Source organism: Pseudobacteriovorax antillogorgiicola (assembly GCF_900177345.1).
Taxonomy (GTDB): domain Bacteria; phylum Bdellovibrionota_B; class Oligoflexia; order Oligoflexales; family Oligoflexaceae; genus Pseudobacteriovorax; species Pseudobacteriovorax antillogorgiicola.
Genome location: NZ_FWZT01000007.1, coordinates 173,015 through 288,357, shown reverse-complemented (window position 1 = coordinate 288,357; position 115,343 = coordinate 173,015). Strand labels below are relative to the sequence as shown.

98 protein-coding genes and 1 pseudogene (1 of these 99 cut by a window edge) are annotated in these 115,343 nt (G+C 45.6%); 57 read left to right on the top strand and 42 right to left on the bottom strand.

The window, feature by feature from the left end; all coding sequences use genetic code 11:
* Positions 1-83 precede the first annotated feature (83 nt).
* The 9 genes from B9N89_RS11785 (at position 84) to B9N89_RS11745 (ending at position 8,005) form a co-directional block, all read left to right on the top strand.
* Positions 84-374: a hypothetical protein gene (locus B9N89_RS11785; RefSeq protein WP_165931701.1), complete on the top strand. Its 291-nt coding sequence runs from the start codon at positions 84-86 to the stop codon at positions 372-374.
* A 164-nt stretch (positions 375-538) separates the two neighbouring features.
* Positions 539-775: a hypothetical protein gene (locus B9N89_RS11780; RefSeq protein ID WP_132318171.1), complete on the top strand. Its 237-nt coding sequence runs from the start codon at positions 539-541 to the stop codon at positions 773-775.
* Between the two features lie 207 nt (positions 776-982).
* A complete protein-coding gene (locus tag B9N89_RS11775) occupies positions 983-1,204 on the top strand; it encodes a hypothetical protein (RefSeq protein WP_132318173.1) in 222 nt (73 codons plus the stop codon).
* A 483-nt stretch (positions 1,205-1,687) separates the two neighbouring features.
* The gene (locus B9N89_RS11770; RefSeq protein ID WP_132318175.1) at positions 1,688-2,662 is read left to right on the top strand and encodes a hypothetical protein; all 975 of its coding nucleotides are present in this window, start codon (positions 1,688-1,690) and stop codon (positions 2,660-2,662) included.
* Between the two features lie 39 nt (positions 2,663-2,701).
* Positions 2,702-3,970: a hypothetical protein gene (locus tag B9N89_RS11765; RefSeq protein WP_132318177.1), complete on the top strand. Its 1,269-nt coding sequence runs from the start codon at positions 2,702-2,704 to the stop codon at positions 3,968-3,970.
* The gene (locus B9N89_RS11760; protein ID WP_132318179.1) at positions 3,952-5,535 is read left to right on the top strand and encodes a pre-toxin TG domain-containing protein; all 1,584 of its coding nucleotides are present in this window, start codon (positions 3,952-3,954) and stop codon (positions 5,533-5,535) included. Before B9N89_RS11765 ends, B9N89_RS11760 begins: the two co-directional genes overlap by 19 nt.
* Before the next feature lies 1 nt (position 5,536).
* Positions 5,537-5,965, top strand: a complete 429-nt coding sequence (locus B9N89_RS11755; RefSeq protein ID WP_132318181.1) for a hypothetical protein — start codon at positions 5,537-5,539, stop codon at positions 5,963-5,965.
* A 308-nt stretch (positions 5,966-6,273) separates the two neighbouring features.
* Positions 6,274-6,870, top strand: coding sequence for a hypothetical protein (locus B9N89_RS11750; protein WP_132318183.1), 597 nt, complete (start codon positions 6,274-6,276; stop codon positions 6,868-6,870).
* Positions 6,871-7,492: 622 nt separating this feature from the next.
* A complete protein-coding gene (locus B9N89_RS11745; RefSeq protein ID WP_132318185.1) occupies positions 7,493-8,005 on the top strand; it encodes a hypothetical protein in 513 nt (170 codons plus the stop codon).
* 262 nt (positions 8,006-8,267) lie between these two features.
* Here B9N89_RS11745 and B9N89_RS11740 read toward each other — a convergent pair whose 3' ends face one another.
* The 3 genes from B9N89_RS11740 to B9N89_RS11730 all read right to left on the bottom strand — a co-directional run bounded on the left by B9N89_RS11740 (position 8,268) and on the right by B9N89_RS11730 (position 11,684).
* Positions 8,268-9,410, bottom strand: a complete 1,143-nt coding sequence (locus B9N89_RS11740) for a hypothetical protein (protein WP_132318187.1) — start codon at positions 9,408-9,410, stop codon at positions 8,268-8,270.
* Positions 9,411-10,014: 604 nt separating this feature from the next.
* Positions 10,015-10,647 (bottom strand): HAD-IA family hydrolase, encoded by a 633-nt coding sequence (locus B9N89_RS11735; protein WP_132318189.1) that lies wholly within the window; start codon positions 10,645-10,647, stop codon positions 10,015-10,017.
* 338 nt (positions 10,648-10,985) lie between these two features.
* Positions 10,986-11,684: a ParB/RepB/Spo0J family partition protein gene (locus B9N89_RS11730; RefSeq protein ID WP_159455317.1), complete on the bottom strand. Its 699-nt coding sequence runs from the start codon at positions 11,682-11,684 to the stop codon at positions 10,986-10,988.
* A gap of 477 nt (positions 11,685-12,161) precedes the next feature.
* Between B9N89_RS11730 and B9N89_RS11725 the strand changes: the two genes are divergently transcribed.
* From B9N89_RS11725 to B9N89_RS11710, 5 genes are all read left to right on the top strand, one after another.
* Complete coding sequence (locus tag B9N89_RS11725; protein ID WP_132318193.1) at positions 12,162-13,727, top strand: Fic family protein; 1,566 nt, start codon at positions 12,162-12,164, stop codon at positions 13,725-13,727.
* Positions 13,728-14,190: 463 nt separating this feature from the next.
* Positions 14,191-14,340: a hypothetical protein gene (locus B9N89_RS31330; RefSeq protein ID WP_159455316.1), complete on the top strand. Its 150-nt coding sequence runs from the start codon at positions 14,191-14,193 to the stop codon at positions 14,338-14,340.
* 534 nt (positions 14,341-14,874) lie between these two features.
* Positions 14,875-15,525, top strand: a complete 651-nt coding sequence (locus tag B9N89_RS11720) for a YidC/Oxa1 family membrane protein insertase (RefSeq protein WP_132318195.1) — start codon at positions 14,875-14,877, stop codon at positions 15,523-15,525.
* Between the two features lie 100 nt (positions 15,526-15,625).
* Positions 15,626-15,856: a type II toxin-antitoxin system RelE/ParE family toxin gene (locus B9N89_RS11715; protein ID WP_234996096.1), complete on the top strand. Its 231-nt coding sequence runs from the start codon at positions 15,626-15,628 to the stop codon at positions 15,854-15,856.
* 11 nt (positions 15,857-15,867) lie between these two features.
* Positions 15,868-16,161, top strand: coding sequence for a HigA family addiction module antitoxin (locus B9N89_RS11710; protein WP_132318199.1), 294 nt, complete (start codon positions 15,868-15,870; stop codon positions 16,159-16,161).
* Between the two features lie 153 nt (positions 16,162-16,314).
* Here B9N89_RS11710 and B9N89_RS11705 read toward each other — a convergent pair whose 3' ends face one another.
* The 5 genes from B9N89_RS11705 to B9N89_RS11685 form a co-directional block, all read right to left on the bottom strand.
* Entirely contained in the window at positions 16,315-17,613 is a 1,299-nt protein-coding gene (locus B9N89_RS11705) for a M28 family peptidase (RefSeq protein WP_132318201.1), read from the bottom strand.
* Between the two features lie 51 nt (positions 17,614-17,664).
* Complete coding sequence (locus B9N89_RS11700) at positions 17,665-19,692, bottom strand: gluzincin family metallopeptidase (RefSeq protein ID WP_132318203.1); 2,028 nt, start codon at positions 19,690-19,692, stop codon at positions 17,665-17,667.
* Between the two features lie 11 nt (positions 19,693-19,703).
* Positions 19,704-19,955 (bottom strand): hypothetical protein, encoded by a 252-nt coding sequence (locus B9N89_RS11695; RefSeq protein ID WP_132318205.1) that lies wholly within the window; start codon positions 19,953-19,955, stop codon positions 19,704-19,706.
* 414 nt (positions 19,956-20,369) lie between these two features.
* Positions 20,370-21,053, bottom strand: a complete 684-nt coding sequence (locus B9N89_RS11690) for a hypothetical protein (protein WP_132318207.1) — start codon at positions 21,051-21,053, stop codon at positions 20,370-20,372.
* Between the two features lie 36 nt (positions 21,054-21,089).
* Complete coding sequence (locus tag B9N89_RS11685) at positions 21,090-21,917, bottom strand: hypothetical protein (RefSeq protein ID WP_132318209.1); 828 nt, start codon at positions 21,915-21,917, stop codon at positions 21,090-21,092.
* Positions 21,918-22,325: 408 nt separating this feature from the next.
* Between B9N89_RS11685 and B9N89_RS11680 the strand changes: the two genes are divergently transcribed.
* Complete coding sequence (locus tag B9N89_RS11680) at positions 22,326-22,952, top strand: hypothetical protein (RefSeq protein ID WP_132318211.1); 627 nt, start codon at positions 22,326-22,328, stop codon at positions 22,950-22,952.
* Between the two features lie 49 nt (positions 22,953-23,001).
* On the opposite strand, the gene B9N89_RS11675 is transcribed toward B9N89_RS11680, so the two are convergent.
* Both B9N89_RS11675 and B9N89_RS11670 read right to left on the bottom strand, forming a co-directional pair.
* Positions 23,002-24,051: a discoidin domain-containing protein gene (locus B9N89_RS11675; protein ID WP_132318213.1), complete on the bottom strand. Its 1,050-nt coding sequence runs from the start codon at positions 24,049-24,051 to the stop codon at positions 23,002-23,004.
* A 223-nt stretch (positions 24,052-24,274) separates the two neighbouring features.
* Positions 24,275-25,006: a DUF8213 domain-containing protein gene (locus tag B9N89_RS11670; protein WP_132318215.1), complete on the bottom strand. Its 732-nt coding sequence runs from the start codon at positions 25,004-25,006 to the stop codon at positions 24,275-24,277.
* Positions 25,007-25,446: 440 nt separating this feature from the next.
* On the opposite strand from B9N89_RS11670, the gene B9N89_RS11665 reads away from it, so the two are divergent.
* The 5 genes from B9N89_RS11665 (at position 25,447) to B9N89_RS11645 (ending at position 32,265) form a co-directional block, all read left to right on the top strand.
* Positions 25,447-26,037, top strand: coding sequence for a hypothetical protein (locus B9N89_RS11665; protein ID WP_132318217.1), 591 nt, complete (start codon positions 25,447-25,449; stop codon positions 26,035-26,037).
* Positions 26,038-26,052: 15 nt separating this feature from the next.
* Positions 26,053-28,557, top strand: a complete 2,505-nt coding sequence (locus B9N89_RS11660) for a hypothetical protein (protein ID WP_132318219.1) — start codon at positions 26,053-26,055, stop codon at positions 28,555-28,557.
* A gap of 245 nt (positions 28,558-28,802) precedes the next feature.
* Entirely contained in the window at positions 28,803-30,551 is a 1,749-nt protein-coding gene (locus tag B9N89_RS11655; RefSeq protein ID WP_159455315.1) for a GMC oxidoreductase, read from the top strand.
* 92 nt (positions 30,552-30,643) lie between these two features.
* Positions 30,644-31,471: a substrate-binding periplasmic protein gene (locus tag B9N89_RS11650; RefSeq protein WP_132318223.1), complete on the top strand. Its 828-nt coding sequence runs from the start codon at positions 30,644-30,646 to the stop codon at positions 31,469-31,471.
* 110 nt (positions 31,472-31,581) lie between these two features.
* Complete coding sequence (locus B9N89_RS11645; RefSeq protein WP_132318225.1) at positions 31,582-32,265, top strand: lysophospholipid acyltransferase family protein; 684 nt, start codon at positions 31,582-31,584, stop codon at positions 32,263-32,265.
* 4 nt (positions 32,266-32,269) lie between these two features.
* On the opposite strand, the gene B9N89_RS11640 is transcribed toward B9N89_RS11645, so the two are convergent.
* From B9N89_RS11640 to B9N89_RS11635, 3 genes are all read right to left on the bottom strand, one after another.
* Positions 32,270-33,316 (bottom strand): CotH kinase family protein, encoded by a 1,047-nt coding sequence (locus tag B9N89_RS11640; RefSeq protein WP_159455314.1) that lies wholly within the window; start codon positions 33,314-33,316, stop codon positions 32,270-32,272.
* Between the two features lie 65 nt (positions 33,317-33,381).
* Positions 33,382-34,335, bottom strand: a complete 954-nt coding sequence (locus tag B9N89_RS31325) for a hypothetical protein (RefSeq protein WP_159455313.1) — start codon at positions 34,333-34,335, stop codon at positions 33,382-33,384.
* A gap of 198 nt (positions 34,336-34,533) precedes the next feature.
* Positions 34,534-35,580 (bottom strand): hypothetical protein, encoded by a 1,047-nt coding sequence (locus tag B9N89_RS11635; protein WP_132318229.1) that lies wholly within the window; start codon positions 35,578-35,580, stop codon positions 34,534-34,536.
* Positions 35,581-35,742: 162 nt separating this feature from the next.
* On the opposite strand from B9N89_RS11635, the gene B9N89_RS11630 reads away from it, so the two are divergent.
* The gene (locus B9N89_RS11630) at positions 35,743-36,138 is read left to right on the top strand and encodes a YciI family protein (protein WP_132318231.1); all 396 of its coding nucleotides are present in this window, start codon (positions 35,743-35,745) and stop codon (positions 36,136-36,138) included.
* Positions 36,139-36,161: 23 nt separating this feature from the next.
* Here B9N89_RS11630 and B9N89_RS11625 read toward each other — a convergent pair whose 3' ends face one another.
* Positions 36,162-37,070, bottom strand: coding sequence for a TFIIB-type zinc ribbon-containing protein (locus B9N89_RS11625; RefSeq protein WP_132318233.1), 909 nt, complete (start codon positions 37,068-37,070; stop codon positions 36,162-36,164).
* A gap of 582 nt (positions 37,071-37,652) precedes the next feature.
* On the opposite strand from B9N89_RS11625, the gene B9N89_RS11620 reads away from it, so the two are divergent.
* Positions 37,653-38,417, top strand: coding sequence for a PA14 domain-containing protein (locus tag B9N89_RS11620; RefSeq protein WP_132318235.1), 765 nt, complete (start codon positions 37,653-37,655; stop codon positions 38,415-38,417).
* A gap of 144 nt (positions 38,418-38,561) precedes the next feature.
* Here B9N89_RS11620 and B9N89_RS11615 read toward each other — a convergent pair whose 3' ends face one another.
* Positions 38,562-39,179, bottom strand: coding sequence for a hypothetical protein (locus tag B9N89_RS11615; protein ID WP_132318237.1), 618 nt, complete (start codon positions 39,177-39,179; stop codon positions 38,562-38,564).
* A 316-nt stretch (positions 39,180-39,495) separates the two neighbouring features.
* Here B9N89_RS11615 and B9N89_RS11610 point away from each other — a divergent pair, with 316 nt between their 5' ends.
* Positions 39,496-41,667: a di-heme oxidoredictase family protein gene (locus tag B9N89_RS11610; protein WP_132318239.1), complete on the top strand. Its 2,172-nt coding sequence runs from the start codon at positions 39,496-39,498 to the stop codon at positions 41,665-41,667.
* 3 nt (positions 41,668-41,670) lie between these two features.
* Here the strand turns inward: B9N89_RS11610 and B9N89_RS11605 are convergent, their stop codons facing one another.
* Both B9N89_RS11605 and B9N89_RS11600 read right to left on the bottom strand, forming a co-directional pair.
* Positions 41,671-42,339, bottom strand: a complete 669-nt coding sequence (locus B9N89_RS11605; protein ID WP_132318241.1) for a hypothetical protein — start codon at positions 42,337-42,339, stop codon at positions 41,671-41,673.
* Between the two features lie 32 nt (positions 42,340-42,371).
* Positions 42,372-43,073 (bottom strand): hypothetical protein, encoded by a 702-nt coding sequence (locus B9N89_RS11600; protein ID WP_132318243.1) that lies wholly within the window; start codon positions 43,071-43,073, stop codon positions 42,372-42,374.
* A 386-nt stretch (positions 43,074-43,459) separates the two neighbouring features.
* Here B9N89_RS11600 and B9N89_RS11595 point away from each other — a divergent pair, with 386 nt between their 5' ends.
* Entirely contained in the window at positions 43,460-44,038 is a 579-nt protein-coding gene (locus B9N89_RS11595) for an HD domain-containing protein (protein ID WP_132318245.1), read from the top strand.
* 42 nt (positions 44,039-44,080) lie between these two features.
* Here B9N89_RS11595 and B9N89_RS11590 read toward each other — a convergent pair whose 3' ends face one another.
* The 6 genes from B9N89_RS11590 to B9N89_RS11565 all read right to left on the bottom strand — a co-directional run bounded on the left by B9N89_RS11590 (position 44,081) and on the right by B9N89_RS11565 (position 52,976).
* Positions 44,081-44,956, bottom strand: a complete 876-nt coding sequence (locus B9N89_RS11590; RefSeq protein ID WP_132318247.1) for an HPF/RaiA family ribosome-associated protein — start codon at positions 44,954-44,956, stop codon at positions 44,081-44,083.
* 61 nt (positions 44,957-45,017) lie between these two features.
* Positions 45,018-46,124: a BON domain-containing protein gene (locus B9N89_RS11585; RefSeq protein ID WP_132318249.1), complete on the bottom strand. Its 1,107-nt coding sequence runs from the start codon at positions 46,122-46,124 to the stop codon at positions 45,018-45,020.
* Positions 46,125-46,434: 310 nt separating this feature from the next.
* Positions 46,435-48,651: a glutamine synthetase III family protein gene (locus tag B9N89_RS11580; RefSeq protein WP_200820699.1), complete on the bottom strand. Its 2,217-nt coding sequence runs from the start codon at positions 48,649-48,651 to the stop codon at positions 46,435-46,437.
* Positions 48,652-48,729: 78 nt separating this feature from the next.
* Positions 48,730-49,095 (bottom strand): response regulator, encoded by a 366-nt coding sequence (locus B9N89_RS11575; protein ID WP_132318251.1) that lies wholly within the window; start codon positions 49,093-49,095, stop codon positions 48,730-48,732.
* A 144-nt stretch (positions 49,096-49,239) separates the two neighbouring features.
* Positions 49,240-51,480, bottom strand: coding sequence for an ATP-binding protein (locus B9N89_RS11570; RefSeq protein WP_159455312.1), 2,241 nt, complete (start codon positions 51,478-51,480; stop codon positions 49,240-49,242).
* Between the two features lie 68 nt (positions 51,481-51,548).
* Positions 51,549-52,976 (bottom strand): sigma-54-dependent transcriptional regulator, encoded by a 1,428-nt coding sequence (locus B9N89_RS11565; RefSeq protein WP_132318255.1) that lies wholly within the window; start codon positions 52,974-52,976, stop codon positions 51,549-51,551.
* A 282-nt stretch (positions 52,977-53,258) separates the two neighbouring features.
* Between B9N89_RS11565 and B9N89_RS11560 the strand changes: the two genes are divergently transcribed.
* From B9N89_RS11560 to B9N89_RS11530, 7 genes are all read left to right on the top strand, one after another.
* A complete protein-coding gene (locus B9N89_RS11560) occupies positions 53,259-53,525 on the top strand; it encodes a hypothetical protein (protein ID WP_132318257.1) in 267 nt (88 codons plus the stop codon).
* A 104-nt stretch (positions 53,526-53,629) separates the two neighbouring features.
* A complete protein-coding gene (locus tag B9N89_RS11555) occupies positions 53,630-54,043 on the top strand; it encodes a hypothetical protein (RefSeq protein WP_132318259.1) in 414 nt (137 codons plus the stop codon).
* A 133-nt stretch (positions 54,044-54,176) separates the two neighbouring features.
* A complete protein-coding gene (locus tag B9N89_RS11550) occupies positions 54,177-54,359 on the top strand; it encodes a hypothetical protein (protein WP_132318261.1) in 183 nt (60 codons plus the stop codon).
* A 217-nt stretch (positions 54,360-54,576) separates the two neighbouring features.
* Positions 54,577-55,401 carry a hypothetical protein gene (locus tag B9N89_RS11545; RefSeq protein WP_132318263.1) on the top strand — a complete coding sequence of 275 codons (825 nt, stop codon included), beginning with the start codon at positions 54,577-54,579 and terminating at the stop codon, positions 55,399-55,401.
* Entirely contained in the window at positions 55,398-56,165 is a 768-nt protein-coding gene (locus B9N89_RS11540) for a prepilin-type N-terminal cleavage/methylation domain-containing protein (RefSeq protein ID WP_132318265.1), read from the top strand. The genes B9N89_RS11545 and B9N89_RS11540 overlap by 4 nt, the downstream gene beginning before the upstream one ends.
* A 32-nt stretch (positions 56,166-56,197) precedes the next feature.
* Positions 56,198-58,603, top strand: a complete 2,406-nt coding sequence (locus B9N89_RS11535) for a Hint domain-containing protein (protein ID WP_132318267.1) — start codon at positions 56,198-56,200, stop codon at positions 58,601-58,603.
* Positions 58,604-58,850: 247 nt separating this feature from the next.
* Positions 58,851-59,189, top strand: a complete 339-nt coding sequence (locus B9N89_RS11530; RefSeq protein WP_132318269.1) for a response regulator — start codon at positions 58,851-58,853, stop codon at positions 59,187-59,189.
* Here B9N89_RS11530 and B9N89_RS11525 read toward each other — a convergent pair whose 3' ends face one another.
* Positions 59,190-59,648, bottom strand: a complete 459-nt coding sequence (locus B9N89_RS11525; RefSeq protein ID WP_132318271.1) for a hypothetical protein — start codon at positions 59,646-59,648, stop codon at positions 59,190-59,192.
* A 222-nt stretch (positions 59,649-59,870) separates the two neighbouring features.
* On the opposite strand from B9N89_RS11525, the gene B9N89_RS11520 reads away from it, so the two are divergent.
* On the top strand, positions 59,871-61,145 hold the full coding sequence (locus tag B9N89_RS11520) for a hypothetical protein (protein ID WP_132318273.1): 1,275 nt from the start codon (positions 59,871-59,873) through the stop codon (positions 61,143-61,145).
* 78 nt (positions 61,146-61,223) lie between these two features.
* Positions 61,224-62,969, top strand: coding sequence for a hypothetical protein (locus B9N89_RS11515; protein WP_132318275.1), 1,746 nt, complete (start codon positions 61,224-61,226; stop codon positions 62,967-62,969).
* Between the two features lie 93 nt (positions 62,970-63,062).
* Here B9N89_RS11515 and B9N89_RS11510 read toward each other — a convergent pair whose 3' ends face one another.
* The 7 genes and pseudogenes from B9N89_RS11510 to B9N89_RS11485 all read right to left on the bottom strand — a co-directional run bounded on the left by B9N89_RS11510 (position 63,063) and on the right by B9N89_RS11485 (position 70,538).
* On the bottom strand, positions 63,063-64,010 hold the full coding sequence (locus B9N89_RS11510; RefSeq protein ID WP_132318277.1) for a hydrogen peroxide-inducible genes activator: 948 nt from the start codon (positions 64,008-64,010) through the stop codon (positions 63,063-63,065).
* A gap of 75 nt (positions 64,011-64,085) precedes the next feature.
* On the bottom strand, positions 64,086-64,466 hold the full coding sequence (locus tag B9N89_RS32415) for an amidohydrolase family protein (RefSeq protein WP_412535412.1): 381 nt from the start codon (positions 64,464-64,466) through the stop codon (positions 64,086-64,088).
* Positions 64,467-65,372: 906 nt separating this feature from the next.
* Positions 65,373-66,773: pseudogene (locus tag B9N89_RS32410) on the bottom strand (amidohydrolase); the annotation flags it as partial.
* A 65-nt stretch (positions 66,774-66,838) separates the two neighbouring features.
* A complete protein-coding gene (locus tag B9N89_RS11500; protein WP_132318281.1) occupies positions 66,839-67,504 on the bottom strand; it encodes a YceI family protein in 666 nt (221 codons plus the stop codon).
* A gap of 110 nt (positions 67,505-67,614) precedes the next feature.
* Complete coding sequence (locus B9N89_RS11495; protein WP_132318283.1) at positions 67,615-67,908, bottom strand: HU family DNA-binding protein; 294 nt, start codon at positions 67,906-67,908, stop codon at positions 67,615-67,617.
* Between the two features lie 295 nt (positions 67,909-68,203).
* Complete coding sequence (locus tag B9N89_RS11490; protein ID WP_132318285.1) at positions 68,204-69,226, bottom strand: cytochrome d ubiquinol oxidase subunit II; 1,023 nt, start codon at positions 69,224-69,226, stop codon at positions 68,204-68,206.
* A 7-nt stretch (positions 69,227-69,233) separates the two neighbouring features.
* Entirely contained in the window at positions 69,234-70,538 is a 1,305-nt protein-coding gene (locus B9N89_RS11485) for a cytochrome ubiquinol oxidase subunit I (RefSeq protein ID WP_132318287.1), read from the bottom strand.
* Positions 70,539-70,912: 374 nt separating this feature from the next.
* Between B9N89_RS11485 and B9N89_RS11480 the strand changes: the two genes are divergently transcribed.
* The 3 genes from B9N89_RS11480 to B9N89_RS11470 all read left to right on the top strand — a co-directional run bounded on the left by B9N89_RS11480 (position 70,913) and on the right by B9N89_RS11470 (position 74,912).
* Positions 70,913-72,796, top strand: coding sequence for a methyl-accepting chemotaxis protein (locus B9N89_RS11480; RefSeq protein WP_234996095.1), 1,884 nt, complete (start codon positions 70,913-70,915; stop codon positions 72,794-72,796).
* A gap of 3 nt (positions 72,797-72,799) precedes the next feature.
* The gene (locus B9N89_RS11475) at positions 72,800-73,717 is read left to right on the top strand and encodes a flagellin (RefSeq protein WP_132318291.1); all 918 of its coding nucleotides are present in this window, start codon (positions 72,800-72,802) and stop codon (positions 73,715-73,717) included.
* 79 nt (positions 73,718-73,796) lie between these two features.
* Complete coding sequence (locus tag B9N89_RS11470; RefSeq protein ID WP_132318293.1) at positions 73,797-74,912, top strand: phosphatase domain-containing protein; 1,116 nt, start codon at positions 73,797-73,799, stop codon at positions 74,910-74,912.
* Here the strand turns inward: B9N89_RS11470 and nadB are convergent.
* Positions 74,902-76,506, bottom strand: coding sequence for an L-aspartate oxidase (gene nadB, locus B9N89_RS11465; protein ID WP_132318295.1), 1,605 nt, complete (start codon positions 76,504-76,506; stop codon positions 74,902-74,904). The genes B9N89_RS11470 and nadB overlap by 11 nt on opposite strands.
* A 36-nt stretch (positions 76,507-76,542) precedes the next feature.
* On the opposite strand from nadB, the gene pgsA reads away from it, so the two are divergent.
* The 4 genes from pgsA to B9N89_RS11445 all read left to right on the top strand — a co-directional run bounded on the left by pgsA (position 76,543) and on the right by B9N89_RS11445 (position 80,030).
* Complete coding sequence (gene pgsA, locus B9N89_RS11460) at positions 76,543-77,187, top strand: CDP-diacylglycerol--glycerol-3-phosphate 3-phosphatidyltransferase (RefSeq protein ID WP_132318297.1); 645 nt, start codon at positions 76,543-76,545, stop codon at positions 77,185-77,187.
* 128 nt (positions 77,188-77,315) lie between these two features.
* Positions 77,316-78,149: a hypothetical protein gene (locus tag B9N89_RS11455; RefSeq protein ID WP_132318299.1), complete on the top strand. Its 834-nt coding sequence runs from the start codon at positions 77,316-77,318 to the stop codon at positions 78,147-78,149.
* A 243-nt stretch (positions 78,150-78,392) separates the two neighbouring features.
* Positions 78,393-78,956, top strand: a complete 564-nt coding sequence (locus B9N89_RS11450; protein ID WP_132318301.1) for a hypothetical protein — start codon at positions 78,393-78,395, stop codon at positions 78,954-78,956.
* A gap of 99 nt (positions 78,957-79,055) precedes the next feature.
* Complete coding sequence (locus tag B9N89_RS11445) at positions 79,056-80,030, top strand: adenosine kinase (RefSeq protein ID WP_132318303.1); 975 nt, start codon at positions 79,056-79,058, stop codon at positions 80,028-80,030.
* Here the strand turns inward: B9N89_RS11445 and B9N89_RS11440 are convergent, their stop codons facing one another.
* The gene (locus B9N89_RS11440) at positions 80,031-80,321 is read right to left on the bottom strand and encodes a hypothetical protein (protein ID WP_132318305.1); all 291 of its coding nucleotides are present in this window, start codon (positions 80,319-80,321) and stop codon (positions 80,031-80,033) included.
* A gap of 139 nt (positions 80,322-80,460) precedes the next feature.
* Here B9N89_RS11440 and lepB point away from each other — a divergent pair, with 139 nt between their 5' ends.
* Together lepB and B9N89_RS11430 are read left to right on the top strand one after the other, a co-directional pair.
* Positions 80,461-81,189, top strand: a complete 729-nt coding sequence (gene lepB, locus B9N89_RS11435; protein WP_132318307.1) for a signal peptidase I — start codon at positions 80,461-80,463, stop codon at positions 81,187-81,189.
* Positions 81,190-81,336: 147 nt separating this feature from the next.
* Complete coding sequence (locus B9N89_RS11430; RefSeq protein ID WP_132318309.1) at positions 81,337-81,663, top strand: hypothetical protein; 327 nt, start codon at positions 81,337-81,339, stop codon at positions 81,661-81,663.
* Between the two features lie 64 nt (positions 81,664-81,727).
* On the opposite strand, the gene B9N89_RS11425 is transcribed toward B9N89_RS11430, so the two are convergent.
* Positions 81,728-81,952: a hypothetical protein gene (locus B9N89_RS11425; RefSeq protein WP_159455311.1), complete on the bottom strand. Its 225-nt coding sequence runs from the start codon at positions 81,950-81,952 to the stop codon at positions 81,728-81,730.
* 132 nt (positions 81,953-82,084) lie between these two features.
* On the opposite strand from B9N89_RS11425, the gene B9N89_RS11420 reads away from it, so the two are divergent.
* Together B9N89_RS11420 and B9N89_RS11415 are read left to right on the top strand one after the other, a co-directional pair.
* Positions 82,085-82,759 carry an LbetaH domain-containing protein gene (locus B9N89_RS11420; RefSeq protein WP_132318313.1) on the top strand — a complete coding sequence of 225 codons (675 nt, stop codon included), beginning with the start codon at positions 82,085-82,087 and terminating at the stop codon, positions 82,757-82,759.
* A gap of 125 nt (positions 82,760-82,884) precedes the next feature.
* Positions 82,885-83,592 carry a response regulator gene (locus tag B9N89_RS11415; protein ID WP_159455310.1) on the top strand — a complete coding sequence of 236 codons (708 nt, stop codon included), beginning with the start codon at positions 82,885-82,887 and terminating at the stop codon, positions 83,590-83,592.
* 71 nt (positions 83,593-83,663) lie between these two features.
* Here B9N89_RS11415 and B9N89_RS11410 read toward each other — a convergent pair whose 3' ends face one another.
* Positions 83,664-84,347, bottom strand: a complete 684-nt coding sequence (locus tag B9N89_RS11410) for a c-type cytochrome (protein WP_132318317.1) — start codon at positions 84,345-84,347, stop codon at positions 83,664-83,666.
* 323 nt (positions 84,348-84,670) lie between these two features.
* On the opposite strand from B9N89_RS11410, the gene B9N89_RS11405 reads away from it, so the two are divergent.
* Both B9N89_RS11405 and B9N89_RS11400 read left to right on the top strand, forming a co-directional pair.
* The gene (locus B9N89_RS11405; RefSeq protein WP_132318319.1) at positions 84,671-85,276 is read left to right on the top strand and encodes a DUF938 domain-containing protein; all 606 of its coding nucleotides are present in this window, start codon (positions 84,671-84,673) and stop codon (positions 85,274-85,276) included.
* A 178-nt stretch (positions 85,277-85,454) separates the two neighbouring features.
* Positions 85,455-86,954 (top strand): hypothetical protein, encoded by a 1,500-nt coding sequence (locus tag B9N89_RS11400; RefSeq protein WP_132318321.1) that lies wholly within the window; start codon positions 85,455-85,457, stop codon positions 86,952-86,954.
* On the opposite strand, the gene lpxD is transcribed toward B9N89_RS11400, so the two are convergent.
* Both lpxD and purB read right to left on the bottom strand, forming a co-directional pair.
* The gene (gene lpxD, locus B9N89_RS11395; protein WP_132318323.1) at positions 86,926-88,002 is read right to left on the bottom strand and encodes a UDP-3-O-(3-hydroxymyristoyl)glucosamine N-acyltransferase; all 1,077 of its coding nucleotides are present in this window, start codon (positions 88,000-88,002) and stop codon (positions 86,926-86,928) included. The two genes, B9N89_RS11400 and lpxD, sit on opposite strands and share 29 nt — an antisense overlap.
* 6 nt (positions 88,003-88,008) lie before the next feature.
* Positions 88,009-89,397, bottom strand: coding sequence for an adenylosuccinate lyase (purB, locus tag B9N89_RS11390; protein ID WP_132318325.1), 1,389 nt, complete (start codon positions 89,395-89,397; stop codon positions 88,009-88,011).
* A gap of 162 nt (positions 89,398-89,559) precedes the next feature.
* Between purB and B9N89_RS11385 the strand changes: the two genes are divergently transcribed.
* The 3 genes from B9N89_RS11385 (at position 89,560) to B9N89_RS11375 (ending at position 95,640) form a co-directional block, all read left to right on the top strand.
* Complete coding sequence (locus tag B9N89_RS11385) at positions 89,560-90,819, top strand: adenylosuccinate synthase (protein WP_132318327.1); 1,260 nt, start codon at positions 89,560-89,562, stop codon at positions 90,817-90,819.
* A 15-nt stretch (positions 90,820-90,834) separates the two neighbouring features.
* Positions 90,835-95,280, top strand: a complete 4,446-nt coding sequence (locus tag B9N89_RS11380) for a DEAD/DEAH box helicase (protein WP_132318329.1) — start codon at positions 90,835-90,837, stop codon at positions 95,278-95,280.
* A 126-nt stretch (positions 95,281-95,406) separates the two neighbouring features.
* On the top strand, positions 95,407-95,640 hold the full coding sequence (locus B9N89_RS11375) for a hypothetical protein (RefSeq protein ID WP_132318331.1): 234 nt from the start codon (positions 95,407-95,409) through the stop codon (positions 95,638-95,640).
* Between the two features lie 25 nt (positions 95,641-95,665).
* On the opposite strand, the gene B9N89_RS11370 is transcribed toward B9N89_RS11375, so the two are convergent.
* A complete protein-coding gene (locus B9N89_RS11370; RefSeq protein WP_132318333.1) occupies positions 95,666-98,041 on the bottom strand; it encodes an AsmA family protein in 2,376 nt (791 codons plus the stop codon).
* 295 nt (positions 98,042-98,336) lie between these two features.
* Here B9N89_RS11370 and B9N89_RS11365 point away from each other — a divergent pair, with 295 nt between their 5' ends.
* A complete protein-coding gene (locus B9N89_RS11365; protein ID WP_132318335.1) occupies positions 98,337-99,857 on the top strand; it encodes a hypothetical protein in 1,521 nt (506 codons plus the stop codon).
* 38 nt (positions 99,858-99,895) lie between these two features.
* On the opposite strand, the gene speD is transcribed toward B9N89_RS11365, so the two are convergent.
* From speD to B9N89_RS11350, 3 genes are read right to left on the bottom strand one after another with little or no spacing between them, the layout of a single operon-like run.
* Entirely contained in the window at positions 99,896-100,663 is a 768-nt protein-coding gene (speD, locus tag B9N89_RS11360; RefSeq protein ID WP_132318337.1) for an adenosylmethionine decarboxylase, read from the bottom strand.
* Between the two features lie 24 nt (positions 100,664-100,687).
* Positions 100,688-103,909, bottom strand: a complete 3,222-nt coding sequence (locus B9N89_RS11355) for a putative LPS assembly protein LptD (RefSeq protein WP_143478167.1) — start codon at positions 103,907-103,909, stop codon at positions 100,688-100,690.
* Positions 103,824-105,170, bottom strand: coding sequence for a bifunctional folylpolyglutamate synthase/dihydrofolate synthase (locus tag B9N89_RS11350; RefSeq protein WP_159455309.1), 1,347 nt, complete (start codon positions 105,168-105,170; stop codon positions 103,824-103,826). The genes B9N89_RS11355 and B9N89_RS11350 overlap by 86 nt, the downstream gene beginning before the upstream one ends.
* Positions 105,171-105,531: 361 nt before the next feature.
* On the opposite strand from B9N89_RS11350, the gene B9N89_RS11345 reads away from it, so the two are divergent.
* Entirely contained in the window at positions 105,532-105,897 is a 366-nt protein-coding gene (locus B9N89_RS11345; protein WP_132318343.1) for a hypothetical protein, read from the top strand.
* Positions 105,898-106,017: 120 nt separating this feature from the next.
* On the opposite strand, the gene secD is transcribed toward B9N89_RS11345, so the two are convergent.
* Complete coding sequence (gene secD, locus B9N89_RS11340; protein WP_132318345.1) at positions 106,018-108,714, bottom strand: protein translocase subunit SecD; 2,697 nt, start codon at positions 108,712-108,714, stop codon at positions 106,018-106,020.
* Between the two features lie 346 nt (positions 108,715-109,060).
* Here secD and B9N89_RS11335 point away from each other — a divergent pair, with 346 nt between their 5' ends.
* The 6 genes from B9N89_RS11335 to B9N89_RS11310 form a co-directional block, all read left to right on the top strand.
* The gene (locus B9N89_RS11335) at positions 109,061-110,071 is read left to right on the top strand and encodes a hypothetical protein (RefSeq protein ID WP_132318347.1); all 1,011 of its coding nucleotides are present in this window, start codon (positions 109,061-109,063) and stop codon (positions 110,069-110,071) included.
* 142 nt (positions 110,072-110,213) lie between these two features.
* Positions 110,214-110,963 carry a ferredoxin--NADP reductase gene (locus B9N89_RS11330; protein ID WP_159455308.1) on the top strand — a complete coding sequence of 250 codons (750 nt, stop codon included), beginning with the start codon at positions 110,214-110,216 and terminating at the stop codon, positions 110,961-110,963.
* 64 nt (positions 110,964-111,027) lie between these two features.
* A complete protein-coding gene (locus B9N89_RS11325) occupies positions 111,028-111,615 on the top strand; it encodes a hypothetical protein (RefSeq protein WP_132318351.1) in 588 nt (195 codons plus the stop codon).
* A gap of 93 nt (positions 111,616-111,708) precedes the next feature.
* Positions 111,709-112,620, top strand: coding sequence for a choice-of-anchor J domain-containing protein (locus tag B9N89_RS11320; protein ID WP_132318353.1), 912 nt, complete (start codon positions 111,709-111,711; stop codon positions 112,618-112,620).
* 252 nt (positions 112,621-112,872) lie between these two features.
* Entirely contained in the window at positions 112,873-114,324 is a 1,452-nt protein-coding gene (locus B9N89_RS11315; RefSeq protein WP_159455307.1) for a TolC family protein, read from the top strand.
* A 9-nt stretch (positions 114,325-114,333) separates the two neighbouring features.
* Positions 114,334-115,343, top strand: partial view of an efflux RND transporter permease subunit gene (locus B9N89_RS11310; protein WP_132318357.1) — the 5' end (the start) only. The gene runs 2,188 nt beyond the window's last position; the window shows 1,010 of its 3,198 coding nt (coding positions 1-1,010); it begins with the start codon at positions 114,334-114,336; the stop codon falls past the right edge of the window.

The window sequence follows — 115,343 nt, the reverse complement described above, 5'->3', positions numbered from 1 at the left end:
AGGCACGCAAATCCATATATTGGAAAATACGATTTTGGATCTTAGAGAGCAAATTAAGTGGATTGATGGATATGACTCTTTCTATGGAATTCGCAGCGGGTACGATGGAAGAGGTAACTATATTGGCAAGAAGTAAATTCGATTGTGAAAAGAAGCTTTCAGGCTGGAAGAGCCCGGTAGTCAAGGTTATTATGTTTTTCTTAGTTGGACATATTTTGTTGTTCATCTACACGGTATTCCAGGAGAAAGAGTACACTGAGAACATGAAACGGCGCATTCGGAATAACGAGGATCGATGGCTTTATGACTATGGTTTTCAATCCAGTCAGTTCGGAGTTAAACCAGGCTGCGATGGAAAAGGCAACTGCGAATAGATAGTTTTGGGCTCGATGGGAGGTTTTCATTCTAGACCACTTTACCAATATCACTTTTGCGTCAAAGAGGTTCATTTGTTAGGCGCCGCTATTTTACTGGTTAAAAATGTTGCCGTAGGACTTCATCCAATGTTGAATGTTCAGAACTGGGAGTCAATCAAGAGATGAGTGCCCTTATACTTATACGCTTGACTTCAGTAGCGCTGGTTGCAATTCTGGCTTTCTACACTTATACGACATCAAGAAATCGAAAGATCGCAAACGAAATAGCTGAAGAGAAAAATAGAATCGCGAAAGAGGCTCTTGAAATCAAGAAAGAGGCTCTTGAAATCAAGAAAGAGGCTCTCGAAATCAAGAAAGAAGCTGAAAAGACTCAGCGTGAGAAGAAAGAAACTCCCTAAGGGGACATAGCCGTTTTTAATAAGAGCCCCAACAATACCAACCTTGGGATTTGCTGGGCTGTGATGGAAAAGGTAACTGCAAGTAGGTAGTTTGCGCTTGATGGGAAGTTCCCATCAAGTTTCCATTTTTGGTTAGTTTCCCATCGAGCCTAGTGGCGTTTAGTGTGCTATTTGGCGATGGATGCTGTAAAAAGATAAGGACAACTCGTGGATAAAGCAATTATTCTAATTGGCTTACTTCTTGCGTTAAATATAATCTTAGGCTCTTGCTTAATTGGCAAGAATATGGAAACCGATTCTCTGGAGGCAAATCTAGAAGAGTCTTATAGAGAAATCTCCCAGTTAGAGCAGCAACGTCTTTGGGAGAAGGGGTTCGATTCAAAGTACGGCATCAAGCCAGGCTGTGATGGACAAGGTAACTGCAAGTAGATAGTTCGGCGCTCAATGGGAAGCTTCCCATCGAGTGTCGTTCAGCCCAGCTCGAAAGATAGAATCCAAGCCTATTCTTGGATTCGCCTCCGCAAGAGGTACCTACTTCTGATAACGAAACTCATTAGAGCTATTTTGGGCCAGAATTCCTATACCGGCCCAATATTTCCATTCCCGTAAGAATCCCCCAATTACACACTATCTCACATCGACACTCCAAATCCAGTGACTACATTCAGCTCATCGAATCTTTAACGGATATGAAAGGAGCCGAATCAAAGTAGAACACAATTTCAATTCCCTTGGAAAGTCACCTAAGTAAGGCCCAACTCTGTATCGATGTACAGCCTACCCTCTAGGGGTCTTCCACGGGAATTGAAAGCAGTGCCTAGCAATTGTGTGCTGAAATCTCCCGTCCTGGCGAGGTGGTTCACCAGATTGCCAAAAACAAACTGACAATAAAATCTATTTCTGGAGTAGCAAATGAAGCTGTTTTTTGCTGTAGCTGTACTCGTGTGTCTTTTTTCTCCGAAGGCTCAATCGCTTGAGCTTAAAACCGTTCGTCATTCAATTTGTGGTGTCGAATCCTATCACGCTAATCGTGGTGAAGTCTGTGGTATCGAGCGTTATAATTCCCAAGTTAGCAGTCTTTGTCCACCGGCACTATTTAATGAGGGAACAAGCGAGCAACATTGCGGGACGACTCGTGGTGCTTGTGCCGTCTATGAGGACTGTAATCTATGGTATCGCGGTATTTGCGCTGAACCGGTTGGTGCATGCGTAGGCTGGGAACGTATTCCCGCCTCCTGTCGTCACTCAGCGTTTGGTGTCGCCGCTTATTCAGCGTGTGAGCGTGCTGAATTTGGTGTTGCCCTATACAAGCAGTGTTCTCATCCTTCCTTTGGTGTATCAACACACCGATCCTGCTCCATGTATAAGACTCCAGAGGAACTTAACGAGTACCTTACAAATGTTAGTGATAACATGGAGCTTTACCTACTGGAGCTTCCTGAAAAGAAGAAAGACCTTTATGCGAAAATCGGACACGAAAAAGCCCTATGGTGCATGATCGATAAGTACAGCGATGATGATCTATACTGGGAAGTCGTCACTGATGCCAAGGATACTTTTTTCTTGCAGTTTGGCTATGACTATTCAGATGTAACCCATGATTGCTCGGTTGAGGAAGAAATTAGGATAGTTCTAGATGGTATCGACTGTGACACCATTTCAACATCAGACCTTCGAACGATGCCAAAGCCAGATGGCATCAGTCAAGCAAGATTTGTTCGCTTTAAGTCTCAGTGCGCTACCAAAAAGAGCCATGACCTGATCGTTGACTGGTTTGAAGTCAAAGACCAAGAGCTAGGCCTTCTTATCAATGACATCGTTGCTAGACAAGACGCCAATGTCAAATCTGAAATTGAGCATGTTCAACGCTACATCAGCAATCGTTAATTAACTGGGGCAGATGCTCCCTTTCAAACGGAGGTATTTATGAGATTACTTGTCTTTATCCTATTGCTGCTACCAAGGTTACTGAGTGCAGCACCATTGTGTGAATTTACAAAACCGCCAGCCGGTGCCAGTGAAGAAGAGATCAGGCGTGCCCTAGACTATCTGAACAATGTCTGCCTGCCAAAGGTGGCAAGAGTAAACGAGTGTACCTATCGCCTTGACGCCATAGCCTCTGAGATTAATGGCTATAGGCAGACGTTCTTTGACGACAGGTCTGATACTCCCTTAGTTATTGAAGCACTAAAAAGCAGTCCAGCACCAGAAAGAATGAACTATGACGTTTACCGAAACTTTAGCCACCTAAAGGCTAAGCACAGCGAAGGTATAGCTCTGATTCAGTCTTTCATTGATGGGCATCTATCACAGGAAAAGACAGGCCTTGAAAATCACGATGCAATTAAGGAGCTTGATCGCGGATATCTAAAGATGGCTGATGATGTGGTGAAACTGACCCTTTCCGAATCGATCTTTCTAAAAGTTATCGATGAAACCCAAACCAGAATGAAGCAGCGTTACGAGTTGCAAAAAGATGAGATCAACTGGTTGATGTCGGTAAACTGTCAAGATGCTGATATTGACCCAGCTCTAGCAGTCCTCGATACGACCAGGATTACGATGACCACCCAGCTTATGCAGATAAAGCGCTACATTCTAGAGGTTAGAAAATCGAGGCAGAACCTTATCAGATTTGCTTACGAGTCAATCAGGCAGAAATGGAGCAATGCCCCTTCTCAGTACTATTTGGATGAGCTATCAGAAACGAGATCAAAGATCAGAGCCATCCTGCACGTTAATGATCTAGCCAATGCTTATGAACTTTGGTGGCTCAATGCCTACACAGATTGGGACCGTAACAACCTATACCAAGTCTACATTCAGTACGAAAAACCTTTGGCACTTTACAAGTCGGACATAGCAAAGGCCTATGGCTTCAAAGCGCAAATTGAGCTTGCAGCCGCCGACTACCCTGAAGTAGCCGAGGCATTCCTTGACCACCTAGTCACAAGGATCATTCCAGTCGCCCATCGCAGGGCCGAGCGTCTTGAAGCTATGGGTTGGGAGGGTGTACTTGGTCGCCAAAAGCTGCTGGCACAAAGGCGAATAGAACATGGCACCTACTCGGAAGAGTGCGCAAAGCACATGCAAAATTACTTAGAGCAATCTGAAAAAGTTACAGGACTACCAGGATTCAGAGTCATAGAAACCATCTACAGAAAAGGAGTTGAGCAATGCAGATCGTCAAACTAGCGTTTCTATATCTATCAGTTTTATTTCTATTCGGTTGTGATCCCGACAGCATCAACGACCATGGTCATTGCCGTGGCGGTGGCTGTCAGATCAACGGTGGATCGATCTATCAATATGGGGAGCAAAAAGAAGATCCTTGTAGCAATTGGGTAGCGCCCATTGAGTGCCACTCGCCCGATGATCGTGAAAGACCGCCGCCGGAAGATACGACAGGTAACAGTGGCAGCACCCCTGAGCCTATTCCTTCCGACCCTGACGAGCTGCCAAGCTATGATCCAGAAAGGGATGACCTTCCAGTGCCCAACTATGACTTAGGGGATCTAACCAAGAGTTGGGGCAACCTTGAAGAGGGCGTCAAAAATGCATTTGGAGAAGTAACAGGTGAGAACGCCAGAAAGCGAAGAGAAGCCAAGCGTAAGAAAGCCCTTGTCGATCAGATCCAGGCCACTGTTGATAAGATCCAGGCTCATCTTAAGGCCCTTGACGATCTAAAGCCAGGACTTAGTACAAGTGTGGGGTCGTCTCACCAGTGGGTGCGTGAAAATGGCATTGAGAAATTTACAACTGCTATCACTGGTGATGTGAATGGCTATAATTCCGAGATGCAGGGTGTCATCGATGGGGTCCCGACGGTTGAGCTTGACTATGGCCAGCTTCCTAATGGTCAAGCAGCTGTCTACGTAGAGCAGCGTGAACTCATTGCTACCCAAGGCTACGTCGAGGCTATCCGTGAAGAGGTCTATACCAGATACCAGGGCGATGGGACCTTTCAGCAACGGGTGACTCTAGTGAATGCTTCTGAGGCAGCTATTCAGGTTGCAGATCAGGCTTATAGAAAAGGGGAATATGAAGAAGGCGACATTGCCCGAAAAATTGCGTTGCTGGCGGCTGATGCGGCCTTAAATCTAAACCCCGTAGGATCTATGGCAAGTGACCTACATGTATTGCTCACTGGCAAGAACATGGTCACAGGAGAAGAGGTTTCAGACTTTGAATATTGGACTAGCGTTGCTGGTGTTGCTACCGCTGGTATTGGTAGCAGTTCAATCAAAGTCGGGAAAACGATAGTTAAGATTGCTGATCTAATCGGCGATACGGTGGTCAAGGCTGAAAGAGCGAAAAAGATAAGGAGGATTTTTAGTCTTCAGTCCATCTTGAAAATGAAAGAACCCAAGAAGCTCGAAGTCATTAGTAGAAGCCTCAAGAAAGATCCTAACCCTCATTGGCAACAGTCCAGCGAAGCATTAGGTGGCAAGCATGGTTTGATTCAAGGTAAAGTGCCTGGAAACGAATCTCATCATATGCCTGCTAAGGCAGCAAGCCCTGTGTCTGAGTACAATGGCTCAGCTATTTCCATGAAGCGAGAACATCATAGGCAGACGGCTAGTGTCGGCAATACTCAAGCTGCAAAGGACTATCGAGCAAGACAAAAGGAGCTTATTGAAAGAGGTAGATTCAGAGATGCCTTGCAGATGGATATTGACGATGTTAGATCAAAATTCGATCATATGTATGATAAAGAGATAAAAGAGATGCTTGATTATATAGATTCACTGGGGTTGTAGTATGGATATTTTCAAGGTGATTCCACTTGGCTCAATAGGGCCCGTAAAAATTGGAATGAAGGAAAGTGAAGTTCAACAGGTTATAGGTAGGCCAACATTTGTTGATGGAAGTAGGAAGGAATATTTGTCCGGCTATTTTGTTAACTATGATAGCGACAATCGAGTCGAGTACATTGAAGTTTGGGATTCAGATGGCTTTGGAATTGACTTTAATGGAATTAACCCTTTGAAAGTTGATCCAAGGGATGCTGTAAAACATATAGAATCTTTTGATAAGTATGATGAGGATGACCCTGAACTTGGCGATTCATATATATTCAAGAGTATTCAAGTCTCATTGTGGCGAGGTAGTACCTTCAAAGACTCTGACGAGAAGATTGAAAAAGAGTTTGAATCATTGGGTATAGGTAAGCAGGGCTACTATCGGTAGTAATTTCCGTCCGTAGCAAATAGGGACATGTTCTCACAATGCCAGGCCTCTATTCTTGAGGGCTGGCTTCCTATTCCCAAAAAAACGTGAAAGCTACTAAGCGATCGAATATAGTTAAGAATCGACACACCTAAACGGATGCCTAACCTTACTCGATCCATTTGGCTTTCGAGTCATTTGGCAGAGCTGTCTAGGTTTGAACGAATGATAAATGGTTCTCAAATTAACCTTTCTTAGTCGTATTGTGTACAAACTGACAAGATGCTAGGTTCGAGTAAAATTTACTCAGCGTTATTTAGGGATGAAATATGAAAAGAACTACTCTAGCTGCCTCAATCTGTCTTTCAAGCCTAACGATGGTTTTTGAATCAGCTATTGCTAACGACCTTGGGCTTGAAATTCAGCCTCCGCCTGCATTGGATGCGAGAGAAATATACACCCCTACGGATCTTCATTCAAAGATTGTTGGTCGCTGGAAGTCGAACTGTTTCGGGCCAAATGACTACGGCGAATATATAATGGGAATCCTAGAATTTACATCTGAAGAAATCATTTATGTCGACACCGGGTTTTACAAAAGGTCTGATTGTTCTGAAAGGAATAATGAGAAAGTCATTTCTAATGACGAGGGAGACTTTGTAAGTAGATTTGTCATAGAAAAGCCTGGGAGGGGAGGGTCTGAGTTTATTTACGGTGTGACGTTTGAATTCAACTGGATCGATTTAGACATTGAACCAGTGACTTCCTACAATGTACTGCGTTATGATCATGAGAAGGATAGCCTAGAAATAGGATTCACCGGGCCTGACTTGGTAAAAAACATAGACTTAGTTTATCATGACATTTATCCACTGTTCTTGAAAGATCAAGCATACATTCGATGGAATGGTAGTCTGCCAGACTAGCTTTAGCACAGGGCTAGAGGAAGCTTTCAGGCTTCCGTTAAGGTCATATTTGTGGGTAAACTTATCAAGGCTGTCCTTCAGGAAGGTCTTCAGAGTAAGGTAATGATTCAACCGATGGACTCGTATGACGTGCTATGTATAGGAATGTTAGACAAATGATTACAAGGAATATTAGCCCGACTATATATCTGATCATGTTGCCCTTGATTCAATTATTTTGCCGATTATCTCATTATGACATTTTCCAGAAAGGAGTCAAACCTAGTATCAGATTGTCTCTTTGGTCAGCTTGTGAGCAAAGCGCTTAGGAGTACCTCCCCTACAATACTTCACACCGGCAATTTAAGCACATCACACCTTTAGCTACTCCAGGCATACCACAGCTAGGATAAGAATCGTGGGAGGAGAACTTATCCATTCATCTTCGTTAGCGTAGTCTTCAAAGCTGTCATTGGACCAATTGATACGCATAGTTACTCCTTTGTTGATCGGGGTGACTGTAGGGGATTGTGGGGCGTCCGCGAAGGATATCTTTTAAAAGAAAACGATAAACAAATAGTTTCTTTGATGCTATCACTCGGAGGGTTCTAACCCGTAACACCGAAATGCATGGAGTACTGGCATGAGTATCGAGATTAAGCTGGTGGATGAGTATCCGGAAGATCAGTTTAATGATCTTGTTGAGAGAAACCTAGAATCCTCGGGGACTTTTATCCGATCATGGAACTATCACTTTGAAGGTGACAAAAACTTCAAGAAAAATGGAACTAAGGTAAGAGTTGGAGCTTTTGATAGGGATAGGTTAATTGGTCTTTCTTGGGGAATGGCTGAGTCCAGAAACAGATTTATGATGCATATGTCGCTTGTAGAAGCAGAATATCGTGATCATGGCATTTATAGGAAAATGCTCGATATCATATTAAATGAGACAAAGGTCTTTGATGAAGTTGATTCGTTACACCATATTTTTAACAATAGAATTATTTCCTATAAGCTAAAGCGAGGATTTTACATTATTGGTCAAGACCAATGCGGAATGTTAGGGCCTAGAATTCGCCTTCGATATTTTCACAATCCGAAGCTTTTTGAGATTATGAAATATCGGGTTGGCCTCACTGACCAGCCTGCGTTATAGCCCTTCTATGGAACGCCCACACCTAAATGTACTCCAGGCATCCCGCAACCAGGACAAGGGTCATCGGGCTAGGCTGCTTCCATTCTTCTTAAGTCTTGCATTCTTAAAAGATGTCATCGGTCCAATTGGTTCGCATGGCCACTCCTTGGTGTTCGGGTGACTTTGACTGTAGGGGATTGTGGGGATGTCTACGAGGGACATCCAACTTTTATAGGGCGTGCTGATTTTTAGAATACAATGATTGGGCTTGTAGAAATAATTTTCAGGAAGTTTTCTTATCTTCGCTCTTTGATTTTCCATAAATTGACTTAAGGGTTTCTTTAAACTTAGGTTCTTTTTTAACTTCTCTAAATAGGGGCCAATGATAGTATGCTTCCTCATTTATTAGTTCACCTTCTTTACCAATTTTCTCCATGAGTTCATATGCCTTATCGAAGTTATCTCGTAGAACTTTCTCGGCAAGTTGAATATTCCTATTTGAACTACTCCAGTCGAAGTCATTCAGACATTTATCCGCAGCTGCGCTATCACCTGCCCACTTGTAGGCTTGGGCTGCGTTGATCTTTAGAATCTTTTTCTCTAGGGATTTTAGCTGATTTGGAAAGTTGTCTATTAGGAAGCAACCATATTCTGATAGCTTTTGCGCTAGTTGCCAGTTTTCCATTGATAGAATCATAAAGATTGTTTGAATCAGAAATTCATTGGCTTTCGGGAGATCATTAACATAGTTCTTTCTGAAGATTGATTGGGACACTAACAGGATTATTTCAAAAATTAGATCAATGCTATCTTCAACGTATCCCGCATCTACTACAACTTTTCCATTTAGGCAGACTTTAGAGGTAAACTCGTAAGACACTTCGTTGAGGTATTGCTGAGAAACAACTCCATCGTTATGGGTAAGTAGATTTCTTCTTTGAGAAAGTTCAATAAAATTTTCCCATCGCTTAAAATCACCCAATGCTACGTTGAACATCGATCCTAGTTCTTTGAAAATTTCTTTGTAACTGCCTCTTCTGATTCTATCTATCTCGTTATCTAAGGTTTGCCTTCTTAGACTCTCAACATCATTAACTTTAGCAAGGTCGGAATAAGTAAAATTTCTCCCCAGCTTTGTTCCAAGATTAGGGTTTTGTTTCAGTACTAGCTTTGAAATGTCCCCAATGAATGCATCAAGATAACTGAAGAGGTTAATGATCATACTACGGTTAAGAAAATCCATTAGGGTTGGAAGGTCTTGCTGATACCGAACGTCTTCAAGTTCGAGGCCATCAAACTTACCTGTCTTTTTAACTGCCTCTTCTAAATCAGATTGGATGTCCTGAAACTTCTTTAGTTTTTTTTCCGCATCTTCACTAATACTTTCTCTGGAAACTGAAAAGTAATCTTTCAGTTGGAGCAGCAAATGGAGGTAGTAGTCGACAAGAACCCAGTAATCTTGATCCTTATTTTCCCAAATATTGCGCTTCTTAATTTTGAGGACTTTTGGTTTAGAAATTTTAGGTTACTCCCCATGGTCCCATTTTACCTAGAGATCGGTTAAGGTAGTATTTAGTTTAGCTAAGAAGTATTATTGATACTATATCTAGCTAATATTATTTATGATATTTCTAGTTGACACTTTCTAAAATCCGACCTTTTCTGCAATAAGGCTAATATCATCACGGTTCATCTTTCTAATCTTGCCCTTGTTGGTGGGCACCCTCTTGAGTCGAGAAATGCAGTTTATCCCTCAATCTCAGTTAAAAGCACTTGCCACCGAGTACACTTTGGAATCCGAAACTTCATTGCTTCTCAAACCACTCCTCGACCCTTGTTAGGAGCATAGAAACAGCCAAACTAGTAAACGCTACACGTGCGAGCAATTTCTGAAGATCTAAAGCCGGACTCTTTAAACTTTCACCCTAATTGTCTCATACTCCCCTGGCACATAGCGGATCAATCAAGCCTAGGTTTGGTTGCATGAGGTTGGACATGACCGAGAATATGGCGGTGCGTTGGCCTTCTATTCAATTACTGCTGGTAGGGTACTTAGCAGCATTCACGGAAATGTATGACTTCAAGTTTACTAGAGAGGTATAGTGATGGGCAAACAATCCAAATTTAGCTGCTGCATCAGTGTTTTCAATTTTATCATCGATAAACAAAGCGTCTTCAGGTTTGCACTTGGCTAGCTCAAGGCTATGACTGAATATCTCAGTATCAGGTTTTATAAATCCTATTTGAGAGGAGTTAACAATTATATCGAACTTATCGATAATGGAAAGAGCACGAAGATCCTCTTTGAGTCTGCTTGTTGCATTGGTAACCAACACAAGGAGAGCATTTGGTGATATCGATAGTATATAATTGAGAGCTTCGATGTCAACATAGCTGGATGGCTCATACCACGATTCAAGAGCAGATTTAGTATCTTGCTTTGGAAACTTTTTGGATAGGTTCTTAAAGATGGCTTGTCGCCACTGGATGTCAGAAATTTTGCCAGTGATGGCTTGTTTGAGTAGACCTGGCTCAAAAGCGGTGGAAAAAATACTGCCTGTTGGAAGGCCATATTTTTGCTCAATCGAGCCAGCTATGTTCGGGTGTATTCTAATTACTCCATCTAGATCACATAGGATCGCTTTCAACTTGCTTCTATCCATACTTTTGTTCTCGCTAGCAGTATCATAAAGTTATTTTAGCTATATAAGCTTCTATGCATAAGTTATTATGACTCATTATACCAAGATCAGGCCTCTATATGAGATAATTGACTCAAAGATAGTAAGAAAATTGCAACTGTAGGCAGTCTTTCCTGCAGAACTAGAGACTTTGAGACCAATCACTTAACACATGAACACAAGAGGGGGCTCAAAACGACTTAAGGGCTAAGTGTAAAACTTTGCGGTAATAGAAAGCTCCAAGTATATAAAGGAGCGATCAGCTATCTGTTAGCGAGATAAGAAGGGGAACAAGGACGTTCCCCGGTATCGGTAGTCCGTTAAATCACACTAACAACTTTCTTGATCGTAGCCTCTCCAACCTTAGCTTTCCTAAGCTTCTCAGCAAGCAGGTCAGGGTCAATGGTAATCAGCTTCTTGGTCTTAGCTTTCTTAGCCGGTGCCTTGCTTAACCTCTCTATGCAGTCAATACTTGGATCACGTTTGTAAGCAGTGGCAACTTGATAGACCCTGGCATCCGTCACCTTGTTAGCTTTGACCCAATCCTTTGCATCCTGGGGAAGTGCAGCCACAGCCAGCCCGTTGGTCACTGTCTTACGATCAACAGTTAATTGACGTGCTATCTCTTGTACCGACAAGCCAGAGTCGGCTAGCTTTTTGTAAGCTGCTGCACGCTCCAAGACCGTCATATCAGAACGAAACATGTTTGCCACGATAGAGCTAACTACGATTGTTTGGCTTTCTAGCTCTTCTTTGGTCCCTCGCTTTAGTTCGGCTGGAAGGGCATAGACGATCCTTGCGTTTGATTCTCTTAATTGTCTAATCGCCTCGGCCCTATGGTGTCCTGAGATGATATAGCGTTGTTTTGTGCCTTCAAGTTCGAAAATCTTGATAGGTTCCTGCAAGCCAATCTCACGAATGGAAGCCACTAGTGCTGTTACCTGATCTTCGTTTATGGGTCTGTAGTTGGTTGATTCTAGCTTGTCTATAGATTCGATATTCTCAATATACTTTATCATGCTATTTTCTCCATTTTTCTTGGGAATGATTTCCATGTCAATGACTTCAAACTGTTAGGGTTAACTCAATGCTAACAAGAAGACTTGGCTCAAATCTCTGGTGAGACGAAAGTGAGACGAATTTGATACCCAACGAGACCAAAACACGCTAAACGGAGAAGATTTGCAGATGAAAAATTGTAATGTAAGTACCTATAAATACAAAAGGAAACTAATCAGTACCAAAGCTCTTAGCTTCCCAAAAGTATGGGCGGCATGGGCGGTATGATGTAATTTTTACATCAATCATTCCCATAGGTTATAAGCCTATCCACAAGCCGGTCTTTGACCGGCTTTTTTCTTACTATTTTCAAGAAATCAACTATTTTTCCACTAAAGTGTAAATTTTGATGATTTTTCCACTAACGTGAAAGTTTTTCCACCTCAGCATGATGAAAATTCCACCAAAGGTGGTATATTAGATAGAAATCCACCAATTTGAAGGTTTTTCCACCAATGTCACCTAAAAGCTTCCAACCAAAGTATTTCCATGATTTGCGTGTACCTGAAGGTATTCGGCTTGTGGGCTATGCAGCTCTGCTTCACTTTTTCGATATCAAAGCGCCACTACGTGGTTATCCAAGCTGTGTATCAGACCAATTTAGTAAAGCAAGTAAGCCAAAGTTAGAAGACAATTTTCAGATCTATAGCAAGCGATACTGGCCAGGTGACAGAATCCAAGATCACCTAGAATTTGCCTTTAGACACGAAATAATGAACTTCCTATGCTTAAGCCAAATTCTAAAAAAAATCCCAATAAAAAACATCGAAGAGATGCTAGCGGAAAAACCAACGGGTATATATGCGAGGCGGATATGGTTCCTTTTTGAATATATTAATCAAAGAAAACTCGATGTGGAAGACCTGAAAGCTGTTACAGTACAACCGCTTCTTGATCCAAAGAAGTATATTACAAACTCAAATGGACCAGTATCCAAAAGACATCGAATTCGAAACAACCTGCTTGGCAACAGGAATTTTTGCCCTGTTATTCAACGAACAGACAAAATATCCTCTGCCATAGAGCAGAAATTCGATGAGAAAGCTAAAGATATTATTTCTCAAGTCAGCCGGTCTTTGATCATGAGGGCTGCAAGTTTCATTTTACTCGCTGATACCCAAGCAAGCTTTGCGATTGAAGGAGAGAAAGCCCCCAGAAGTAGGATAGAGCGGTGGCTTAAAGCAGTTGCGAGTGCCGGCAGAAATAAACTTGATTTAGACGAACTTATTAGACTTCATCAACAACTTATTACTGATAGTCGCTTTACAACAATAGGGATTCGAGAAGATGAAGTATTCTTGGGTGAACGTGATGAAAATAATTTTCCAATCCCTGAGTTTATAGGCGCAAAACAAACTGACTTACCTACTCTTCTCACTGGTTTTTTTCATGCATTAGAAACGCTAGCTGAGTCCGATGTAAATCCAGTGCTACAAGCCGCGGCTTTTGCTTTCGGATTCGTTTATATACATCCACATGATGACGGAAATGGAAGGATACATCGCTTTATCCTACATCATATTTTGGCAAAACGTGGTTACACCCCGAAAGAAGTAATCTTTCCAATTTCATCAGTCCTATTAGAGCGGATAGAAGACTATCGTTCAGTCCTAACCAATCACTCGACTCCTCTAATGGATTGTATAGAGTGGGAACCGACAGAAAAAGGAAATGTCCGGATTCTCAATGAAACAATTGATTTGTATAGATATTTTGACTGTACTGAAGCAGTAGAATTCATATTTGAATGTGTAGAGCATACTATTAAATACTCCATACCTTCAGAGCTCGAATATCTGAAGCGCTACGATAAAGCTATAAGTGGAATTGAGATGATCGTTGAAATGCCAAATGAGCGAACAAAACGCCTCATTCACTATATAAAAGAAAATGGTGGTAAGCTCGGCAAGAAAAGGCGAGAGGGTGAATTTGCACTTCTTACAGACAAAGAATTAAATGAGATTGAGGATATTGTGAACCTTTGTTTTCCTCATATAGGATAATGGCACAGATCTGAGATTATGAAAGGTGCTCGGTCAAAAATCGGGCAAAGAAATCGTACATAAGCATGCAAATCGATATTAAAACTACAGCGACAGTCTAGTTTCAGGATCCATATTAGTCCAATAAATACAAATAGATATAGAAAAAAACAAAAGACAAACTACACCACCCAAGAAAGGCGGCATGATGTATTCATTTCCCAATAAAACCAAGTGTTTAAGGGCCGGTTTTTGAATAAAGGCGGCATGGGGGAATGATGTAAGAAGGTCTTTGCCAATAGGCGAAGAATTTCTTTAAGTTACATCTGCTAGTCGGCTACCAAGCTGGTCAAATCCGGGAATCGGCCAAAGATTTCCGGGCAAAAAAGAAAAATGGAACCCGAATCACTTTTTGTGGTTCGGGTTTTTAATTTCTTGAATACTCAGGAATACACTAAAGCAGGCTTCCTCATAATAATTAGTGGTGAAATACCGAAGCCCTGAGGATGCCAAGATTATCTGTGTCGAAAATAATGGAACCTACGAAACAATGGGAGTTGGCCATGTTGTCGTTGATAATGAATGTGTTTTTCCATCTCCAGACAATGAAGTGGATATCAGTCTATGTGACTAGTCTGACGGGTGAGAAAAAAGTATATCCCAACCTTATTCAATACATAACCTGAAGAAACACTCATCAAGAAAGGCGGGAGAGGAAAGTTGCCTCTCAACCACCTTTCAATTTATTGATCATCCTACTTGAAGCTAATTAACAAACCTCTTTAAGTATTTCTATACTCTTCCGCTTGACAAGTAAGTATATAATATTAAGTTAAACGGGTAACAGTTGTGGAAGAAAGAAATGACTTTATTAGAAATCATCAACCTTATGGCAAACCTTTCTCTGCTTAGGTTGATTTTTACTAACTACTTTCTTTCATATCAAATTGAAACCAATCCTATCAGAAGCGATAAGCTCCTTCATTTATTTGCGAATAGTAGTTTTCAAAAGCCCTTTATTCCTAAAGTACTCGTCCAATCACAGCTTTTTCCCATACCCTAAGAAACCCCTTTTCTTAAAAAAATTCATGCTTCAAGTACTTGGTAAGCACAAGCTAGCCATTGAATTAATCTATGAGTCATAGAGATTCAGAGAAAGGGTACCACTATGTGTTCAGTCGAAGGCTGGGCAAGCGTCATCGCTTGTCCGATCGAATTTTTGTTGTTAGAAATCCAAACTTGGACGGGAAGCTACCCACTAACTATATTGGTGATGTCATTTTTATTTAAATTTGCTCTGTTTCCACTCTATTTGAAGGGAAAAGAAGAGGCCAAAAAACTAGCTCAAGCTGCTCCAAAGATAAAAGAACTAAGAGATAGGTACAAAGATGATCCTAGCTCCCTGCTTCGTGCTCAGCAGAAGTATTATGAGCAAGAGGATATTTCACCTCTCAAGGGGATATTCCTTCAAATGCTATCGCTTCCTGTCTATTACGGATCCTATCTAGCTCTGAGTCATGCAAGCTCCTTAGGATTTGCTGGAAAATGGCTTTGGATCACTGATCTTAGTTCCCCAGATCCCCTGTTCATCATCCCTATTTCAATGAGTCTATTAATCATTGTTAATCAGATATTCTTTCCCACAGGTCAATTTGACAATGGCAAGATAAAGATGATCTGCTTCATGGGTTTAGTGTCCAGCATTTTTATGTCGCAAATTCCCTCGCAGATAGCCTTATTCTACTTCTGTATGGCTGCTTTTCAGTTGATCTTCGATTTGATATGGAAGCATCGCGATAATCTGGGATTTGTGACTTGAGTATCGGGAAAAACGGTTTTCTTGATCGCCAGAAGCTCTATGTCGAGAAAAGCCTTGAGCTAATCGATCGGTATCCAAAGAGCGGAATATGTCAGGGTGTTTGAGACAATTAGGTTGGCAAGCAGTTAATAATGTAGCAGCAAGAAAACTGGATATGATAGATGCTGCTGCTTTGCTTACTGATTTAAAGGTTCCACCCTGCAATAAGCTAGAAGCATTAAAGGGCGATTTGAAGGGCTACCACTCTATTATAATCAACGATCAATGGCGGGTTGCCTTCAAATGGCTTAATAATGGTGCATACGAAATTAAAATCTGTGACTATCATTAAGGAGGTTTCCAATGGCTAGAAAACCTACATTACCCGGTGAAATTCTTCTCGAAGAGTTCTTAGAACCTATGCAGATTTCTCAGGCTGCCCTCGCTAAACATATTGAGGTTGACTACAAGGTTATTAATAGAATTGTAAATGGCCACTCTAGCCTAACTCCAGACATTGCCCTTCGGCTCAGCAAGGTTCTTGGAACAACTTCAGAGTTCTGGCTTAACTTGCAGCAGAAGGTCGATATTTTTGAAGCCCAAGAAAAGCTCAAAGACGTCAGGCTAAAACCACTGCAGAAAATTGCTTCGCTCTAGATCTCCGGTCAAAAATCGGGCTTCTAGCATATTGACCCAACAATCTTACGGCTACGCAGCGGTGCAAGAGTCTACATTTAAAGCTTTTTCGACCCATCATTCTCGCCTAGTATTTCCGGGCGAAAGTGAAAGTGCGCAATCTCGATCAAAATCTTAATGCCTATGAGAAGCCTCAAAATTCAACTTTTTCCCAAGTGATCTATTCTTGGGAACCATAGCTGAATAGGCTGTCTCATCATCCCAAAAGTAAGGCTTTAGCAAGGGCATTCCATGGATCACATCGCTGCTATGTAGCTCTAGTTCGTCAGCTGTGTAACCGTTCGGTAGATCTGGCCTTATCCTCAGACTCTGAATAGCGAGGTTCGGTAATGATGCTGCATGAGCGATAAAGTCGAAGGTCATCTGGCTGATAGCTGTCAAGCTAGTGTAATCGATTTTTTCTTCTGTATCAGTAATTTGATGGTAGTTGTCATGAAGGCCAGTATGAAAAGTACCTACAGGAATACCAACTTCTGCAAACGAAATGTGATCGGAAGCACCGTCCTTGCTGTCATCATATACTAGGTTAATATTGTAGCGAGTTGCTCGGTCCGTGAGTAGCTCCTTTAGGATTGGAATCGCAGCAAACCTAATCCCATAGACTTGACCGCCACCATACCCCACCATATCGAGATTCAACATGAATTTTATCCTAGAGCGATCAATAGTAGGGTTTGCGACAAAGTGCTTGCTACCCAGAAGACCAAGTTCTTCACCAGAAAAAGCAATGATCAAAATATCGCGATCTAATTTTCCTTTAAAAAATGATAGCCCTTCAGCTAGACTCAAAACTCCCGTAGTTCCTGATGCATTATCATCAGCCCCGTTGAATACTTGAGCACCTTGAGTCCCTAAATGATCAAGGTGGGCTCCTACCACGATAACTTCTTGGCTAGAACCATTACCAGGTAGCCTCCCAATCACGTTCACACCCATGACGTTTCCAGTTTGTTGAGAATTAACGGCGAACCCTTGCTCATAGCTACCAGGGACCGACCCTGCCGGGCTAAACCCAAACTCTTGTAACTTACCAGCAAAATACGTGACGGCATCAGCATGCCCAGCAGAACCTGTCAATCGACCTGCCATAGCGTCAGAGCTGAGGAGCTTAAGCCTGTTGGCGACTACATTCTGGTCCATGTTATCTGCGACTTCCTCAATCATAGGCCCTAGCAGTTCCGGTGGATCATTCATCTCCTCTAGGCTTTCCTCGTCCTCTACCTCTTGCGATTCGGTCTTATTTTCGGAGCTTTTGTTGGAGCTAGGGCTTGCATTCTTACCGTCCACAACATCCTGGCTCCTCACTGATCTGCTGTAAGGTTCTGGCTTTTCGGAGCAGGAAGGTAGCACCGCTGCTATCACAAACATCAAATAGAGCCGGAACAAAATTTTCAGTTTCTCTACTAGTAACATTGCCTAACCTCCTTGCAATCGCGTGCATGGCTCCGTCAAATTCAGGTTTCGTTATTTGGTCACAACTTTGATTGTTCTAGCTCCAGTTGGTATCCCATCATTGAAGACTGTAAATGTTAGATACTCGAACTCATTAGTCGCAACTGCTGTTTTACTACGAAAGAATGCTTTTTCCTGATCATCCACAATAACTTTCTCAAATTCAATTTCGGATGGATCCAAGGATTCACACTCCTTAAGTTTCCCTATACACATAGCAAGAGCCTCCCCTTCATCAGCTGAAACTAGTAGGGTTGACTGATTCTCTTCAGGATTCAAAAACATGGTATAGATGCTTTGATCAACGGGAATAGTAGGTGGTATAACTTGGTCCTGACAATTAGGCTCTAATGTTGCTAAAGCATGATTAGCAAAAGCTTGGTTGATGAGACAGTGATTTGGGGATCTTGTCATGGCGTTATTATCGTCATCGTCTAAGCGCAATATGATTTCATAGGACTCTTGATAGCTATCAGCCATCAGAAGATGCCTAAAAAACAAACGCTGCGAAGTATAGCTACCCTTGATCAAACCATATCTCTGAACTAGAGCATCGTGCATATCCCAGATCGAGCCATTAAAGATCAACATTTCCTGGTAAGGATTGTTCCCATTGTAGGGAGCCATGGCTACGTTTTTAGGACTTCTACCGGGATTGTATTGGTTACCGTTGAAACCAGGGCTCATGTCAGAGGTATTCATGAATAACGACCCGATCATGTCACCAATACCTTCTGAAAAGGCTTGGTCCTGAATCCCTAACGTTCTTCCGGTATAGTCATCTAAACCATGCCCCCACTCGTGATAGCTAACATCAGAAAAATCAGCAAGGGAATCCACAAAGTCAGCCTGATCACAGTTTCCAAAGACTATCACAGGATTTTGCTGCCTGTTATAGAAGGCATTACAGTTTGCATCCTGGATCGTTGAATTGAAAAGTATAGGAATTTTTTGATCTAGATAGGTCGTTTCAGAAGGTGAAATAAATCGGCGCGTGAATCGATTAATCTCATGAAAACTCGTATATACATGCATTCCTCTTTCAGCTAGAGCGTTAGGAGGTGTTACTTTACCCGTTGGATCAACAGTTACGGCTACTTCCAAGGGGGTATTGCCACCAGGGGTAATCACATCGTAGCGATCACTACCAAGTGTAATAGCCAGCGCACCTGAAGCATCAAAATCCAATCCACTATCCAGTGTCGTTGTGGAGGCAACTCCATCTTTAGTAATGTTTGTTAATGGCAAGTGCTTGAGGGATTTCAACTGATTCACCGGTGATCGCTTCCAGACCTCCGCAGCAAGAGAGAATTTAGGAGGAGCATGGTGACGATAGTCATAGGCCTCTACAATGCTTTGATTTGAGTGTTCCATTGTTATTGAGCGTAGCACACCATTGGCATCGATAATATCCCAACGAGTACTTTCAATAAGATTCATCCTACCATCAATTTCAGTTGGATAGAAGATAGACTTGCGGCCCAGGATGTCACCATAGGGTTTCAACTCTTCTTCCATTCCGTTAGGTAGGTCATCGGCGACTATTGGTACATGGGAAAAACTACGGTTGACGACCTCTCGAAGAGAGTATCGGTGATCCGAAGATATGTGAAACACAAGATCAAGATAGGCCTTGTCCACGGGAATGCCATTGATTTCGCGACGAAATGATCGAACCTCCATTCCAGGAGCTAAACGTATCTTTTGAGGAAGGGCAACTAGTTGATCCGCAGGGAGTTGCAATAGAGAAGAGCTTTCGGCTAAGAAATTGGTAATCCAAGAGTCCAGTTTTTCCTTATCAATGAACGGCTGTTGACTAGCATCGTAGCGGATCCACTTAGGAATATTTGTATCTTGGTGATCATGAACTAAGCTTAAACCCCACCGGGTCTCTTGCTTTCTTGGAGGTTCAGATACTGGTGTCTGTTGACTTTTTGGGCCTTTTTCTAGGGCGTTTTCAATTTGCGTTTGAATGCTGATATCGGGCTGACAAGACACTGTGCACAGCCCCCAAAATAATAGAAAGACTCTATGAAGCATGTTCGTTTCTCCTAGTTAACAGGAATTAAGTCGTATTTTGAGCCAATAGACTTAAACGTTTGTCCGTCCCAATCAACTTCGATGATTTCAGGGTCCTCAGTCTCTTTAGGCAGATCCATATCCTCCAATTCGGAGAGTTCTTCATCAGAAATTTTGCTTGGCGCAGCTTCACCAGCAGTACGTGTGACTCGTTTGGGGCTTAAGGGTTGCTGTTGACAAGCCACGATGCTTATCAACAGCAACATGAGCATGTTGATTTTCATAGTTACCTCGCATTGCAATGAATCTTTACAGTGTTCAATCCGGTATATTTTTTTTGAAGAGTTGCAAAAATCTAGCCAGATATGACTTTTTGAAACTGCCTGTTATTAGGGGAGTAAACCCAAGGAAGATATCTCGCTTGAAAGTTTAGAAATCCTTAAATATCATCCTTCTAGAATCCAGATGCTGATTTTTGTCTTATATTTTAAGGCTGCCTAACTTTATCTCGATTTCTTGACCTTGAGAGGAAGTATCCCAGAATAGAATTTGATAGCTAACCCATCCGATTATCTCGCGGACCATGCAAACTCAATTTGATCCGAAGACTATCATGAACCTGCAACAAAATTTTGGTATACTCGGGACTGGGCGTGAGGATCTGAGATCAGATGGCTTCGGCAGAAGTTTATGAACGACTAAAGCGATGCCGTAGCATAATGACGATCAATGACAGCTTCGTAGTCCACTTGTGTTGCGACTAGCCCCTCCACTTCTTGGACTACTATGCTGTCAATCGCTTGATCTAGAAGAAGATGATCAAGATACGATTTTTCATCCTCAAGCGAAGCAAGGAGGACTGAAAGAGAATAGGAAAGGTCACTTTGTAAATCTGGATAGGTAGAAATCTTTCGAAGATCTCGTAGTCTCTCAACCCTAGCTTCAATGCGGAGGATGTTCTCAACAACCCTGCATATTTCAGTGAGGTCAAAACACACCTCCTGTTTTCGGCTATGTAGATCGCTAAGTTCATCTTCGATCGAAGGCAGTATATCTCTCGTCATCTCAACGTACTCTAGAAGGTCTTCGTCACCTCCCAGCCTGTATCTTAGAAGCCGAATATCCTCGGAAATAACTTCGGATTCTTGCTCAATGATCAACTGTTCAACTTTTGGTTCATATGTATCATAGAACGAATCATCTGGCATGCTAAAGTCACCTAACTTACTAGCACCCCAAATCTGACTAATATCTATCGATCGTGCTGGTTCGGACTCAGTCGTTATTGAAGAGCTAGAATTTGATGACTGCGAGAACATCGAAACAGCGCTAGAATAAAGAATGATCGAAATGGTTACAGTTATTAGAAGTCGGAATCTCATGTTGTGCTCATTAACATAGTGAATCAGGTAGCAAGTCTAGCTTTCGTAGACATATTCAAGTTCTTCTGAAAAATCCTGAATTGGTTTTAGCTGATAGCGCTCCATAAAAGTCTGGTACTCAGCTTCATATCGAGATATATCGCCATCAAAGTAGATGTTCATCAGATATTCATAGACTACTGAAACCCCCATAGTTGCAGCGCAAGACTCCACCTTCTGCTTAACTCGACTAGAGTGATAGTGAAGATACATTTCAGTGCAGACTGTTTCTAGGCGTTTTCTATGGTTTTGCTTCAGGTTATCAAGGTATTTGTTGGACCCTTCGATTCCATTGACTGATCCAATCGTAAACAGCTCAAAAGCTAATTCATAATTTTGAGCAAGCTTTGGGCTCTCTACTACGAAAGCTTCAAGAAAGTAGTAGCGCTCTAAATCAATATTGGTATCGATTATCGGACTGAACTTAGCTAGATCATGACTCTTTGAAAGGATTTCTAATGCTGCTCCGTCGATATCCCCACTTTCAATCAAAGACTTTGGATCTAAGCTAGCAAACTCAAGCTTCTCAAGCGACGGATCACTTGCGACATCACTAACTTCGTCTACTAGTATCTGGTCTTTACCTGCAGATCCACTTGGAGTATTGGATTCATAAATATCTTCTACTTCGTAAGAGAGGGTAGTAGACCTCTTGTAAGTACTTTTTGTATTAACTGGGATTGAATCGGAAGAAGTAGCCTCCATACTGCTTTGCTTTTCAACTGACTTGAGAAACGAGAACGCTGCTATAATCGTAATGAGAAGATAGCTTGTTGAATATAAAAAATCCTTCACCGTCCGCGCATTTACCGCCTGCCTTTTCATCAGTTCACCCGCAAATTTTTACTAATCGTTGAAAACTCGTTCTATGAAGATATTTGCAAGGTTTGGTCCTAGGCTAAGCTAATGAAAACGCTTCTCCTATCCCTCTAGGAATCGCTAGTGGTTGAAACAACTGACCAAAATATCAACTAGAACGAAAGAGTTAGGCGCGACTAGAGTTCATAGGCAGGATGCAAATGAGATCGTAGTCCTGAATAATTTTGGAAACCATTTCATGGTTCAAGACAAAGTGACACTTGGTGAGACCATATGACAACAGGTGTCCCAATACCTGTGTTCAATCAATCACAAACCCACCTCCCTAGACCTTAATTTCAGGCCAAAAAGACTGTAAATCGGTGGAACAACGGTTGCAAAGACCCTTTGTAAGTGAAACAAGGAGGGACTGACATGCTACGAATTATGATACTTTTCTTGGGTGTACTATTTACGAGTTGCGCTCATTCCGCAGAAACGGTGCGTATTACAGTGAAAGGCGGAGAGTGGAAATACCATGAGGATGGCTATGCCCACTGCTACAGACATGGTCACCTAGTCAAGAAACGATACTGTAGTCACATCCCAAGGCCTGAAAGAAGGGTTATTAAGGAGTGGCGCTATCACAAGGATGGCTATGCACACTGCTATCTTAACGATAAGCTCGTTAAACAATGGAACTGTTCCAGTATCCGCCGGCCTGCGCCCAGGCAAGTAGGAATCTGGCGTTATAGCAATGATGGTTATGCACATTGCTATGTGAATGGTAAGCAGACAAAGATGAAGTACTGCAATCATCGACCGAGGCCACCACATAGAATTTCCAAGGAGTGGCGCTATCACAAGGATGGCTATGCGCACTGCTATGTTCGTGGCCAACTCGTGAAGAAGCATCGATGCAGCAACATACCAAGGCCTGCACCTCGGCTAGCAAAGGAGTGGCGATACCATAACGATGGTTATGCTCATTGCTATGTAAATGGGGAGAATGTTGCGAAATCTCGATGTTCAGAGCTCCCAAGACCCAAGGCTCGTATATAGTTTCGTATTTTTGAAATCTACTTGCCCCTGAAACGGGGCTGTTGGAGCATCACCAAACAAATTCAGTAAGATTGCTGGTAGATACATTATTGAAAATGCTGCCTGGAATCGTCTGCCAAGTGAGACCATCATCTGAGCCCTCTAGATAGAAACTATCTGGAGCCGCTTCACCATTCTGGCCATTGACAAAGTCACCGCCATCAATTCTAACTCCTGTGACATTGACCGGAGTGATACCGAAGTCAATCATGAGCCACGAGGGCTCGCCAATCGCATCGAAGGGAGCAGTAGCCTGAAAGGTATCAAGAGCGGATGCCCAAAAAGCTCCAACAGCGGCTCCGTTGAAGGCTAGAAAAGCCTCGTTTATCGGATCGAGTAACGAACTAGCTGAAACAACAACCAAGTATGGGCCAATTGTTCCGGCATTTGATGTGAAGTTACTAGCTTGCCAGGTGTCAGCGGTTCTTAATTGCAGACCTTCGATCGAAACATCATTAGAAACGAAGGTATCGACCAAAGATGTGAAGACGATACGAATATATCGAAACTTTAAAGCTCCCTGATTAGCAATCTCTTCGATCTGAATCGTATTTTCTTGTGAAATTGTATCCTTCACTTTGCTATTGATAGTTATCGGCTCTTTTTTACCCTTGGGAACCAAGTCAAGGCCAACACTACTTTCTAAAATTTTTGTTTGAGAATTAATTTTGTCAAAACCCGAGAATCTGTAGAACACACTGTAGGTTGGATGATCTCTTTGCTCATCGATTGATACAGAAACTTCGCTAGAAAGCTCTCCTCGATCGAAGCTCCAGTTCCAAATAGTCGCCACGCTTTCAACTTTAACTGCGTTACCAGATGCATCTGCCAATCCACAACCCAAATCGAGCGTGGTAGTTGAAGGCTCTTCCTCCGAAAGGTCACAGTAAATCGAGTACCCAGGCAGACCTCCGTTGTCTTCGGACGGCCTAGTGGCATCTGCCTTAGCAGCTGCGACGGGAATACGATCCTCTTTTGACCCCGACTTAATCAGAGATTCTGGAGAACACCCCAACAATAGGATTAAAAAAGCCAATAAGCTTAGCGTGATAGTCTTCATATATTTTCTCTATGATAAAAGACCCTTTTCTTATCGGCTACATAACCACCAAGCTTTAGATATTATTGTATAATATTGATTTTTTTACTGATATCTATCGGGACATAGTCCCTAGTATTGTCATGTGACATAAATGAAAATTAAAGCCTACCGGCTTTAGATAGAAGCAAACCAAAGACAAAATGTCTCTATTAGCTGCTTCGGCAATTAATAACAGTTAGATTCAACCCGAGCAACCTCTGATTACGCCAGAAACCCAGTCATCCATCGCTTGATTGAACTCGTCACCACAATTGCGATCTCCACCACCACCCGATGCGTTGTGCCGGCGACTGCAGATGTCATGATCCATACAATCTTTGGTGTATGACGAAGGCGCTCCCCAACCACAATTAGCTCCGCATCGACCCATGCAACCATAGTTTCCACCGTAGTGAGCATTGGTGGTGACCCATTCCCCCCTGACCTCTCCGTAAGCTGTATCCCATTGGCCGTAAACTCCCTGACCTTTCCAGATACATGTTACACCTTCATCATAAAGACTTAGATTGTCTTCGAAGCCCCTTGTGGGAATCGTATGACCTTCAGGTGCTTCACTTAGATAGTTGGTAAGTGAAGATGTATAAGTTTGAACCGGAGAAGATTGGTCAACTGACGCCTTAACGCGATGAAACAGCTCACCTAGAATGGCTTTGTCATTCTGATCAAGGCTGATATTGGCTTCCACTGCTCTAATGCCCTGACCTTCATCAAATTCAGCACGGATTCTTTTGTCATTGACTATAATCGTCGTATGGATCAAGTGATGACCATCGACCTCAGATTCAAAGCTAGCTCTACCGTACTCCTCAAGATAGACTTCACTCCTATAAGTATCATCCTTGGCAGATGTACTACCCCTATCATAACCACACGCTGGGAATAGCAATAGAACTAGACAGCAAATGACTAGCATTTACACCTCATTGGAAAATGTATTAGTGATATCTGGAACGAGAAATCAGTTCGTTTACGAGAATGAGTTGATCAATCACACCTCGTTGTCCCATTCTAACAAGATCTTACAATTGGCGACCCCAACCAGAACCAAAGAGTACGATGTTAGCCCTAAACAACTTTTGAACTAGTGGTACTTGACCTGAAGCCGTCTAAACCTCTCGTGTGCCTGACGTATATAGACACAGAAAGTCATGAGAGGAATTTGAGACAGTATTTTATCCTGAAAAGCCCTTGATCTTCTCTCAAAAACTATGCTAAATAGACATCTTTTGTAGGAATATTCCCTGTGGCATATTAATAAATTCATATACTTATGATCTTCCATAAGATAGCGTCACTTTCGGAAAGCATTGCCAAGACTATATTGGGTCATTTAATCTTCACCAAGGTGGTTTTATGAGGTTTTTGTCTATACTTCTGCTCCTGAGTCTTATGAGTACAAGAACCTATGGTTTGGCTAACAAACTAAGAGTCGTATCCTTTGCACCACTTCAGTTAGCAGTGAGCAAGTCTGAAATCAACCTGCTTATCAATCAAGAACTATCCAGAATGAATGCCATTCCAGTTGAGGAGCGCGGTTTCAAGGGCGATATATCGCAATTCAATGCTTTCTTCGTAGGTACAAATCGACTAAAAGTGGAAGCTAAGCTCAAAGGTAAATACAAGAACAGCCTGTTTTCTGTTGGCATCAACGGGAATATAAAGCTTGAAGCCATTCTCCGTGTAGAGAACTGGCAATATGTTGTTGATGTTCAAACCGTTGATATTTCGGTTAGTAATGACCTTGTCAATGCTATTATCGGAACAATCGAAATTCTCCTCGATGAAACAATCCGAACAGAACTAACAGAAGCGTTGAATAAAGATAGCGGATCATTTATCGACTTCAGCGAAGCGCATCCGATTGCTCAGCGAATTCGCGATGCTAGCTCACTTTCTGCTCAGTTCAATGCAACCGATCTCATTCTTACGCTGAACCAGCGATAGTATAGGACAAGACCGATGATGAAAGCATTATACCCGATTCTTATTGCCTTGAGCCTAATGCCCAATTTGGCAAAATCAGATGAAACCATCTGTGACAACAAAAGTAACGGACTCCCTATCGCCGAGGGCAACTATGTTGTGTGTGATATTAGGAAAGAATTCACATCATTCGAAGGCCGTTCCATTATCCACTCTACTAGTGGACTAGCGCGAAAACTGAATGTCAATGCCAAGATCAAATTCGAACTACAACCTACTGAACCTGAGAAAATTCTCAGACTCAATCAAATCATGATACCCGAGCAAATTATTGGCGCGAAGCTCTCATTAGTGGAGGGCCCTGACCTTGATGTCAGTATCGGCATCCAGCCGACACTAAATTTTACAGGTAAGGATATCTGTAGTATTCAAGCAACGGGAATTTCTGTAAACATAACGAGATTTGGTTCAAGTCTCGAAGATTGGCTTGATAACATCATCCGAGACTACTTCAATGAAGAGCAGTTGTTTGCCGAAACTCTCTCAAGCTTGCAGAAACAAGTCATCGACTTCCAGAAAATCAATTGCACCAGCGACAGTCCATCAACACCAATCAATCAACCATGGAAAAATCACGATGGATTTCGTGAACGACTAGTTGAGAAGTACTTTAGATATATCAAATTCTCAGCCGAGCATCTGGACGAAAAAGGTTGGATGGAAGACACATACTGTGATGGCTTGCTATTCAACTCGCTTCGAGCTGTCGCTGGTGCGCCAGTGGATATGTTTCTTGCTGAGGATCCACAAGTTCCTGGTCGTTTCTATCGCAACTGGCGCCAAGACTGCTACAAGAATCACTTAGCAGACAAACCCAACTCTTCTAAAAGTACCATCAGCCGTGACATGCTCATCGGATTCTTACATTGGACCCTGAGCGAGCAAAGAGCTGACCTAGCCACAAACCTAGTGAACTATGGTAAGTCGCGATCTATTCAAGGGATCCCCCTCGCCTGGGTTGTCGGTGAAGGTCAAATAGGTCGTGCGGAAATGCCTCCTGGCCTGATTCAAAATGCCTATGATGTGATTGAAAAGATTACGGGAACACCGTCACCTCTTCGCGACGTAAACTTCCAGGTCTGGAGCAGCTGTAATGGCTATCCATGCCACCTACAAACTCTGGCTGCACTCCTCCGCTGGAGGCTCGATGGCCAGCTCAGTAGCCAGGCCATGACTACCTTAGAAGCAGTGGCTGATCGTGAGATCCACAATGCAATGTATAATGCAGTTTATGGCCGTATCGCCATATCTGATATTCATATCGAGCGAGCATATCAATCCCTTCTAAATGAACAGTGGTTCCCTGGCGACCGCCTACCGAGCAATCGAGATAGGAAGGGACATTACATTTTTGAACGGGATTACATCAAAAATGGCAGCACAAACCCCTCTTGGCTACCTAGCGACGAACCCAAAAAAGTATACAGCGGTACAGACTTTCTTTTTGCCGCAGCAACCATACTGGGTGTCGTAGACGGAGGCTTATCGAGCAAACAACAGCTTGCAAAAGAACTTCTTAGAACTAAGCTAAACGAGAACCTATCAGAGACACTCGTAGATGAAATTATCGTTGCAGTTAACCAGCAGATTCAAAGTGACATCAACCCCCTTGATATTATCCATCAACAACGACAGAAACTTGCTTCAGAAATTGTCCAAGCAGTTCTGGGTTTTAGTAGCCCAAAACATGAAGTCATCGCCAAAGATCTACTCGATCTGGGACTTAACTTTGGCAAGGTACGAGTCCAGATTGCTCAAATAGCCATCGCTGAGATCTTTAGCTTGTTTGGAGCGATTCCATCCACAGAAGAGTTAGAAGTTTTCTCGACAAGCTTGTTGGAAAATGGCATTGATAAAGTGACCCAGGACATTCGAGATCAATTGATTATCGCAGTATTTCAAAAAGTGCTCAACGAAGCTCCGGATAGCAAACAATTTGAATGGGCTCGCGAGATAATGAGTTCTGGTGGCACAGTTTCAACCCTTGAGACAAGTCTTCGCGCCGTTGACGTCCAAAAAATTGCTGCACTCAACGATCAAATCTTATGGAACGATCATATCTACGATGCCTACCAAGCGACAGGCTATGACTTGATATCCGATACATGTAATCTTGTGAGTTTCGACTTTAGAGGTATTCTCACCCTCAAGTATCCTCAAACAACAGAAACTCTATCTTCCTGTCTTGTGGAGTTAAAAAAGGGCTCAGAACATCTACGAGCAAAGTTCTTCATCCTTCAGCGACCAAACCCTGTTTCTAGGGTTGTCCTAGCAGAGCGAGAAACTAAGCTTAGGTATAACAAGGCTGTTGCTGTATTTGATACCCATCTAGATGTGAGAGCGGAAGTTTCTTCAGCTAACAGACAGATCGTCACTGTTTCTCCCAAAAAAGTCCAAACAATCCAAAACTACGAAATTAATATTGGCTTCTCCGATGATTATCAAAAAACTGGTGAACTTTTCGTCTTGCCCAAACCTTAAACCAAAAGAAGAGCACCTAACGTTATCCAAGTGCTTCACCCGCACCAAATGGTACGACCAGACTGATCCTCATACATTCTAGTACTATATTTATTCAGTTCAGTTCACTAACCATCACACATTCCCGTGTTAGCCTACGACAAATCGATTTGCGCCTTTTAGTTGCTTGTAGTTCAACCCTGACTGTGCGAACCATAAGCCATTTTCTGAAGAAGACTACACTTCAAATGTTTAAGGGAATGACAATGAAATTAAGACGCCGTGAATTTTTCAAGCTATCAGCTGCTTCTAGCATGATATCGATGACTGGCCTAGCTAAGACAAAGGGTGATAGAGATGTTGTCTACAAAGAAAAAACAGTGCTGAAAACATCCGTTTCAGAGATGAAAGATTTTTACGATACGGTTGTGATTGGATCTGGCTACGGCGGCTCCGTAGCAGCTTCTGGCCTTGCAGAGGAGGGCTCCCTGTGTCTTTTGGAGAGAGGCCAAGAATATCACCCGGGAGACTTTCCAGAGTTTTTGAGCGAAGTGATTCCTTTCCTAAAAAGCCCTTTTCACAAACTGGGATTGTTTGGCCTGGATTATTACGGAGACGCCACTGTGGTATCAGGCTCTGGCCTAGGGGGAACATCTCTAATTAATCAATCCCTTGCTACCATTCCAGACGATGATGTTTTCGATATTGAACGCTGGCCTGATGCCATCAGAAACGATCGCGATCAAGGTGCTCTCTCTGGCTATTATCGTAAAGCAAAGGGCATGCTAAGGCCTGGAGTCTGGCCCGAGGAGCAGCCACTGCCAGGCAAGGCACAAACGATGAGTGACACCGCGGAGGCTCTTGGTTTGGAGTTCAAACCTTCTCCAATCTATGTGAATTATTCTGAGTTCGATAAAGAGAAAAATCATGTAGGTGTCTTTCAAAACCCCTGCACTCTCTGTGGTAATTGCTTGACAGGATGTAACGTCGGTGCCAAGAACACCTTAAACATGAACTACATCCCTGACGCGAAAAATAAAGGGGCACATATCTTCACTGGTATTGATGTGCGCTACTTCAAAAAGCTTGCTAGCGGACGCTATCGAATCTATTTCGATCAATGGTACTCAAATCGCAAAGGTAAGAGTCACAAGCGTATCTTTGGCAAAAAATACATCGATACTGCAAGGCTCATTGTGTCGGCAGGGACCCTTGGGTCCAACAAGATTCTTATGCGTAGCCAAAAATATGGTGGGATGCAATTTTCATCAAAACTTGGTCACTATTTTTCTGGAAACGGCGATACCATTGGCATGGGTTTCAATGGCGATCAAAGAACCGATATAGAATCATATGGAAACAGGATTACTGGTCCCAACGATCCAACTGTTGGACCAGCAAGTATCGGATACACCACTCATAACCCATCAAGTCCCGAACCAACAGACCGGTTTGTGGTTGAAGACTCTAGCGTTCCTCTCGCTGTGGTCTCGCTTTTAAAATCTGGGCTTTTCGCCATCGGTGGGATTCCAGATTCTCTTCAAGACATTGCCAAGATATTTAGTGATGTGATTAAGCGCGCACCCGACGGCGCACTGAACCACTCACAACTCTACCTGGGTGTTGGTCACGACGACTCGAATGGTGAAATCAAAATGTCTCCTGGAGGCAAATTCAAGATAGCCTGGGATTCCATCAAAAACGATCCCATTTGGAAACGAATTAACGAAGGGATGAAGCAGCACTCAGACAAACAGGGAGCGAACTTTATAGAGAATCCCTTGGGAATGGTTACCACACACCCTCTCGGCGGCTGTGCTATGGGAGAGGATGTGAGCAGTGGTGTTGTCGATCATCAGTGCCGCGTTTTTAACCCTCAGGGTGGTATTCACGAACAACTATACGTGATGGACGGCTCTGTGATTCCCCATAGTTTGGGAACCAACCCATCACTCACCATTACCGCACTGGCTGAGCGAGCCGTTGATCTCATCAAGAAACCTCGCTTCCTGTAATTCATCCTCGGAAGGCCTAGGCCTTCCTATTCAGATGCATACACTGCTAGTGCTTCAAACCCTCCCCCATCGAGGCTATAATCTTAGAGCTGGTGAGACCAGTTCTAGTCATTCACTCGGTTCCATGGGACGATATAATGCTCCAGGCTTTTCTTCTCTGTTTTCTGCTACTAGCAAGTAACCCTCCTGCAGGCGCAGCTACAATTACCTTGGCCAATGGTGAATGGCCGCCATTTCTGAGTGAATCGAAACCCCATTACGGCGTCGCATCTCGTATCGTGACTGAATCATTTAAGGCAGTGGCAATCGATGTCAAATACGTATTTCTACCCTGGAAACGCTCCTACCTCATGGTCAAGGAAGGCGTCTACGAAGGGTCCTTGGTATGGGGAAAAACTCCTAAACGATTGAAAGAAGTGTTCTTCACGGATCCTGTAATGACTCATGAAACCGCTCTTTTTTATAAAAAAGAAAACCCCAAAATCAAACAAGCCTTAAACTCAACAATCCCGTGGGAGCAGCGCCTTAAGGGCTTAAAAGTCGTTCTAAGCCTTGGCTCAACGTCGACATTCTTTGACAAGCTACAGGAGCAGGACGTTATTAAAGTGCAAAGAACCCGCAAACCGGAGCATAGCTTACAAATGCTTCTCATTGGCAGAGTCGACATTGTTCCCCTAAACGCTCACATCGGCCGCTACATCCTCAACACCAAGTTTGAGAAGGAGCAGGCTAAGCTCATTGGCACCACAAAATCCCATGGGGATAGCCGCTGGACCTATCACGTAATCATTTCAAAGTCCGCCCCTCAAGGAGCATCACTGGTCAATCAGTTCAACAAAGGGCTCAAAAAAATTAGAGAGAAGGGGCTTTATCAAGAAATCATGAAGGATTTCCAACACTCTCAAAAGCCCGCCCCTTAAGACCTACGATATCAGATCACAACACTTGCAAAGTATTCCATATGTTTGCTAAAGAAGCACAGCGCCCGTTTGGTGCAAACAAATGGATTAACTAAGCTGAGCGATATCCCATGAGCTGGAAAGAACGTATGATCTGTGTCGTAGGCTTCATCTTTTGCCGCCTCCTGCATCTGACCTATCGTTATCAGGTGGTCTACGAAGACAATCGACAAAAAACCCAGGTGAACAGACAGAAGACTAACTTCATGATCGCCACTTGGCACGAGAATAGCCTAGCCGGCATACTAAGCCACTTCAACCAGGGCATTTTAGTTCTAATCAGTCGATCATTTGACGGTGAGCTAGTTTCCTTTATCGCCAGTCGCTTTGGACTGGGTACGGTAAGGGGCAGCTCCTCTAAGGGTGGCAAAGAGGCACGGTCGGAGCTTGAGAATCGGCTAAGTGCCGGATACTCAGCAGCCATCACTGTCGATGGCCCTAGAGGTCCTCGCCATCAAGTTAAACCTGGAATCGTTGCTCTTTTGAAAGAGACCAAAGTTCCCATTCTGCCTATGGCAGCCATCGCTCATAACCCTTGGGTATTAAGCAAGACCTGGGACAAGACCCGGATTCCAAAACCGTTCAGCAAAATCCTCGTGCTCTATGGTAAGCCAATTTTCGATGAAGGGCAGGACTTTGCTAGTTTGCAAAACTTGCTTGCTACCAGGCTTCAGCAATTAGAAAGCGACTCTCAGCGGCTTCTATCACAAGAGACCAAAGATATGAGTCATATGAAGCCGCATATGCCCTCCTAGGAGTTTAATCGCGATGGTTTTGAATTTGTAGGTACCAGCGCTCGAACTCAGATTGGTAATGCACTATCACTGAGCTACGATTGCGCTGACTGAATACAGGGTCCACATTGTAGGCCTGCTGTATCTTCGAGCTAAGCTCTTCAAGCAGTGGGGTGATAACCTCGTCTAGGCTCAGATCGCTATCGATTAACTCGTCGACCCGCGCCAACACCTGTGATTGGTAACAATCTAAAAATCGAGTAAACAAAGCATTTGTTCGCCAGCGATCAAAATCCTGAGAAAAGCCATTGTCTAAGATGATTGACTTGAGAGCGAGGTCCATATCCCAAGGCAGAATTTTAAATGGAGCAGTCCGCTCTGATTGAAACATAAAAAAGTTGTTGTTGATACCATCGCGATTACGGATCAAAAGCGAAACAGCCATATAGTCAATAACAGACTGTTGATCAATGGAACGACTCCAATGGTTGTTGCAGCTTTGCCAGTCTGGGTGATGAATCTGTCGAATCAGATCCTTTAAGGGCTCGTAGCCAAAAGGCCCTTCCTTTAAGGAATAGGCGCGCTCCGGAAAACGAAGGTATTCCTCTTCAAAGGTCGCACGATTGAGTTTAAGCTTGTAGAGGGATTGCACAGCCAAGCTCCTCTGGTCGAAGAATGCCTTCTCGATAGGCTCAACCAGCAGATAGAGACCTAGAAGACTGCCATTAACCTGAAGCCATACTGGTTCAATTTTTGGAACAGGAAATCCCACCTTTTCAAATAGGCGATAGGATAACAAGCTCCGTAAGCCAGTGGGGTCTGTTGACTCACCACTCAGACGGAATTGATTCATACCGAGGAACGACTCATCGGCAAGGGTCACTTCGTAATTTCGCTTGAAATCATCACGGGTGCTGGCACCAACGTGCCGGAGTCGAACCTTCCGGCTTTGATCTCTTGAGTGCAATCGCGCTGGAACGGTGGTTTCATTATAAAGCCCCAATCGAAGTTTAGAACGGTCTTCAGAATCAATCTCAAGCTCGATCACTCTGAGGCCGAAGGCGTCGTCCACAGAAGGGTGCTCCTGACACGCTGACGATAGGAATAAACCTAGTATAAAAATAACTCTAAAAAGCATTAGAAATAATACCTCACCTCGATTTGCCCATTCAGTAGACCCGATATCGAAGAACCTGCTGGCGTGGGGATAGTGGCTTCCAGATATTCCAGATGGGCAGCGAGGATGATATCGTTCCATGTATAATCAAAGCCTAGCAGATAGCCGAGGTCGTAGCCCTCGTCCTTGTCTAAGCGATCTTTATACAACGAAACAGATGCTAGGGGTTTGAAAGCGTCATAGCTATAACCAGCAGCCAACTTCAAGGCCGAGAAATAGATGCGCTCCGGCTCCATCGTATCGTTAAGATAGGCAGTACGTTCTGGCTGAACTCCAATTAAGCCCTCTAGCTCTAATACTGTATGTGAGGACGACTTATAGCGTAGACCCAGATTCTGTACAGCAGCAAGTATAGAACGGCGATTAGCGCGATACTGCTTGATCTGAGACCACGAGTCAAAACGCCAATCATTCTTTCTGTAATTATAGTTATAAATAGCTAGTGCTTCACGGGTTCCCGTCAGACCCAGTGACCATGTATGTCGAGACGAATCGGAATCGACTCTGTATCGAGCCTGCATCGATCGACCAACGTATCCAAATTCTTCGAGCTTCCGGTAAATATAGCTGCGATCGAGCAATAGCCTCTTTTGTGAGCCGAGGTCATATTCATAACCAAATTTCATTTTGGTAATACCGAGATCAACGCTCTGTGCTTCGCTAGCCTCGTAATTCAAATAGAGGTCTTCTAACGCCATCTCCCCTTCCGAGTATTGACCTTCGACAGAGGCGATGACCTCAACTCCTTTGCGTCGCTTGGTATCCCATTCTAATTTCAGAGCACCATCGGATTCAAAATCTCGGGTGTCACTGAACTTGGCTCCGAGCTTAATACGCCCTTTTGTCTTAACACTACTGAAAGCACGAAGCTCAATCAACGCTAGGGTGAATATTAAAATTTTAGGAATGCTCATATTGAATCTAACCGCACTTTATTAAAAAGAACGGTAGAATAATATGATTAGTAGGATATTTCTATAGATATTGTCATACTAAAATATTCGTAGCCATTTTCTCAGATACCTTGCATTTACAGGGATTTACACCATGCGGTGCCTCGCTAATAAGAGCCCGGCCTTAAACATTGTCAGCAGAACCACCACCACTCCTGTTTAGATGCTGCCTTTCACACCAGCAATAAGAGACATTTCATTGAGGGTCTCTTCCTCTCCACCATTATCTAGTACATCTTGACTTATCTGAATCAGTTCTAAATAGGGAGTAAACTCTGCACCATAAGCAGTCCAATCAAACCCTAGTTGAACTCCTGTATGGTTATCATCAAAAGACTCTCGGTCTGAGTTTGCTGAAATATTGGTATCTTGCTCCACATCGAAATCTACGTATTTGAGTCGTAGAACATACTTAGGAGCCTGATAGCGAAGGTCAAATGTAATCGCACTCATCGTGTCAACTAAATCCTCATCACCGAGTTGATAACCTACTTTATTCAAGACATAGTCGAGATAGCCGGTAACAGTGAAGAAATTGAACTGGACACCAACTGTGGTCTCCAAGGAGTGGCCGTTATCATAGGAGGCTATCTGCAAAAGTGGCTGGAAGTGAGGGGGTAAGATGCCAACGTACTCAAAAAGAAAGGCTGGTTGCCCCTTGTCTCCACTATAGCGGAGACAGTTGCGGGTAACTTCCGGGCAACTCCCATCGCCATCAAGGCTGGTTTTGACCACATCATCCGTTAACTGCAAAGATAAGGTGTGTTGTCCCAGTTGATAATCTAGTTGGACGAGCTTTGCCGCACCTCCTCCAAAAACGTAGTCGCTGGTGAATTGATTGACTAAGTTGACATCGTAGTCCGCATTCTCATTATCCCAACCTCCCGAATGAGTATAGTCCTTCCCGGCATGAACAGTAAGCGAGCCAAACTTCTTGGTAGCCTTGGCCACTTCAATCCCATCGCTAACTGCTTCAGAGTCAACATTGAAATAGACTGTCCATGATAGATCCTCCTGGGTTCCCGCGAACTCTAAGTATGGATTGAGTCCAATGCTGTGGGTTCTCCCAGGATCAGCGAGACCTTCTTGCTTTTCAAAGCCTTCATCATTGCTTTCGAGGTAGAGGTTATAATTAAAGCTGATGTTAGTTTCTCCAACCGCATGAGCACTGGCAGCAATCCCAAAGATAAGCAACGGCAACTTCATAAAAACACCTATTTATTCTTTAGAAAATGATTAATATCCTAATCTTCACGGCTCAAAATAACAAGCTATATGACTCGTAGGGTCTGGCTAGGGAAACCACTTGTCATAGAATCATCTTGATCTTAAGATTTCCGAATACAAAATTTACCAAAAGGAGGTTCAATGGGCAGGTTTCGGTGTTGGGTCTTGCTTCTGATACTATTGAGTAGTTTTAATGGTATGGCACATTATAAACCTAATCCAGAGGGATATCTTGTGACCTATCAACCGGGGAAAAACTGGCAAGCAAATACAATCTACAAGAAGCAGAAAGGGATCAATCAACATGTTCTCTACATAAAAGAACTATATCGCCAGGGAAAGATCAATCTATCGGCCAGCTTTAAAGACGATCATCTAGAAGTACTCATCATGATGGGTGAAAACCAAGAAGATCTGAAAAAGCTGCTGAGCAAGGACCCTAGTGTTATGGATAAAGTTCTGGACTTTAAGATGAAGAAGATTATTTTAACGCGAGTTCATAATCTAATGCCTGATCATCATCACACTGGCCACTGATAGCGGACTAAGCGGCATCGCATCTAAGCACCGACTTTCTTCAAAAAGCGTCCCAAGATGGTTTTGTTCATAGTTTTACGAACACCTTCTTGGTAGGCTTGCTCGTAATCTCTTGCTGCCTGCTCTCGGGCCTCGGTTAAGGCTTTTTGATATTTTTCTTGAAGCCAGGGAAGTTTCTCTTGCCATCGTTCTGAAAAGACCTGAATTCTTTCCAGCTCGTGATGATCCAACCAAATGCCATGGCCTTCGGGACAATAATCAACAATGATCCCTGATGAGTAAGAGAAATTGAGCTGCTTCAAGTTTCTTGTACAAACAACACATACTAAGCGGCCTAGATCGATTGCTCTAGTAGTCTCTTGGTTTTCGTCAGCTTTTATTTCTGAGTAGTCGCTCGGAGAAAATTCGATATCCTTCTTCTCTATAATTTTCTTAAGTTCGTCTGGTTCCAGCCAGGTGCCTCCACATGTTTGACAAAGGTCAATCTCCTCGCCTTCGTAGTGATGAGCTTTCAACGGAGATCCATCCCGAGGGCAGTGCCGCTCATTGCTATGAGGGTTTATCGGATTGACAAGTCCGCGATCGATTTCCTGCAATATCTGAATCTTTTCAATCTCTCCCGCATCGAGCCAGATTCCATGTTTCTGGGGACATCGATCTATAATGACTCCACTGTCGTAGACATAGTGGACTATTTTGAGTTGATCTTGGCACTTCGGACATTTAATAGGGCTTGGCTCACGATGATCTAGGCCTCTTGCAGCTAGGGCTCTATCAGTTTCCTCTGCTGAGAATGTTTCTTCGACGGAATTGATAATCGCAGTGATCTCGCCTTCGTCAAGCCAAACACCAGAGCAAGTGCGACACACATCGATCTCTGTATTTTCATAGGATTGTGCCTGCAATGATTCACCACAATTAGGGCACTTCACTTCTTACCTCGCTGTCGTTGGCCTTAGAAATAGGTTATCCGATTTGCTTAACGGAAGGTAGTACCAAGGATTGCCCAAGTGGGACGCCATCGCCAACACACGAAGCAGGTCTGACTGGATGAATAAACGACTAGGTGCGACGACGAGCGATAAGAGATTGCGTTTATCAAGGCCTATCTGATGTTTGTGTTGCAACAAACCTCAACCGCCCCTAAATCAAAGCTCAATAATTCCGAAGTGTGCCACAATCTGCGATCAACTGGTTTTCATTTACTCTCCGACCTTTCTAAATTTAAGGATTTTTTTTCATAAATTCAATCGTTTATCAAAGAGATTAGAAGACTAGCTTCTAAAACATGTCTTTCAATGCTCTAAACTGCTCGTAGAATATTCTAGTAACCTCTAAAGGTATGAAAACAAGAAGTTTTTCAGATCGTATTTCGCAATCTCTGTCACCCAGCAGCAATATATGAATAAAAAACCAAGTAAGAACTTGAAACAACTGCTATACGTTTTCGGTAGTTTGGCAGGAAAATCGAGAAACATGTGGGTGGCACACACCTTGAAATACCTAATACAACTATGGCGATTTACAAAGAGGATCTGACCATGAGAGAACTGATTTCTGTACCTGCTGCACTTGTCACTATCCTGACTTTCCTTTCCTGCGCAAAGGTTCAATACATGGGCGACGACGAAGCCTCTCAAGGGGATGTGGAAAGCGTTTTGGCTACACAGCCCAAAACTGAAGACCAAGCTAAAGAAACAACAATCGAACCTGAAGAGCCAAAGGAACCGCAATCAGCTAAGACTCCCCAAGATAGCCCTACTGATGAATCATCTGATCGCCTGTTCCCAAACTGTGGAACAAACGATGGCCCCATCGTTGCTGATATCTATGAAGTTCCTGAAGGCAGTGAGAGCCTACCAGACTTTTCTAGCCTGACTCCTGTGACTAGGGTATGCCTCCAGGATATCAATATACCTGCTAGAAACTTCTCCGAGGGATTCCCTGGCAAGGAACAGCTAGTCGAGTGGTTTGCGATTCGAGCATACGCACAGTTAGACGCTCCGGTAGATGGAGACTATGAAATATCAATCAACAGTGATGATGGCGCTAAAGTATACCTTGACGACTCACTTGTCATCGACAATGACGGCCTACACGAACCCATCACAAAAGTTGAGCAAGTTTTTCTTGAAGCAGGATCTCACGAATTGATCATTGAGTATTACCAAGGACCACGATTGGAAATCGCCCTACAACTAGGCTGGACTCTTCCTGGTGAAGAAATAAATCAGTGGATCGCACCAAAATTCTTTAAGCCTCCAACGGTAACTCCCTAAATGGATGAAATCTTAGCTAGCTCTTTGGGTATAGTCTTTCCTCAAGAACTATAAAGAGCCTAGGATAGATTCTTAGATGAATTAGTTTCGATCTGATCTTACACAGCAATGCAACTTGTTAAACCTGTAGTTATTTCCTAGATTCTAAAGGTAAATACCGATGTTTAACTGCAGATTCATATCATCTGTTCGACGACTACTTTCAGAAGCAAAGCTAGCATCGTCAAGGGTGACTAGGTACCAGGAACGACTAAGCACCAATTCTGGCTGCAAGGACACATAGGAATTGAGAAAGAACTCGTATCCAAACCCAACGGTAAGGCTATCGAATTCTGACTTTTGAACCTCGTCATCATCTAAGGACTCAATCCTTGCCAAGGCTGTCCTGACGTAGATACTTTCCCTAGCTGCTTGAATATCGTTCAACGTTAGTTTTACTTGAACGCCAAAGCCTAGACTAGTTCGAGCTGCCCCCCGAAGACTAGGATCTGAATAACGGATGAGAAATCTATTATATGAGACCAACGGCCCGTAATGGATGTGCCGCCCTAAGCGCAAGGCACTAAGATCCAAACTATAGTTATCTTCATTGGCACTAGTATCTCCAACCCGATCCCAACTTCGAGAGAGACGTCCGCCCAGTTGAAAACTGTAACTCCTAATTTCTGCAATTTGTTTCGGTTCATTTGGCGATCCTTGGCCCATCCCTAGACAGAACTCCCATGAACACACGATCATAACGAGGGTGAGCCAGTAGTTCATAGCTTCCTCCTAGGCGAATGGTTCGCAAACATATATACGCCAGCACTACTTATCACGATTAGGGTTAAAGCCTGACTCTAGGCCTATAACACAGCAATTTCTAAGAGAAAAAACTAAACGTTTCAACTATTTTTCGACTAGTATTCAGACATGTTTGATTCTTAGTGAGTGAATACAATAGATGAATATCAAGATACCTCCAAAATAACTTCCTTTTTTTTAAAAGGTGCGCAGCATGATCCTTGCACCAACAAGCTTGTCTTAACCAGACAAAACGAAACCGAGCAGATTCTGTAGATGACTATTGGAGCATGAAATGAACGATAAACTTTGTCGGATAAGCTTAATAGGTAGCAGCCTTCTTTTTCTTGCCGCCACCTTGTCCTGCAGCAATCTTCAAGCACCAGACGCTCCAATCTCATTGAGAGAGAATGACCCAAGACCCCAACCTAACGACACCACGATGGACTCCGCTGATTCTGTCGATCAGAGAATCCCCCCAAAAATGCCCGAAGGTCCGGCTATGATGGAGGGTGGCGAGCTCACTTTTATGCCTTTTGAAAAGGATTTTAATAAAATTGGCAAACGGATATCAGGCTTTCTAAATGGTGATGGCGTTGCTATTACAGAAGGGGTGGTAAGGGTCCGTCGACGTCATGAAAATGACATGGATTTTGCCAAATTTAACCCTTTCTATTGGGAAGGCCGCACCACTCGCTTTCGCGTAGAAGATTTTACTCCAGTTGGGCAAAAACTCATTCGCTTTACACTTCTCACAGAATGGCCGCAGGATTATGAAAGAGATCGTGGGCCTGATTTTTCTGCAATTTATGTTGGCGACCCCTTGGCCAATGAAACCCTACGAAGTAAGTTCAAGATTAATAATCGCATGGCTCACGTTAAGGACAACCGACACTTCAGCTTCGAATTAAGCGGAGAGCTATTTGAACGATATCAGGAAGATCTTGAAGCTGGTCAATTGCTGACGTTTGAATACCGTTTTTTTAACGATGAGCAGTTTCCAAACTGGGCAGAGCAAAAAACCGTTAATCCACATAATTTATCTGCCTACTACTCCGAGTTTTTTAGAATCAAGATAGGCGAACCTGGCCTTTTTATTGATAATTTTCAGGCTCGCGGCGAGTTTCCAGAAGCTTGGCGCTATGCTGGAGGATGGACCACCACCCCAACAACTCGGGTGGAACCTTGGAACAGCTTGCAACAACAAGCATTTAATCTAACTCATGACCGAGCTGCGGAATTCCTTATGGGCAGAACTTGGTTTCATACAGATTTTATCTCGGGACAACATATTGCAGACCCTTCTGATGATAAGCCATCGGTATTCCGACCAGCGATGCAGGAGGATCGAAGTGCCTATGCAGGAAGCTCATACAACATGACCTCGTGCAATGGCTGCCACCAGCACAACGCCGGATTCTTGCTTCCTGCCGCTGGCCAAGCGATTCACGGGACAGTAGCAAAAACTCTAGACCCCCAAACTGGCAGAAGCCATAGAGTGTACGGCAACCAACTACAGACTGATGGCCCTCAAAAAGAAGGCAACCTAGTTATCTCTCGCTTCGAAACGAAGATTGTCACTCTAGACGACGGCACCGAAGTTGAACTTTCCAAGCCTGTTTTTGTGATTGAGAGTGGCAAAAGCAGAGCACCAGTTGCGTTGTCGGTCAGGCGCCCTTTGTCTTTGATTGGCATGGGTTTGATCAATGCGATTCCTGCCCAAGAGATCGAACGCCTGGACCAGTTGTCTGCTGGTCGGGCAGGGAAGGTTGCCGGTAAAACTGCCCGATTTGGCTGGAAAGCAAATCAAGTGGACCTTGCAGCTCAGATACGCACCGCCCTCAAACATGATATGGGTGTGACCACTATCGAAGAGAATCTATTAGATTGTTCTGGAAATTGTCAAACAGGCAAAGGACATCTTCCAAAGGAAGCAATCGAGGGTATGGAAAGTTATATGTCTTTACTGGGAGTGCCTCCACGGACAAATCCTGAAGACCCTCAAGTCAGACAGGGTGAGAAGATCTTTAAGTTACTTGGTTGCGAAAGCTGCCACGCTCCATACTGGAGGACGGGAACATCTCGCTTCGCCGAGTTGAGTGAGCAGTACATTCACCCCTATACGGACTTGCTACTTCACGACATGGGCCCGGGACTTGCTGACGATCATAAGGGTCCACAAGCAAGGCTCTGGCGAACCGCTCCTTTGTGGGGTCTTAAGAATACCAAGTATGCTAGCGCCCATCATAAAGATATATTCCATCCTGGTGACACTAACGTAACCTATGAGATGACCCAGGCTAAGGTGCGAACCAACCGGATTGAGTTGCTGCATGACGGCAGAGCAAAGTCGATTATGGAAGCTATTCTTTGGCACGATGGAGAAGCCAGCGATGAAGTAGCAGCCTATAAAAAACTCAGTGCCGACGATCGGCAAGCTCTCGAAGCATTCCTATGGGACATCTAGGCTCTACTCCTGGCGTGTTTTCCACATCAAGGGCTTTGACTTGATATAGTTCACAAGGGCCTGAGGACCGGCCCGAAATAAGACCCTGAAGGCCGTTTTAAAATCCACGCTCCGTTCATCTCGGCGTTGGTTTCGATGCATCACGCTACCTTCTAAGTGGGACCTTAACTCCCCTGGCTTATTCCATAAGCGCTTGTACTCAACATTACCGTCCGGATCGATCACATAGACTAGATTCGGGTAGGTACCGATTTGCTTATGCAAGTTGCCTTGAAGACCATCTGCGAATATCTGCCGTCGCTCATCTTCAAGCTTCTCTAGAAAGAATGCCCGATCGTGTTTCTGCTCCATAGAAGCTACCGAGGGGATAACATCTCCGGGGTTTTCTTCTCGAACATAGAGCACGATGAAGCAGATTTCTGGAAAATCGTCTGCAAGAGAGTTCATAGCTTCGATATTAGCTACATAGGAGGGACAGGTTAGACTACCTGTTTCCAGAACGATTTGTTTACCGCGAAACCGCTTCTTCAAGTTCACTCTGCGTCCGAGATTGTCCAACACTACGCTCTTCATTGGGAATGGATCATGGCAGTCGATTCCTGAAGAATATACGTCGTCGCCCCATTTCTGAGGCTTATAGGACTTGTAGTTATATCTCGAACTCTGACTCATTGGTCTTTATACTCCTTTCATCAATTAAATTCTTACTGATAAAAATTGATCACTGACTGGAGGTAATTTGGTTCTTCTTGAGCCGATGGTTGCGAGAATGCCGGTTTCTCGAATTCAATGGTATTTAGCATCTCGGACTCTTGATCAATCTGCCTGACTTCCTTCGGTAGAAGAATCAAATCCTGCGTAGATGGCAGCCATCGGCGATTGCTAATGTTCATGCCAACGATCTTCCAAGTCTCAGGGTTGACTAGGACATCATCACAGCAGCCAAGCTCTTCATCATCAACAGTCATCGCTCGGTAGCCGGAACTTAAGGTTCGGACACTCTTCAATTTAGCATCTAGACCACGATCACTGGTTTGCAAAACATTCGTCTTTCCAGGAACCAACCCTGTATGCGGGATTGTTCTCGCCATCCTCCAGAGGTAAAACCCTTCCAAGCTACCCGCCTCTTGTCTCGCCTGAGGTCCACTAGTGTTTGCAATCGAACCTTCGTGGAGCCCCTCCTTGCTGAGATTCACGGAAACCCCTATACCATCCATATGTGGCTCAATTCCGGCTAGGCTTGCTTCAACAACAAACTTTTCGACACCCACCCAGTTATGACAGGCGATGACTACATGAGTGATGGTCCACGTTTCATCATCGAAAAGAAAATCGTGAACCGTTCCCATGACACCATCCTGAGCGTGTAAAACCTTACCTAAAACATCTTGTATTCGAATAAACATCCGCACTCCTATAGAAATTCATCCTGTCTGCAAAGCTGCAGGGTTCATGCCAGCCCTCGGCTGCATTCCCATGATGCCAACTGCCACTAATTTGCTATTTTTTATGATATAATTTGACTTATTCTGAGGAGCAAACTTACACTCTAGTCACAATTCAGCAATCCCGGAAAGTGTTTCAGTGTAGGAAAACTCCTACACTGAAGGCCTGACTATACGTCCAATCAACACATTTTAGTCTTCACATTGCTTCACTTTGATAATTTGTCACCAAGAGATCAGGCATATTTCCTGCATTTCCTCACTTGGGTGAGTGTTGCCTCTCAATAGTTTATGTGGAACCTGATTAGCCTCACTCTTGTTTTACTTTTACAAAGGCGAGGCTGGACATGAAGAAACAAGGAAATACCCTTCCATTACCCCTCAAGGCGGTGACATTTGCTGCTAAGCAGCATCATGGTCAAATGCGAAAAGATGATGAGACTCCCTATATTGCCCATCCCGTCCGAGTGATGACGATTCTCTCAGAAGTTTTCGGTGTCGATGATGAAGAAGTTCTGGCTGCTGGTGTCTTGCACGATACCATCGAAGATACTGATTGTGAGCGAAAAGACCTAGAACGAAAGTTTGGCAAACGAGTCGCTAGCTACGTTGACGAGCTTTCGAAAGATATGGACCTAGACAAACCGGAGCGAGAGAAAAAGTACGCATCAGAACTTGAGGACGCATCTGTCTCCGTAAGGCTCTGCAAACTTGCAGACCTTTACGATAATCTTTCCGATACTAAGGCTCTCAGTCGAAGCAAGATACACAAAACTGCGGCGCGGGCCGAGCGTTTGGTTGATATTATGACCTCTGACTTCCCAGAAGAATGGCAGGATGCAGTGTTGGTCGTCCGTCGTAAGATCCAAGAGGTAAAGCGCTCCGTTGGTGACTCTGATACTGAAAAACCTCAATCTCCTGAATGAGACTGAGGCTCCTGATCCATTTAAATGCACTGAAAAAATCCTCTAATGATTGGCAGCATTGCCCACAATCTCGGATTCAATGTGTTCGCCAAAACCAGGAATTTGCTTCACTCTCCCCTGTTTCGCCATGTTTTCTAACTCTTCCAACTCATTAACCTCACAATAGTCATAGAGTTGCTTGGCCTTTACTGGCCCGATCCCCTTAACCCGAACGATATCTTGAATGTCGTTGGGGGTTTGTTCTCGCAGATGCTCAAGTAGGGTTGAGTGACCCTCTCGAACAAATTCCTCAATTTTATGGGCTATAGGCCGTTTGATACGCAGAGCCTTCTCTAGATTACTGTCGCTCAGAACAAGATCTTGGATCGACTCATCGCTACGCTCTACCTTCTTAATAGCCTTATCAAAGTGTTTCAGATCTCGCTTGGCCGCGCCCATGCATGCAAGGCGAAGACTTAGCTCCTTTAAGAAAGCCGCGATATCGTCATTTGTGACTATGAGCTTTACCGGATGAAGCCTGCCCTTCGCTCTCAACGCGTCCTCAAAGCGAATAACGTTCTCAGCGTCGATAGTCAATTCAGGGGGCTCTTGAAGCTCGCCATACATCACATTATGGGGCTTGCGACTGTCTAGCGCCATCTTACCCAGGGAACGCTTTATTCTCCGCTTTAGTTTCTCAACTGCCTGATGCATAGCGGTGTAGAGGTTTTCGTGCCTCGCCTTCACAAGGCTGCGAAAAGCTTTTGGAGTCTTAATCCCTAGCTTGACTGTGTGGACACCGTCGCCATCGACGATCAATTCTGCCATCGCTAAGTCAACCCGATTCCTAATCGGCTCGAACTCGTTCAAATGATCAAGCAGATAAGACTCTGCTCGCTCCGATCGACGTCTATTTTGATATGATACTTGAAGATCCATGGTGAACTCCTTTTAAATAGTTTATGCCACTGCGCTAACTCATGCTGGTTCAAAGTTTAGTTTATGAGCCTTGCGCCTGGGATATATCTAACCGGTTGACAACAGCTTGGATTTGGCCATATTGCTTTGCAACATTCTCTGCCAAACGGCGCTTGCCACTGTCGTCTACCGATCCATTGAGAACCGCAATATTTTTCATGACTTTAACACCAATACTCGACTGGTGGCAAAAGCGTCGAAGTCTAGATTCGATGGTCTTGGCCAAGTTTTGGTCCGTAATAGCCTGCTGTCGAGAAATAGAAATCAGGTTCCGCACGCGGTGAACTCCTTCAAGTCGCTTGATAGCCTTTTCCAATTGTTTCATAGCCCTTTTACTGCTGACATGACCAGTGATCACGACTTCTCCATCATACACTTCATAAGCCACAGATTGCTCCGCCACGCCTTCCGTTGCTAGCAACAGATCGTCTATCTTTTGCGTCAACAAAAGCTCTTGGTCACTCATTGCCGAGACTCGGAAATCACCGTGAACAATTCTTTCGACCCCTGGCGCGTCTCTCAGGACTTCTTCGATTTTCTCTTTCTGCCTCCGGCTACTCGCCTGCCCGGCTAGATAAACCACTCCGTCACGGCATTTCAGGCGGAAGCGTCTCGCATGGTCGACCACCGCTTTTAGTCGTGCCCACATAGCCCGTCGAAATCGGCCTTCTGGCTGCATTTTACTGGCTCTATCCGCTTTGTTCTGATGCAACTCTTGCACGATATCTTGGACGAGAAACTTTTCTTCTGGGTAGGAGACCACGCTGCTAGCCCCGAGTCGGTAGTAAGTCCTCGCTAATTTATCTGGGCAGGAGTTACTGGTCACCACATGAATCGGAATATTCTTTAGTAGGCCAGACTTTTTAACCATTTTGATACCGCGTATAAGGCCAACCATTGGCTCTACAAAAATCACACTGATCGCCGTAGGACTAAGCCGTGCCCGGATATCACGAACGTCTGGAATCCAGACTTGATTCACATCCAGACCATTGAGTAACAGAGCTAAGTCTCTCGACTTCTTTCTATCTCCAATTAGGTAAAGGTCTGGCTTTCTCTCTTTATTCAAGCCGGGAATTTCGGGAGCCAATTGCGACTCGGGACTTAGGCTTGGGTAAGAATCTAGCATGTGCCACCTCTCATTGTTTAACGAACAAAAGATCTTTACCACTTCGATCGAGAGTTAACCGACAGAACAACTGATCTAATAAGATAGAAGCAAATTCCAGTCCAAGGCCAAAAGCGTCGTAATTACGGTGTTTTCACGACATAATCAACGCTGGCCGTAGGTATATGCATACATTGTTTGAGGATATGTATCGTGCAGGAGACGGGAAAAAGAAACCAGATGAAACGATTCCTTCATCTGGTTTCTGGTAACGAAAATTGATTCGTCCACTATATCTCAAAAAGACAAAGCAGAGAATACAGGGCAGAAGTTAAAGACTAAATATCATCTCGCGATACTTAGGCAATGTCCACAGCATATCATCGATTTTTTCTTCCGCTTGAGCACTCAACTCTTCAAGCTTTTGAGCAATCTCAAGCCCTTTGTTGGAAATATCGTCACCAAGCTTACCTTCATCATCTGTTTCCGCCGAACTATGTATAAAATCAGAAAGCTGACGATGGCTATCACTCATACTTTGAAGAAGTTCGTTTAGGTTTTCCAGATCTCGCTTCTGAGATTTCGTTGCACCATCCCCAAGAACGTCGGTAACGCTCTTGTAACTTCCTGCCACGTCGCCAAGGTATTGGCTCAAACTTGGTATGACATGAGTTGCCACAAGGTTCTCTAGACTCTGGAATTCGATCATCTTAAGCATGTTATAGCGCTCAATCAAGACGTTATATCGGGCATCTAGCTCTTCACCACTGCCAAAAATCTCGTGATCGATCAAAAGCTTGCGGGTCTTTTCGTCTAGCAAGGTTTGTAAGGCTTCTGGAGTGTTCTTTAGGTTTGGCAAGCCACGAGATTCAGCCTCTTGGTGCCATTCTTCAGAATAACCATCACCTTCAAAGCAAACAGCCTTGCAAGATTTATATGTCTTGGAGATAACTTCAAGGATTTGCTTTTCTGAAGGCTTATTTCCTCCTGCAATGCTGCGCAAGCTGTCATTCATTTCCTTCAGAGCCTGAGCCATCGCTGTATTTAGATAGGCGATGGGACTGCTGATACTCTGGCTGGAACCGAGAGCTCTGAATTCAAACTTATTGCCCGTAAAGGCAAAGGGTGAGGTTCGGTTGCGATCGGTATTATCCTTCGCAATGACAGGAATCCGGGCTATGTCTAGATTGATTTCAGTTTCGGATGGTGTAGGGTCCTCGCCAGAACCTAGCTGTTCCAAGATACTAGATAATGTTTGCCCTAAGAAAACGCTCATGATTGCCGGTGGTGCTTCATTGGCACCAAGACGGAAGTCGTTTCCTGCGGATGCTACACTCAAGCGAAGTAGCTTGGACCAATCGTGAACCGCTTTAATGGTTGCCGTTAGAAAGTATAGGAAACGGATATTTTCATGAGGCTTATCGCCTGGATCCAGTAAGTTTGTCCCAGTATTGGTAGCCAACGACCAGTTCAAATGCTTGCCTGACCCGTTCATACCAGCATATGGTTTCTCGTGGAAAAGCGCGACTAGGTCGTGCCGCTTGGCCACCTGTCGGATGATCTCCATTGTTAGCTGGTTGTGATCCGCTGCAATATTTGCAAATTCATAGATGGGAGCTGACTCACACTGAGATGGGGCCACCTCATTGTGCCTCGTCTTGCATGGCACTCCAAGCTTATATAGCTCATGCTCACACTCCATCATAAAGTTCACGACTCGCTGCTTGATTGAACCGAAGTAGTGGTCACTAAGCTGCTGATGCTTGGGTGGCATCGCACCGAGCACAGTTCTGCCAGCAAGGACTAGATCGGGTCTCAGTTCATAAAGTGCGCGATCTATTACAAAATATTCTTGTTCCGGCCCGCAATTGCTTACAACATGGCTGAAGTTCTGCTCGCCAAGAAGTTCCAGTGATTCCTTCGCATGATCACTGACTGTTGTGATCGATCGAAGCAACGGAGTTTTCTCGTCCAGGTGTTCCCCTGAGTAGGAAATAAAAATAGATGGAATACAAAGGGTGAAGCCGTTGTCAGTTTCCATCAAGAACATTGGTGACGTGGCATCCCAAGCTGTGTAGCCGCGAGCTTCGAACGTTGAGCGTCGTCCACCACTAGGAAAACTGGATGCATCGGGTTCCTGTTGCATCAGTTCGTTGCCAGTAAAGTGGTCGATAGCCCCGCCACTTTTATCGAACGAAAAGAAAGCATCGTGTTTTTCTGCAGTGCCACCTGTTTGCGGTTGGAACCAGTGACAATAGTGAGTTGCCCCCTTGGCAATCGCCCATTCTTTTACTGCATAGGCAACCTTGTCCGCCAGTTCTGGAGTCAACTTTCGCCGACTTGGAGACACCTCACGTAATTCTTGAACATCATCTTTTGGCAAGCGCTGGCTCATGAGGTCCCAACCAAAGGTGTTGCAACCAAAGTATTGCGGAATACTCATGACTGCGCCATTCGAGGCCTCTGGTCGATTGAAGGTCCGAATCTTTCTCGAACTCATCTTGGCTATCGCTTCGTATCGGGCATTGGCTCTCGTCTTCGTTCCCATGGATAACTCCTATAAAGTTCAATTTGTCCGCTGAATAGCGTTCAAAAAATATATTTTTTGGTATTAAGGATTATTGATTCAGAGTTCTTTTATCATGTTTTTTGCTTTTTCACAGATACTTATCGCCCCTTGATTTCTGGCAATGCCCTCTGTGTAGGGATCTTTTGGTAAACTTTTTCGGCGCTGGGAAGCGCCGTATATAATCAGTGTTGGCGTTCTGCCAAAAAGATAGGTCATCTCAGAAGCGGTTTTGTGGTGACGTACATCATTGCTGGTGACAAGCACATCTGGTTCAAACTTATGCCAGCGCTTTTTCAGCTCTGAAAATGAAGTGACAAGTTGCACACGAAAGCCATGTTTTTCGGCAAAGCGCGCCATAGTCCTGCGCCAGAGAAAATCTGGTTCCAGTAATAACATTTTGGGACGCAGATGTTCGCTATCCATTTGTACCTCCTTGCAGCAGAGGTGCAGGAAGCATTCCAGGGTAATTACGGTAGTATTTGTAGCTATCTTGGCTATTGGTATGATGATTCTGAAACTTAATCCCTACAGTCGGCCCAGTACTGTATTGAGATTCATACATTAAAATCAGGCTTTCGAGGAGTTTTCCTTCAGATCTTCACCACCCTGCTTCACCTGTTCACAAACTTGGCTTAGCTGTTTGAGCACATTACCGAGGATAGACCGTTCCTCGGAATTCTCGCTGCTATCGCCCATCTCCTTCGATCGCGATTCAATGGTTTCAGTAAGTCTGCTGATATCAGTAAAGCCATATGTGCTACCAGCTCCTTTCAATTTATGGGCAAGTTTTTGAAGCTGCAGCCAATCTTCACCATCATAAGCCGATTGTAGCTCTTCAACCCGGCAGGATAGAGTATCTATAAACTCGATGATCATCGGGCGATAGACCTCTCGATCGTGGTACTTCGATCGGATCACTGGTGATTGAGTCTCTTTTTTCATTGGTGTTTTTTTCCTAAGCGTCGATCGAATCGTTCGCATCAGCGATGGAATGGAAACAGGCTTTGAAACATAGGCACTAAACCCAGAGCGAAGACAACGCTCTTTTTCTTCTCGCATGGCGTGTGCTGTCAGAGCAATAATAGGGGTCTTGATTCCTCGAACCCGCAGTTCATTTGTCGCAGTGTAGCCGTCAATCTTCGGTAATTGAATATCCATCAAAATAATGTCGATATCGCTGTTATTTGTAGCTTGTTCCAAACCGGCCTCGCCATCCCAGCAGGAAATGACTGTCGCTCCAGAAAGCTTAAGGAAGTAATTGTAGATCCTTTGATTATCGTGACCGTCTTCTACAAGGAGAACCTTAACCCCCTCCAAGAAACCTTGGAATGTCTCAGCTTCCACAACATCATCGGGGTCATCCTCCATAGGAGAAAACTCAGATACCGTTTTGGTTCCCACTGGCACTTCGCATGGCACGGTAAACTGGAAGGTACTGCCCATCCCAGGGCGACTATTGACTAGTACGAGGTCACCTTTGAGTAATTTGGCCAGATGCTTCGATAAAGCAAGACCAAGACCAGTACCTTCAGTTTTCTGAACCAAGGAGCTATGAACCTGAGAAAATCGCTTAAAGAGCTTTTTGGTTTTATCAGGTGGAATTCCACAGCCCGTATCGACGATGGTAAACCTTAGTTGCGTCGCGGTGTTGTCCTTTTGAGCCGCTGAAACTTGCAATAAAACCCGGCCTTCATCAGTAAATTTTGCGGCATTACCAAGGATATTAACAAGTACTTGAGTGACACGAATGCCATCGCTGATCACATGCTCAGGAATCTCTGACTGGAACTGAGTTCGAAAGTCTAAGCCCTTGTCTTTCATCTTTACTTCAACGATGGAGACAACCTCGTGGAGGACCCTCATTAGATTCACTTCTTCAAGGTTTATCTCGATCTTGCCCGATTCAACCTTCGATAGATCGAGCAAATCGTCAATCAAAGTCTTCAGATGCTTGGCACTTCTTTTGATAGAAAACACATGATCGCGGCGCTCGCCGGTACAATCCGAGTCACTCAATAAGATATCGGTAAAACCAAGGATACCGCTCAGAGGTGTTCGTATCTCATGACTGATATTAGTGAGAAAATCAGTCTTGATATTGCTCGCCCGCTCGGCTTCCCGTTGGGATTTTTCAAGATCGAGACGAAACTGCCGAATATGATTGGCTATGGGTCGAAAAACAAACATGCCGACAAGAAGTAGCACTCCCACCACAAAGAAAAACCCCATGATCTGAAAGTCTAAGTAGGAGCGAACCTTCTCTTCTCGTTCTGAAGCATAAGTTCCTAAGATAGTTTCAAAGCTAGTCAGGATCGATCGACTCAGAGATTCGATTTCTATCAATAGTTCATCGAGATCTGTAACCCGATCCCCAGCATTAGCGATATACCTCGTGTTCTGTAAGTACTTGCCAATGAGCACCTCAAGCCTCGTATAGGTTTCGACATCACCTTGACTCAATAAAGTTGAGTCTGTGATATCCCAAAGAAAGACTGAGTCTGCTTCAAACTTTTTCATCAAATGCTGGTGCTTTTCCTCCAACACATCAGCCAGATGCAGGAGCCTTTGCCGATCCTCGTCTGTGTAGCTATCGAGAATTGTGTTAGACAGGCGATTCACCACAAGAGCCATCTCTTGGACTCGAATCTGCTGCTGGGCAATGTTAGCGACTGCATCGGCAGCATTCTCTTCAACTGAAATGTATCGAACCTGGAAAAGTGTTGAAACACCCGTTAGGAGAGCAATCACCACCAGAGTCGCCATATAGCCTGTTGTTAAAACGCGCTCTGGCTTACCAATCGGCTTCATTGATCCGCTCCCCATGTGTAGACAGGTGATTGTACCATATTTCTGCCGGTAAAATTATCGAGCATCTCCTAAGTTTCAGCCTTTCCTCCATCTTGCCGATAGGACTGGTGATCGATGTCGTACTTTTCAAAAAGTCTATAGATATCTGCTCTATATCGACCGCAACGGCGGGCCAGTTCTGCAATGTTTCCGCCTGTCTTGCTTAAGAGCCTTTCCAAATACTGTTTCTCAAAGGCCTGTTTTGCATCTGTCAGGGCCATATCGAAAATCTCGCCCCCCAGAGTGACCCCTTCGCCCCCCGAGGAATTCCCCTCGGCCTCTTCGTCAAAGTCAACTTTGTGAAGGTGGCGGAACAGGTGCTCCACATGGATCTTTCCATCGGGAGAGAGCACCACGGCTCGCTCAACGGCGTTCTTAAGCTCTCTAACATTTCCGGGCCAGTCGTAAGACATGATCCGACGTAGCACATCTGTACTTGGTGGTAGCACCTCTTTGTTAAAGCGCTTATTAAGCTCCTTCAAGAAGTGTTCCAGTAATACACCAATGTCATCTTTACGATGTCTCAAAGGCGGAATATTTACTGGTACTACTGAGAGACGATAGTACAAGTCTTCGCGAAAGCGACCCGATTGGATCTCTTCCAGGAGATCGCGGTGAGTCGCCGCTATCACTCGGGTATCTATTTTTATGGGCTTGGATGAGCCTACAGGAACCACTTCCTTTTCTTGGAGTACTCGAAGCAACTTAGTCTGCAAGCTCAAGGGCATGTCGCCAATTTCATCGAGAAGGAGTGTGCCCTTGTTGCAAAGCTCGAAAATGCCCTTCCGATCGCTACTTGCATCGGTAAAGGCACCTTTCTTGTGGCCGAATAGTTCAGACTCCAAGAGGCTCTCAGGAATCGCCGCGCAGTTAATGGCCTCAAAGCGCATCTGCTTGCGGGAAGACAGCCGATGCAAGGCTCGTGCAACGATCTCTTTACCAGTTCCCGACTCTCCCAAAATCAAAACCGTTGAGTCGACATCCTTGACTTGATCAATGGTGGTGCACAGCTCTGAAAACCTTTGCCCCTGACCTATTAACCCAATCTTGGTAACCTCTTCCTTGGCGACATGGGATTCTACTGAAGATTTTGATAGGCTATCGCGAACCTTCTGGGCAATGTCTTCGGGATTGGTGTCTTTCGTAATATAGTCGAAAACCCCACTCCGGAAAGCATCGACCGCTGAATCAAGGGAGGCATTTGCAGTGAGAATAAAGATCCGAGAAAACGGAGACTCTGAAACTAGGAATGGTAAACCATCCAAACCGCTTTCTTCCCCTAAGTCCAAGTCGAGCAGTATAGCATCAACAAAGTATCTCTTTGTGACGTCCTTCATATCACTTAGAGTGTGACAAAAGTCGACGCGGAAACCCTCTTCACCCAGTGCAGCCTGCCAAAATTTACACGTATTCACATCGTCATCGACGATTAATAGCCGTCCCTCGTACTGGCTCATGCCCCACACTCCGACAGTTTGATATAGTCAACAAAGTGTGTATTCTAGGCCGATTTCAGATAAGGCGCAATGGAATGTTTATCGTAGCGTGCCTGGCATTTTTGTGACAGGTAGGTGTCGCCGAAACCCTTCACTCGCCTCCGTTGTATGGCTTTCCGATAGTGGATAGCTTTTCTACAAAATAATCGAGCCCTAATCCCCGGAAATCATCGGGATCTGCCATTGGTACTCCCCTTGCTTCATAAGCGAAAAACCACAGATTGTGAGTCGGAGACCCAGATTATGATGAAATTTGCCTTTGGTACCTTGATGGGTATCTGGTTGGGTGCCTGCACCTCCGTTCCTGAGCGAATTGAGTACACCTACGATGGAGCTGAAGATCTTTCCGAATCAGCACTTGACCGCAAACTCGTGAACGACTTGCAAGCCTGTGATCGACAAGCCAGCTGGAAATCCACTGATGACAAGGAACAACCGCATTTTTTTGACGATCGCTACCATGAAAATTGTATGAACTCTCGATATTGGCAAGCCGAGTATCACGACTAAGGAAGTCATCACTACTGACTAGAACTCGGGAGAGATTAGCACTATAATTCGGGTCGCTTTCACGATTCCTCGCTTGGACATAGACTTTAAAGAACGAGGTTACTTTGGGTTTTCGCATTTTAAGATTTATCTTGCCAGCTATTTTCATAAGCTCTTGTTCTCTGACAGGTTCCGAAAGCCTTGAAGATTCTTTGTTTGGCGAGAATTCGCAATTTGATCACTGCTTCGCTCCCAAAACCAACAAACGACAGAAGCGTCAGGTTATGATCGTTTTCTTGATTGACCAGATGGGCAAAGCCCACTTTATGGGCATTCGCAACGAGACTATGGATTCACCGTTGGCTCGCTGTATTCGGGTCCATTTAAATCAAATCGATTTTAAGAAACACTCCAAGGCCCAAATTTATCGCACTATCATCGCTCCTCGAAGTACAAGCCCGAAAGCGATTGACTTAGGAATTCAAACGATCCACCCCTTCAAAGTTCAAAAAGCAGTTTCTCGCCTCTCAACTCGTTAAGCGTTTCTGTCGCCTCGTTATTCAGTGTTCAGAAATTAGTCAAGCTCCATGGCTTCAAGCACCTGACTTAGCTTACCACTAGTAAGGTCTCTTTCTTGCAGGTAGCATAGTACTTGATGAAGGGAGTTTTAAGATGGTTCACCCCATATACATACGACTAGCAGAGATGATTCGGCAAGTGGACCGACTCATACTACTTCAAACCAATATACACGAAGCAGAAGACCTGCGGCGTCACCGTTTATACTTGGAAGAAAAGGCTTCGGCCTACCTTGCGGACGATAAGGGTGAAAACCCACCTCAAGTACATTTTTAGAGTAAGATAGAAGCTGCAAGAATCCTAATTCGGCGATATTTAGCAACGGATACCCATCGATATTAAAGGGGTTTATTCCATTTAAATCCGTGATTCGCTTTTCACTCATGCCCGCCTCAGCCCTAACCGAATAATAGTTAAGCTCGGATCGAATATCAAATCTCACGCCTTGTAAGAATTAGAGTCAATATAACGTAACGATCAGTTGGGAAGTGCTATGCAACGGTTCACTGACAAGACTCATACCGCTCCTTCTAATGTTCTTTCGCTTCGCAGCGAAGGCGGTGCAACACTAATAGAGACCATGCTCAGCGTTGTCCTCCTGATAGCGTCTTTCTATTGGGGCTCCCAAAGCATTGTCAACAATATGAAGGCTCGTCGAGTCGCACAGGCTGCAGATCTTGTTTACGAATCAGATCAGATGATACGCTACGAAGCTGAACTTTTTTGGGAAAACTTGCAGCGGCGTATTACTGAATTCCCGACTTCCGAGCAGTGTAAAGGTAATAACCTCTTCGAGATTGTTCGCGAAATCAGAAAAGCCCGTTCTCATGCCCAGAGCTACATGTACCTCGGCAACTACATCGACCTGGAAAGTGAGTATAACGAGCCTGACAAGGTCGATACGATCCAGGCTACAAAAGTTTTTGAATCTCACGAGAGTTTTTGGGCGGAAGTACAAGCAAAACAAGGTAGTTCAAACCCGGCTAAAAAAATCCTCCAGGTCTTCGAGCGTTGTAAGTATCCTAGTATCGTACAAAATGTAGATCGGTCTACTAGAAACTCTCTTTATCAGTGTGCCTTACTTGAAAATGCTATTGTTGAAATGAAGGGAACTTTCTGGGACTTCAACCGCGGTATTCCTATTGAATGCAATAAGCAGAACGAGTTTTCTGGCCGCGGACTTCAAGTTGTCTACGCCGTACACCGCTTTTCAGAAGCAGCTTCGACGGAAAATAATCTTGGCTACTCTCTAAGCAAAAGTGATGGCAGGCTCTATATATCAAAGGCTGTCAAGGGTTTAACCTTGGAGGGGCCATGAAGAAGCGTATAGGTTCAAATTCGGGCTTTTCTCTCATTGAGATGATGATTAGCGTTGCCATACTTTCAGTTATCATTATGGGAGCAGGCAAGTTTATTCCTCGCATCCTAAGTTCATCCTCGACGCTAGAAGCCTACTCCAATTCCCGTGATGAAATTCTACAATGGATGACAGTTGTCCGCAAAAATCTATATACCACCGCGTTCGACCCAGAATCTCCATCTGATGACCCCAAACTAGAGCGTTGGGAAATTCAGGACGAGTTTGAGAATTTCACGATCGGCACTACCATGAACGTATTCGATCGCAACGACAGTAAACAGAGAATCTTTAGCATCGGCACAAGGTGTATAGGCGCACCAGATACGCTACAGACATTCTTACCTGTAATGAATCAGGATTACCTGGATCAGCATGTTGTTGACGTCCCCGAGTGTCGGAACCTTTTGTCCTTGGTTGACTGTGGTGTTGGTCAAAGAACCGAAGCAGTCATCGATATTGAAGGAGTGGGGCGCCGCACGTTTCCCAGGACTCGTGGTCAGCGACTTTCTCGGCATGCAGTCGCAGGAGCTGCCTGCCTTGTCTATGACAACAACACAAGGTTTCACAAAGTCTACATTTGGGCAGCTATCATCAGTCAGAAAAATCGCAAGCACGAAGATAAGACAAAACGAGTCCGTTGGATCAAACGCCAGATGCTTTTACCCCCCAGCAACACGGGTAACGTTCAGTATCTAAAGCCAGACCTAGAACCAAAGTCTTGATGTTAGAGAAATAATGAGAGTGAGGTTGTAGAATGAGGCATAAAAATATTTGGTCCCTAAGAGGGGAATCAGGAGCAGCCCCCTTAGTGATGGCATTGGTTGTAGCTGGAGGCATCGTCGGTGGCGTTAAGATCGCAAACTTCGTTGCGGAACAGTCCTTAAAATCCCAGAAACGGACCGTTAGCAAGTTCTATTTGCAAATGGCAAACGAGGCAGCACTCGCTCTTACCTCGCAGCTGGCGGGAAATAGTATCATTGTACCAAACAAGGCCGGGAGTGGCTTTGAAAAGAATAAGGACCTCGATACGAAGACGGGTTCTCGCGTTCGAGGTGGAGGAACCCACAAGAACTGGGAGCTAAAAGGAAATACTCTTCAGATTACAAACTGCCTAAAGCCGGACATTACAAATTCTGACGTATTTGTTGATCGCGATAACACTGACATTTTGAAGAACGAAAGTTCCAACTGCATTCAAGGGTTTGACATCACGACGACTGTGGAAGTTGTCGCTAAACTTGATACTCCGGATGTGAATAACGTTATTGGTAAGAACTCCACGGAATCTTACTTTCAAGTAAAAGCAACTACAGAGCATCCAGAAGATAGCTCGATTAAACTAGCCAGGGATGCTCGTATCAGACATAATGATCCATCTCGGTTGTGTTCCTCTGAAAACGGTGAAATCTGCAACGTCGACCACTGTCGTTTTATGAAGCCGCTACGAAACACCGATGGCAATGTTATGTATAAGGCCAATGGCAAGATGCACCTCATGCCTAATCCTGAGTATGCTGAAAGTATGACTCTTTCTGTAAATGTCGCAAACTATACCGTTAAAAAAATGCATGAAAATGACCCCACCGATGATCCCGAAGATCTTCAAAAATTTCTTGATGAAGCTTATAAAGATGGCCGAAAGAATCCATTCAAAAAGCCCCAAGGTGTCAAAGGTAAGATGGTCAAAGAGGATTTGGTTCAAACCAATTCAGATGGTGAAGTGACCCTGAATATTGGTCATGTCGACAATAATATGGTTGAATTCGAAGGTTTTCTTTTCGACAACCAACGAAAGGGTGCCAATGCCTTTGCATGGCCGCCAGGAGAGTCTTATGAAATGATTCGCGATCGCTTAAAAGATGGATGTAAAAGGACACTAGGAACCAGTGAGCCTGATTTCTGTTCCCGTATCAGTTTTCCCTACGAGACGCAGGAGTACCATTATAGCCAATACAAGAATTGTAGCTACTACGGTCCCGATCGCATCCCCAGGCGAAATGATATCGATGGTCGAATATCTCTTGATGCCGGCTTGGATGACTATGAGAAACGTGCATCCTTAGTTAGCTATTCGGACTGGAAACCAACCGCATCTACAAATGAAGGAATGCGTGTTATAAAAGACAACCGAACCAAGTGGGTCGACCAAGATTGTCATTCAGATTTTACCGACAGCAAAAAATCTGAAGTTGATAACAATGTCTGTCACGATTTTTCTGGAATTCGTGAAGGAGTTGTCGAAGTTGAAGAAATCCGCTCAGAAACAGTTGCACTTGAAAACACATGCAAAAAATACGATAACGAGCAAGCCTGTAAACAGGAAGCAAACTGCCAATGGCTCGAAGCTATATCAAAATCGAAAAATGACGATGACGACGACAAAAACAAAGATAAGTCTAATCAGGGAAGTCTATCTGGTGAGTGCACTATGGTAAAATCCACAAGCAACGTTTTTCAGCGACGAGTGCGGAGTTATGAGTGGAAAACCGAATGCGAGTATAAGGATGCACCAGCCAACGCCGGTACGAAGAACGACTTGACCGTTTGCTTCTACCTTGAGTACTTCGATATCATGGATCGAAATAACTGCCGCCGGGAAACGTCATCGCGTATTTGCCGTAACAATAACGGTTGTTTTATCGCTGGTACAGAAATAAAGATGGCAGATGGCCGGATTAAAAATATCGAAGACCTCAAGGAGGGTGAATTTGTCTACAACCCCTCCACGCAAGCTCCAGCAGAGGTTGAAAGCGTCATTGTTGGCAACCAAAAGCGCGAGCTATACAAGATTTTCTATAGTGATCGTTCTGTCACAGCAACCTATAATCATCCTTTCGCCACAAGTGCCGGCTTCAAAGATGCAATCGAATTGAAGGTGGGTGACTATATCATTACAGAGTCTCTCGACGAAGTAAAGATTCAGAAGATTGAGCGCCTGCCCATTGAAAGCGGTCGACTTGTGTGGAACCTTAAGCTAAAACAAACCAGCGGTTCTCAAACTGTCAGCCTTGATCAGCACACATTCGTGGCAAACGGTCTCGCGACTGGGGACTTTTTCATCCAGGGGGCGAGCCGCAAAAAACTTAAGGAACTTTCCAAAGCCGAAGCTGAGTCCCAAGACTTCATTCGCTTTCTACAAAACAAGGGCATGCTAAAGTAATTCCTACTTTTTGGGGAGCTATGGCTCCCCTGCTCGTTCATAATATACCTTCTGCAAATTCAACACGATGATAAATTAATCTCCTACCGATTCCGCAGTTTTCCATCCCGAGTATTTCTCTAGGTATTTTAACTAGTTAATCTGTGAGCCAAACATTGTAAGTAACTAAAACCTTTTCCTTAAAGAAACAGACACTGCCGACGATAGCTGAGTTAGTAGCAAGATTGAACACGCAAAGGTTGTATGCATGAACGTCCTGTTGGTGGATGATGATCCTGATCTCATTGAATCGATCCAAGACTTACTTTCTGAAACAAGTATCGAATTAAGTCCCATGGTCTCCGGCGCACGTGCTATGGAGTACTTGCGTGATCATCCCTACGATGTGGTGATCTGTGATATAAACATGCCTAGTGTTTCGGGCTATGAAGTGATGGCAGCAGCACGAGAATTAGGTTGCCAGCATGTGATTGCAATTTCTGGGGATTCATTGGAATGGGAAAGCAAGAGTAGGGGAGCCACTGACTTTATTCGGAAGCCAGTTGATTACGATGAACTGCTGAAAGCGCTGAAAACCTGCCTCTAATTACAGATCACTCAATAGGTCATCAATGTCAGACTGATCGAGGATCTCTCGTTCCTCCACATCTGTTAACCTATTATAGTCATTAATTAAATCAGTCTTCTTAGAGCCGAGGCTTTCGATCTTGCCTTCGCGAACATATACATCTAAAAGAATTTGCGAGTAGCTTACAGCTCCTATGATAAATTCAAGGTGTTCAAGTTGGATATCACCCAGCTCATCTTTGCGATAGATCTGGCAAACGTTATCTATCATCCTTGCAACATCGACTAGCTCATCGAAAATATCCGTTCCCGAACCAAAACTGAACGTACCAATCAGCCCATTGAAGTGATCGCCGATCTCGATCATCTGCTCAATCTTGCTATGGTCGGACCGAAGCGCCTGAAGGATCGGTAATGTTTGCTCTATCTGTCGCTTAGCATCTGCAAGCGCATCGATCTTTAACTTAATTTCTTCCATAACCAGCCTCCACGGCAACTTGATCGGACGAAAACTGAGCAGAGCTAAGCTCATTACAACGAAGTAAGATTGGACTCATAGCAGATAGGGATTCGTCAAGCTCACCTGCGAACCGAACAAATCAGGACTGGCCAGAAGGTCAAGGATTCGTCATGCACTTTTTGCCCGCTCCCTTCATGAACCATGTTGATATTCTGAAGACTAGTAAGAAGGAGGCTAGCATTGAAATCTATTCTTATGTTCCTGTGTCTCATGATGGCCCAATGTGGAAGCCAATCTCATTCAGAGCTTAAAACGACAATCGCCGCCAGACATCTCATTAAAAGTCCACGAGACTTTTATTCCCTAGACCTTGAGTCAATATCTTCTGACGCCCTTACGATGAATCATAAATTTCAAAGAGACATTTCATGGGTGTTGTGGGAGGATTTACTCTCAAAGATTAAGATCGGAGAGTCTGGCTCCATCTACCTCTTTCAAAGCTGGTATGCCACCGACGATATCAAAAGAATTTTCAGACATCTATATAGCAAGATTCCTTCATCAGAACGCAGTAGTCACCAAACTTTCACAGAAGACGAAATTTTCAGAGCTGAGCAGTGGCACAACCAAGCAATTTGGGAACAAGCACATTGGACAGAGGCTCGATTCAAACAGTGGTTGGAGGAGTTTCAAACACCGGACCAGTTCATCAGCTTGCCAGGTATTGAAAGAGTTCTCTTTAACAGTCATTACCTCCAGCACATTCTAAAGAACTACCGATTGATCATCGATTGTCCTCAAGGTGCTGCTGAGCCATGCCTGCCTCCCTTCCCGCAAGGGACCGCTATCATAAAAACTGCATGGCAGCGGCAAGGTCCAGGCTTTCCCTTAATGCACTATGTCGTTGACCAGAATTCTTTGCCTGATATTCTAATGCCGAATAAGTCCTGGCAGGGTCACCCTTCGACATTTGCACCTGAAGGTCTTATTAAGATGACCAACCTTTCCCATTCGACTTTTTATTTAACTGGAATCCACTTAAGTGCTAAAACCCACGAGCACTGGCTATGGTCGAGCCTGTGGTGGGACCCTTTACAATCACCTTTGGGACAAGATAGACCAGCGAGCCTTTCGTCCTATCATTATCAGATGTGTTCTGTTGCGTCCTACAACCAACAAGACCTACGACACAACTTCTCGGATGCATCTCTGCTAGGCTTCTACAATGCTTTTTCAACACTTGATCACACCCAAACATGGTGCAGCAACCCATATATCGAGCATGGCAAAAATAATCAAAAGACTAACTGCTTGGGTTGCCACCAGTACGCTGGCGAAATTTCAAGATCCCAAGATATTACAGAAATTCTCAATAACGACCCGACACAATTGATATCTCAATATCGTACCAGCTTTCAATCTGACTACACCTGGTCTCTTTTTTTTGGCGCGAATAACATCCAAAGGCAGATGCAACAAGTCGTCTCATACTTTCAAACCTACCCTACCTACTAAGGCACCAGCAGTTGATTCGTCATGAACGATTGACTGTGACAACGTAATTTATTGTTATTAACACTATAGGAGATTCACATGTTACGTTTTGTTTTACCCATCATGAGCCTCTACTGGGGCCAGGTAGCTATGGGGGATTCGTTCGATGACGCCAAAGAAGTAGCTTCCTATCTAGGAATCACAGAAGCAGATGGTATTTCTCCTGCCTGTTCTAACTGCCATAATATGCAGGATCGGGAAACTCTGCTTCGCTGGTCTTACCGCACAGCAGACATCTACTATGATTGTCTCAATCCTCAAGTCGATCGTACCCCAATAGAAAGAATTTCATGTTTAGGGAACGGAGATGAAAATCTTGCGACAAGCGACTTAGCGCTTTACTCATTAGCGATTCACACGGATGAGATCAAGAACCTATTTCTTGACGCCTATCCTAACGATGGTTTAGAGCGATACGATAGCCTTAGGCAACGTAGCTCGATGCCTCTTGGAGCGACTCCTACGGAACAGGAAATTCTAAACAAAATCATTGCCTGGGCAAGCTACGGCATGCCTCATCTCGATGAACTTATCAATCCCTACAATGGTCCAACTCAGTGCGAAAATCAAGTTTCGGCAGAACTAAAGACTCACATCAATCGCATGGCCTTTTTGGGTTGGGGTGCTAGAAACATGGAAAATGGGATTCCTATGTTTGCTTGTAATAGTAGCAACTCCATCGACTGTTTCAAACAGCAACGGAACGGTCAAAACATATTCCCTACCCCGCAAGACTTAGGAATTGAAATGGACCTCAAAGGAACCACTTATGTCCTTCATCAATTTCCAGAATCGACCGACTTTTGGATTCGATCCTCCGCCGATGGTCGCTTTGTAGCCTATGGTGGCAATCCAAGTATGATCGTAGATCTGCGTAGTAAATTCACAAGCCCAGGAAATGATCGTTTGATTGAGATCGATGCTTACTACGATCCTGGATTTTTCCCAGACAACAGCGCGTTTATATTCCAAGGTCAAAGCACGGGAATTTGCCAACAGTCATTGATTGAAGACCTCAGCACCGAAAAAATTTCCTTCACAGAAGAGCAGTGCAGCTTTGGTGACGCCGTCGAGACCCCTCTTTATCAGGCCGTAGGTAGTAGCCTAGACTCTGAAAACTATCTTGCGGTGACAGGAACCTTTACTAGCGATTCAGGGAATTACTACGGCCCTCGGGATGGACCATTCACCCCAAACTATAGCCCTCAAACCAAGGTAGCGCTTCACCCCTATATCTTTGATGGTCAGAACTGGCAGAAACAAACCCCCAGCGAGATTCAAACTCCTTGGGAGATCGATTGGAATGTCTCCCCGTCGAATCAGGTGCTTGTCAGCCGCGTTGTTGCTTCACAAGAGGGTAAGTCACGGCATATTGGATATCGGCTCTACCGATCAAAAAGAAGCCAAGATGAAAGCGGTTTCAGCTACACATTAAGCGAGCAAGGTATGTTTTGCACCCCTGGCCAGAAGGGCAAATTTTCTTTCGATGAACGGTTCTTTGTAACTTATGACTATATTCAACCCCAGCAATGGCAGGAACTAGGATTTGGGAGTGAAACTGACCCAAAGTTTCTGGAACTTCTCGAAGAACGATCATCTCGATTATACTTGGTAGATCTTCTCAACGAACAGAGCGTTGCTCTAAACACTCCAAAAGCATTCCAGCGCTTGATATTCCCTCACTTCCGATCGGATGGCTGGATTTACTTTATGTTTGATAACCCTATTGACGGCAAGCGCTACCTCATGGCCAATGACTATGCTATCAGGCAAGGCTTGCTATAGAATTTTCGCCGCCTTGATCTAAAAGTCCATTAAGTACGTTTTCGGCAAGGTCTCGACAAATGAATGCCAAGGCCTTGCTACCTGTTAAGTTAATCAAACGGGAATCACTTTTTGTTGAGCAGTTCGCTCATTGTTTAAACCACTTGGTAGGGCTTCTTGTATAACTTCTTGCAAAGCTCCGACTATATCGGTTTTCCACTGGTCTCGTGAGAAAACAATGCTGACTTCGCGGCTGGGTATCGGCTCACAAAAAGGCCTCACCATACTTGTTTTTTCTTCCTGAGGAAGGTTTTCGGCAAAAAGATACGGAACGAGTGTGTAGCCCTTACTCTCTTTGACGAGATAGCGAAGAGTTTCGAGGTTCCCTCCCTCAAAGATAATATTAGAATAGACTCCAGCTTTTTCCTCCAATGAACAAAAGTTACTCACCTGATTCTTAAAGCAATGACCATCCTCTAGAAGCCAGATATCTTCGCTTGAAAAACCTTCAGGGGAGACTTTTTCCTGGCCAAGCAAGTGATGACCTTCATGGGCATATAGAAAAAACGGCTCGTAGAATAGAGGGCGCTCTCTGATCCCCTTTTCCTGAAGTGGTGTTGCCAGAATCCCTGCATCAAGGGTATCTTTACGAAGTTCTGAAATGATATCTTGGGTCTTCAGTTCATCGACTCTTAGGGTCACACCCGGAAATCGCTCTGAGAATAGGCCGATGAACTTAGGTAGCAAATACGGCATGATCGTAGGGATGATTCCTAGGCGAAAATCACCTGAAATCGAATCCGAATCTTCCCGACTCATCTTTATAAGCTTCTCGTGCTCACGAATCACATGCTTGGCCTGCGCTATAAAACGCTCACCTTTTTTGGTTGCTAGAACAGGCTTCTTATTGCGGTCAAATATGAGAAACCCCAGTTCTTCTTCGACTTTTTGGATTTGCATACTCAGGCTCGGCTGCGCTATATGACAAGCTTTTGCAGCATTTCCGAAATGCCGGTAGCGATCAACGGCAAGAATATACTGAATTTGTGAGATCGTTGGCATGATATCCTCCTTTTCCCGATCTTAGGGAAAAAGAGGACATGACTCAAGATCTAAGAACTCCGTCGTATGGAAGGCCTAGTGAGATACTGGAGCATCCAAATAAGAACGAGCCAGCTGTCGCTGACGATGGCCCGGCTGCTGAAGCTGACCTGCGATCCAAAGGGCTTCCACATAGCTTTGAGGCTCTAGTGGATCACCGCTCCAAACTACAAGATCCGCACGAAGCCCTACCGAAAGCGATCCACGATCATCAAGCTTGAAATACCTAGCAGCGTCTGCTGTGATCGACTTTAGTGCATTCTCATAAGGTAAGCCATAGGCTACAGCACGCCCCGCCTGCTGGCGAAGGCGACGAACATTCATATCGTTGGTACTAATCACAAACGGAACCCCTGCCTCTTGCAACAAGGTTGCTAAGTCATCTCGGACCCGCAGTTGATTGAGTGTCCGAGGCATCTGCTGCGTAGGCGTTATAATTACGGGTACCTGAGCCGCTGCCAGCTGTTTGCTTGCCAGCCAAGATTCCTCTGCTCCAGCAAGGATCAACTCGATCTTGTAGCCCTTATCATGCATCTCTTTACGAAAGCGAAGGGCTCCTAGAATATCACTCAAGCGATGAGCCTCTAGAACAAGAGGCATTTCGGCTTTCATCACTCTCACTAAAGCCTCAAGGTGAATGGGAGATAGGCTTAGATGAGTCGACATAGGGCGCATTTTTAGAAAGCTCATTTGCTGACTATAAAGCTCGGCATCTTCAAATGCCTCCCGGATCTTTAACCAAAACGTTCCCCGATTGCCATTGCGATGATTTATTTGAGCAAATAGATAGGACTGGGAGTCTTCAATACTGGCCATTGAGCTTCGTAGGTCAACTGAGAACCCCTGCCCCGAAATCATACCACCAACAGGCTTTACGATTGCAGAGCTAATCCCGTGCTCGCGGGCGATCGGTATGCGTATGGAATATGGGTCGAAGCCATCTATCACGTGAAACCCTGGACTCATATCCGCATGGGCTGTGTGATCCTTGGCTTGGCTTTCCATCTCAACCAAAACAGTACCAAGCTGACTTTGCACTTCGATCAAACCAGGAGTCACTATCTTTCCAACAGCTTTGATCCTAGGGACTTGCAAACCAGCCTCAACACTTGCACCTACGCTCTTAATGCGACCATTTTCAACCCATACACTGCTATCCTCGCGGAGCTGCTCCCCGTCAAAAACAGTAGCTCCTACAAGGACAAAGCTGTTCTGGGGAAGAGTTGCTGGATTCAAGCTTGGGCTTGCTTCAATCGTAGGAATACCTGGACCTACCTTAGCTTCGTCTTGCGAGCCTCGATCAGCCAATCCATAATTGCGAATACCCGTCTCGAAATCACTCTGTGGAGCTTTTTCAGTGATCCGATCAAACACTATCTGGCCTTTAACGAAAACCTTCTCCGTTTTCGCATATGCTGAAAAAGGATGGTCATCCCAAAGAACAAGATCGGCGATCTTGCCTTCCTCAATGGTGCCGACATACTGATCGATACCTAGAGCCCAGGCGGGATATTGAGTGATCCACTTGATGGCGTCATCATCATTCATTTCAAGGCCAAGGCTTCGCCCAGCGGTAAGAGCCTTGGCAGCTTCCAAATTCAAAAAGCGAATATCTTCAGCGGAGTCAGAGTGAATAATTGACTTCACGCCCTTAGCATGACTCATGGCAGCATTGTAAGGAATACCGTCAAAGGCCTCCATCTTAAAGCCCCACCAGTCAGCCCAAGTAGATATGGATACGCCTTCAGCAGCCAGACGAGAAGCGATCTTATATCCCTCAAGGGCGTGATGGAAAGAGCGGACCTTAAACTTGAAGTCCCGTGCAAGATCAAGCATCAAACTCATTTCGTCGGCCCGATAGCAATGAATATGAACCATGACCTCGCCCTTCATTGCTGCAACCAATGTATCGTAGGCATGATTTCTCTTTGGTGCTGTGGGCGGATCTTCCTTCTTATCTTCATCTCGCCAATGAGCTAAGTCTCGCTCATAGCGACGCCATGCTTCCCCATACTCGAAAGCCTCTTGGAAGTATTTACGATAGCCAGCGTAGTTTCCCATTCGGGTCGCCGGCCCTCCTTTGTCGCTATAAACTCGTTTCGGATTTTCACCGCAGGCCATTTTCAAACCTTGAGGCGCCCCAGGGAACTTCATCGCCTCAACTGCCGTTTCAGGAACGGTATGCAATGTGACACCTCGACCACCTATCAAATTGGCTGATCCAGGGAGCACTTGAATCGTGGTAACACCGCTAACCAAAGCCCGCCAAAGACCAGGGTCCTGCGGCCAAAAGCTATGCTCGGCCCATACATCCGCTGTCTGGGCTCGAATCGCTTCGTTCCCGTCAGAATGGGCTTTCACCCCAGGCATGGGATAGACGCCAATATGGGAGTGAGTGTCAATGATACCAGGAGTCACATACTTTCCTTCAGCGTCAATCGTCTGAGTCGACGCTGAGACTTTCAGCCGATCGCCAACCTTCATGATTTTGCCATCTCTGAGGAGTATGTCGCCTTTGGTCGTTCCCTGGTCAGTAGCCGTCATGATCCTTGCGTTCTGGATAAGGATCTCCGGGGAGGTCAGATTTTCAAGGGTCTTGGCGCTCAGCCTTCCTGAGGGAGCCTGTGGTGGCTCCTGATAGCTTAAGGATTTTTTTGTAGAAGCGGGCTGTTCAGCGACACAAGCTGTGAGGCCGACCAAACTGAGTAGCAAAAGTCGTTTCATGGGATGGAACCTCTCGTAGGGAGATACTAGTTTATATTCCCTCCTTCACTAGCAGCGATCGCCCTCTAGCGCAAGTCATCCTCGCTCAATGGGCCTTGTGAAGCAACATCCCGGTTGCCCTGCGAATTTTGCTCCGGTTGAAGTGCTCTAATTTTACCGTCAGCCACAAGTAGAAGCTCAAATTCTATGTGATCATCAATCATCTGATCTCCGATCGCCTTGATGTCAAAAAAGTGAGCTGAATGGTAGGTAATTCCCCAGTGGAGCCGATTGATGCGAATCTGGCTTTTCAAGGCCCAGCGCCCCCCCAATTGCTTCCAAACAGCTGGAAACGATATTCTTCCTGTTACACCGCGAATTGTTAAGGGACCAGAGAAGATATATTCCCGAGGGCCTACAGCCTTGGCTGACGTTAGTCTAAATGTAGCTTCTGGATAGGCGCTTACGTGAAAGAAATCTTCCGACTTCAGGTGAGACTCTAACTTGGTCTTCCAACTACCCTTTAAGTCGAGATTTTCTATGCTGTTCATATCGATCACAAAGGAACCACTCACGTTTCCCTTATTGAAGCTTAGCTGACCCTGCTTTAGTCTGACTTGCCCACGATGAGCCCCACTCACTTTCCGGGCAATCCAGATTAGCTCGCTTTTCGATTCATCAAAATTTACGGTTACAGCTCCTGCCCAGCTAGCGAACAACCAGACTATAGTGCCAAGTATAGCTATAACCATGTACCCTCCAAAAAAGACTTCCCGTCTCACAACATAACTCCATTATCAAAAAAAGAGGATACAGGGGCAAACCATATCCTCAATTACATGCTGGAGATAGTAATCAGAAATTACTTCTTTTTCGGTTGAATGTGCTGCTTGATTTCTGTTCCAGGGCGGAATACCGGAACCTTACGTGCTGGGATTTTGACCGAAGCACCAGTCTGGGGATTGATTCCCTTCCGAGCAGCTCTCTGCACCACCTTAAACTTGCCGAATCCAGGCAAAGGAAAGTCAGCAGTTAGCTTTTCTTTTTTGAGGTACCTATAGCCAATTTCCTTGTAAGCATCGAAAACACGCTTGACATCAGCTTTTGTCATCTCGGTACTAGATGAAATAGCATCGATGAGTTCTGCTTGATTCACAGAAAAACCTCCAATTCAAACTTGGGTTTCATAGAAAACTTAGGCCAATGGTATCAGAGGGAAATTAAGAATTGCAAGTAGCAAAATGGATAATTTCCTTTCAAGAAATAGGATTTGATAGTTTTACATCAACCGGATTTAATAAATTTGACGAAGAATCGGAAGTTACCCGCTAATAATACGCATCTATTAAGGGGAGCAACACCTACGATACTTCGTTACGCTTAAAGAATACTCGTCACTCTAGGATTTGTACTATCTCCTCACATTCTTTAAGCTAGCCCTATCTTCAGAATTAGCTCGATAGGCCTGACTCATGCTGCTTAAAGACTCGGAAAAGATAGAACAGAGCTGGAAAAATAATCAGCGAACCCGCGAGTAAAGCAATAGCAAGGACTGTGATCGTAGATTCTGGGGCTGCATGTGTGTAAAGATCTAGACTGGCTCCCGAACGAAATCGAACGACATCTGGAAACTGAAAGGCTACCCAGCCAATGATCACTAAAGCCATTTGGGCTCCGGATAATGCCCTCACAACCCACCGATTGAAATGACTCAAACCCCACCAGATAGGTCCAAGGATTAGTGTCGCCAGAATCAAACTAATCAACGAAACGGGGTGTGTAAAAAAATGATCAAGAAGGTTGATATTTTCTGCCCACCCAAAAAGGAAAACTAAGATTCCCGTTATAATCGCTACGATATTGAACTGCTTAGCCTTGCGAACAAAGTGCTTTTTCAGTTCATTAGATACTGGCTCTCCGACGAAAAAGACCGCCGACTGGTAGGCAAACAAACTTGTAACAAGCAAACCAACGGCAACAGTGAAAGGGCTCAACCAGGGCTGGCCATAAACTTGCCAGTAGCTTAGGCCTGGTCCGATCTCCTGAAAGCTTCCCTTGGCCAGGGAACCAGCAATAACTCCCAAAATCAGACTGGTTAGGAGTGAGGAATAACGAAAAATTATGCCATATATTTCGGTACTCTTATCAGCTTTGGCATCGTAGTGACGAAAGGTGAATGCGCAACCCCTGAAGATTATTCCCATCAACATCGCAGTCAGCGGAATATGAAGATAGATCGACAGCTCAGCATAGATTTTTGGAAAGCCATTGAATAGAATAACCACTGCGAGAATGATCCACATGTGATTGGCCTCCCAAACCGGCCCCATGCCCTTGTAAACTGCTGATTCGATCTCGTTCTTCATTTTCTGAGGGCTAACGATCTCGATAATTCCTGCTCCAAAATCGGCCCCACCAAGTATGCAGTAGAGAATGAGCGAAGCTCCTAAGAAAAAAAGAATAACTTCAACCATAGTCGCCTCACGGATAAGACTTATGAATCGCTTCGATTTGCCTCGCCATCAGCCAAACAAGGATAATCGCAAGCAATATGTAAACCACGAAAAATAGTGCAAAGGGCACCCACATTCCCGGCATGGGAGTTACCGCATCTTTGGTTTTCATGATGCCATAGATAATCCAGGGTTGCCGCCCCAATTCAGTTACAAACCAGCCTGCTTCAATGGCAATAAAACCCAATGGGGTGGTAAGGCCCAATATTTGAAGCAGACGACGATGGAAAAGTAGGTGAGGTTTCTTCCAACGAACGAAGACAATCACGAGAGCAAGCACCATCATGAAACTGCCGATTCCAACCATCACTTGAAAACTGATATGGGTAAGCAGAACCGGAGGCCATTCCTCACGGGGAAAGTCTTCTAAACCCTTCACTGTAGCGTTGGGATCTCCAAATGCTAAGATACTCAAAAGGTATGGAATCTTAATAGCAAAGTTTACTTCCTGAGTTTCTATATCAGGAATGCCTCCGATCACAAGCGAAGCTCCGGATTCTGTTTTAAAATGAGCCTCCATCGCCGCTAACTTCAAAGGTTGAAACTCTGCAGTCTCCTTTGCCAATAGATCTCCTGACAACGGTTGGATGATAGCTCCCGCGCAGCCCCAAAGAAGTGCGATCTTGATCGCACGCCTATGAAAAAGATGGTTCGGACGCTTCAATAGCAGAATACCATGAAGTCCAGCAACCGCGAATCCCGTGGCCGAGAACGCAGCAATGAGCATATGAATTCCCATATTCCAAGCCCGATCATTAAACATTGCTGCCCAGGGATCGATATTGATCGCCTGACCGTTGACCCAATCGAATCCAGTTGGACTATTCATCCAAGCATTCGCTGAGATAACAAACATTCCAGACAGCAAACCTGATATACCGACGACTACACCGGCACCCCAGTGACTCCAGCGAGGCATTCGGTCCCAGCCATAAAGAAATAAGCCTAAGGCAATGGCCTCAACAAAAAAAGCCGTTCCTTCTAGTGAAAATGGCATCCCTATGATGGCCCCAGCATGCTCCATGAATCCAGGCCAGAGTAAACCTAGCTCAAAAGAAAGGGCCGTGCCCGATACGGCTCCTGTCGCAAAAAAGATCGCGACGCCCCGAGACCAAGCCTTCGTCAAATCGCGATAGACTTGCTCGCCTGTCTTCAACCACTTCCAATGAGCTGTAGCCATCAGAAAAGGCATCGCCATTCCGATAGTTGAGAATATGATGTGAAAGGCAAGAGACACGGCCATCTGAGAGCGTGCGGCCAAAAGATCGGTCATGACAACCTCTAAGACGATTAAAAAAGAATGCAAGAGGACAGGCCAGAGGAATTTGATCAGAAATCCCTTCTGCGAGCAAGCCCTAATACGAAATCAGCTCCAAACCTTTCCTAACAGCCGAGTCATGTAGGGCCAGGTGCATTCGTGATTAAATAACAAATTCGTTCCTTTTTGCAAGAGATTCAGAGCAGATATACATTATTCTCCGCGCAGCAATTTCCACCACTTCTTATGAAAGCGATTGATTTTCCGATACCTAGCTTCGCAGAGATAATTAAGGTTAGGACATTGCCATGGACGGTCAAAGAAGTTCTCAGAGACTCTTTCTGCTAGTTTTTCTAGTATCAATGATCAATTTTCTGATAGTGTTCGATATGAAAGTGATCCAGTTTACAGTTCTGAATCAAACTTCGTCCTACATAGCTGCTCAAAAAAAACTCAGGCTCATTGCTGACAACTTGAATGCTTCACCAACTGAATTAGCATCAGACTCAGCCGACGACCTCGGACGCTTGGTGAATGATCTCAATCAAGCTATGGAAGGCAACGAATTGGTCGACAGCTACGGTCTTACCTCAGTCATGGTATTTTCTCTTGGCTGTTGTATGATTTCGATCTTCAGCTTTATTGTTCCATACAGCCGACGAAAGCTATTGGGACAATTTCAGTTTTCAAACAGTCGAAGCTCAAGTGTCGAGCAAGCAGCCATGGAACGTGCCATCGCTGATATCAGTGGAGCGGCTGATCACCTCATGGATTATATTGATACGGTTTCTAATCGTGGCGAGAATAAGCAGTCCGTAGATAGTTTGGAAACTCAGTTCGATGAGATCATCACTCTATCAGCTCATATTCGAGCCTTATCTCGGGAACTAGGGGCTTCCCAGGATTCATTCAACGAAGTAGATAAACTCCTCCAAAAACTTTCAGCTCAATGCGGAGACAGTGCCCATTTTGCATCAGCAACAAGGCTTGAATGGAATACCATGGGTAACAAATTACGCCAGCTAAGAGAGCATCATGACAAGTCCAAATCGATATCTGATAAGGTTGTAAAACTCCAAAGCACGTCCGCTGAGCGGCTAGCTAAGTCACTAGAGTTTATCAAAATTCACAACAATCATAGCGAGAATGTGCGGACCAATCTCAATCGACTATTCGAGAACTCACGCTCGGGCTATCGTTTCCTTGATAGCATGTCACAGTCGATTCGCGTGTCCAAAGACGATGTGAGCGCCGCCTCGGACTTAGTGAAAGGCCTTTCCGAACGGGCTGAGGCTATTGTAAATATTATCGATGTGATCGATGACATTGCTGAACAAACCAATCAACTAGCTTTGAACGCATCCATAGAAGCAGCTCGCGCAGGTGAGCAAGGGCAAGGCTTCGCTGTGGTAGCTGGAGAGGTTCGAAACTTAGCTGCTCGTTCATCAACCGCAACTAAGTCTATCACCGACTTGCTAGGTACGATCCAGGAAGAGGCTGAGCAAGCCTCACAGCTCCTAGCAAAGAGTAACGAAGCCGTAACTGAAACTTATTCAAAAATTCGTGACGTTGATCAATCTTATCGAGAGTCTCTGCTACTGTCACGACACGCCCTCACAGGCCTCGATGTTCTAGGAAATGATGTCACCAATCACTTCACGGATCTTAAGTCTATCGAGCGTACGGGCAACGACATTCGCAAGCTCAGTAACAATATGAATTCCTTACTCGAAGAGCATAGTCAAATGAGCACTTTGATAAACACCGAGGGCAATCAGCTCACGGTCCACAGTGATCGCATGTCTAGGCTACTACTGCGGCAATATTATGAGATTAACCATGCCCAAAAACTACTTTCGCTCACTGTAAGTAGCGTGTCTACAATCAAGAGCAAGGTGGAGCAAAGCTTATCAAACACCGAAAATATCAAGGCCAACCTTGACCACCTCTATAAAGACTCCATGTCATTCAAAACAAGAGCGTTCAATCACAATGTAAGTGCCATCAAGAATATCCAAGTTCTAAAGAGTAGCTCTCGTACTTTAACCTTATTGCAAAACCCTGCCCTTGGGATATCGCTTGAAGAGGACTACGGTTCTGACAACGATTCTGGATCGGCAGATCCGGGGACGGACCAAAAGACAAATCTTAAAGCGAAAGAACAGCAGGTCTCAGCTCCCAAGACGCCATCAGCATCGGCTATTGCCAACCTCCCTGGGGAAGACTTATTCATTGGCGATAATAGCAAGAGCACTGATCACCGAGCGAGCTGATCTATGTCTGACATCAATGTCAATGCACAAAAGGTCATTCGCCGCCTGGGACAGGCTCGGCGAGAGAATACAGACTCTTTAGAAAAGCTTAGCTCTGGCAAGGTATTCACCCAAAGAGACCCCCGACCAGCAGATCGCGCTTTAGCAGAAGGGCTCGAACTGAAATTGCGAGGGCTAGCAGCATCTAAGCGAAATATCAATGATGCAATTTCTCTCTTGCAAACTGCAGATTCTGGATTTTCAGAAATCACGAATATTTTGGTGCGCATGAAAGAAATCAATGTCGCTGGTGCTACAACAACGCTGACTGACAAGGAACGAAAGTTCCTCTTCATTGAATACGAAGCACTCCATGATGAACTGAATCGCATTGCAACCTCAACAGAGTTCAACAGCATTCCCTTGCTTAATGGCAACGACGAACGCACCCCCGAAACCCTAATCCTTAGAGTGGCTGACCCGTTGATATCCGATCTTGCCACGGCTGAAAGCGGTGATATCAACGAAATCAGATTTGAAAACTTGAAAGACATCATAGCCACAACCGAAGGCCTCGGGATTCGAAGCGCCCGAGAACTTATCAATGAAGATGAGGATTTCGAAGTAGAGGACGCCCGCGAGATGCTTGAGCCTGAAGACGACCAATTTGCTTCAATTTATGATCAGGCGCTTGATAGTATTAGTCATTTCCGAGCTTCTTATGGGGCGATACAAAAGCGTCTCCAAACAGCGATCAATTATAACGAAGTTGTAGAGGAAAATATCTCGGCTGCAAAATCTCGCATCGCTGACACGGACTACGCCTCCGAAGTCGCAAGAATGGCACAATCAAGCATCCTAATGCAGGCCAACACAGCTCTGCTGAGCCAGGCCAACTTCAATGCAAATCTGATGACGAGTTTGATATCTCGACTTCCCTAACGGGCATGTCCCAGAGTCCAGTTGAAGCTCCCAGAAAATCCGCTAGAATAGGCCAAGAAGAGTTTACGTTTGGAGCACTATGGAACGGTTTTGGTCTTTCGGAAAGTCTGCGTTTGGGAACTACGACTTTCGGCAACTTGTCAATACTCGGATCTTCGAGCCTTTTCGAGACGGAACGATCCAGATCGTTTGCGATATTGATAAAACTTACTTGGAAACGTCCTTTGAAACAAAAATGCAAATGCTGCGCATTGTACTAGAAGAGGCAAAGGATAAGGTCACTGTCCAGGGAGCGTCCCCCTTCCTCGTCGCCTGTCGTTGGCGACACCCCTACGGCCTGCCCGGACAAGATGAGCAACTGGCCCCTCGGCCACTGCATTTCGTCTCCGCATCACCCCCACAGCTTCGAAATACTCTAGAGGAGAAGCTCCGCTATGATGGCCTTGACTGGACGTCGGACACCTTCAAAAACCAGGCATATAACATCCGCAAGGGCAGGATTGGACTGCTTCGTCATCATGTCGCTTACAAAACTGCTACCTTATACACCATCATGAAGGATGCAAAACCAGGGTCTCGCTTCCTACTCATCGGAGACAATGCCGAGTTTGACGGTTATATCTATATCGGCTTGGCTCTTTTTCTAGACGGAAAACTGTCTGCGGATCAGTATATCCGCTATCTCGTCGCTGGAGGAATTCAAGATGAAGTGGCCACTGACTTGCGGAAACTTTTACTCTCGGAGCGACCTGACGTTCGAGTCGATGGCATCTTGATTCGTGAAGCTCCCGGTTACCAAACCGTCTATCACCCGCCAATCACCGATGTGATCTTCACCTTTGGCAACTACTTCGAAGCCCTCATGCTGATGATACATCGAGATATGGTAGATATTCGTTCCTTGCCACGACTGGTTCGTAGATTTCATAACCAATGCCTCTTCCCCCGAGAGCTATTGATCAGTAACCTGGAAAGCCTTAAGCAATACGGCAGAATTTCTGAGGACGATATTGGCATCGTGGAAAAAGTGATTGCGTCTCTCGGTCAAGTACCGCTTGCCGAAGTCCTTCCAACTCGCAATTACTTTAGAGATTTCTGCCTCGACCAGCTAAACCTTGAGGGGGATCGCATGGTGACCGAAGCCGAGGCGTGGGCCAGCAAGTTGGCCAAGGACTCAAAGGATATTACCAAATAACGGTGTCTTTTGCGGGGCTATCATCAGCCGGTACCGGATAATCTATGTTGTAGTGGATGCCCCGCGACTCCTTGCGCTTTCGCGCACATTTGATCGTAAGATAGGCTACATCTGCAAGGTTACGGACTTCTAAAAATACATCACTGATTTGATAGTGCCAGTAGTAGGTATCAAGCTCTTTCCGAATTGATATGATGCGATCAAAGGCTCGTTGCAAGCGTTTTTCTGAACGCACAATCCCCACATAATTCCACATCAGGCGCCGGATCTCGTCCCAGGTATGAGTCAATACCACGAGCTCGTCAGGAACTATTGTATCCCCCGAATTCCACTTCGGGATATTAACATCGCTGATACCATCAGGCACATGATCCAAAGCCCACGCAGCCACACGATCAGCGAAGACCAATGCCTCCAAAAGGCTGTTCGATGCCAAACGATTAGCTCCATGGAGCCCCGTACATGCAACCTCGCCCAATGCAAAGAGGCCGTGAACATTGGTTCGGCCATGCTCATCGACGACCAAACCGCCACAGCTATAGTGGGCAGCTGGCACCACTGGAATCATGTCTTTTGTGATATCGATGCCATACTTGAGGCAGGTATTGTAGATATTGGGAAAATGCTCCTTCACTTTCTCGGCACCAATCTCTGTGGCATCCAAATAGAGATGGGAGCTACCGCTTTTTTTCAGCTCTAAATCGATGGCACGAGCAACAATGTCTCGCGGGGCCAGCGACCCTAAGTGGTGATACCGCTTCATAAAAGGCTGACGACTGGCATCTTTCAGCACCGCGCCCTCACCACGGACAGCCTCAGAAATAAGGAAGTTTTTAGCATCAGGGTGAAATAAGCAGGTTGGATGGAACTGCATAAACTCCAGGTTAGCCACCTTACAGCCAGCACGCCACCCCATCGCCAAACCGTCCCCCGTAGCCCCATCAGGATTTGAAGTATAAAGATATGCCTTTCCATGCCCCCCAGCACAAAGATAGGTGCGGCGGCTTTGAAAGCAGATGACATCATCAGTTTCTCGTCGCAGAACATAAGCCCCGAGACAGATATTTTCAGAGAAACTAGGCGCATATCGATCGGTGGTAATCAAGTCAACCGCGAAAGCGTTTTCGTAGATAGTCACATTTGGATTCGCTTTAACAGCCTCTACAAGAGCTCTCAAAACCTCTTTACCTGTAAGATCGTCGGAGTGAATGACTCGACGCTTGGAATGCCCACCCTCTTTTGTGAGGTGGTAAGGAACGCTCTCGGTCTCTGCTCCAGCTCGCTTGGTGAAGTCCACCCCGAGGTCGATCAGTTCACGAATGGCTTTCGGCCCACCTCGAACGACCACGGACACAATCTCAGGATGGCAGAGGCCGGCACCCGCGACCTCGGTATCTTCGATGTGCTTTTCAAAGGAGTCCTTTGGACTTAGAACTGAGGCGATTCCACCTTGTGCATAGCGAGTATTGTTATCAAACAAACTCCCCTTGGCAATCACAGTCACCTTGTCTTTTGCAGCTAACTTGTGGGCCAGCATCAGCCCTGAAATACCCGAGCCGATGATAAGATGATCGGTGGCTATGACACTTTCCATGTTCCGCCTTCTAAACTAGACCAGACCTAAAAAACGTTGCCAACGTTACATTTGACAATCGATACTGCCAAGCCTAAAAAGGAATTACCTAATAATAATCTGCCAGTGGGGCGAAGAGCATTCATGAAGCCAGATGAGATGACAAGTTGGCTAAAAACCTTGCCAAACAAGCTTACTTTGATGAGGGTCGCTGTAGTCCCCATCATATTGATATTATTTCCCTTAGATGTCCAAGGCATCAAAGTGTTCTGTGCCATTCTTTTCGGTTTGGCAGCAATGACAGACTTTTTCGATGGCTACTTGGCTCGTAAGTATAATGGGGTCACCAAAATGGGGGCGCTCCTAGATCCCATATCGGACAAGGTATTAGTGACTGCCGCAATCATTTTATTGACCAACGACAACATCATGCCAGCCTGGATCGCGACCCTGATCATTTGCCGCGAGATTGCCGTATCCGGGCTACGTTTGGCTGCGATGGAACAAAAGTTCACCATCGAGGTCAACAGTTTTGGCAAGTGGAAAACTGCGGTGCAAGACTTAGCCATTGGTTTCTTGATGTCATCTCTAGCAAGCTGGTACGTGCCAGGCATGGTCTTAATTTGGATTTCCATTGGCTTGTCCTACTATTCTGCCTACACCTATTGGGCGAAGTACTGGGAGCTTAGTCGATCCAAGTAATAATCTAATAATTTTAGACAGATAAGCTGCAAGGCAGATTTTCCCTAAGATTTCCTTAAATTTAGAGCCGGCCCTCCGATAACTCTGCTAGACGAATGTTTATAAAACTATAGAGTTATCGAAGTAGAATGACTGTTCCTCAGAAAAAGAAGAGGTTCGAGGGCCTCATCCACTTTAAGGATTCTTTGAGGCAAACTATTGTTTGTCTGCAGGCATCCTTGAAGCAGGGTTTCGCTACCGAGAGCCAGTCGCCTCTGATCGCCAAGCTCAACCAAGATCAGGAAGAGGTCTACTTTCTATTGTTTTCTTCGAACAGAAATGTTGGCCAGATCAGCGAATTGAATCAGCTATCCCACCATCACCTTCTGGCATTCATCCATCAAATTCATGCCGATGATATTACGTCTGCAGTCCGCTGGCATCAGTACCCACAAGCTGCAATTTCCATCTGGATGGACCCATCAGACCGTCTCGCAAGCAACTACATGCACAACTTGATCTCTCAGGTTTGTCAAAAAACCCAAAGTATCGATTTCACCCGATGCCACGGCTGGGGAAGCCATAGAACGCAATTGAACCTAGGTAACGGCAAGCAGGCCAATGATTGGCTTGGCAAGTGGCACGAAGACTATGGCACCGACGAGGATCGGGCCGCGATCATGTCGCAGCTCCTTAGCGAAGGGCAATCATTCTTCTCTGAAGTGCAAAAGGTTTCGATTTCCTCAGATGGAACCTACACAACCTTAACAATCGATGGCAAACTAAGCAGCCGAGACCAACAAGGAATGAAACATACGCTTGAAAACCTAAAGCGCTTGCCTGCGCATATAATAGGCATCAATCTAGGAAACAAGGATCAAGTCGAGTTTTGTGTCCCAATCCGTGTGACAACGGCCACACCTTTGAAAGCCGTATTTGTGATCCACAAAGCATTGAGCGAAGTGGCCCAGAAAGCTGGATAGTCTTCAGCTCATGAAAATGCCTTAATTCTTGGTTATTTTGAGCGATTCCACAATCTTCTTAAATCTTCTCTGACCACTTTGCAAAGCTAAGCCAGGTTTAGAAAGATCATCAGCGGTTTCAAAGATGGGAGATAAAGGGCGAATGAAGAAAAATCTATTTTGTGAAAGTGACAAGCTTCATGATTCCATCTATAATCAGAAGTACATGCTCGATATAAATAACAAATAGACGGAGCCCTAGCTATGGATATCCCTCAGATCGGGACTCCCTTAGGAACTCTTATGATCATTTGCTGTTTATGGGTCTGGACCATACGCAAGGGCAAGGCCCACCTGTTTCAGCAAGAAGTCATCCTACGGGAACAAAATAAGTCAGCAACTTGGGCTTTTGCAGTGTGCCTTACCGCGATGGGCATCACCTTCACCTTCGCCATACCTGCTTGGTTGGTAAGCTTCGTCTCCTTCCTCACATTTATCAGCTTTGCCATTGCTTCGAATCGGGATCATGAGGGCTTTTGGCGCAAACGTCGCAATATCCTAGTCGGCAGCACCATGAGCCTTCTTGGCTTTAGCCTAGCCCCATATGTGTTCACCAAGCTCTACTTTGTCCCCGTTCTGTGCTCCCTTCTCATCGCTCATCTGGCTCATCGGCGGTTCTTGAGCATCTTTTCAAGCAACCTTAGAGACCTGGAAGCACTCCAATCAAAGCTTTTGAAGCACGAGGCCGAGCGCCGCAATTATAGCTTACTTGCGACTGAAGGCAGTGATGATCGTAGCTTTCGCGAGCCAATTGAAACCACAGCCTAACAAAGCCAACCGCCTTCCCTGTTGACAATACGTCACACCAGACCTACAACCAAAGCCTGTTTAAAAAATGATATTCATCGCGAGGAGACCCTGAGCATTATGAGTAAGTACGACGTATCATCCATTTGCAATGCTCTGATGGACATATTAGTAGAAGCGGAAGAATCTGACATTACCAAGTTAGGACTAAACAAGGGCATCATGCACCTTGTCGATGACGCCAGGCAAAACGAGGTGAAGAGTCATTTTGAGACCAAGAATACCACCCAAGAGCTTGGTGGTTCTAGCCTCAATGCCATCCGGACCCTAGCATCTCTCGGTGCCAATACCGCCTTTGCTGGCATGGTTGGTCATGATGGTTACGGAACTCACATCGAAAACCGGATGAACGAGTTGGGAATCGACGCCCATCTGCTTCACAGTGAAAATGCAGATACGGGAACCTGTTTTATTCTGATCACTCCCGACGGCGAGCGGACGATGAATACAAACTTAGGCGCCAGCTGCCTATTCGACGAGTCATTAGTCCCCATGGAAGCCATTGCCAACTCAAAAGTTTTCCACTTCTGCGGATACCAATGGGGTTCACCAGAACAGATCCAGGCCATTGAAAAAGCAGTTCAAATCGCGCGAGATAACAACGTCATAGTAAGCTTCGATGTCGCCGACCCATTTGTCGTGGAGCATAATCGCGAAGCCTTTGTAGCGATGATTGATAAGGCAGACATCGTCTTCGCCAACCGAGACGAAGCAAAACTATTATACCAATCAAGCCCTGAAGCAGCTTGCGATGAGATTACCAAAACAGGTGCAATAGCAGTCATCAAGTTGGGCGCTGAAGGCGCTTTGATTGGCAAGGGCGATCAGCGTATCAAAGTTGAGCCTGTTGCGACCAAAGTCGTTGATACAACTGCAGCTGGCGATATGTTTGCAGCAGGATTCTTATATGGTTTCTACAATGATCGAAGCCTCGAAGACTGTGGCAAGATTGCTGCTACTCTAGCAAGCGATGTGATTAGCCGAATTGGTGGAGTCGTGTCCAAAAAAGCCTTGGATCAAGTTAAAATCGGCTAGCTACCAAGGGTCGGGCCGAAGTTTCGGCTCCTTATACTCCGTTACGAGGGGCTGACCTGGATAGAAGTCAGCACCTCGGACCAAAGCCCAAAAGTACGCTTCGGCATCCCGCTTCTGGTTGAAAATGACATATGATTCTCGAAATTCCTTTAGCTCGGGAACGGTGTAGTTGACCACAACTTTGTACTGCCCCGTATCCATGAATTCAAACCAAACTTTATTGGCTGTATAAGCTGAGGCTTGGGGGCTTAGCAGGTTTGCAAAAATCGCGATGATGCACAAAAATCTCAATGCGAAACTCCCTGTACATGGTAACCTTAGGCTTTATCGGCTGGAGTGCTTAGGACTTAAGAAGCTCTCATCACTAGACAAACATATTGCATCTGCTCCTGTTATCGAGCTGTAGTACACCCAAGAAAGGCAAGTTAAGATGACTGATGAAAAGAAGAAACCTGGTTTTTGGAGCCCTGAAAATTTACGCTCTCTGTTTTTCTTAATTCTTCTCGTTCTTTGTTTTCGTTGGTCCATTGCTTCGCCATACCATGTGCCTACTGCTTCCATGGAGCCCACCATTAAGGTAGGTGATCGATTGCTCGCCTTTAAACTCAGTTATGGCCTTAAGATTCCCTTCACAGATATCTCTGTCATTGAGTGGGGAGAGCCAGAGCGCGGCGATATCATCGTCTTTCGATATCCCAAGGACACTCAGATTGACTACGTTAAGCGAGTAGTTGGCAAGGCAGGTGACCGCATTCGGGTTGAAAATAACCGAATCTTCATCAACGGCAAAGCCCAAGAAAAAACAGATCATAACCACGATCGAGATATTCTTGCCGACATCGATGACAACCCTGAAATCAAGAATCTATTCAGGGAAAACTTGGATGGCATCGAGCATTGGGTCCTGCAAGACAAGCCTGGTCCCTTCGATGTGTTTCCATCTCGGTTTCCAAGCGATGGGGAGTTTACCGTACCTGAAGGCTCTCTGTTCGTCATGGGAGATAACCGTGACAACTCTACAGACTCTCGCGCATGGGGTGTCGTTCCCCTTTCCTATGTTCGTGGTAAGGCCTTGTTTGTCATCTGGAGCATGTTTTCCGAAGATGGTGAATTCTTACCAAACTTCCGATTCCAGCGTTTCGGTCACGGGCTTCAGTAAAGTCAGGTAGTTAAGCTCCTTTTTGGAGCTGTAAACCTTCGAAACCAGATCAAAAAAACTCCCCTCTAGGCTTCTTCTAAAAAAATTCTTGGCGATGCCGAAAAAGGCTGTTAGGTGTTTAACAAGCGTCCCAGAGAAGGAGCCTTTATGAATTCTCGAGAGTTACACAGCATTGAGCCGAAAACTCCAGAAATCGTGTTCGCCAAGGAGTATTGGACAGGAGACTCACGGGATGGCCACGTGGTAAACGGCGACGGTTATCACTACTATCAGATTACAAAAACTGGGAAAATCTTGGATGCTTACGAGTACTACGAGCGTGAAGATGGAACCTCAGTTGTTTCCCCACTCCCAGAGATGCTCAATATAGACTGGATCGAGGATCTGGGTTTTGAAGATCTCGAAGTTCTAGACTTCATTGATGAAAGTGAGTATGACTCGATCAAGGAACAGATGGCCACGGTGAACTCCTAGGCCACGGGAACCTTGCTCGGATCCGTAACTTTTAGTTTTGCCTAGGCAAAACTTCTCCCATCAATCAATCGACAACTTCCAGTTGCTCTTCCGTAATCTCACGATGGTCCAAAATATGCTTGTACCATCCAACCGTTTGCTCGATGAGCCAAGAGTAAGCTGTGAATTGACTGGCGGGAATCAGATCTTCACAGTAATCCCGAAGGTCGCCGAGAGTTCCGTCGGGATTATCACGAATCCACGACTTCACTTGTTTCTTAAACGTGTTTAAATCAACCATACGCAACACTACCTTTCCTCTAGATTGTTCTTGGTCCCTGCATTAACCTAAAGAGCACATTTGTGGCTGTGAATAACTCTCAGGTCGGCAAAAATTGCAAAGCCTTTAGGCAAAAACTTCCTAATCTCAGAGGTTTGTTGAATGACCAAATTGATAAGTCCCAGGATATTTTTTGAATCAGGTGATATTTTGGATTTTAGTCAGCTTCTGGTTGATGACGTCTTTCAGTTGCTAGGATCATCGCTCAAAGAACGAATTGCAGCAATTCTGAAAGAGCTGGGAGTCACAGACTCTCCTGTGATTCATGGTCAGGTTCATCCCCAAGCAATCATCGAAGGTCCGGTCTACATTGCTGAAGGAGCTGTAGTGGGCCCCACCGCATACATCCAAGGCCCGACCTACATAGGCCCCAAAGCTGAAGTCCGGCACGGAGCTTTTATCCGAGGCACGGCTATTATAGGGGAAAAAGCTGTGGTAGGGCATACCACCGAAGTCAAGGGATCCATCTTTGGTCGCGATGCAAAAGCAGGACATTTTGCTTACGTGGGGGACTCGATCTTAGGTGATCGGGTGAACTTAGGCGCGGGCACGAAGTTAGCTAACTTAAAGCTACGTGGCGATGAAGTTAAAGTCAAACATCCAGACACTGGTGACCTCACAGCTTCTGGCTTGAGAAAGCTTGGAGCGATCCTGGGACATGACTCCCAAACTGGTTGCAATGCAGTACTTTCACCAGGAACCATGCTTCTACCAAAAACAGCAGTTCTGCCCTGCGTTCATTTTCATGGTACTCTGACTAAAGGCTTTGCTAAATAGCCATCTGATCCAATCGATACCGGTGCCTCGGGCACCTTTCTCTCCCGACATTCAATTTGCGAAAAATATCCCGAATCATGGTATGATGAGAAGCATCATGATAGGACACGCGGCTGAGGATGCTCATGGTTCGATACGAAAAAAAGCCTTTCTCAGAGCTGCTCAAGTCGGCTCACGAAGGCGACAGGGATGCGAAATCTTCTGTAGGCTTGCTTCATGAGCTAGGCCTTTTGAAGGACTCTGATATCAGAGAGGCCCTGAAATGGTTCGAAGAAGCAGCCAACGATGGTGATCCCATTGCAGCTATCTCAGCGGCTGAAATCTACCGGCACGGATGCGACGGCCTTAGCCCTGATCCTAGAAAGGCGGATCAGCTCTACGAACTAGCAGAGTCCCTAGGATTTGAACGCCCTGAAAAAAGAGTCCCTAGACCAACTCCACACGAACCATCGAAAGAGGTTATCGTTGGTAAGAAAATGCTCATTATCGATAAGCCAGGCTCATATGTGACACAGATGAAACAAGAGCTAGTGGGCACCGGCTATAAGCCAATCGAAGTTCATGACCTCCGCGAACTCCCCAAAACGCTGACACTCCACCAAGACATTCATTGCATCTTTGTGGATCTAACGATATCGGCTCCCAATTTCGTGCAAGTTCTCGCTGCTATTCGAAAGTTCAAGGCTTTCAAGACAACTCCTATTGTCGTCGTCACAGAAATTACTGATATCAATGTGATTAAAAAGGCCAAAGGCTACAATATTAATGGTTGGATTCTCAAGCCAATCAAAGAACAACTTGTGGCTGGGGCAGCTAAACGGCTAGCGGGATAAGAGGAAAGGTTCTTGTTCCAAAATTTCGATGGTGAGCCAATCACCATCGAAAATGAAGCGGAACTTATGCATTAGCGACCGTAGAAGTCGTCGCCATTATCATCTTTATCGTGGTCTTCGTGACAGTGATCCCTGTCTTTTTTTACATCTTTAATCCAACTCCACCAGCTTTTTCCTTTTCCTTTGCCTTTACCTTTACCTTTGCCATCACGGTCCTCTTCTACAAAGTCATCGTCTTGGTTATCACCGCTTTTGTCATCACAACCACTCTTGTAGTCATTGTTCTGGGTTGGGTTATCCTTACTTGGTCCGTCTTCATCGTTGGCTTGATCGTCAACGATACCGTCGTCTTTATCAGGACCCGCTTCAGGATCGGTGGTCACTGTAGTACCAGGAGTAGGAGCTGGATACTGAGCTTCCGCCCAGGCTGCTACAATAGATAATTCTTCAGCAGTAAGAGTTCGTCCGTTGCTTGGCATTGAACCATTTTGAATCGAAGTGACGATTCGTCCCGCATTGGCAAGGATAACGTCTATTTGAGTGAGTTCAAGGTTAGCTGCAGCTGAACTTGGATTGTGACACTCGACGCAGTATTTTTCCACAATACCGACCATCTCGTCACCAAGGAGCTGCTGCTCTGTGCCGTTTCGTGGCGTAGGCTCTGGGCTACCACCACCTTTTTTCTTTTCTTTACCACAGGAAATCATAATAAGCGCGCAGGACAATACTGTCCCTAAAAGGGTAAGATTCTTCATTCTGGACTCCTAGCAATTCAATTCCGCAAAAATCAGCAACAAATACGGCAGCAGCATGGCTGTCATGGATGTGGATTGCATTGAGCGTACCATCTCAACAAAATCCCTAAGAGTTTATTTTCATTTAACTATTTTTACTATCTTAGCAAATTACCATGTCAGCAGGATTCTTACTTGTCAAAGATCTGATCAAATTTCCCGCTCAAAAGTGAAGGGCTGAGCTTACGCTCAAAACGATAGATCGATGTTTTCTCAAGCTCGCAAATAAGATTCAGAAGTGTTAGATATAGTCGCAGATGTTTTTTTGAAAAAGGAGCCTTACTGTGGAGAAAAAACCTGTCAACCTATCCGCAGAACGTAACAAAGGCCCCATCATCGAGATCATCGAAAATCTTAATCCAGAACCAAAGAAGATTTTAGAGCTTGCATCAGGCACGGGCCAGCATGGCCATTATTATTGTAAGCGACAGCCCCATGTCCTATGGCAATTGTCTGACTATCAAGATGAAGCCTTGGCTGCAAGCCAGATTTGGCGAGATGATTTAAGTCAAGACAACCTTTTAGCCCCCAAGAAGATCGACTGTCTTGATCACCAAACATGGCCTCAGAAAGATAGCTACGATCTACTCGTGAACATCAACATGATACACATTAGCCCCTGGGAAACAACTCAAGGTCTTTTCCGCTGCGCTGCCCACTGCTTGAAACCCAGGGGCCGCATTTACCTCTATGGGCCATACTTTCATAAGGATCGGGAAGCCAGCTCCGGCAACATCGAGTTCGACCAATGGCTAAGATCGAAGGACAGCACCTGGGGAATTCGCTTTTTTGAAGACGTCTGCGATCTGGCTGAAGCAAATGGTTTTGCACTTCAATCGAGCCACCCCATGCCAGCGAATAACACCTCACTCATTTTCGAAGGTAAGTAAGCATCGTTCGCAATGCAGGAAACTTCCAAACAACTAAAAATAAAGTAACTATTTGGGAATTGCAGCCAGATTTTTAGCACTTTCTTACCATTCGAATGAAAAATGAACTAAGCCTTTTAATTCTCGCGGATTTCGTCCGAAGCATTACCTGGGTGTAGCAATAGAGGAGCCTCTCCCCATGATGCAAAAACGTTCCATTGGAATCGGCTGGAGCCTTATCCTTCTGCTCAATCCAGCCTGCGGACAATCCCCCACGGAAACCATTGAAAGCTCTGAAAGGGAGCCCACAGTTAACTATGGTCAATTAAACATCTCAATCGCAGAAACAGAGGCGATTGTCCCTCAAGACCTTGTCCTTAGTTCGCCGACAGAGCAGCAGAGCCTCGAAGCCATAGAAGCGCTTAGCGACGAGACACAAGCAAGCCTCACCCAAAGTTCTGGGGATAACGATTTTTTAAGTCAACTCAATGTCTTGAAAAGTACCATCACAACAAAAGATCTCAGTAGCTGCACCGCCGCAATGCCATCTTCATTTAGTCTGGCTCAAGATGACTTTGGTCACGCGACTTGTTTTGGCCCGACTATCACCGGTAACGATGTAGATATCCCAAGCGGGAATGCCGGAATCTGGTGGGACTATGCAGATGTCACCAAAACATCTGGTGAGGCTTGCTCCTCGGAAGCAGCCAACAGCCTCATGGAAAGCGTCGGAGCTTACGCCCAAACCGCGATCGGATTGATATCATTTGTAGGATGCGCCGGACGCCTCGATAGCCTGGCTTTACCTGACACCGTAGGGGAAAGCGTGGACTTCACCGACACCATCAGCTCCGTCGATACCAGTAGCAGTAACTTTAGCCTTAGCAGCGTTCTAATTACCTACGAACGAGATAATAGTGAATCGTTTCCTGTTTTTGTCACTGATATAGAAGGGAGTCTCACGGATATCAGCCGGGACCTCACAAAATCCTTCAGCCTTCGCTTCAAACATGTGGTCCAGAGCAACACCTTCCAAAGCTACAGTGGAGTTGCTCAATTTCAGATTCAGGATTTCGAAGATTCTAGGGATTTAGCCATGTCCCTCAAGTACAAGTACGCGAATAGCAACCTTCAGTATCGCTATCGCCAAGCCTTCGTCACGACGGATTCAACCGAGTATTTCGATAGCACCAGCAACGAGGTCGCAGAGAATTATTACACCGCAGACAGCTCTTGGGCTGAAGTCCTAGACAATGTCGACAAATCTGGGTTCGGTTCCCTAGCAATTGTTTGGCGAACAAGCACACTGCTAGTATTCAATGCCCAAACTCAATCCGATGGAACTGGATCGGCCTATTTTGGTCATCGAGATGATTCGACAAGTTTCGGTTCCGATGACTTCTATACCATCCAAGGGATGGCCTGCTTGCCCGTAAGCCCTGGCATACAGTACACGTCTCTCGTGCAAAAACAGAGTCTCAGCCTTGATCTCAGCAGTGGCTATTGGAATCTTGACGATGCTGAGACGCTTTTTGCACCAACCGCTACCTGCGACTCGGGTACAGGGGACAACTACATTGGTCGCAATGATGGCTATGCAAAGTCGGTGAACGGTCCCATCACAAACGAACTGGAATCGATTGCAGATTACCAATCAGATTGGGTAGCGCCTAGCATTCCTGAGGTGGTTCTTGATTAGAAGAACTTTTACGCTCCCCAAGCTGGATCTCTAGTTCTGCCAAGCGGGCTTCCATCGCCTTCATTTTCTTCGCCATTTCCGGCAGCTTTCTTTCCATAGCACGAGCCCGACGCCATTGCATGGCAGGCTGCTCAGGAAAGCCCATCACCATCTGCCCGCCTTCGACGCTGCTGATGATTCCGGCCTTGGCCCCAATACGAACCTTGTCACCCACTTCTATATGACCAGCAACCGCGGCTTGCCCACCAGCCAAGCACCAATTCCCTATTTTCGTCGATCCAGCGATTGCTACCATGGCAGCAAACATGCAGTTCTCTCCGACCGTAGAGTTGTGCCCGACGTGAACATGATCATCGAACTTGGTGCCGCGCTTCACCACTGTCTCTCCTAAGGCAGCGCGATCGATGGTACAGCAAGCACCCAATTCCACGTCATCTTCAGTTTTTGCAATCCCAGTCTGTGGAATTTTGACGATTTCACCGTCTCCAACAGCGAAGCCGAATCCATCAGCTCCTAGAACACTATTCGGATGAATGATGTTGCGCTCGCCCACCTGACATCGCTCGCCGACCACTACGTTTGCATAGAGCACAGAGTTCGCACCAACTATGGCATCGGCACCGATAAATACCCCAGGGTAAAGCACTACATGATCGCCAATGACAGCTCCTGGACTGATGCAGACAAAGGGATAAACAGTGACATGCTCACCCAGTTGAACGCTAGGATGAACCTCTACCTTATCACTGATCACATTGGGACCATGATCTGGCTGATAGAAAAGGTTGGCAGTCCTGGCAAAAGCGTAGTGAGGATCGCGGTGTATCAGCTGCGGCACGGGACAATTAGGAATTTCATCCCGTGTAATCAAGGCGCTAGCACCAGTTTTCTTAGCCAGATCCAAATATTTTGTATCAGCGATAAAGCTAATCGTTCCCGTTCTGGCTCCATCTATGGGGGCCACCCCTGATATATCCACATTTTGATCCGCCCCTTCGGGCCAGATCACATCAATCTTTAACTGACTGGCGATTTCCTGTAGTTGCATAAAAACCTATCCGTTCACAAATTCCAAAGTTAAGGATTCCGCAATGCCAAGATAAGTTGCCGGAGTTAAGGCTAACAGGTCTTGCTTGGCTTGCACAGGAATCTCCTGACAATCTCTTATCATGCTCTGAATCGCATCGCGATCCACAGGTCGACCACGGGTAGCTGCCTTAAGTCGCTCATAGGCATCTGCAATTCCGTATCGTCTCATCACTGTTTGAACTGGCTCAGCGAGAACCTCCCAAGCCTGATCAAGATCTTCCCTCAAGCGCTCTTCGTTGACGAGCACCTTGTCCAAGCCTTTAAGCGTTGATTTATAGGCGATCAAGGCATGGCCAAATAAGGTTCCCAGTACACGCTGAACCGTTGAGTCACTCAAGTCTCGTTGCCAGCGCGAGATCAGCAGTTTATCGGAAAGATGGCTAGCGATACCATTCGCAATCCCTAAATTCCCCTCAGCATTTTCAAAGTCGATCGGGTTCACCTTATGAGGCATTGTCGAGGAACCCACTTCACCAGCTTTGGTTTGCTGCTTAAAGTAGCCAATCGAGATGTAGGACCACATATCGCGGGCAAAACCAATCAAAATCGTATTAAAATGCTTCACAAGATCGGTAAATGCTATCATCGAGTCGTGGTTTTCAATTTGCGTGGTCAAAGGGTTTTGTTTCAACCCCAAACGCTCCTCAATAAATGACCGGCTAAGCTGATGCCAATCCACGCTAGGGTAGGCAGAAATATGAGCGTTATAATTTCCAACCGCACCACTCATCTTGCCTTCTAACTCCACGGCAGCCAAGCTCTGTCGTTGCTTGAGCAAGCGATGGCCGAAAACTGCAAACTCCTTCCCAAGGGTGGTGGGTGATGCCGTTTGACCATGGGTTCGCGATAGCATTGGTAGCGAGGCTGTTTGCTTCGCCTTAGCTTTAAGGTCATCAATTATACGATCCATGTAGGGCAGCAACACCTGGTCACGACAGTCTTTTAGCATCAACGCATAGGAAAGGTTATTGATATCTTCGCTTGTACAGGCAAAATGGATAAACGCCAGTTGCTGATCGTCGCAGCCATGATTCTTAAGCACGTCTCGCAGATAATATTCAACCGCCTTCACATCGTGGTTGGTGGTCTTCTCATAATCCTTGACTGAAATAAACGCTTCCTGACTTGGCCCCGTAACCAGTTCAGCTAAGACAGGCTTGATACTCGCTGGCAAGTTGAGATCACCGTGGATTTCAGGACACTCATCTAAGTGCAATAGCCAAGCTGCCTCCACGCGAATCCGATTGGCAATCAAGCCTGCCTCACTGGTGAGTGGCGCCAGCTCCTCAACCTTGGATCGGTAACGACCATCGACTGCTGACACTGCGAAAAGTTGGTTCTCAAGTGTGTTCAAAGCTAAACCTCGTTCGTTAAGGGGATCTACGATGCCTGATGCAGCCTCGGTATACCATGGCCCCTACAGGAGTTCCAGTGGACAGAGACGAAAACATAAGTTAAATAGAGCAACGTCTTGCGAAACCTGGATATTCCGAAAACCGATAAAAAGGAACAAAAAATGGGAAATGTGACCATCCTTGTGGGCGCCCAGTGGGGAGACGAGGGCAAAGGCAAATGGATCGATATTTTAGCGAAAGATTCTGATATTGTAGCTCGCTACCAAGGGGGTAACAATGCCGGCCACACCCTCTACGTCGATGGCGAAAAGGTGGTCCTTCATCAGATTCCAAGCGGGATCTTTCAAGACAAGACTTGTGCCCTCACAGCGGGTGTCGTTGTGAATCCATCTCAGCTAGTGGATGAAATTCAAAAAGTGGCGCACCACACGAAACTCACTCCGAGCAACCTTTGGCTATCGGCTAGAGCCCATGTCATAACTCCATGGCACATCTATCTGGATGGCAAGCGCGAGGCAGAGTCTGACCAACCCATCGGCACCACCAAGCGGGGTATTGGACCAACTTATGCCGAGAAAGCCAATCGGACCGGCCTACGTCTCGGAGACTACGTTGATGAAGCACGCCGCAAGCAATGGCTTGAGATGATGACCAAGCGTTTCCCAGAATTCTCTGCTAACCTCAAAAACCAAGCCGCTGATTGGGAGGCCTTCCACGGCGCTGCGTCTGCTCTTGGGCCCTACGTTGTTGACGCCGAGGCGAAGCTCCGTGCTGATGTAAAGGCTGGCAAAAGACTTCTTCTAGAAGGAGCCCAAGGCGCTTTGCTTGATATCAATCACGGCACCTACCCATTTGTAACATCAAGTTCCACCGCAGCGGGTGGTGCGTTCTCCAGTTTGGGGCTATCCCCAAGGTATATCGACAAGATTTATGGAGTCGCTAAGGCTTACCTTACCCGTGTAGGGGAAGGGCCCTTCCCTACCGAACTGTTTGATGACACAGGCAAAAAGATGGCTGAAAAAGGTCACGAATTTGGTGCTACCACCGGCCGCCCAAGACGCTGTGGCTGGCTTGATGGAGTGGCGTTACGCTACTGCGTTGATGCCAATGGTTTCGATGGCATCATATTAAATAAGATGGATATTCTATCGGATTTCGATGAGCTAAAAATCGCGGTAGCCTATGAGCATCCAGAGCTTGGCGAAATCAAAGACTTCCCTTGGAGCTTTGAAGTTCTCAAGGACTGCAAACCGATATATAAAACTGTAAAGGGCTGGTCGGGGGATATTCCTAACTCCGGAAGCATGGATCAACTTCCCCAGGAAGCTTTGGACTACATTAAAGAAATCGAACAGATCATCGATGCACCTGTCTCTCATGTGGGAACTGGCGTGAATCGTCAGGATGCTCTGTTCCGCTAACGAAAAGAGTGTTCTATGGATGGTTTCCACCCGATTGTTGAAGAGTGGTTTCGGGGGCGATTTCAAGGCCCTACTCCGCCTCAGCAAGAAGGTTGGCCATCCCTACAAGCCGACCAACACACCTTGATTGCAGCACCTACCGGCTCCGGTAAGACTATGGCTGCTTTTTTGGTGGCAATTGATCGTCTGATTCGCCAAGGGATTGCCGGAAGCCTAGCCAGTGGCTTACAAGTGGTCTACGTGTCACCCTTACGGGCCTTGTCCAACGATGTAAAGCACAATCTCGAAGAACCTCTCCAGCAGATCACTGAACTCGTTAAGGAAAAGTTCCAGCGAAGCATTGATATTAAAGTGGGTCTGCGTACCGGCGATAGTTCGGCCTACGAACGCAGTCGTTTGCTAAAGGATCCGCCCCATATTCTGGTAACTACACCAGAATCCCTCTATCTGCTTCTCACCTCGGATCGCGGTCGCGCCATGCTAAAACCCTGTCGCACCATGATTGTTGATGAGATCCATGCCTTAGCGCGAGACAAGCGGGGGAGCCACCTCAGCCTGAGCATCGAGCGCTTGGACCACCTTACAGAAGGGCCACTTACCCGGGTCGGGCTTTCTGCTACTATGAAGCCCATGGAAGACATCGCCCGCTTCCTAACTGGGCAAAGCCCTTGTCACATAGTCAACGAAAGCTCCAAAAGACAATTGGATATGGCCGTGGATTTGCCAGCTACAGCGCTCTCAGCCATATGCAGTCATGATCAATGGGCTGAAGTTTTCGAACGTCTTTCCGATCAGATCAAGCAGCATCGGAGCACCTTGATTTTTGTCAACACTCGGCGTATGGCCGAGCGTGTCACCTTCCACCTTTCTGAAATCTTAGGCGAAGACGCTGTCACAAGCCACCACGGAAGCCTTTCAAAAGAGGCTCGCCATAAAGCTGAGCAAAGGTTAAAGAGTGGCGAATTGAAGGCGATTGTCGCCACAGCCTCCCTGGAGCTGGGAATCGATGTGGGGTATATCGACCTCGTCTGTCAGGTAGGTTCACCCCGGTCCATCGGTGTGTTTATGCAACGGATCGGCCGATCAGGTCACGCCTTGGGTTTGGTGCCGAAGGGTCGCTTGTTTGCCCTTACTCGTGACGAACTAGTGGAATGCTATGCTTTGATGAAAGCTTGTCAAGCAGGGGACTTAGATCGTATTGAAATTCCTGTCGCCCCCTTGGATATCTTAGCCCAGCAAATTGTCGCTATGTGCAGCGCTGAAGATTGGCAAACGGATTCATTACTTGCATTGATTCGTCGCTCTTGGGTGTATCGGAATTTAAGCAAATGTCAGTTTGATAAAGTGCTTCACATCTTAGCTAACGGCATCAGTGACCGAAATCGCAAGGGTTCCTACCTCCATTACGATCAGGTGAATCAAAAGCTAAAAGCTCGGCGACACGCACGTCTTTCCGCATTGACATCTGGTGGCGCCATTCCGGAACAAAATCTTTATCGAGTCGTCACCGGAGAAAATGGAACCTTTGTGGGCACTCTCGACGAAGAGTTTGCGGTAGAAAGTAGCCGGGGAGATATTTTTCTGCTCGGTAACACCTCTTGGCGGGTGGAGGCTGTCCGCCAAGGCCAAGTAGTCGTTCACGATGCAGGCGGAGCTCCCCCGACCATTCCGTTTTGGTTTGGTGAAGCTCCGGGCCGAAGCTTTGAATTGTCGCAGCATGTGTCTGAGCTTCGCCAAGAACTCGATCAACATCTCAACGTTGATGATTCCGATGATCCGGCTTGGAACCTCGAAAGCAACGACGTTCCAAAGGGCTGGCAACAGGCGCAAGGCTATCTACAAGGCATATGCTCCGATGACCCCTGGGGTCAGAAACAAATCTTGCACTACTGCGCGAGCCAGAAGCTGGCAACGGGAAGCCTCCCCACCCAAGAAAAGGTTTTATTTGAGCGCTTTTTCGATGATACCGGCGGCATGCAGCTTGTGGTTCACGGGCCATTCGGCACACGAATCAATCGTGCTTGGGGTTTAGCGTTCCGCAAGCGATTTTGCCGTGGCTTTGACTTCGAGCTACAGGCTAGTGCCGATGACAATGGCATCGTCCTATCTGTAGGGCCCAACCAAAGCTTTCCGATCGATGCCTTGTTCTCCATGCTCAATGCCAAGAACTGTCGGGATCTTTTAATCCAAGCACTGCTCGATGTACCTATGTTTCAGATCCGCTGGCGGTGGAATATCACCCGTGCCCTGGCCATCCTTCGATTCAAGGGCGGCAAGCGAGTTCCTCCACATTTGCAACGCTATCAATCAGATGACCTGCTGACGGCTGTATTCCCGCAGCAAACCCAGTGCTTCGAGCACCGCACGGGCGATTTAGAGGTTCCAGATCACCCCTACGTTGAACAGACAGTTATCGATTGCCTCACCGAAGCGATGGATATCACGCGCTTCGAATCCATCATGGAGGCCAAGGACGATGGTCACATTCAGTTCCAAGGCATGGATACACGGGAACCATCACCCTTCAGCTACGAACTGATTCATGCGAACCCCTATGCATTTCTCGATGACGCTCCTTTGGAAGAGCGCCGCACCCGAGCCGTATTCACCCGCCGAACTCTCGATCCCAAAGACTTAGAGTCCCTGGCAGCTCTCGACCCGGAAGCTATCGCCAAGGTTCGCCAAGAAGCCTGGCCTATGGTGCGAAGCCCTGATGAGCTCCACGATGGTCTCTATCATCTCGTTGTCTTAGGAATGCATGAGTTGGAAGGCTGGCAGTCATATCTAGAACCTCTTCTTGACCAGAAACGCATCCAAATTTTTTCATATGAAGAGCAGGACTATATCTGCTGTACTGAAAATCTCATGATCGCCAAAGCCTTGTATGATCCAGACAACCAACTGGATCATTCTCACGTCCCAGCTCATCTTCGTCGGGATGTAGAATGGGGAGAAGCTCTCAAAACCTTAATCAAAGGGCATATGGAAGTTAGAGGGCCCGTTGCTATTGATTATTTGCAGGACTGCCTTGGTATCGCGGGCTCACACATCCTGTCAGCGTTGCAAGCCCTAGAATCCGATGGCCTGGTCTTGTCCGGCGGCTTCACTGGCCAGAACTTAGAGTCTCGGGAATGGTGTGAGCGTCGCCTCCTTGCGCGCATTCATCGTCTCACCATCGAGGGGTTGCGCAAGCAAATCAGGCCCGCAAGTCCAAAGCAGTACATCAAATTCTTGATCGAACACCATCACATCGCAGAAACCTCCAAGCTCAGCGAGGAGTCAGGAGTTCTCCGAGTGATTCAGATGCTGATGGGATTTGAAGTTCCATGCAGCTCTTGGGAATCAGAGCTGCTCCCCGCAAGAGTAAGATCCTACGGCACATCTTGCTTGGACAAATTGTGTTTTAACGGACTTATCGCCTGGGGTCGATTGCGCCCTCCAGCTCGGAAAGAGGAACAGAAAGGCAAGGGGAGCTTGCTCAGTCGGGTGATGCCGATCTCAATTTTCCCTCGCAGTCACATGCCGTGGTTGATTCCACCAGATCGCCTGAGCCACGAGGGCCAACTTTCGGGAGACGGCTCAATGGTATACGAAGCAATACAAAAACTTGGGGCGCCCTTTTATGAGGACCTCGTTCACGAGTTGGCCATGCCACGTAGCCGGATTGAAGAGGCGCTGGGAGAGCTGATTAGCTTAGGTCTTGCTTCAGCCGATGGTTTCGAGGCCATCCGCCCTCTAATTGCACCAGATCGCAAACGTAAGGCCGATCTCGTAAAACGATCTCGTCGTCAGTTGCTATTTGAAACGGGCTTTCAGCGTGGAGGTCGTTGGTCGGCCTTTCCTGGTAGCAACCCCATTGCTGAGGTGAACCATGAAGAGCGACTTGAAAACTGGGCATGGCTCCTACTAGAGCGTTACGGCATCATCTTTCGCGATTTGTTGAGCCGTGAGCGCTTGGCACCTCAATGGCGCGATCTAGTCCGGATCTATCGTAAGCTTGAGATGCGCGGTGAAATTCGCGGTGGTCGCTTCGTCAAAAATGTTTCAGGAGAACAGTTCGCTCTTCCTGAAGCTGTGGACCACCTAAGGCAAGCAGCCAAGCAGCCGAACCGCTGGGTTGTGCTTTCCGCTTGTGACCCAATCAATCTGGTGGGCATCCTCGACGAAAACCCCAAGATCCCAGCCGTCCCAGGCAATCGTGTGGTCTTTGAGGATGGTGACCTGATCGCCTATCGCGATGCTGGGGAGGTTCACTTCCTCAAAAAGCTCGGGTTCGAAGCAGAAGAAATGATCAAGAGGGCTATCAAACTCAATGGCCGTTACCGACAACAAGACCCATTCATTCGCGAATTTTTGGATAGACCTCAAGACCAAAGCCCTGCTTCGAAATCTTTCAGCAAGGCAGAAGGTCAGCACCATTCCCATCTGAATTGGTCAGATATTGTCAAACCATCACACTAAGCCATGAGTTATTTAATTTTTTTAAATAGCCTATATTCAGGGGCCTAGCAGCCCCGTTCAACTTTCAGCAGTGAATTCCGTACCAAGTGTTATGACAATATTTTAGGACTACACTGAGGTCTCGGCATGTTAGGTTTTGCAGAATTTTACTTCAATACTTACTCATCAGCAGCAAGTGCCTTCTCGCAATGTAAGTCTAGGATCATTCAATCGGGAAACCCCAAGAATAGCAATAATCGCTTTCATATCAAAGGTGACAACGAAGGGTACCGTATTGTATTTGATGGGGGCTTCGGTGCAGGGGACGACCAGCTTATCGAAGCCTGCCACGAGATTTGTCGGCGTTTCCAGGCTCATTGAGCCTGGATCGGTTAGCGCTCGAAAGTTAAAAGGGTAGTTTCTTTCCCTTTAAGAAATCCTTGGCTTTCTTTTTAAGATCTTCTTCAACCTTTTTCTGCTTTTTCTTGATCTTCTCGCGCTCCTTAGCAGTTCGTTTCTTCAGCTCCGCCTTAAGCCGATCTCCAGCAGCCTTTTCAATCTTTTTCGATGCAATATTCCAAAAATGACCGGGAATAGCATCGTATTTGTAACAAGGTTCACTGAGTTTACAGCCAACCTTTATAGGAAAGCGAATCGGTTTGCCAGGCTCGGCTAAAATCTCCTTAACCTCAACTCCCTTTTCTTTTAGAGATACCGACTTAAGACCCGTTTTATTGTAAGTATCAATCACATTCCAGTCCGCTTGGATTTTATCACCTAAAAGGTCAATTTCTGTATAACCGTTAATATCTACTCCCTTGCCTGGGAATGACAATGCTTTGAAATTAGGAGCTTTCATGACCCCCTGTGCCAACGAGAAATTCGAACTGACTTCCTTGAACTTTCCCTCACCCGAGCCTAGACTCGCTATCGACCCAAGAGGTGCTTTTGGGAACTTTTCCTTGATAGTTTGGATGGCTTTAGCTCCCCCTTCATTGACCATTTTCACAATGTCGACGGTCGCAAAACTAGCATCAAGTATCTTAAAGTCACCATTCATGACTAGATTTTTCATCATCAAGTCGTTGTTTAAACTTTCACCTTTAGCATTACCAGACAGCGATAGATTGCCCATAATAGTATTGGCAAATTTGGGAAGCTGACTTTCTACTGCATCCTTAAATTGAATGGAGTCTACGGTAAGCTTCGCTTTGTAGATCGGCCTAGGGCCCTGCAAGTTCAAACTTGCAAAGGTATTGATCTGCCCACCAAAGACTTTCAATTTGATCGGCTCAATAACAGCTTTAAGATCATTGAATGTGAATTTTAAGATAAAGTCTTGCACATCAACATTCATAGCCGTAACTTTGTCGAAGCGGATTCCGACTTGAGCCTTCATTTGCTTTAGCATTTCATTGTTCTTCAACTCAGCAAGTTGAGCATCAACATCGCTTGCTGCCTGCTCAGCCGCGCTTTGTTGAGCGGCATTTCCATCCGCTCCTGACACAGCGTTTCCACCGGTGCCTGCAGCAGAGGATGACGACCCTGGCTTGGCTTTGGCAGCCTCTGCTTCCTCTTTTGATGGTGGCAAGAGGCGATCGATATTTAGACCAGTGGACTTCATATTGAGGTTGATATTAGGCGCGGAAAAATTTTCAACTCCTGCTACCAGTGTCAGATCGTTTTCAGGGGCTTTAAAGTTCAACTTGAAGGTTTTGAGGTGGTCTGTGACGAGGTCCGCTGTCCAAGAGAGCTTCATATCTTCATTTACAAAGTCCTTTAGAGGAGGAAGGATCTCTTTCCAAGTTTTTAGATTGATCTGGTTTTGTGAGAAATTAAATGAGTAGCTCAGCTCTGGCGCAAGTATAGCCTCTCCCCGTCCTTCTAAAACGAGGTCGTGAAACTTGATGATCAGGCTCTTGAGTGTTAGTTTTTCTGGAGATCCGAAGGCTTCAATTTGTAATTGGGTCGTAACTTTATCGGACTTTCGAAAGGTCTCGGGTACTGAAATGCTAATCTTATCCATGATGCTTTCTAGCTTCACTTCAAACCCTTGAACTTCCTGGTCCTTTAGAACAGGATTGATCTCACCGGTCATCTTAAAGGGGCCTTCAAGGCTTATAGTATCAAGTTTGGTATTGAGATCAGCCCAGATATCAAGATCCATAGGTCGACCAAGGGAGACATCCTTGAGCAGGATATTGAAGTCGGTAATCTTCTGCTCCAAGCCCGAGCCCTTATCTGAAAAGATAACCTTGGCATTTTCGATCAAAAGATCCACCTTCGATGCCACAATTATAGGTGCTAACCCTTGAGGTGCTGCAGCTTCTTCGGCGGCAGGAGTTGGTGCTGCTTCTGGCTCGCTCGTGGAACTTGTACTGGCAGCTGAGGCTTTGGAGTCCTCTTTCGCAAGACTTAGCAGGTTAAAACTGCCATCGGACTCTTTGATCGCATAAATCTCAGGGCCATCAAGACGTAGGGTTAATTCTGGAGCACCACTAATCAGGCTGATGAAAGGGAAGTTGATAGAACTGCCCTGGACGGCCAAGACTCGTTTGCCCTTTGCATCCTTGACTTCTAGCTCATCGATTTCAATGGCAAGACGCCCCCAAAGAGAAAGAGAGAGTCTGCCAATCTTCGCTGAGCCGTTGATATTTTTTTGAATCAATTGCTCAATCTCGGGCCGATACTGATTCACATCGACAACCAGGGGTGTAATGATCACAAATCCAAGTAATAGGGCGATCACAGAAGCTACAGCGATCAGGGCTTTTTTAAGCATGGAATTCCACCTCGTCTCATCATTTCAAGTCGCGTTTAGCATAGTCCAGGGTTGCCTCAGGTGCAAGCAGCCCCCTGAAAAGTAGCGTTAATTTTGCGCCTTACAGGATGAAATCAAAAGCAGACCCTTGAAATAGAATTCTTACCAATCCAAATAAAATTGATTCAAATCTCACCTGATGACACAAAACCCGAATCATATTAGGCTGCTTCAGCCTCCCCCCTCGCAGACCTTACCACACCATCAAAGTTTTTTGTTTCAGGAGTCGAAGCTTTATGCAGAGGAGGGACCAAGCATGAGAAAAATCTTTGCAGACCAAAGAGGTTCGGCACCACTTTTAACCTTATCCATGGCAGGCTTGATATCGGGGGCTGTTATGGTGAACCAGGCATTTCAAGTGAATCGCCTCTTGAGAGCGACGCAACACGACTCACACCAATCACAAACACAACAAGCTAATTTATCAGCGTTTTCGATACTGAAGACAAAGATCTGCAGCGATCCACAACTGCAGTTTAATGATCTCAGATTCATATCTTTGGAGCCTTATCAGGTATCCCAGGGCAAGCTTGTGCTACCCATTGGTAATTTGCACCAAAGCAGAGACTTCGATGACATGTTTCGAAACCCTGATGGGTCAGAAGATACAGTGAACATTGTCGCGGAAATCATCCATAACCAATTTCCCGATTACTTAGACCTTAGTATCACGTCTGCATTTAGAAACGCCCAGCAAACAACTACGGGTCGTATCGATTGTCGGAATGGATTTTATCGCGATGCCATAAAAAAATTCGAAGGCCTGAACGAGACCTTTGCTGAATCATTCCAGTACGGGACACCAGACCCCAAGGTCGATTACCTATTCGTCATTGATAACTCCAGTTCCACCCGAAGACTCATCAGCAAAGTCTATGATGGTTTCGTTCGGGTCTTAAAAGACCCAAAAAATTTCTCCAACAACAGTATGCTAGCGGTCATGACTACTGGGGTTGCCCAACTGGACGACTTGGGTTTGCGCCACAAGAGTTATGGCTCGGCCCCCTGGTTAAAACATGGCTTAGACCTTCGTCAAGAGCCAGGTTTCCTAGACTTTGTGAATGCTGATGCCATTCAAAACTATCGCAACCTATATCCAAATAATACTCAGATTCAGGAAAACTATAGACTCGATGGTTGTCGCGAGAAGTGGTTTCGCCCCTACCAAAAAACGGCAAATCAGGAGACATTTTGTCTCAGAGCAGCTCTACAGACAAGTCTCTCTGATGCCAACGCTGAGGCTGGTATCACAGCATTTGAGCAATTGCTCCTAAAAAATACCGGACACCAACTCTTTCGCCGCGATGCCATGGTTCACGTGATTTTCATTTCAGACACTCATGATCCAGGCAATGGCAATCGAGAGCTAAGAGACAATATCAAAGAATACAATTCGCTACGTAGGCTAGTAAGAATCGACAATCAAATTAAGAACCTCAAATTCCACGCCTTCGCACCCCGGCACTCCACTGACTGCTCCCTTGGCGAATCATTCTCTGATGCCAGTTACTACAAGCTTGCAGAGGATTCAGGAGGACTGACCTTTGATATCTGTGATGAGCCAGACTACGCCAAACTACTCAAGAATTTGGTACAAAACGCCAATGTGGAAGAGCCAAGCTTTAACCTCAAGCTAAGCCCTCGGTTAATCTCTAAAGTTGAACTTAATGGCAAGGTCTTAGATCGACAGTGGTATAGACTCGATGGCAATGCTGTCATTATCAATGGCTTAGACCCTAAAAAGGCGGTCGAACTGAAGATTAGCTATTCTCTTTAGTGGTGACTACCCGAAAGATGTCTTACATCGGGCTTGAGCTAAGACTCAGGCCACATAAATACTAAGCTGCGCATCTCTTCTTTCACAAGCTTCAGATAGGATTGGATCTGAGGATCTTTGGTGTCGACGTCTTCGATGAAGTAGGACGCTTCATCCATCCGGGTTCTTAGCATCTTAGTCTGCCATATATTTTCAGACTGGAGAGCAAGATCTACACAATGATAATCCTGAAGAATTTTGGGGTCGATATAGTCCTGAATGCTACTTAACTCATGATCCATAAACACTTTGCGTCCTTGAGTATCACGGGTATAGCCACGAACCACATAATCAGAGACCACCACATCTGACTCAAACGCTTCGAACATATAGTTCAGAGCCCGAAGAGGTGATATCTCGCCACAGGTTGCAATATCGATATCAACACGAAAGGTGCAGACTTTACCATCTTCCCGAAAATCAGGGTAAGTATGAGCGCAGATGTGGCTCTTATCAAGATGCATATTCACCTCGCTAACTCCACTACCTTTGATATCACTCATCAGCACCAGGGATGAGGCCCCCCAAGGGTCATAGTCTTGATCGGAAACAGCGAGAACATTAGCCTCGATGATCTGGCAAATGCCCTTAAGAATTTCTGTAATGCGGCTAGCGCTATAGCGATCGTAAATATACTTCACATAGGCTTCTTGCTCTTTCTCGTTACGAGCAACACAAAAATCATAAAGGTTGAAGCTCAAGGCTTTGGTGAGGTTATTAAATCCATCCAATTTAATAGGCCCATCAAAGGCCGCAATTCGCTTCATTGTTTCCTCCCCTTGAACATTCTTCTAGCGGGTAAATGTAAATCTTGGAATCTCTCGTTCCAAAGCTGGAGAAAGATCACCAGATCGACTGTTACCCAAAAAAATCACCGATAGCTGCAAAATATAGTTGGCGTTGGCCTCGTCAACATTGAGATCCTTCTCTCTTACAAATCGCAAACCCCAGCAGCCTGAGTCATCGGTATAGGATAGGTTGACCGATGTTCCGTACTGGCTATCGTTACCTTCTACTTGTCTTTGCACCAAGTTGATGCCGGTAGAGATGTAGGGAATCAAGCCAGTGGATATGCCCATGGTCGTGGTCTTGGTTTGCTTGAACAAAAGATCACCTGTTGTTGGTTCCAATTCAGGGCTCTTTTCAAAGATGTAGCTAAGCCCCAGGCTGGTTTTCCAAAACGGTGGCAAGGATAAATCAAAACGGGTCGAGGTCGAGGTTCTTTTATATATGTTATAGTTCACACTGGTGGTCAGGTTGTAGCCAGCCCAGTTGAGCCCGAGACTAAAGTAGGGGCCACTCCATGACTCAGGCAGTGAGTAGTAAGGAACTTTCTGGGCACGCAACTCCTCTGCTAGCTCGTCACTAGCTACCGAAGCCTGCTGTTCCAAGTCTTTATTTTCTTGAATTTGATCCTGACGCAGACGCTCCTGCTCAAAGTCAAAGGTCATTGAGGCGCTAAAATTGACTGGTTCAATCGAATTAGAATCCTGCAGTTTATAGCGATTGATATACCAATCGATGGACCCGTCGTCGTTCTCTTTAAAGATACGCTCGTCCTTGCCAATCCGTCGATCTAAGCTAAATAACAGCTCCCGTTTAGCCTGCTCATGGAGGCTCTCGATCTTTTCCTTATTCTCTTCCACTTCTGGAATCTTTCCTGGTATCACCTGCCAGCCCCTGTCAAAGGTTTTCCAACGGTGAGTCGTGGCTAGTGTTACCCTTTGGTGAGGAATCATCGTGTCTTCCGAGCTAACATCGCGACCGTCGGTGGTGAGAAAATCTCGATCGGACGCAAAGTAAACGAGAGGAGTGCCATTGGTATCCTCGCTTCCATAGAGGCCTCGTCTTGTCACCACAGGTCGTGCGGAATAAGTCATCGACCAGTTCATGATGTGATGTAGGTATTTTGTTTGCTCATCGTCGTTTTGGAAGATACTAGGCAATGGCCCCATACCGTCAATCGGCAGATTGACGGTGAGTCCCGAGCGCCAGCTTTCTATTGTGCTGCTGTCTTGCTCTAAACCCTCGTGGGTAATGCGCCTGAGTTCCAAATCGGAGAAGTGATCAACCCTGACGATACCCTCGCGAACGATGGGCGAGATCAAGCCTAGATTAGCCCTCTGCCAAGTGCCGTTGCCCAGAGTTTCTAAATCTCGGTCTTGATTGGTCAAGCTACCCTGATTGTCATCGATCAGGAAGCTCTCTGCCTCAAGATCTACATAAATGGGAATTCCTAGGTACTGCTGCGGGTTGATGGAGAACAAACGAGTATTAAGCTTAAAGTGAGCAGGGATTTGAAAGCCCTTAAATTGATTTTCTAATAGAACATTATCACCGTAGCTTGTTCCAAGCCCGAGAAAGAAGTCGGAGTGGTTATAGTTCAGCCTCGCCTTAGCCGTTGAGAAGGCATTCGCCTGAGCGCGGGTCGAGAATGCAGCCACATAATCTTCCGGCAAATAGAGATCTTCAACATAGCGATGATCTGAAACCAGACTACCACGACTCACAAGAGAAAGCTCAGGGCTTAGGAACAATCGGCCATTCCATTCCTGTTTGCCTCTCCAGGTATTCGAGGGCGCTGCAAGGTTGTCTTCAACTAGCTCCAAGCATGTATCGATTCCATCAGGTGTGCTAGTGTCACAGGCATTCCCATAATTAGCTATGTTTTCGATATTATCAATGTCGCTTAGGTTCTGGCGATGATAGCTCAGAAGCTCTTCCCGCAAGGCTGTTTGCTGAAGCCAAGCGCGATCACGAATCGTTTCCATATTGAGTTCGAAGCCACTGTACTCTTTAATTTCGTAGCGAGCTTCGACACCAAGCCGAGTCCCTCGCTTCTGGTACAGATCGAAGGTCACTGTGGAATCTTTGTCGTCACCTAAGTTGAAGTATACCGGCTGGGTATACACAAAGCCGTTTTTCTGATCACCGGTTTGGAAACCAGGCATCAAAAAACCAGATTGGCGTTGGGTTTTGAACGGCACCTTAAGAAACGGAATATAAAGAAGGGGAACACCCTTTATGGTAAGAACCGGGTGATAGAGATCCACATAGCCCTCTTCTTGGGCCTCGATATGATCAGCCCGAAAGCCCCAGGCCGGAGTTTCATCATCCTCGCACTTGCAAGGGGTTACAATCGCGTCATCAGCGAAGTAATCGTTATCATTCTTTCGCTCGATAGTTCGACCCGTGATCTTAAGGTAGTATTTTTGCGGCAGCTCACGACCTTCTTCATTTTCCCGAGACTCCTCCCAATACTTGCGGCGCTTGAGGTAGCTCCGACGTTTCTTTTCGCCTTTTTTTGCCAACGATGGATTCATATTGGCTTGGGCGAGGATTTGTCTCTCCAGAAGCAGTGCATAGTCGTCGACAATCTCTTGGGATAGATCATCTTCGTCTTGGATCGTTTCAATCACTCTTTGCCTGAGTTCAAGCTTGTCGCTTTCAATAGATGTCAGGTACTGAGCCTTAGCAGCGACAAAGTCAGACTCCTCTGGGCTAACGCCTAGGACCTGCTCGATCACCTGCTTAGCCCGAGCCCCATCGTTCACCACCATCACCGAGTCGTCGATGATGAAGTCACTGGTTTCCCAGTACATGGTGATCTTAGTACCCGTAAACACCTGATTGCGGCTCAACATGATTACGTGACCGCGGGCTTGTAACTCTTTTTTACTGTAGTCAATTTCAATGGTATCAGCGGTGATGATAGAGGCCCCCCCAATCAGAACCACATCACCTTGAAAGATGTATCGCTTGCCATCCTTATCGAAGCCAATGGTCTGGGCATCGTAGAGGAAGCGGTCACCCATTCTTAGGCCCAGTTGGTCAAATTCATCATCATCAAATGTTTTACGATCACGCAAGTCGAGAAGGGCGGCTTCCCCTAAGTCGAAGTTTTGCTCTTGTCCTATAAGCGACCTATCAGTCAGGAGACTCAGGGTTAGCCCAAGTACCCAGCAAAACTTGATCACACGTGAATTCTTTTGGATCTTTCTCAAACTGCTCAAACACCCTTCCTACTGCCAACACGGACCCACAGATCACCAAGGGACTCGCCCGATTGCTCTGAGGGATGGAAGCCCAAGCATCGGAGAACCTGCCGAAGTACGCCAGATCTTGATGGCGTGCAGCAAGATCTGCTAGGGAAAAACCCCGTTCATGTTCGATACCAAACAAGAGCACCTGAGAAAAGGTTTCCTTCGCAATATCGAGCATCTCATCGAACTTTTTGTCTTTTAAGATGGATATCAAAGCTGTTCCAGCCTGCAAACCAGATAACTCCAAGTTTCGTGTTAACTGATTCATACCATCCGGATTATGACAAACATCAAAGATGACATATTTATCGTCCAAGGTCATCCTCTGAAATCGCCCCACCAGAGAGTTTGGGCAAGGTAGCATCGGGCTTGGAAATGAAGCTAAAACCTGAGTCAACTCAGGTAGGGATGGATCGTGGCATCGGATCAGTTCATAGGCTACTGCTGCCAAAGTAAAGTTGCGCTTTACAAAGGTCGGGGCTCGACGAAGCCCATAGGGAAAGTCATAGTGGTTTTTAGTAGCATTGACCGAGAGCCAAAATTCATTTCCATTGCATGAAAAACTTTTTTCCCAACGAAACAAGGGGATATTGTGCTCAAGGCAAAAGTTATCCAGATAGCTCTCAACTTCTGGGTCTCCTTCGGCTTCACCACCACCGCCCCAGATCAGCGGTGCATTAGGTCGACAAATCCCCAACTTTTCCTTGGCAATACCAAGCAAGTTTGACCCTAGAAACTCTTCATGATCCCTAGAAATCGACGTCACAATAGCTAAGTCTGGATTCACAACGTTTGTGCTATCCCAGCGCCCACCAAGACCAACTTCCATAACGTTGAATTCAGTACCCTTCTTTGCGAAGCAGTCATAGGCTATAAGCGTTGCCAATTCAAAAAAGGAGAGTTCGTCATAGAACGAGCCCAGCTGCTCTTTCAGCTCGTGCCAAGTATCATGAATATGGCTTTCCTCAAGAGGCTCGTGGCTCAACTGAAATCGTTCACCAAAGGACCTCAAGTGTGGCGAAGTAAACAGACCAGCCTTTCTACCATGAGCTAAAAATGCCCAGAGAAAGCCACTGGTTCCACCCTTGCCGTTAGTACCACCGACCAGGATATTGAAGGCACCTTCGGCAGGTTGACCAAGACAATCGTACGCTCTTGAAATTCGCTCTAAGCCTGGCTTGATAGCCCCGAGACGTTTACTAAAGAGTTCTTCAAAATTTAGTGTCACCATCATAAGCCCTTTAAAGCAGCCGATCTCTCCGGCCAGGTTCTACCAGACAAGTCACCGATCGTCATCATCAAACCCTGGCCCACCGGTCGAACATGTCTGCTGAAAATAATCTAGTGTTTTTTGGGGTGAGCAGCGTTTTTGCCAAGTTTTCTAAGGAGTTAATATTGCTCCCAAAGACACGTATTTTCCTTCGGAGATCAAATCCTTTTTCCAGAAAGCGACAAGTATTAACCATTGAAACCTGTCAAAGCATCCCCTAAGATTACTTTAACCCCAAAAATTTTAATACTTTGCTGTCTGGCTGTGAGCCAATAAGGCCCTATTGTCTGGACCAGCACACATTACCAGGGAAGGGCATAGGATGCTTTGTAAACGCTGTCCACATCTTGTTCGACATGGTCAACTTGCAGACGATCAGAAGAGTATCGAATTTAGAAGCTTATGCGGTTTAGCCATCAAGCAAGCTTTGATGGAAGAGGGGGGATTCGATGCAAAGAAACCCCAGCGTAAGGGGGCGAAGAAAGCTGTGCCAGTGAAGGTTGACATGGCAAATCAACAAGAATGTCTCCACCACCCTTTCCCGAAAGTTTTTGACTATATTGAGTGCTCCATCTATCAAGGGACATTCAAATCATCAAACCGTACGAATGACGTGATTCCTACGAAAGACTTTCAGTACTCAGACGCTCTCTCTGGAAGCTCGATTACTGATATGGAACTGCTTTAGCAATTCCATCCTATACCCTCAAAAAGCTCAGAAGCCTTCCACAGCTTCTGAGCTTTTTCGTGTCGTCCCTGAATATTGCCGGATATCCAGGGCTAAGAATCCATTTAGATTGCTAGCAACCTATGCGGAAGCAGCTGCCGCGCGCGACTTCCTCCACTTTTCAGACCACAGAATGAACGAGGTGGCGATAAAGGTTGATGACAGAGTAGCTGCCAACACACCAATGGCCATCGCCGCTGCAAAGTTCCAGATCTGAGCTGTGCCAAATAACAGGATACCAATCAAGGCAACGATCGTTGTGATCGAGGTATTGATAGTTCTGGTGAGAGTTTCGTTTAGAGAAATATTGATGTTCTCATAAAGCTTACGTCTTGGGTTCAGAGTTAAATTCTCACGAATCCTATCGTAGATGACGATGGTGTCGTTCACCGAGTAACCCACTACGGTGAGAAGTGCCGCGACCGATGTCAAGTCGAAGGAACGCTGGAAGAACAAGTAGAAGCCAAGGATGACGAATACATCCTGCAACATTTTGTATACCGCACCTGGGCCGAAGCGCATGTCGAAACGCAAGCCAATATAAACCAGAACGCCTAAGATCGCGAGGGCAACAGAAAGAATTCCTTGCTTTCGAAGCTCCTTACCAATCAGAGGCCCAACGAAGTCAACGCGCTGAAGATCTGGGCCGAAGTCCTTCAGATCAGCCAGAAGCTTCGCACGGATATCTTGGACCGCCTCCGAGGCTTTTAGATTATCACCGCCTTCTAAGCTCTCGAAGCGAACGAGATAGTGCTTGTCTTGGCCACCAACCTCCTGAAGAGTTGGTGAAGGTACGCCTGCTGCTTCGAGTGAAGAACGGATATTCTGGGCATCAACTGCCTTATCGAATAGAAGCTCAAGCTCGGTACCACCTGCAAAGTCGACTGACCAATTCATCCCTTTGGCACCACCAACTGCAAAAACACCAACAACCACAGCGAGTCCGATAGATGCAGCCATTTTTCCGAATCGGAGGAAGTCGATACTAGACTTCACTTGAGAACCCTCTTTCGGAGCACCCAACCAAGCCCGAATTTTCTTGTCAGATAGATTGCGATCGATAGCGAACTCGAATAGTGCCTTGGTCACAAACAACGATGTGAACATGGATACTAGGAGACCGAGGATCAAGGCAACTGAGAAACCTTTGATAGGGCCAGCCGAATTAGTCTCTAAAAGAACGAAGGCGGCAATCAAGGTGGTTACGTTCGCGTCAATAATCGTCCAGAATACTTTTCCGAAGCCGTTTTCTACAGCCTTCTTAGCAACGCGACCTTCTCTCAGCTCCTGACGAATCCTCTCATTGATCAGTACGTTCGCATCAACTGCCATACCTAAAGTCAGAACGAAACCTGCAAAACCCGGCAACGTAAGGGCAAAACCAAAGCTTGCCATCAGCGCCAAGAGGAAAACACCATTTAGCACGAGTGCAATCGACGATAGCATACCCGGACGGCGATAGTAGATAACCATAAAGATCAAGACCAGCACAAGACCAACAAGCACAGATGTGACCCCTTGATTTGCCAACTCTGGACCAAGAGTCGCACCAACTTGCCGTTCCTCAAGAATAGTAATAGGAGCGGGTAGCGCACCAGAACGAAGGATCAAAGATAACTCTTGCGCTTCTTCCTGGATTTCCTGACGCCCTTTATCAGAACCAAGCGTAATCTGAGCAACCCCACCGGCGATACGCCCCTGGATCACTGGATCAGAAACGATCACATTATCCAAAACGATAGCCATACGGTTGCCAACATTAGCACCTGTGACATCAGCAAAACGCTTACCACCAACGGCTGTAAATTTAAGAGATACAGCAGGTCGGTTATCAAGAGAGTTCGGATCGTAAGTTACATTGGCATCAAGAACATCCTCACCACTGAGCTCCGTGGCAGCTTTCAAAACTTGGCCTGTATAACGAGTCTTCTTACCTGCTGCGATACTGGTCTCTTCAAACAGCAGTTCGCGACCTTCAGGAACCAGCCCCTTCGTTAAGTCGACGATAGCTTGCTTATCTTCAGAAATCAGAGCGATGGCACGCTTGTTACCACGGCGCTCAAAGGTTACGCCTTCAGGTAGCTTATTGACGAGGCTTTCGAAACCTTTGAATTCCTCGTCGAGCATCTTAAACTTGAGCTGTGCAGTTCGGCCAAGCAACTCACGAGCACGGCTAGGATCTTTAAAGCCAGGCAGCTGAACCAAGACCGAACCATCTGCACGGCGGTTGATGGAAGGCTCAGAAACACCCCACTTATCGACACGGTTGCGAACCACTCGTTCCGCCTGCTCAAGGGCCGCCTTACGGATTCGCGTCAGCTGTGCTTCGCTGTATTTAAAGTCAATCTGCTGACCATCTCGCTCAACCTGCTCAAGTCCAGGGAACTCCTCGGCAAGGTCGCCTTTGAATTCACCACGGCTCACATTTTCTTCAAGAACAACGCGAAGGGTTTGCTTGCCTTTCAAAGCAAAAGCTTCCTTCACTTGCTTTTTTTCTTCATTAGCCCAGCGAGTAATTTCAGTACCCACGCGGCTGAGTTTGTTATCGATCGCAACTTCTGTATCGACCCCAAGCACTAACTGCACACCACCCTGCAAGTCGAGGCCGAGCTTGATATGCTTTTTTGGCAACCAATTCGGAATTGCCTGATCCAGCGCTTCTTGATCGTTACGTACGTCTTTATCCTGGGAAAAATAAATCAATGTGGGGGAGATGTAGTAGATTGCTCCCAAGGTTAGTGCAACGATTAAGGCTACACGGGAACGGATCGATTTCATTCTGGAGTCACTCCATTTAACAACTATTAAACTCAGTCACCGCAACGGGATGATCGTAAACAGATACCCCGACTGCTAAGAACTTTCAGCACTTTTTTATGTTATCTATGATTAAGTATGTCAATCGTTTCATGATGTCCTAATTGAAAACCCTCGCCGAGAGCATGGCAAATACAAGCAGCTGTATCTTAGAAATAACAGATGTGTGCCCCAAGTCTTGCAGAGAATTTCCTATAAATCAATGGCCTTAGGCCTCGAACCCTCAGAAAACCAACAGCACTTCCTTTGGCACAGTCTTCGCAAAAGCTCTGCCGACACACACATGCGAAGCTTATGGAGGAGAGCCATGATCAACCTTCGTTATACCACTATCAGTCTTTCTGTCGTAATTCTTGCCTTGCTCAGCAATGCCTGTGCCTTCATTGTCGAAGACGAGCCAGAACATTATGACGGCCATATCTATTTTTGGCCGGATTCCAATAACTACGAATTCGACGAATGCAGGAGTGATTCCCCTTATGATTATTGCGGAAAAAAACCTAACAAGTCCGGACAAGACTATTCCTGGAAGCCAAACTGTAGCTCAGAGTCCTGCCAAACAGTAGGGGTGATGGCTCACTATCAACTTGCGGAAGATCTAGGCCCAAGAGCGACTCTTTGGATTGAAGCCTATAACAACCCTGATTTCGCAGGGGCCGCTCAGTCGACACTAAGGATAAGTAGCTTCGATGCCACGTTCCCGCACTCAACATCGCGAGAAGAGATGTTCCTAGAACCAGGCGAATACTATTTTCGTGCCTACCTTAGCAATCGCCCCGATCAGGCACTCCCTCCAGCGTTACAGGGTATGGACCCCGTAGGGGATGCTTACGGGATTTTTGGCGCAATCTCCCAGCCGGAGAGAGTCTTAATCAAACCTTATGACATGGCACCCATGGTTCATATACATATTAATCGGCTTTTCGAAGACCCTAACGGTCAAATCGACTACAATGGCAAGATGAGGCTGAACATCTCGATGCCTGAAGAGGCAATGATCGAGCAGAATCGTCGACTGGTCATTCAACTCCACGACAATGCCAACATTGACCAGCTAGCAGCAAAACAGTTCATCATGGAGAGTAAAGAATTCCTTATCATAGGCCAACAAGGCAAGGCTCAATTCTTAAGCCCAAGCATTGACCTTGGCCGATACTATCTCTTCGTCTTTCTAGATAGCGATGGCAACGGTTATTATGACACTGGTGAGCTAGCCTATTTCTACAATCGCAACGGTGAACCTTGGACGTTGTCTATCGAAGAGAAGACGACCAAGACTTTAGCGGTCCCTCTCGACTTCTTTCCTATCCTACCTTAACCCCTCTTGTCCCGTTGCCATTCCCGAAGGTTGCCTAGCCCTAGAGGCTAGCTCTCTTCGCCATTGCTGGCCCGAAAGCCTTTCGCTATAGTGGGGTGCTTGAACGTGGTTCACACCCGCACACCAACAAAGGAAACCCATGATGCGACGAAAAAAAGGCTGGATGAACCTTAAGATTGCGAAGATCACCGAGGAAACCTGGGACACAAAGACCTTCTATTTCATAGATGCTGATGATAACGAGCATGCTTTCGATTATATTGCCGGACAGTATCTGACATTTCGCTACGATGGAATTTCAGACAAGCCCATCGTTCGCTCTTACACCATGTCCAGCTCTCCTTGTGAAAAGGCATTTTCAGCATGCACCATAAAGCGGGTCGAAGGTGGTTTGATCAGCAACTGGATGTGCGACGAGCTTAAAGAGGGCGATATTCTGAAAGCTCGTGGACCTATTGGTCGCTTCGTTTTTAATCCTGAAAAGTGCCACAAAAACCTTGTCATGGTCGGCGCAGGAAGTGGTGTCACACCATTTATTAGCATTCTTAGGGAGTATGCGGACTGTCTCGGAACCGATGGTGCCCCAGAAACGATGACTTTGTTAGTCGCCTACCGTTCCAAAAAAGATTTGATCTGTTGGGATGTACTCGAAAGCCTCCAAAATAAACCTGGAATTAAGGTCATCACAACGCTGACTCGGGAAGATGCCCAAGCTGAGGGTTTTTGGTACGGTCGCCCAAGCACCGAGATGTTAGATAAAGCAGTGGATGGTCAGTACGACAATACAACCTTTTTGACTTGTGGCCCCGAAGCTTTGATGACCATGGTTGTGGAGCATGCCATCAGCAAGGGTGTCGAGAAGGAACATGCCCAAACAGAGTCGTTTTTTTAGCATGAGACCCGTACCTCGTTCCCCATATGGCGAGGTTCGAGTTAACAGCAGGGGGAGTGCCACTTTGGATTGGATCGAGAGCTTTTCGACTGAAGATCAAGCGAAAATTAGACGATGGCTTTGGGCACTCAATAAGAGTGATCCACAACGTCTGCCGAGATGGTTTTTCCCAGCAACTCTAATGCTAGGGCCTCTAGCCATACTTTTATTCGACTATTTGTCAGGTAGAGAGCTTCGTACAAGCGTTGGTTTGATTACAGATGACTTTTTAATCTTCACGGGGTCACAAGTTTTAGCATCGGTCGTTGCTATTTTAGGAGTGCCTTTTTTACGCCTCTACATTTATGGTTCAGTTCGCCATCCTGGTCTCCCAATAATATCGCCCCGCAGCGAGACGCTTGCCAAAATAACATTTGGACTGTTCAACCATGTCTTGGCAGCCATAGCTCTACTCGCAGGCCTCCAGTTTTTCTCTCATCGATCATTCGACCCAAGTTTTTCCAGTCGAGTTCTTGATACAGTCTGGATGGCCATCGCCTTAACCCCAACCCTCATTCCAACAGCTGTAACGTTGAGTGCTAAGATCAAGCTCGTAAAGGTTTCTAGGTTGCGTGCAAGAGAGTCAAATCAACTTACAGAAGGCATCGCGTAGCCGCGTCAGGTTATCGTTCCCCATATTGCAATATTTCTTCGATACGAGAGTCGATCGTTAGCTATTTATTGAAAACTAAAACAAGGATTTCCAATGAAAACTTTCTCAGGACTATTTGTCTCGACCATTCTGATGCTTAATGGCTGCGCAACGGAAAAGCAGCAGGAAACAAGTTCAAACCTCGCATCCATTGACCTGGCTGAAATCGACGCAGATTATTCCAAATTCTACTTAACTGCTAGTACAGCTCAAGAAACGTTTGAGTTCCGTGGTAGTGGCTCCATTGACGCTCAACTGAATCCTGGTGAGTACAAAATCGAACTAGACTACCTTGACGCAAACAACACAACCCTTTTTTCAAGCCGGTTCTGTTCTGAAATCTATCGTACCAATAATAATACCTTCGAAATCGCGCCAGGAAAAAACAGGATCGATCTTCATATCTGTGAAGTCGACGGGACTAGCCTTTCAGATCTCTACATCAACCCTATTTTGGTTAGCAAAGACTCCGAAATTTTTTCAGAAGACTTCAGCGAAGGGCATGGCAACTTTGAAGTTAAGAACCTCTCTGGCTTGGCCAAGTGGCAGCTTAGCTCTTTTCAGGGTGTAAACTTCGCTCAGGCCTCAGCATTTGGTAGTGATGAACTCGTTGAGACCTGGTTGATTTCCCCAGCCATCGACCTTGCAGGTATCGCTAACCCATTCTTCGCCTTTACCAATGTCATTGCATATGGCACTGACCTTGAAAAAATGACTGACATGCTTCAGGTGAAGGTATCTGCTGACTATGATGGCGACTTTGCGACAGCTACTTGGGAAACATTTGATATCGCATCATCGCTGCCGATCAGTGAGGAGACATTCAGCAAAGAAAAGGTATCTCAACGCTTTTCTTTGGAAGGCTTCGAAGGGCAGTCTATTGTCATCGCTTTCGCTTACAAAGTTGCTGCGGATGAACTCATAAAACCACGTTGGCAAATTCGATCTGTTGTAGTTGCAAAGTAACAGTCTATAGGGGAGCAGCCTCGCGCTCCCGCTGCGTCTCGTCACAGCAAAATAATCTTTATGAGCTAATAAATACATTTATTCAGCCCACCTCGAAACTCACTGCAACAGTTTTTTATCTTTATTTCTCCTTTACACACAGCTACTTATAATTAATACGAACGTTTGAATTAACTTCTCCTTGCACTTGCCGATAAATGGATTAACAATACGACTGTATGAAACGAACGTTTGAATCAAATGGAAATTCCTATGAACCCGATAAGATACTTAATAACGGCCGTGATCGCTCTCTCTGTGACGCCCTCCTGGGCTGCTCCCATGGAGCTTTCTGAGAGTGATATCATTACTTTAGCTCGCAAACAGAACCCCACGGGCAAGCAGATTGAAGCTCTTCGAAAGCAAGGGCGCCTGCAATCGACTCTCAGCCATGAGCGCTACAGCACGAATCTTGTTTCGAGCGCGAATTACACCGACACCAACGAGCAGGCCCTTTACCCAGGGGCCGTGGTCTTTGGACCAACCAAAACGGTTTCGGTTGGAATTCAATCCAATCTCGGTAAGGGCTTCAGCTCGAAACTCGCTGTAAGTAATGATCAACGCAGTACCACAGATGGATTGCTAAAAGACTTCACCAGCACCAATTTCGAAGCAAGCCTCACCATGGATCTATGGAAAAACTTTCTAGGAAGTCTCGATCAAGCTGAGGTAGAGCGAGCGTTTGCTGAACAACAACGCAACGATATTGAAGCACAGATCCAACAAAAATCCTTCGAGTTCGAACTTCGAAAGATTTACTGGGCTCTTGTTGCCAATGAGCAATCACAAGGATTAGCCAAAGGGCTCTTAAAAGGTGCTAAGCGCCAACTCGCGGAAACAGAGCGACGCTATCGCTCTTCTGTAGCTGATGTCGCTGATGTCGCCCGACTGAGGGCTCAGGTGGTATCTCGTGAAAATGTGGTCAAGGCTCTCGCATTCCAAAGAACCCAACTGGAGCAACAACTCAAAACTCTACTTCCTGAGCTAGGGTCTCATGATATCGCATTAAAAAGTGTAAAACTCGATAAGATTGTAGCTGACGTGATGCAGTGTACCGTCAGTATCCAAAGCCGGGACCGGGACCCTCTTGCCGATACTATGTATAAAGAATCACTCGCACTGCTCGACAAGCAGCATCGGCTGGATCGCACCATTACGGAAACTTACGATGACATAGATCTATCACTCACGGGAGCGTATACAGTTCTCGGTCGTGCCGATGCCTATGACGAATCCTTTAAAAATGTCTACGATCAACCGATCAATGGCTTCTCCATAGCTTTATCTCTGACCATGCCTCTTGATCAGAGCAAAACTCGAAGTAAACTCGCTCGCTTGAGTCTTGAAGAATCAGTCTATCAAGCCGAGCGCCAAAAACTAGTCGCTCAATTAGCTGCTCAAAAACAGAGCATCGGCCCACAAATTAAAATTCTCTATGAAACCATAGAACATCAAAAGCGCAATACCCAACTCCTTAAGAAGAGCTCCATAGCTATCGAGAAACAGTATCGACAAGCGAGAATCTCAATTATGGAGTTGATTAATGAACAAGACTCTTTACAGGATAGTCAGTTGAAAGAGGTGGATGCTTACCTACTGGTAGTCAATACACTTCTCGACTACCTCCGTACCTTCAACCAAACCCCTTGCCCCTTGAATGCATAAGAGGATGCTATGAATCTATCGAAGTTTTTCTTAGACAATTACAAATTCACTTTGATTCTAACCGCTTTGGTGGTGGTCTTTGGGCTTGGGGGACTAAAGGATCTAAATTCAGAATCTTATCCCGCCGTAGACTTTGCCTCAGCAACAATCACAACTCGTTATGATGGTGCTTCTGCTGAGGAAATGGAAACTAGAATCACGAAGCCTATTGAAGATGAAATTCGTTCCGTTTCTGGGCTTAAAGACGTTCGCTCGGTAAGCCAAGCAGGGGAAAGCACCATCTTTGTCCGCCTTGATATAGACAATGTCAATGTCAAGGAAGTCATGGCCGATCTGCAACGTTCTGTGGATCGGGTATCAGACTTGCCTCCTGATCTGAGAGATCGCCCACGATTCTTAGAACTTAAGTCAGAAGAATTCCCGGTCATCGACCTCGCCATTGTCGGCCCAAACACTGACCGGAAGCGTGACCTCATTGCCGAACAGCTCCAAGAAGCGATCGAAAACAACAAATCAGTTCTCAATGTGAGATTAACCGCCCACCAAGAGCGACAGTTTCGAGTTCAACTCGATCCGGCAAAACTGGAAGACAATCACGTTGGCGTCAACGAAGTCATTCAAAAAATTCAGGAAAAAAATATCAACATCCCTGGCGGGCTCCTCAAGAACCAAAACCAGCAGAAACTGCTTCGGCTGGAAGGTAAGATCGAAAACGTCAAAAACCTCGAAAACATTGTTATTCGATCAAACTTCTCGGGGCAGAAGATCTTGCTCAAAGATGTGGCCCAGGTTATTGATGCCGAGGAAGATCCAACGATTCGTGCCCTTCATAATGGTCAAGAAGCAACTTTGTTAATCGTCACCAAAAAATCAGGAGCGGATACGCTCGCCCTGGTTGAAAGCATCGATAGCACCATTGAGAAATTTCGAAGTTCCTATCCCGAGTATCAATTCAAAGTCTATAATAACGAGGCAGAGAAAGTTAAGAACAGGCTGGAGGTACTGACGTCGAATGCTGT

What these genes read in the sequence shown, in the direction of transcription:
- B9N89_RS11570 (WP_159455312.1), bottom strand. Translation starts at nt 51,480, where the DNA reads ATGAAGCCGATTGGTAAGCCAGAGCGCGTTTTAACAACAGGCTATATG.
- B9N89_RS11575 (WP_132318251.1), bottom strand. Translation starts at nt 49,095, where the DNA reads ATGGATAGCGAACATCTGCGTCCCAAAATGTTATTACTGGAACCAGAT.
- B9N89_RS11420 (WP_132318313.1), top strand. Translation starts at nt 82,085, where the DNA reads ATGACCAAATTGATAAGTCCCAGGATATTTTTTGAATCAGGTGATATT.
- B9N89_RS11370 (WP_132318333.1), bottom strand. Translation starts at nt 98,041, where the DNA reads ATGCTTAAAAAAGCCCTGATCGCTGTAGCTTCTGTGATCGCCCTATTA.
- B9N89_RS11550 (WP_132318261.1), top strand. Translation starts at nt 54,177, where the DNA reads ATGGTTCACCCCATATACATACGACTAGCAGAGATGATTCGGCAAGTG.
- lepB (WP_132318307.1), top strand. Translation starts at nt 80,461, where the DNA reads ATGACTGATGAAAAGAAGAAACCTGGTTTTTGGAGCCCTGAAAATTTA.
- B9N89_RS11690 (WP_132318207.1), bottom strand. Translation starts at nt 21,053, where the DNA reads ATGAGATTCCGACTTCTAATAACTGTAACCATTTCGATCATTCTTTAT.
- B9N89_RS11565 (WP_132318255.1), bottom strand. Translation starts at nt 52,976, where the DNA reads ATGAGCCAGTACGAGGGACGGCTATTAATCGTCGATGACGATGTGAAT.
- B9N89_RS11480 (WP_234996095.1), top strand. Translation starts at nt 70,913, where the DNA reads ATGAAAGTGATCCAGTTTACAGTTCTGAATCAAACTTCGTCCTACATA.
- B9N89_RS11445 (WP_132318303.1), top strand. Translation starts at nt 79,056, where the DNA reads ATGAGTAAGTACGACGTATCATCCATTTGCAATGCTCTGATGGACATA.
- B9N89_RS11615 (WP_132318237.1), bottom strand. Translation starts at nt 39,179, where the DNA reads ATGAACTACTGGCTCACCCTCGTTATGATCGTGTGTTCATGGGAGTTC.
- B9N89_RS11345 (WP_132318343.1), top strand. Translation starts at nt 105,532, where the DNA reads ATGCTTTGTAAACGCTGTCCACATCTTGTTCGACATGGTCAACTTGCA.
- B9N89_RS11760 (WP_132318179.1), top strand. Translation starts at nt 3,952, where the DNA reads ATGCAGATCGTCAAACTAGCGTTTCTATATCTATCAGTTTTATTTCTA.
- B9N89_RS11350 (WP_159455309.1), bottom strand. Translation starts at nt 105,170, where the DNA reads ATGGTGACACTAAATTTTGAAGAACTCTTTAGTAAACGTCTCGGGGCT.
- secD (WP_132318345.1), bottom strand. Translation starts at nt 108,714, where the DNA reads ATGAAATCGATCCGTTCCCGTGTAGCCTTAATCGTTGCACTAACCTTG.
- B9N89_RS11780 (WP_132318171.1), top strand. Translation starts at nt 539, where the DNA reads ATGAGTGCCCTTATACTTATACGCTTGACTTCAGTAGCGCTGGTTGCA.
- B9N89_RS11410 (WP_132318317.1), bottom strand. Translation starts at nt 84,347, where the DNA reads ATGAAGAATCTTACCCTTTTAGGGACAGTATTGTCCTGCGCGCTTATT.
- B9N89_RS11500 (WP_132318281.1), bottom strand. Translation starts at nt 67,504, where the DNA reads ATGGTTATAGCTATACTTGGCACTATAGTCTGGTTGTTCGCTAGCTGG.
- B9N89_RS11645 (WP_132318225.1), top strand. Translation starts at nt 31,582, where the DNA reads ATGAGCTGGAAAGAACGTATGATCTGTGTCGTAGGCTTCATCTTTTGC.
- B9N89_RS11765 (WP_132318177.1), top strand. Translation starts at nt 2,702, where the DNA reads ATGAGATTACTTGTCTTTATCCTATTGCTGCTACCAAGGTTACTGAGT.
- B9N89_RS11530 (WP_132318269.1), top strand. Translation starts at nt 58,851, where the DNA reads ATGAACGTCCTGTTGGTGGATGATGATCCTGATCTCATTGAATCGATC.
- B9N89_RS11335 (WP_132318347.1), top strand. Translation starts at nt 109,061, where the DNA reads ATGATCAACCTTCGTTATACCACTATCAGTCTTTCTGTCGTAATTCTT.
- B9N89_RS11540 (WP_132318265.1), top strand. Translation starts at nt 55,398, where the DNA reads ATGAAGAAGCGTATAGGTTCAAATTCGGGCTTTTCTCTCATTGAGATG.
- B9N89_RS11770 (WP_132318175.1), top strand. Translation starts at nt 1,688, where the DNA reads ATGAAGCTGTTTTTTGCTGTAGCTGTACTCGTGTGTCTTTTTTCTCCG.
- B9N89_RS11670 (WP_132318215.1), bottom strand. Translation starts at nt 25,006, where the DNA reads ATGCTAGTCATTTGCTGTCTAGTTCTATTGCTATTCCCAGCGTGTGGT.
- B9N89_RS11385 (WP_132318327.1), top strand. Translation starts at nt 89,560, where the DNA reads ATGGGAAATGTGACCATCCTTGTGGGCGCCCAGTGGGGAGACGAGGGC.
- B9N89_RS11730 (WP_159455317.1), bottom strand. Translation starts at nt 11,684, where the DNA reads ATGATAAAGTATATTGAGAATATCGAATCTATAGACAAGCTAGAATCA.
- B9N89_RS11375 (WP_132318331.1), top strand. Translation starts at nt 95,407, where the DNA reads ATGTTAGGTTTTGCAGAATTTTACTTCAATACTTACTCATCAGCAGCA.
- B9N89_RS11655 (WP_159455315.1), top strand. Translation starts at nt 28,803, where the DNA reads ATGAAATTAAGACGCCGTGAATTTTTCAAGCTATCAGCTGCTTCTAGC.
- B9N89_RS11600 (WP_132318243.1), bottom strand. Translation starts at nt 43,073, where the DNA reads ATGTTTATTCGAATACAAGATGTTTTAGGTAAGGTTTTACACGCTCAG.
- B9N89_RS11490 (WP_132318285.1), bottom strand. Translation starts at nt 69,226, where the DNA reads ATGGTTGAAGTTATTCTTTTTTTCTTAGGAGCTTCGCTCATTCTCTAC.
- B9N89_RS11630 (WP_132318231.1), top strand. Translation starts at nt 35,743, where the DNA reads ATGGGCAGGTTTCGGTGTTGGGTCTTGCTTCTGATACTATTGAGTAGT.
- B9N89_RS11585 (WP_132318249.1), bottom strand. Translation starts at nt 46,124, where the DNA reads ATGCTAGATTCTTACCCAAGCCTAAGTCCCGAGTCGCAATTGGCTCCC.
- B9N89_RS11785 (WP_165931701.1), top strand. Translation starts at nt 84, where the DNA reads ATGGAATTCGCAGCGGGTACGATGGAAGAGGTAACTATATTGGCAAGA.
- B9N89_RS11510 (WP_132318277.1), bottom strand. Translation starts at nt 64,010, where the DNA reads ATGCCAACGATCTCACAAATTCAGTATATTCTTGCCGTTGATCGCTAC.
- B9N89_RS11635 (WP_132318229.1), bottom strand. Translation starts at nt 35,580, where the DNA reads ATGAAGTTGCCGTTGCTTATCTTTGGGATTGCTGCCAGTGCTCATGCG.
- B9N89_RS11620 (WP_132318235.1), top strand. Translation starts at nt 37,653, where the DNA reads ATGGCGATTTACAAAGAGGATCTGACCATGAGAGAACTGATTTCTGTA.
- B9N89_RS11665 (WP_132318217.1), top strand. Translation starts at nt 25,447, where the DNA reads ATGAGGTTTTTGTCTATACTTCTGCTCCTGAGTCTTATGAGTACAAGA.
- B9N89_RS11330 (WP_159455308.1), top strand. Translation starts at nt 110,214, where the DNA reads ATGCGACGAAAAAAAGGCTGGATGAACCTTAAGATTGCGAAGATCACC.
- B9N89_RS11415 (WP_159455310.1), top strand. Translation starts at nt 82,885, where the DNA reads ATGGTTCGATACGAAAAAAAGCCTTTCTCAGAGCTGCTCAAGTCGGCT.
- B9N89_RS11525 (WP_132318271.1), bottom strand. Translation starts at nt 59,648, where the DNA reads ATGGAAGAAATTAAGTTAAAGATCGATGCGCTTGCAGATGCTAAGCGA.
- B9N89_RS11695 (WP_132318205.1), bottom strand. Translation starts at nt 19,955, where the DNA reads ATGAAAATCAACATGCTCATGTTGCTGTTGATAAGCATCGTGGCTTGT.
- lpxD (WP_132318323.1), bottom strand. Translation starts at nt 88,002, where the DNA reads ATGCAACTACAGGAAATCGCCAGTCAGTTAAAGATTGATGTGATCTGG.
- B9N89_RS11755 (WP_132318181.1), top strand. Translation starts at nt 5,537, where the DNA reads ATGGATATTTTCAAGGTGATTCCACTTGGCTCAATAGGGCCCGTAAAA.
- B9N89_RS11710 (WP_132318199.1), top strand. Translation starts at nt 15,868, where the DNA reads ATGGCTAGAAAACCTACATTACCCGGTGAAATTCTTCTCGAAGAGTTC.
- B9N89_RS11580 (WP_200820699.1), bottom strand. Translation starts at nt 48,651, where the DNA reads ATGGGAACGAAGACGAGAGCCAATGCCCGATACGAAGCGATAGCCAAG.
- B9N89_RS32415 (WP_412535412.1), bottom strand. Translation starts at nt 64,466, where the DNA reads ATGCCTCGGACACTCAATCAACTGCGGGTCCGAGATGACTTAGCAACC.
- B9N89_RS11605 (WP_132318241.1), bottom strand. Translation starts at nt 42,339, where the DNA reads ATGAGTCAGAGTTCGAGATATAACTACAAGTCCTATAAGCCTCAGAAA.
- B9N89_RS11610 (WP_132318239.1), top strand. Translation starts at nt 39,496, where the DNA reads ATGAACGATAAACTTTGTCGGATAAGCTTAATAGGTAGCAGCCTTCTT.
- B9N89_RS11485 (WP_132318287.1), bottom strand. Translation starts at nt 70,538, where the DNA reads ATGACCGATCTTTTGGCCGCACGCTCTCAGATGGCCGTGTCTCTTGCC.
- B9N89_RS11590 (WP_132318247.1), bottom strand. Translation starts at nt 44,956, where the DNA reads ATGGATCTTCAAGTATCATATCAAAATAGACGTCGATCGGAGCGAGCA.
- B9N89_RS11660 (WP_132318219.1), top strand. Translation starts at nt 26,053, where the DNA reads ATGATGAAAGCATTATACCCGATTCTTATTGCCTTGAGCCTAATGCCC.
- B9N89_RS11380 (WP_132318329.1), top strand. Translation starts at nt 90,835, where the DNA reads ATGGATGGTTTCCACCCGATTGTTGAAGAGTGGTTTCGGGGGCGATTT.
- B9N89_RS11515 (WP_132318275.1), top strand. Translation starts at nt 61,224, where the DNA reads ATGTTACGTTTTGTTTTACCCATCATGAGCCTCTACTGGGGCCAGGTA.
- B9N89_RS11470 (WP_132318293.1), top strand. Translation starts at nt 73,797, where the DNA reads ATGGAACGGTTTTGGTCTTTCGGAAAGTCTGCGTTTGGGAACTACGAC.
- B9N89_RS11735 (WP_132318189.1), bottom strand. Translation starts at nt 10,647, where the DNA reads ATGGATAGAAGCAAGTTGAAAGCGATCCTATGTGATCTAGATGGAGTA.
- B9N89_RS11720 (WP_132318195.1), top strand. Translation starts at nt 14,875, where the DNA reads ATGTGTTCAGTCGAAGGCTGGGCAAGCGTCATCGCTTGTCCGATCGAA.
- B9N89_RS11750 (WP_132318183.1), top strand. Translation starts at nt 6,274, where the DNA reads ATGAAAAGAACTACTCTAGCTGCCTCAATCTGTCTTTCAAGCCTAACG.
- B9N89_RS11705 (WP_132318201.1), bottom strand. Translation starts at nt 17,613, where the DNA reads ATGTTACTAGTAGAGAAACTGAAAATTTTGTTCCGGCTCTATTTGATG.
- B9N89_RS11430 (WP_132318309.1), top strand. Translation starts at nt 81,337, where the DNA reads ATGAATTCTCGAGAGTTACACAGCATTGAGCCGAAAACTCCAGAAATC.
- B9N89_RS11475 (WP_132318291.1), top strand. Translation starts at nt 72,800, where the DNA reads ATGTCTGACATCAATGTCAATGCACAAAAGGTCATTCGCCGCCTGGGA.
- B9N89_RS11455 (WP_132318299.1), top strand. Translation starts at nt 77,316, where the DNA reads ATGACTGTTCCTCAGAAAAAGAAGAGGTTCGAGGGCCTCATCCACTTT.
- B9N89_RS31325 (WP_159455313.1), bottom strand. Translation starts at nt 34,335, where the DNA reads ATGAGCATTCCTAAAATTTTAATATTCACCCTAGCGTTGATTGAGCTT.
- B9N89_RS11680 (WP_132318211.1), top strand. Translation starts at nt 22,326, where the DNA reads ATGCTACGAATTATGATACTTTTCTTGGGTGTACTATTTACGAGTTGC.
- B9N89_RS11700 (WP_132318203.1), bottom strand. Translation starts at nt 19,692, where the DNA reads ATGCTTCATAGAGTCTTTCTATTATTTTGGGGGCTGTGCACAGTGTCT.
- B9N89_RS11560 (WP_132318257.1), top strand. Translation starts at nt 53,259, where the DNA reads ATGATGAAATTTGCCTTTGGTACCTTGATGGGTATCTGGTTGGGTGCC.
- B9N89_RS11685 (WP_132318209.1), bottom strand. Translation starts at nt 21,917, where the DNA reads ATGAAAAGGCAGGCGGTAAATGCGCGGACGGTGAAGGATTTTTTATAT.
- B9N89_RS11450 (WP_132318301.1), top strand. Translation starts at nt 78,393, where the DNA reads ATGGATATCCCTCAGATCGGGACTCCCTTAGGAACTCTTATGATCATT.
- B9N89_RS11675 (WP_132318213.1), bottom strand. Translation starts at nt 24,051, where the DNA reads ATGAAGACTATCACGCTAAGCTTATTGGCTTTTTTAATCCTATTGTTG.
- B9N89_RS11595 (WP_132318245.1), top strand. Translation starts at nt 43,460, where the DNA reads ATGAAGAAACAAGGAAATACCCTTCCATTACCCCTCAAGGCGGTGACA.
- nadB (WP_132318295.1), bottom strand. Translation starts at nt 76,506, where the DNA reads ATGGAAAGTGTCATAGCCACCGATCATCTTATCATCGGCTCGGGTATT.
- B9N89_RS11320 (WP_132318353.1), top strand. Translation starts at nt 111,709, where the DNA reads ATGAAAACTTTCTCAGGACTATTTGTCTCGACCATTCTGATGCTTAAT.
- B9N89_RS11400 (WP_132318321.1), top strand. Translation starts at nt 85,455, where the DNA reads ATGATGCAAAAACGTTCCATTGGAATCGGCTGGAGCCTTATCCTTCTG.
- speD (WP_132318337.1), bottom strand. Translation starts at nt 100,663, where the DNA reads ATGAAGCGAATTGCGGCCTTTGATGGGCCTATTAAATTGGATGGATTT.
- B9N89_RS11545 (WP_132318263.1), top strand. Translation starts at nt 54,577, where the DNA reads ATGCAACGGTTCACTGACAAGACTCATACCGCTCCTTCTAATGTTCTT.
- B9N89_RS11535 (WP_132318267.1), top strand. Translation starts at nt 56,198, where the DNA reads ATGAGGCATAAAAATATTTGGTCCCTAAGAGGGGAATCAGGAGCAGCC.
- B9N89_RS11315 (WP_159455307.1), top strand. Translation starts at nt 112,873, where the DNA reads ATGAACCCGATAAGATACTTAATAACGGCCGTGATCGCTCTCTCTGTG.
- B9N89_RS11745 (WP_132318185.1), top strand. Translation starts at nt 7,493, where the DNA reads ATGAGTATCGAGATTAAGCTGGTGGATGAGTATCCGGAAGATCAGTTT.
- B9N89_RS11365 (WP_132318335.1), top strand. Translation starts at nt 98,337, where the DNA reads ATGAGAAAAATCTTTGCAGACCAAAGAGGTTCGGCACCACTTTTAACC.